The following is a 95,100-nucleotide window of genomic DNA, read 5'->3' as shown; positions in this document are numbered from 1 at the left end:
GCGTGTACTCCGCACGACGCACCCCAGGCAACGAAAGAGGCGCATTCGCGTGTCTGAACAGTCCACGTCCGGCGACCCGATGGCATCCTTCGGACCGAACGACTGGCTCGTAGACGAGCTGTACCAGCAGTACCTGACTGACAAGGACTCAGTGGACCGCGCGTGGTGGGCGTTCTTCGAGGACTACAGTCCGCGTGATGCCGACGGCCGCACGGTTGCGCGCCCCGGCAATGGTGCTCCCACGGCCCGCCCGGCACCGCAGTCGCCGTCCACGACGACGGCCACCCCATCAGCGGCCCCATCAGCCTCGAGCGTCCCGTCGGCCCCGCAGCAGCAGACCAAGCCGCCCACGGCGCCTGCTCCCGCTCCCTCAGCCCCCACCGCGAACAGCGCTCCGGCTGCCCCAGCGAGCCCCGCCCCGTCCACGCCTGCCCCCGCGGCCCCCGCTGCCTCCTCGGCCCCGAAGACGACTCCGGCCCCGGCCGCCGAGCCGACCTCGCCGAAGCCACGCGACATCCCGGCGGTCAAGGCCACCGGCCCCGTCAGCGACGACGCCCTGACGCCGCTGCGCGGCGCACCGGCCCGCGTGGTCGCCAACATGGAGTCCTCGCTCGAGGTGCCGACGGCGACGAGTGTCCGGGCGGTCCCGGCGAAGCTGCTCATCGACAACCGCGTCGTCATCAACAACCACCTCGCCCGGTCGCGTGGCGGCAAGGTGAGCTTCACGCACATCGTCGGCTACGCCATGGTCAAGGCGCTCTCCGTCATCCCGGAGATGAACTTCGGCTTCACCGAGCAGAACGGCAAGCCGGCGCTCGTCCAGCCCGCCCACGTCAACTTCGGCCTCGCCATCGACCTGCAGAAGCCCGACGGCTCGCGCACCCTCGTGGTCCCGTCGATCAAGTCCGCCGAGGCGATGGACTTCGTCCACTTCTGGACCGCCTACGAGGACATGGTCAAGAAGGCCCGCAGCAACAAGCTGACCGTCGAGGACTTCCAGGGCACGACCATCTCCCTGACGAACCCGGGCGGGATCGGCACCGTGCACTCGGTCCCCCGTCTCATGAAGGGGCAGGGCACGATCATCGGTGTCGGCGCCCTCGACTACCCCGCCGAGTGGCAGGGTGCGAGCACCGAGACCCTCAACCGCAACGCGGTGAGCAAGATCCTCACCCTCACGTCCACCTACGACCACCGGATCATCCAGGGCGCGGTGAGCGGCGAGTTCCTCCGGGTCCTGCAGGAGCTGCTTCTCGGGGAGAACCGGTTCTACGACGAGATCTTCGAGTCGCTGCGCATCCCGTACGAGCCGGTCCGGTGGATCCGGGACATCGACTCGTCGCATGACGACGACATCAACAAGGTCGCTCGCGTCCAGGAGCTGATCCACGCCTACCGGGTGCGCGGCCATCTCATGGCCGACACGGACCCGCTCGAGTACAAGCAGCGGCGACACCACGACCTCGACGTCACGACGCACGGCCTGACGCTGTGGGACCTGGAGCGCACCTTCGCCACCGGAGGGTTCGGCGGGGCACCTTTCCTGAAGCTGCGCAAGATCCTCGGCATCCTGCGGGACTCGTACTGCCGGACGGTCGGCATCGAGTACATGCACATCCAGGACCCAGAGCAGCGCAAGTGGATCCAGGACAAGGTCGAGGTCGCCTACAAGAAGATCTCCCGCGAGGAGCAGCTGCGCATCATGCGGCGGCTCAACGCCGCCGAGGCCTTCGAGACGTTCCTCCAGACGAAGTTCGTCGGACAGAAGCGCTTCTCGCTCGAGGGTGGCGAGTCGGTCATCGCCCTGCTCGACCGCATTCTCTGCCGCGCCGCCGGCGACGACCTCGACGAGGTCTGCATCGGCATGCCGCACCGGGGGCGTCTCAACGTCCTCGCCAACATCGCCGGCAAGTCCTACGGCCAGATCTTCCGTGAGTTCGAGGGCAAGCAGGACCCGCAGTCGGTCCAGGGCTCCGGCGACGTCAAGTACCACCTCGGCACCGAGGGCGAGTTCTCGTCAGAGGACGGCAAGAAGACCAAGGTGTACCTCGCGGCCAACCCGTCGCACCTCGAGGCAGTCAACCCGGTGCTTGAGGGCATCGTCCGCGCCAAGCAGGACCGGCTCAACCTCGCCGGCGAGTCCTTCACCGTCCTACCCGTCCTGATGCATGGCGACGCAGCCTTCGCGGGCCAGGGGGTCGTGGCCGAGACCCTCAACCTGTCACAGCTGCGCGGCTACCGGACTGGTGGCACGATCCATGTCGTCATCAACAACCAGGTCGGCTTCACGACCTCACCGAGCTCCTCGCGGTCCTCGGTCTACTCGACGGACGTGGCGCGAATGATCCAGGCGCCGATCTTCCACGTCAACGGTGACGATCCCGAGGCGTGCGTGCGGGTCGCCGAGCTCGCGTACGACTTCCGGCAGGAGTTCAACAAGGACGTCGTCATCGACCTCGTCTGCTACCGGCGCCGCGGGCACAACGAGGGCGACGATCCCTCGATGACCCAGCCGCTGATGTACAACCTCATCGAGGCGAAGCGCTCGGTCCGCAAGCTGTACACCGAGTCGCTCATCGGGCGCGGCGACATCAGCGTCGAGGATGCCGAGGCCGCGCTGCGCGACTACCAGCAGCAGCTCGAGCGCGTCTTCATCGAGACGCGTGAGGCGGCGAAGGCGGCCGAGCAGGAACGACAGCTGGCCGACCCCGACACCGAGGTGCCCGACAACGCCGGCCTCGAGAAGCCGACGGCGCAGGTCCTTGATGACATAGCAACGCATCGCTCCTCGACCAGGACCGGAGTCCCGGCGGACCAGATCGCGCACATCGGCGAAGCCTTCGGCAGGCCGCCGGTTGGTTTCACGGTCCACCCGAAGCTGAAGCAGCTGACGGACCGCAGGGTCCAGATGGTCCACGAGGGCGGGATCGACTGGCCGATGGCCGAGCTGCTCGCCTTCGGCACCCTCCTCAAGGAGGGGACGCCGGTCCGCCTCGCGGGCCAGGACAGCCGACGCGGCACCTTCGTCCAACGCCACGCCGTCCTCATCGACAAGCACACGGGGGAGGAGTGGACACCGCTGCTCTACCTCGGCGAGGGCCAGGCGCGATTCTGGGTCTACGACTCGCTCCTGTCCGAGTACGCAGCCATGGGGTTCGAGTACGGCTACTCTGTCGAGCGCCCGGACGCGCTCGTCGTCTGGGAGGCGCAGTTCGGCGACTTCGCGAACGGCGGCCAGACCATCGTCGACGAATTCATCAGCAGCTCTGAACAGAAGTGGGGCCAGCGCAGCTCGGTCGTCCTGCTCCTTCCGCACGGCTACGAGGGCCAGGGCCCCGACCACAGCTCGGCGCGGATCGAGCGCTACTTGCAGCTGTGCGCCGAGAACAACATGACCGTCGCCTTCCCGTCGACGGCGGCGAGCTACTTCCACCTGCTCCGCCGCCAGGCCTACGCCCGCCCCCGCACCCCGCTCATCGTCTTCACCCCGAAGTCGATGCTGCGGAGCAAGGCCGCAGCCAGCCCCGTCGAGGCCTTCACCCACGGTGGTTTCCAGCCCGTGCTGGCCGACCACGAGGGCGTCACGCAGAACGTCGACCGCGTGCTGTTCGCCTCCGGCAAGGTCGTGCACGAGCTCGACGCCGAGCGGTCGAAGCGCGAGGACACATCGACGGCCATCATCCGGGTCGAGCAGCTCTACCCCATCCCACTCGAGGAGATCCGGGAGGCGGCCTCCCGCTATCCGGACGCGGAGCTGGTGTGGGTGCAGGACGAACCGCGCAACCAGGGGGCCTGGCCGCTCATGGCGCAGTGGCTCCACGAGGACCTGTCCGACCTCGGCGAGACCCGACCGTGGCGGGTCATCGCCCGCAAGGCCTCTGCCTCGCCGGCGACCGGTTCGACGAAGAAGCACGCCATCGAGCAGGCAGGGCTCATGGACCTCGCCTTCGCTCGCTGACACGCTGGCCGTCCGGTCAAACCTCCTGCCCGGCACCCACCGCACTCTTCGGGCGGTAGGTGCCGGGCACTGGTCGTCTGAGGACCGGCGGGCCGGGGACCAGACGTAGGCACTGGGGGACCCAGCGGCATACGGCAGCCGTGGTCCCCTCGCACTCCGTGAGCCTCCATGGCGTGGCGCACCGCACGCGATACCCTCCAACCGTGTACTTCACCGACCGCGGCATCGAGGAGCTGACCAGCCGGCGCGGCGCGGAGCAGGTGAGCCTGGACTGGCTCGCCGAGCAGCTGAGAACGTTCGTCGACCTCAACCCCGAGTTCGAGGTCCCGATCGACCGTCTGGCGACCTGGTTGGCGCGACTCGACGACGACGAGGACTGACCCACGTGACCGACTCCTCGCACGACCCGGATCGGCGGACCTTCGGCACCGGACCGGCCTACCCGACCTCGCACACCCGGTTCAACGATGGTGCCGAGACGCGGCAGGCGACGAGCGCCTCCCCTCCCCGCTCGAGCGAGCCGGGCGCACGCGCCGCTGGGGCGAGTGACGAGGCGGCTCCGGACGAGCCGTCCACCCCCGAGCCGTACTTCTCCCCCACGGCGGAGTTCACCGTCGTCGGCGGCGTCCGCGACGTCGGCATGGTCTTCGTCGGCGCCTCGACAACAGCGGGCTACGGGGACCCCAAGGGCCTCGGCTGGGTCGGCCGGGTCGTGGCACGCACGCAGCACCCCGACCTCGATCTCACCGCCTACAACCTCGGCATCCGAGGCAGCACCTCGGGTGACGTCGTCGCCCGCTGGGCCGGTGAGGCCCACCCACGCTGGAAGGGTCGGTCCGAGCGTCGCCTGATCCTCTCCGTCGGCACGGCCGACATCCGCAGCGGGATGACGTTGGCGCGGTCCCGGCTCAACCTCGCCAACGTCATCGACGAGGCGACGAACGCCGGGATCGGTGTCTTCGTCGTCGGCCTGACCCCGTCCCTCGACGCGGAGCTCAACCGGCGCATCGAGGCGCTTGCCGAGGCACAGGCGGATGTCTGCGCCCGCCGAGGGATCACCTATGTCGACTGCTTCCGCCCGCTGGTCAGCCATGACCAGTGGATGGCGGACCTCGCCGCGAGCCCCGACCGCGCTCACCCCGGGCAGGCGGGATATGGGCTCATCGCCTGGCTGGTGCTGCACAACGGCTGGAACGAGTGGCTCGGGATCAGCTGAGCGATCCCCGGTCGATCACTCACCCCGCCCCGTCAGCCCGGCTCGCCCAGCCGGTGTGCCGGCGAGGCCAGCGCGGCAACGATGCTCGCGACGGCCAGCACGGCAACGCCCGCCGCGATGAGGATCTGGTCGGAGTCACGAAGCGACCACGCGACCGGGAGCAGGAGGACGTTCCACAACAGGGTCGGTGTCCGTGGCCATCGCTGTCCCCGGAGCCAGGCCCGAGCGACAACCAGGAGCCCCACGGCGAAGATGAGGATCAGGGCCGCCGATGTCAGCGCCGTGGTCAGCGAGTCCTCGGCGCCGAGCGCGATCTCGTAGACGTAGAAGCCGGCGAAGGCGAGCACGATGAGGGCCTCGACGAGGGTCAGCAGGCCCGCGACCAGCGCGGCACGCGTCGGCCTCGGCGAGGCGGCGGAGCTCGGGGGGTCGATCGGGTGCATCGGCTCGGTCACCCGGTCGAGCCTAGTGCGCGCAGGATCACACCTGCGGGCGGGACATCGGCGTGAATGGGGTCTGGATCTGAACGCGAACTGCAGATAAGATCGGCTCTTGGTGTGATCTGCGCCCGAAGCTTTGCCCACGGCATGGCCCCTCAGCACACTGGTTGACACCGACTGGTGACAACGAGCGACGCGTACGGAACCTATTCGTGCGCGTCTCCGTTGGTCAGGGGAGCGTTTCCGGTCACCCCGAGTCCCCAACGAGTAATGGCTCCGACAACGACGCTGGCGCCGAGAACCGCACCATCGCGCATTCCCCGTGTGGTGCCGAACGACATGATGAAGGAGCACGAGCCATATGGATTGGCGCGACCGCGCTGCCTGTCTGGACGCCGACCCCGAGCTGTTCTTCCCCATCGGGAACACCGGCCCGGCCATCCTCCAGATCGAGGAGGCCAAGGCCGTGTGTCGGACCTGCCCAGTCATCGACACCTGCCTCAAGTGGGCGCTCGAGACCGGACAGGACGCCGGGGTCTGGGGTGGCCTGAGCGAGGACGAGCGCCGCGCCCTCAAGCGCCGCAACGCGAGAGCCCGCCGCGCCGGCTGACCTGGCCAGACCATCTGCTTGGAGCCCGGTGCCCGGAGGTCACCGGGCTTTGCTGTGTTCCCCGGCGCCCAGTCCAGTGACGGCTAGGTCAGCGGGCGCAGGCTCGCCGTGAACCGGGCGCGCGTACCGGGTGTCGCCGGTTCCCACACGATCCTCCCCTGCAGGTCCGCGACCAGCGACTGGACGATCTGCGTGCCCAGACCAGAGCCGGGGGGCCGTGCTGGGTCGATCCCACTCCCGTCGTCCTCGACCGACACGACGAGCATCGGCCGGCCGCGTTCATCGCTCAGTCGCTCGACGAAGACGCGGATCTCCCCACCGCTGACGCCGAGCCCGTGCTCGATGGCGTTCTGGGCCAGCTCGCTCACCACCATGGCGAGCGCGGTCGCGTCCTCGGGGCGGAGCCTGCCGAAAGATCCCTCGAGCGTCGTGGTGATCGGCGCGCCGTTGGAGGAGACGTCGACGATGGCCTGCAGGCCGCGTTTGACGATGGCGTCGAAGTCCACCGACTCGTCAAAGCCCTGACTCAGCTGGTCGTGCACCATCGCGATCGTTCCGACGCGGCGCTCGGCCTCCTCGAGGGCCGTTCTGGCCTCCCCCTCGGGGACCCGGCGCGCCTGGAGCCGGAGCAGCGCCGCCACCGACTGGAGGTTGTTCTTGACGCGGTGGTGGATCTCCCGGATCGTCGCCTCCTTCGTCATGAGCTCCCGCTCCCGACGCCGCAGCTCTCCGACGTCACGCAGGAGCACCAGGGCGCCGAAGCGCTGGCCGGCTTCGGTCAGGGGGATCGCCCGCATCGAGACCGTCGTACCGGCACCGGTCACTTCGGTCCGCCAGGGCTGGCGGCCGGTGACGACGAGCGGCAGTCCCTCGTCGACCGGATAGGACTCCCGGATGTTCTCCGTGACGACCTGCGCCAGGCTGGCGCCGACGACCTCCCCGAGATGTCCCAGCCGATGCACGGCGGACACGGCGTTGGGGCTCGCGTACGTGACGATCCCGTCGATGTCGAGACGGATGACACCGTCTCCCACCCGTGGGGCCCCACGGCGCAGCCCGGTCGGGGCGGTGCTGTGAGGGAACTCGCCGGCCGAGACCATGCGACAGAGCGCGTCAGCCGTCGCAAGGTAGGTGATCTCGAGGCGGCTCGGCGTTCGGGTCGTCCACAGGTTGGTGTGCCGGGTGACGATGGCGACCACCCTGCCCTCGCGGACGACGGGGATGTACTCCTCCCGCACCGACTGGTGCCCGTTGTCCCCCGGCACCTCCACCTGCCGAACTCGCAGAATCCGCTGCTCGGCCGCCGCCTCGTCCAGCAGCGGGCCGACGTGGTCGTCACCGGCTGTCCGGCCGACCTGGTCATCGACGAAGACGAGGTGCCCCGTCGTCGCCCGCACGTGCGCGACCGCCTCCCACGGGCCGTCCGTGCCGCGTGGCGGCCGCACCCACAGGACGAGGTCAGCGAAGGACAAGTCGGCGATCAGCTGCCAGTCGCCGACGAGCAGGTGCAGCCACTCGACGTCGGAGTCGCCGAGGGCGGTCCGGCTGCGCAGGAGCTCGGTCAGCGTGGCCACATCGTGAGCCTATGCGTCCTCTCCGGAGAGCATGCGGACGGTCCGCAGGGACAGACCATCCCGTATGCCGCTGGGCCGGGATCCGCCTCCGTCCTCCCTTTCCGGGTGAGGACGGAGACGGGCCTGCGACTCAGCTGGCCGAGCGGGACGACTTCGCGCTGGTGGACCGGGTTTTTGCGGCCGTCTTTCCCGAGCTGGCCGGCTTGGCGGCGGTGGCCGGCTTGGCGGTGGCCGTCGAGGTGGCAGCCGGCTGGGCCGACCGAGTGCGCTTCCCGGCCGACTTGGTGGGTGGTGACGTTTGTCTCTTGGCCGTCCTGCCCGGACTCTTTGGCGCCGTCGTCCTCGTGCTGGCTCGTGACGTCGGAGCGGGGCGCTCGTCAGGTGACTGCACGGCTGCAGCCGTCCGGCTCACCTCACCTACCGTGGATGACGCCGGCTTGGTCACGGTACGCAGGGTTCGGAGCGCGACCGACAGTGCGGCGATGCCGGCGTAGGACATCCGCTCGATGCCGCCGAGGGCCGCCTTTGCCCTCTCGAGCGAGTCCGCGTTGATGTCGGACCACTGGGCGAGCCGGTCGGCGGCCGGGGTCCCCGGCTCGCTCACCTCGAGGACCGAGCGCGTCAGCACGTCGAGGACCGCGTACAGGTCGTCTCGGAGCGCGCCCCGAGCCATCGCGTCCCAACGGTTCTCGCGGGGCAGCGAGGTCACCCTCGTGAGCATCGCGTCGATGGAGAAGATGTCCGACGTCAGGAAGTAGACCTCGGCGACCTGGTCAAGCCGCTCTCCGGTCTCCGTCGCGATCTCGATGCAGTCGAGCAGCGAGTACGAGTCCAGCAACGACGCTGCGGAGAGGGCGAGGTCCCCGGGGATCCCCTTGCCCTCGAAGTCGCGCGCGCGGGAGAGCAGCCTGGCCCGCTCCCGTCCCTGCAGCAGCTCGGGGATCCGACCCGCCTGGGCCGCGATGCCCGGGCGGAACCGGGTCACCTCGGCGGCGAGGTCAAGCGTGGCCGGACGGGTGGTCAGGAACCAGCGGACGGCGCGGTCGAGCAGCCGGCGGAACTCCAGGTAGAGGCTCGTCTGCGCAGCGGTGCTGACGACGTTGTCCGTCGCCTCGACCCGGGTCACGAAGCCGGCGAGGTCGAAGATCTCACGGCACACGACGTAGGCACGAGCCACCTGCTCGGGTGACGCACCGGTCTCCTCGACGGCACGATAGGCGAACGTGATGCCGCCACGGTTGACCATGCTGTTGGCCACCGAGTTCGTCACGATCTCGCGGCGGAGGGCGTGGGACTCGATCTGCTCGGCATACTTGCGTCGCAACGGCTTGGGGAAGTACTCCGCCAGCGTGCTGGCGAACCATGGGTCATCCGGCAGCGAGGAGTCGGTCAGGTGGTCCTTGAGGTACAGCTTGGAGTAGGCGACCAGCACGGCGAACTCCGGTGACGTCAGCCCCTTGCCGTCCTTCTGACGACGTGCGATCTCGGCCTCGCTCGGCAGGAACTCGAGGTTCCGGTCCAGGTCGCCGTGCTCCTCGAGGAACTGGATCAGCCGTCCGTGGACCGAGAGCATCGCGTGCTGCTGGGCCCGAGCGTTGCCCAGCAGGACATTCTGCTCGTAGTTGTCGCGCAGGACCTGCTGGGCCACCTCATCCGTCATCGAGGCCAGCAGTGCGTTGCGTCGCTTCATGGTCAGCTCGCCGGAGCGGGTCAGCCCCGTGAGCAGGATCTTGATGTTCACCTCGTGGTCGGACGTGTCGACGCCAGCGCTGTTGTCGATGGCATCGGTGTTGATCCGCACGCCCGCCAGCGCGGCCTCGATCCGGCCGAGCTGGCTGGCACCGAGGTTGCCGCCCTCTCCGACGACCTTGCAGCGCAGATTCCCGCCGTTGACTCGGATCGCATCGTTGGCGCGGTCGCCGATCTCGGAATGCGACTCGCCGCTGGCCTTGATGTAGGTGCCGATGCCGCCGTTCCAGAGCAGGTCGACCGGGGCGAGCAGGATGGCCTTCATCAGTTCGGCGGGGGTCAGGCTCTTGGTGCCGGATCGCAGGCCCAGGGCCTGGACCATCTCACTGGTGACCGGGACCGACTTGAGGGACCGGTCGAACACCCCCCCGCCGGCCGAGATGAGTGAGCGGTCGTAGTCGGCCCACGACGAGCCGGGCAGCTCGAAGAGCCGGCGGCGCTCGGCGTACGAGGTCGCGGCGTCGGGGTTCGGATCGATGAAGACGTGCCGGTGGTCGAAGGCAGCGACGAGCCGGATGTGCTCGGACAGGAGCATCCCGTTGCCGAAGACGTCACCACTCATGTCACCCACGCCGACGACGGTGAACGGCTCGGTCTGGGTGTCGACCCCCATCTCGCGGAAGTGCCGCTTGACCGACTCCCAGGCTCCGCGGGCGGTGATGCCCATGCCCTTGTGGTCGTATCCCGCCGACCCGCCGGAGGCGAAGGCGTCGTCGAGCCAGAACCCGTAGTCGGCCGAGATGCCGTTGGCGATGTCGGAGAACTTCGCCGTGCCCTTGTCCGCGGCGACGACGAGGTAGGTGTCATCGCCGTCGTGGCGCACCACTCGAGCAGGCGGCACGACCTCTCCCGACTCGAGGTTGTCCGTGACGTCGAGCAGGCCGGAGATGAACAGCTTGTAGGACGCGATGCCCTCGTCGAGCCACGCCCGGCGGTCGACCGCGGGGTTGGGCAGCTGCTTGGCGTAGAACCCGCCCTTCGACCCGGTCGGCACGATGACGGCGTTCTTGACCATCTGCGCCTTGACGAGGCCGAGGATCTCGGTCCGGAAGTCCTCACGTCGATCCGACCAGCGCAGTCCGCCACGCGCCACCTTGCCGAACCGCAGGTGGACGCCCTCGACCCGCGGGCTGTAGACCCAGATCTCGAACATCGGACGTGGGGCGGGCAGGTCGGGGACCTTCTTCGGGTCGAGTTTGAGCGACACGTAGGGCTTCGGCCTGCCGTCCTCCGCCACCTGGTAGAAGTTCGTCCGCAGGCTGGCGCGGATGACACCGAGGAAGGCCCGGATGATCCGGTCGTGGTCGAGGCTCGCGACGTCGTCCAGCGCCTCGTGGATCCGTGCGACCAGGCGCTTGGCCCGGGACGCCCGCTTGTCCTTGCCGGCCACTGTGTCGGGGAAGAGGTCGGGGTCGAAGCGGGCCTCGAAGAGCTCGACCAGGCTGCGCGCGATCCCGGTGTGGGCCACGAGCGCCGACTGGACGTAGTCCTGCGAGAACGTCGAGGCCGACTGCCGCAGATACTTCGCGACAGTGCGCAGGATGACCACCTGACGCGAGGTCAGTCCGGCGATGAGGACCAGTGCGTTGAATCCGTCGGACTCGATCTCTCCCTGCCAGACGGCTCGGAAGGCCTCCTCGAACCGGGCCTGCACGTCGTCGGCGGCTGCCCCGCGGGCCCAGTGCCTGGCCTCGGCCCGCAGGCCGAAGTCGAAGATGTGCAGCTCGCCACCAGCTGGTCCCACGAACTGGTACGGCCGCTCATCGGTCACCTCGACGCCCAGGTGGGTGAACAGCGGCAGCACCTGGGTCAGGGACAGGTCCCCGCGTCGGTACAGCTTGAACCGCCGCTCGCCGGGACTGTCCGACTGAGGGTCCTGGTAGAGGTGGAGCGCCGTCGCCGACGGTGAGTCGTCCAGTGCCTCGATCCGGTCCAGGTCCGCCGCGGCGATCTGGACACCGAAGTCCTCCTTGTAGGCCTCCGGGAGCGCCTTGGCGTAGGCCGCCATCGCTCGCGCGGCACCCTCGGCCCCACGCCGGCGGCCGAGCTCCTCGACGAGGTCCTCGTCCCACGTCCGCGTGGCCTCGACGATGCGTTGCTCGAGAGCGACCGCGTCGACCTCCGGGATGTCGACGCCCAACGGCACCCGGACGACGAAGTGGAGGCGCGCCAGGGTCGACTCGCTGACCCGGGTGGTGTAGTCGATGGACTCGCCGCCGAACGCCTCGAGCAGGATGGCCTGGATCTTCAGCCGGACGGTCGTGTTGTAGCGGTCCCGCGGCAGGTAGACGAGGCAGGACATGAACCGACCGAACTCGTCCGGTCGCAGGAAGAGCTTGGTCTTGCGACGCTCCTGGATCTGCAGCACCCTCGTCGCAACCTCGGCGAGGTGCGCCGCACTCGTCTGGAAGAGCTCGTCACGCGGGTAGGTCTCCAGGATCTGGAGGATGTCCTTGCCCGAATGGCTGTCCGCGGTGAGCCCGGTCAGCCGGAGGACGTCCTGGGCCCGGACGTCGAGCAGCGGGATGTCGTGGATCGAGTCGTTGTAGGCCCCCGAGGCGTACAGCCCGAGGAAGCGCTGCTCCCCGACGCACTCGCCCCGGGCGTCGAACTTCTTGATCGAGATGTAGTCGAGGTACACGTCCCGGTGGACGGTGGACCGCGAGTTGGCCTTGGTGATGATCAGCAGGGTCGAGTCGCGAGCCGCCCGACTCGCGGCCGGGGTGAGCACCACCCCGGTCCCCGCTTGCGGCCGGTCGTAGCGGAGAAGTCCGAGCCCGGTGCCGGGCACCTGCCGCGAGATGTCCTTGCCGTCCTCGTGGGTGAGGGAGTACTCGCGGTAGCCGAGGAAGGTGAAGTTGTTGTGCGAGAGCCACTCGAGGAAACGACTGGCCTCACGCGCCTCGTGCGGGCTGGTTCCCGGCGGCGTCGCGGCCTTGAGATCGCTGGCGATGGTGAGGGCGTGGGCCCGCATCTTCGGCCAGTCCTCGACCGCGTCCCTGACGTTGTCGAGCACGTGACGCAGCCGCGCCTCCACCTCTGGGAGGGCGGCGTCGGGCAACCGGTCGATCTCGAGGTGCATCCAGGACTCCTGGATGAGCGCGACGTCGTCAGGCACGGGGGTGGCGCGATCCGTCAGCACCTCGACCAGCTCACCCGTCACGGTCCGCGTCACGTTCATCTGGGGATGGACGATGCTGCGCACACCCCGGTCGAAGCCGCCGAGCGCGGAGACCACCGAGTCGACGAGGAACGGCATGTCGTCGACGACGATGTCGACACTGGTGTACGTCGCCTCCTTGCCGTTGGCCCCGACGTCGGGGTTGGCCACTCGGATGTTGGACGTGCCAACGGGCCGCGACTGGGCGAACTCCCTGTGGCTCAAGGCGGTTGCCGCGAGCTCCGCAGGATCGCGAGCAATCAGCTCCTCGGTCGCGACCAGGTGGTAGTACGCCTTGAGGAAGGAGTCCGGGGTCGGCCGCGGCGCCGTCCTGGCCTTGGCTCTTCCCTTCGTGGTGGTCGCGCTCAACGCCGCTGCCGCGGCCTGGAGGACGTCGATCCGGGACTGTTCGAGTGGCGCAGACATGCGATGCTCTTGTTCCTCGTCATGGGTTGGTGCGCGCCACACCGTCGTGGCCGCATCTCACGATGTGAGCCTATCCCCGTTCGCCGGCCGCCCCGTACAGACCCACCTGACCCGGTGGAGAACCGCAGCAGCGGTCCGCGTCCAGTCAATAGGCTGGTCCCATGACGGGGTACGCGACCGATGCTGCGCCCGCAGGCGGGCCCGCAGGTGGACCCGTGGACCAAGCGACCCTTCGGGGGTTGACTCGTGGCCGGCGGCTCACCCGAGACCTCGCCGACGACCTGCTGACCCATCTTCCGGACCTCGGCGACATCGCCACCCAGCGCGCCCTGGACACCTGGGTCGAACAGGCCGCAGACACGCTCCGCGCGTTGTCCGATGCCATGGAGGAGCGGCTGCTCGACCTGAGCAGGCCAGAGCCGCGGGGCGATCAACCCACTCACCGGGGTCCGGCCGCCTCGCTGGCTCAGCAGAGGCCGCCGGGTGCATCGGACCGCCTGGGCAGGGATCGACCGTGACGGGGTTGGGAGATCCGGGCTCAACGTCGGCGCTCGGCGGCGCCCTGCGCCAACAGGCCCTTACCCTCACGGATCTCGTCGTCGACCTCACGGAGGCGGCAGAGCGCGCGAGGCGCACCGGAGCGGCAGACCTGTCGGCCCGGGAGCGCGAGCTGCTGAGCAGCGCTGCCCGTGAGCTCGACGGTGTCGGAGCGGCCCTCCAGTCGTTCACGGCCACGGTGCTGGCCGGTTCGGCCCGCATCCGAACGTTGGCCGACGAGGCCGTCCGGAGCGACCTGGTGATCGAGGGCGGCGTCGTCGCCGAGGCGCCGGGGCCGAGCCGGGTCGATCCGGCGGAGCGACTCCGAGAACGGGCGCGCCTGCAGGAACTGCTCAACCGAGTCACCGCCGCAGGGGGGAAGGAGCTCGCACGCATCGCCCGAGAGCTCGCCCGCTCCGGCCCTGCGCTCGCGGCCGTGAGCGAGCGAGCGCGCCTCGGGTCCTGACCGGCTCACCAGCTCGCCGCCCCGCGGTTGCTCTAGCGTTGGCTCATGCGGATCACCGAGACGATCACCTACCACGCGCCGGTGGAGGTCGTGTACGCGATGAAGACCAACCCTGAGTTCCAGGAGCGAAAGTGCGCCGACTCAGGGGCACTTCAGCACGATGTCGCCGTGCGGCAGAACGGCGACGGTGCGCTCGTCGTGACCCGGCGCGATCTGTCCACCGATGGTCTGCCGGACTTCGTCAAGTCCATCGTCGGAGCGCGACTCTCCATCACCGAGACGTACCAGTGGGACGGGTGGCGAGCCGACGGCTCGCGGGAGGGCACCCTCACAGTCGAGGCCGCCGGGGCCCCCGTGGCCATGCGGGGCACGGTCCACCTCGAGCCGGTTCCGGGAGGCACCAACCTCAACATCGCCGGCGATCTCAAGGCGCACATCCCACTCATCGGCGGACGGATCGAGAAGGCCGCCGCCCCCGCCTTCATCAAGGCGCTGCGCAGCGAGCACGAGTCCGGCCGTCGCTGGCTCGACGAGCACCCCTGACGCTCGCGCGCCGCGGCCGCCCCACGCGCCAGTCAGAGCATGTGCGGATAGAGGTGGCTCGTCGGGGGCACGAACGTCTCCTTGATCGAGCGCACGCTCGTCCAGCGGAGCAGGTTCTGTGCCGCACCAGCCTTGTCGTTCGTCCCCGAGGCTCGCCCACCGCCGAAGGGCTGCTGCCCCACGACGGCGCCCGTCGGCTTGTCGTTGACGTAGAAGTTGCCAGCCGCAAAACGCAGGCGCTCGGTGGCCTCGGCGATCGCGCGACGGTCCTGGGCGATGATCGATCCGGTCAGGGCGTACGGGGAGAACCGCTCCATCTGGTCCAGCGCCCCGTCGTAGTCGCCGTCCTCGTAGACGTGGACCGAGAGGATCGGGCCGAAGTACTCGGTGCGGAACGACTCATCCGTGGCGTTGTTCACCTCGAGGATCGTCGGCCGGATGAAGTACCCGACCGAGTCGTCGTACGTGCCACCGGCAATGACCTCGATGCCGTTGGTCGAATGGGCGCGGTCGATCGCGTCCTTGTGCTTGGCGAACGCCCGCTCGTCGATGACGGCGCCCATGAAGTTCGAGAGGTCGGTGACGTCGCCCTGCTTCAGCCCGTTGGTCAGGTCGACCAGCTCGTCGCGGACCTGCTTCCACACCGTCGCGGGCACGTAGGCGCGGGAAGCCGCCGAGCACTTCTGGCCCTGGTACTCGAACGCCCCGCGGATCATTGCCGTCCGAAGCACCGCCGGGTCAGCGGAGGGATGGGCCACGATGAAGTCCTTGCCGCCTGTCTCCCCGACGAGTCGCGGATAGGTGCGGTAGCGGTCGAGGTTGGCGCCGACCTCCTTCCACAGGTGCTTGAACGTCGGTGTGGACCCGGTGAAGTGGATGCCGGCGAGGTCCTCGTCGGAGAGGGCGACCTTGGAGACCTCCGCTCCGTGTCCGGTCACCATGTTGATGACACCGGGTGGCAGGCCGGCCTCCCCCAGCAGCTCCATGATGAGGCTGGCGGCGCGCTGCTGGGTCACGGCCGGCTTCCACACGACGGTGTTGCCCATGAGGGCCGGCGCTGTCGGCAGGTTGCCGGCGATGGCGGTGAAGTTGAAGGGCGTGATGGCGAAGACGAACCCCTCGAGCGACCGGTAGTCGGAGCGGTTCCACACGCCCTTCGCGTTGAGTGGCGGCTGCTCCTCGAGGATCTGGCGGGCGAAGTGGACGTTGAGCCGCCAGAAGTCGATCAGCTCGCACGCGGCGTCGATCTCCGCCTGGTAGGCGGTCTTGCTCTGACCCAGCATCGTCGCGGCGTTGAGCCGGGCCCGCCAGGGTCCGGCGAGCAGCTCCGCCGCCTTGAGCAGGATGGCCGCGCGGTCATCGAACGACAGGTCGCGCCAGCCCGGTGCCGCCGCCTTGGCCGCCGCGATGGCCTTGGACGCATCATCGGTCGTCGCGCCCCGCAGGATGCCGAGCACCTTGGCATGGGCGTGGGGCTGCCGGACGGCGATCTGCTCACCAGCGCCGGTGACCCGTTCGCCGCCGATGACGTGGGGCAGGTCGACCTGGGTTGACCCGAGCTCGGCCAGTGCGGCCTCGAGCGCGGCGCGTTCCGGCGAGCCGGGCGCGTAGTCGAGCACCGGTTCGTTGACGGGGGCTGGCACGTGGGTCACTGCGTCCATCGAGACTCCTGCTCTGGTGTGGGCCGGCGCCGTGGTACGGCGATGGGGTGGTCGCGTCGTGGGCGACCACCCCATCGTTCCACGCTCGGCGCGGGAGGAGCAGGTGTGTCTGTTCAGCGCAGGACCGGGATGCCCCACGGGTAGCGGTACAGCTCTCCCCGGCTCGCCAGGATGGCGCCCCGGATGTGGCAGTAGACGCTGGCGGCGAAGGCGATGATCCAGAGGATGATCGCGATCGGGATGCCGATGAGGGTGATGAAGAAGATCCAGCCGACGATGGTCATGGCCCAGATCAGGAGGTTGAAGTTGAAGGCACCGGCGGCGGACTGGCGGACGAAGGCGCTCTTGTCCTTGTAGATGGCCCAGATGAGCAGGGGGCCGAGGAAGGAGAGCCAGCCGACGGAGACGACGGCGGCAACGATGGTCGAGATGTGGCCGAGGACTGCCCAGGTGCGCTCGTCGTCGCTGACGGCAACCGTGTCCCGGGACGGATCGGGCTGGTACGGGTGACTCATACCTCCAGTGTGTGGCCGCGGTTTCACCCCCGCCATGGAGGACGCCCCTGACCGCACCCTGATCGCTCCCCGACGTCGGTATCCGAGCGTACTGATGCCGTATGCCGCCGTGCTCGCCTGCGCTCAGCGTCTCCTCGCGCTTCGGTCGGGTTCGCGACCCGCGTGGCTCCTCACGCTCGCGTGGGGACCTGCCCGTCGTGGGCGAGCGAGTAGACGGCGCTGGCCGGATCGGCGAGCTCGAGGACCTCCAGGAGGGTGCGAACCAGGGCGTGGTGCCCCCGAGGGCCGGGGTGGACGGCGTCGTCCAGCCACCCGTCCGGCGCGATGTCGGCGCCGGCCTCCTTCGCGGCGCGCGACCACGCTGCGGCGTGGTCCACGAGGACGACACCCAGCCCCTCAGCCACGTCACGGACCGTCGCGGCGTACTGCGCCATCAGTTCAGGGGTCCGCGCGCCCTCGGGGCGCACCGGAGGCGGCGTCTGGAGCACCACGGTCGCACCGACGTCCCGGCTCCGTTGAATGATCTGGTCGAGCCGGTAACGAAAGCCGCGGACCCCTTCCTCGTCGTCGGTCATGTCGTTCGTGCCGAACATGACGAGCAGGACGTCGGGGGCGAACCGCCCTGCCCGCCAATCGAACTCAGCCAGAAGATCGTTGGCTGTGCTACCGGATACCCCGGAGTTGATGACCGCGTCGCCGCGCCGGCCGAGCTCCCCCCGCACCCGTTCGGCGAACAGCTCGACGTAGTTGCGCCAGCCGTGCGTATGTGCGACTCCCTGGGTGATGCTGTCCCCGACGAAAGTCCACGTCACCGGCGGGCCGGCCAACACGTCGCGGAGGCGGTCGGCGTCCCGACGGACGTACTCGTCAGCGGTGAAATCCATGGCCGCACGGTAACAAGGTGAACAGAGCGTTGCCGCCCCCGCGTTCACTGGCTGGACCTCGACGCCCGCCTGCTCAGGCCACGCTGCTCTCCCGCGGCTCGAACCGGGGCAACGGCAACGGTACGTCGCCGGCGTGGAGCGAGGGCTCGACGGGCAGCCGGGCGGCGAAGCGGGCCACCGTGCCACCGACAGCAGCATCCGCCAGAACGCGACGGTGCCCCAGACCGGAGGTTGAATAGAGCTCGGCGCCGGGCCAGCCCGCGACGAGCCGAGCCGACGGCTCGTGCGGCGTCTCGCGGTCTCCCAGGTCGTGGATGACGAGCAGCTCGGGCCGCGACTCGAGCTGTTCGCCGAGCCGGGACACGTCCAGCTCTGCCACCGCGTAGCCGGTGCGCTGCTCGGCGCGCGCGATGAGACGTCGCTCCGTCCGCCGGCCGAAGCGCAGCTGGGACCGGAAGCGGACGAGGAAGTCGGGCACTCCCTCGACCGGTGCGACGAGCACGAGCCGCTCGGTCGCGAGCCATCCATGACGAAGCGCGAGGAGTGCAGCGAGCGCACCCATGGAATGTGCGACGACGGCACGGGCTGGGCCGAACGTCGCAGCGACCGCGTCGAGTGAGCGGCCGAGCTCGACCGCGTCACTGGATCCCGATCCATGGACTCCCGCGTCCGAGCGTCCATGGCTCAGGCCGTCGAAAGCGACGACCTTGAGACCTTGGGCAAGCAGGTGTCGGACCAAGGGCTCAAGCTGTTCCGCGCTCCCGCCCCAGCCGTGGACGAGGTAGACGACAGGGCCCTCGCCATACGTCCAGCCGCGGATGGCCCGACCCCGCAGCTTCGTCTCGAACGGACTGCCGAGGAGCTCGACGATCCCGTCCGGACTCGTCTGCGCGGATCGCGCCGGGGGCGGCACCTGGAACCACAGGCGGTACGCCCACGCCGCCGTGAGCCGCGGTGCGACCACGTCTGCAAAGGCAAAACCAGCTCGGGAAGAACTGCGAATAACCGAACGAGCGATCGTGCTTTTTCTTGCGAAGGACTGACCCATGGTTGATTCCTTCTCGGGGTTGGGACCCGCCCTGAAGCGGTCTGGGTGGAGGGATCCGCCTGTTCAGACGGGGTTTGCGCGACAGGACTCCACAAGGCGCTCGAACGCGCGGCGGGCACGTTCGGTGGCCATCGGGTCACGCATCAGACGACGAGCATGGTGGTGAGCGAGCAGGATGCCCTCGAGCTCGTAGGCCACCTGTGCGGCATCGACGTCGGGACGGAACTGACCCTCGGCAATGGCCGTGCCGACGACCATGGTGACGGACTCGAGCTTGTCGCGCTCGGCGCGGACGAGCTCATCTCGAACCGGACCCTCTTGGTCGTCGAACTCACTGGCGGCGTCGACGAAGATGCACCCTCCCGCGAATCGACCCACCTGCCAAGCGAGCCAGTTCTCGAAGAAGGCCCGGAACCGCGGCTCGCCCCTCGGTGCCTGCACCGTCGGCCGCATGACGTGGTCGGTGAACTGGTCGCGAGCGTACCGGAGCACCTCCACCTGGAGGGACTCCTTCGACGCGAAGTGGGCGTAGAGACCGCTCTTGGACAGGTTGCTCGCGGTTGCGAGCGTGCCGATCGTGAGGCCTCCCAGACCAAGTCGAGACGCCAGGTCACTCGCCTCGTCGAGGATCGCGGCCTTCGTCTGCTCGCCCTTGCCCATGAGGCCAATAAAAGCACGACCGTTCGTCATCTGCAAGGGATTGAGCGGGTCGACTCATCCGCGGGGAGCTGTCGTCCAGCGAATCAGCACCGGAAGCCAGACCGCGACGCTGTCGGGCACGAAGGACCCGGGCTCGCGCTCGATGCGCTTCACGAGCTCGGGGAGGGGGACCCAGTCGCCCCAGGCAACCTCTTCCGGCTGCCACCGGATCACCCCGTGCCACGTCGTGGTGAACCGGTGGGCGTGGTACCTCGTGTGCTCGTCGGCATAGGTCACGACCCCGAGTGGCACCAGCTCCGCGCCGTGCACGCCCAGCTCCTCGTCGAGCTCGCGACGGGCTCCCACGGCTGGGTCCTCATCCGCGAGGACGACGCCACCGGCGGCGAAGTCGAGCAGGCCGGGGAAGACGTCCTTGGAAGGGGTCCGTCGATGAAGGTAGACCCCGTCGTCCGGCCCGCGGACGACAATCGAGGAGGCCGCGTGCCAGAGGTTGTCGCGCCGCACGACCGAGCGCCGGCACGTCCCGACGAGGTTGCCGGAGGCATCGAACCGGGCCACCAGCTCGTCCGCCATGCCCACGGCCTCCACCTCACTCTGACTTCCTCGAACCTTGACGGATGCGAACGGCCTGCTGTTGGACCAGCGCCGAGTCAGGCCAGCAGGGCACGGACCTCGTCGAGCTCCGTCGCGTCATACCAGAGCAGGTCGTCGGCGCCCACGTCGATCGCAGCTCCGGCCGTCTCGTCGACGTGGAAGGAGGCGATCCGGCGCATGGGAACGGAGGCCACGAGACGCACGCGACTGACCGGCTGTCCGTCCCCTTCCAGGACCCAGGCGGGGTCCGCGTCGGCCGACACCACGATCCGCCGGTCTCCCGGCATGGAACGGGCCGCACCAGACGCGGCGACAGCATCGGAGAAGGCGGTGAACTCCAAGTCCTCCAGGTCGAGTCCAGCTGCAACAGAACGGAGCTCGTCTGTCACCGCAAAGGCGTTCCGAGGTCTCGTTCGGTCGACGTCGAGGGCACCCGTCTGGGCGAGGTCGTCCAGGTCCCGCCTGCCGATCGGCACGTACACGCGGATCACCGGCATCAGGGCTCCCTCCCACTCTTCAGCTCGGCGAGCGAGACGACGATCGAGTCGGCGAGCTCGTCGACATCGGACATCGCCTCACGATCGGCGTTGAGGCCGTAGTAGACCCCGCCGTTGTAGGACGTGATGCCGATGGACAGGGCCTGGCCCCGAGCGAGCGGAGTGACGGGGTAGGTGGACAGCATCTCGGCCTCACCGGCATAGAGCGGGGTCTGCGGTCCCGGAACGTTGGTGATCATGACGTTGTAGATGCGCCGCGACATCGCGGAACCGAGCCTGGCCCCGAGGGCATGGAGAGTCGGCGGGGCAAAGCCGGCGAGGTTGGCCAGAGATGTCGCCCCCACCGCCTGTCCCCCTTCCATCTGCTGTCGCATCGCAAACGCGATCTGATGCAGTCGCATCGATGCGCCCGGCTCCCCCACCGGCAGGCTGACGACGCAGGCCATGACCTGGTTTGCGTACATGCCCGCCGGGTCGTCGCCATAGACGCTGACCGGCACCATGGCCCGGACGACGCTGCCGCCGTGGACGGGCTCGCCACGCCCCAGCAGCCAGCTGCGAAAGGCGCCCGTGATCGTGGCGAGCACGACATCGTTGATCGTGACGTCCTCTGCGTACGCCCCCTTGGCCAGCCGCCTGCGGACGGCCCGGTAGTCCTCGAGGTCCGTCGACACCATCACCCACCGTCGCGCCGAGCCCACCTCTGCGTTCAGCGGAGACACCGGCGCGGGTCGCGCGGCCGTCCGTGCGACCGTCGAGACGACGGTCCCGGCCGACTCGGCGGCCCGGAGGATGACGTTGAGGGCTTCGGTGAGACCACCACGGACCTGGTCGATGACCTGCGTCGGACGCCGCACCACATCGACCAGGGCGCCGGAGAGCAGCTCCACCGACGAGGGCGGTGCCTTGGGCTCCCAGGGCACCTGGTCCTCGCCCAGGCCTTCACCGCGGACCGAGTCGACGATGACGTGAGCGATGTCGAGCGCGTGGACTCCGTCGATGAGGGCGTGGTGCGTCTTGGTCACGATGGCGACGCGCCCGCCCTGCAGCCCCTCGACGTAGTACACCTCCCACAGCGGTCTCGTCCGATCCAGCTTGCGCGGCTGCACTCGGGCGACGAAGTCCTGGAGCTGTCGGTCGGTGCCCGGGCGTGGCAGCCCAGCGCGCCGCACGTGATAGCTCATGTCGAACGACTCGTCGTCGACCCAGACCGGGTTGGCGATGCGACCGGGAACGTCGCGGACCTTCTGGCGGAAGCGGGGGATTCCGCCGATGCGGTTCTCGATGATCTGCACGAGCTGGTCGTGGTCGAAGCCGTCACCCGGTGGCTGGAAGATCATGACCGACCCCACGTGCATGGCCGTGGTCGACTGCTCGAGGTACAGGAAGGACGCGTCGAGAGAAGTCAGCCGGTCCGACATGCTCACACTCTGCCAGACCGGCCAACGTAGGATCCGCACCATGCCTGTGAAACGCGTCCTGCCGTATGCCGTCTGCCTCCTGGCACTCTCCGGCATCGCGGCCTGCGGCTCGGCTGCGGAACCGACCCCCGCCCACAACGCCACGGCCACGGTCGTCAGGTCCCTTGCCATCACCGTCACCGGCACGACCGTGACGCCCGCGCCGGCCCAGGTGGATCTCGGAATCGGTGAGGCGCTCGAGCTGACCGTGACGATCGACCACGACGACGAGCTGCACGCCCATGGCTTTGGTGACCTCGAGGAGCAGCTCAAGGCCGGCGTCCCCACGACGGTGCGTCTCGTCGGAACCGAGACCGGAGTGTTCGAGGTCGAGACCCACGAGCCTGCCCTGACGCTGCTCACCGTAGCGGTGCGGTAGGGGCATGCGGTGCTGAGCCCAGCGGCATACAGCATGCTCGTCGCCGTGCCCACCCACGGCGTGGGCACTCGGAGCGACCTGCCGCTACCGTTCGGCGTGCTCCTGGTGAGCGCGCTGGCCGCTCTCCTCATCTCCTTCCTGGCGATCGGCGTGCTCTGGCGCGAGCCGCGGCTGCGCAGCTCCCAAGGGATCGTGCTGCCCAGCCTCGCTGCGTCGGTGCTCGACTCGCGGTGGCTGCGCCGGGTGGCGCAGACCCTCTCGGTCGCCCTCACGCTGTGGACGCTGGTGGCCCTCCTCGCCGGCCCGGACAGCGCGCGAAATCCGGTGCCCCACATCGTCTATGTGTGGCTCTGGGTCGGCCTCGCCTTTGTGTCGATGCTGTTCGGGCCGGTCTGGCGCGTCATCAACCCGGTGCGCCTCCTGCACAGCGGGCTGCTTCGGCTCGCCCGGGTCTCCCCCGACCTCGCGGTCGTCCGCTATCGGGCGGGATGGTGGCCGGCTGCGCTGGGGCTCGGCGTCTTCACCTGGGTCGAGCTGGTGGCGACTGACAACACCAGCCTCCCCTTCCTCCGGCTGCTCATCCTCGGCTACCTGCTCGTCTCGATCCTGGGCGCTGGCCTGTTCGGCCGCGCCTGGTTCGATCGCGCGGATCCCTTCGAGGCGTGGTCCCGCCTGCTCGGCGCCCTCGCGCCGTTGGGACGACGGGACGACGGCCGATGGGTGCTCCGCACCCCGCTCCACGGAATCAACGAGCTGCATGGCGAGCGCGGACTCGTCGCCACGGTTGCCGTCATGCTCGGCAGCACCGCCTATGACGGGTTCTCGGCCAACCTGTCCTGGGCAACCTTCGTGCAGACGTCGGCCGTGCCCGCCCCGGTGCTGAAGACAGCCACCATGCTCGGGTTCTTCGCGGCCGTGGCGGTGACGCTCTGGCTCGCATCGGCCGCCTCGATGGCACTGTCAGGCAAGGGGATTCGGGATTCGTTCTACTTCGTCTCCGATTTCGCGCCGTCACTCATCCCGATCGCCGGTGGATACGTGGTGGCGCACTATTGGTCGCTGTTCGTCTACCAGGCACCGGTCGGGCTGGCGCTGCTCAGCGACCCGCTCGGCACCGGTGCGGACCTGCTGGGCACCGCCGGGGTCACGCCGAATGACACCTTGGTCCAGGCCACGCTGGTGGCGACGATCCAGGCAGTCAGCATCGTCGTGGGTCACCTTCTGGGGGTGCTCGCGGCCCACGAACGGGCTGTCTCGGTACTGGATCGGCGATCCGCGATCGTGGGGCAGATCCCCCTCATGGTCATCATGCTTGGCTACACCTTCGCGGGGCTGACCATCCTGTTCACCCCCTGATCAGCCAGCGGCCCTCGTCCGACGGAGCCGGCGCTGCCGACCCGCCACTCGCGTCCGGGTCCACGGCGCGATCGCGGTGGCCAGCTCGGCAATGGCCGCCCCCAGGGCGGAGTCCGGCGCGTGTTCGACCACTGATCGCCCGGCAAGGACGGAGCCATCGAGGGTCGCGGCGTCATCCGGGAGGAAATGGAGGCCGTCCAGGCCGGCGAATCTCAGCAGGGACTCGGCGATCCGCTCCCGGGGCCGTGATCCGACCGCGGAGCTGCGGACCCGGTTGACCACTGGCACGGGTGGCGGTGACGGCACGGAGCCCAGCTCCTGGAGGGCGCGGACGAAGCGCTGGAGCCCAACTGGGTCTCCGCTACCAACGGCGAGCACCGTGTCGGCCTGCGCGAGCGCCGTCAGGGTCGCCTCGTTGCGTCGTGGCGCGGCGGTGTCGTAGCTGAGCTCTTCGTCGTTCTCGATGCAGAAGCCGCAGTCGACGACGATGACCGGAGCCAGGCCACGCCCGAGCTCGAGGACCCGCTCGAGGGCTGCGGACCGCAGCTCCGGCCAGCGCTCCGCCTTGGGCAGTCCGGTGAGCACACGCAGGCCGGGCATGACCACTGGAGCGAGACGCGCCAGGGCCGGCAGGTCGAGCATCCCGTGGTCCGCGGACCGACAGGCCGCCGCGATCCCGGGCGCCTCATCGAGCAGGCCGAGGACCTGGGCCACGCTGCCGCCGTAGGTGTCTGCATCGACGAGGAGGACCTCCCGACCGCGGGCCGCGATCTCCGCCGCGAGGTTCACCGCGACCGTGGTACGGCCCGGGCCGCCCGTGGGTCCCCAGACCGCGACGATCGTCGAGCGGGCCGGTTCGTCCGAGTCCGTCGAGGCAACGTCCGGCCCGGAGCCGCGCGGTTGCCAACCACGGTCGTCGTCATCCGTCGGTGCAGGGATCGACGCGGAGGGCGAGTCGGACCCGGGAGTCGGCGTGGAGTAGCCGTTGGAGGCACGCACGCTGTTCGCCAGGTCGTCCGGGACATGGTCCGGGAGCCGCACGTGTGCCGCGACGTCGTCCACCGCCACGACCGGGAGATCCGTCGGGTCCGGACGCCCGCTCGTGCGGTGCTCCGTCTGGTCCCGGACCGCAGCGGTGAAGTCTGACGCGCTCGCCTCGATGGGGAGCACGACAGGGATGCGGAGCTGACGAAGTCGTCGCTCGGCGCCATCATCCCCCGTCGGGTACAGACCCAGGACGAGGACGCCGCATTGGTTCAGGCGCTGGACCAGACCGAGGTCGAGGCCATGCAGGTCGGCGCTGATGACGGCGCACTTCCCCAAGCCGGCCTCGGCCACCGAGAGCAGCTCGGCGACGTCGGCACAACGACGCGTGACGGTGAGATCGGCCGACGCCTCGAGGGTGGTGGCGACCACTGACTCCCACGCGGGTCCGAGCCCGGTGATGACGTCGGTCATGCGTCTCCGCCCTCGTCCATCGGCCCGTTCACCGGACCTTTGGCCGGACCCTTGACCGGGACAAGCGTGATCTTCGCGTCCTGGTCCACCGCCTCGATGACCGCCCTGACGTGCTCAGCCGGCACATAGAGCTGTACCGATGTCGTTGCGGTGGCTCCGAATCCGCCGTCGCCCGCGCGTACGTCCACGACAGCGACTGCGTGGAGCAGCCGTGACGTGCGCCTCGGGGTGCCCGCATCGGTCACACGGCGGTCTGCGTCCGGCGTGACGTAGAGATCCACGCGTTGCCCCCGCTCCAGGCCGGCGGTCGACGGGGCGTCGGCAGGGACGGTCACCCGCTGCACCTCGACGTCGCCAGGCGTACCGAGGGCAGCGACCGGCACGAGCTCGCCGGCCTGGACGTCACGCAGCAGGATCTTCCCCTCCGGGACCGGGGCGTCTGCCGGGACGTACCGTCCCAGGCTGTCCGCAAGCGCAACATCGACGCGCTGGAACGAGGCATCCGTGATTGCTTCCCCGGCGACGAGATTGTCCACGGCGACGAAGTAGGGCATTCGGTCGTCTGCGCTCGCCACCAGTCTGGCGCCGAGGGTCCCCGCCGCGATGACGAGGATGACGCCGACGATGAGGCGGCTGTCCTTCCAGGACGGCTTCTGCAGCCGCTTTGCCGTGGGCACGGCCAGTTCGCCCATGCAGACACAACCCCCTTGAGGTCACGGTCGAGGGGCCCCGGAGCCACTCGCGGGAACATCCTTCCGCACCCGCGCACAAACCGCCTCTCGAGGTGGCGAACTGTGCACAAGCGAATCAAACACGGCCGTGGCGGGCCTACCATGGCCCCGTTGTGCTGAGTGAAGGAGCGATCGTGGCCCAGAGGTTCCTCCAGCTGGCAGAGGTGTCTGAGATCCTGAACATCTCCGCCGCGCAGGCCTACGCCCTGGTGCGCTCTGGCGAGCTGCCCGCCATCAAGATCGGCGGCCGTGGGCAGTGGCGAGTCGAGGTCGCCGAGCTGGAGAACTACATCCAGCGGATGTACGCCGAGACGCGCTCGTTCGTGCAGGCGCACCCCTTCGGTGGCACCGTCGACGACTGACCACCCAACAGCCCCGTGAATCGGGCGACGCGGAGGACGCTGCGGCGCCGCATCAGCGGCGCCGGACAGAGCCGAGCGCAGCGATGGGGATGACGTGGGTCCGCACGACATGACGGGCCCGGCGCGGCTCGTCCGGCGCATGCTCGGCCAGGTCGAGGTGGTCCGCCCCGACCGCGTCGATCGTCCCAGTCAGCACCTGGCCGTCGAGATCCGCCAGATCGACGACCGCACGGTCACGGCTGATCCCACGCAGTGCCGCCCCCAGCGTGAAGCGTCGTCCGACCAGGCTTCCCTCCTGTGCTCCGGGGCGCAGGCCCGTGATGCCCCGCACCGCCGCCAGCGGCACGAGGTGTGTCTGCTGGGCGGTGTCGACGAGCAGCAGCCAGTCGGGACCGACGTCGCGTGGCGCGCCGACGATGACTCGGGGACCCTGCGCTCCGGGTAGTCGAACCGAGATGGTCGCTCGGCCGACGTTGGCGAGCAGGCGGCTGTACAGGGGGATGAGGGCCCGCTCGCGTCGCGTCCGGTCAGCGATCTCGGCGTCGCGCTGGAGGCTGGCCTCGGCGTCGAACCGGGCATCGAGCTCCTCGAAGAGGCGCTCCCATCTCATGGCGTCACCCTCGATCCGGTGCCGGACTCGTCAACGGGGCCAACTGTACTGCCAGCATCGAACGTAGCCAACTATTGCCAAACGAAAGCAAACGGCATTAAATCCATCCTATGAGCAATTCAGCACCTGGTCCGGTTGGCGACGCGCAGCACCCGGCGGTCGCAGGAATCCTCATCGCCGGCGCATCCGGTCTCGTCAGCTGGTGCCTCTCCCGCATGGCGACCAGCGGCTGGCCGGGGGCCTCGCCCACCGGTCCCGCCAGCGTCGACGAGGTCATCGGGTCGGCGTTGGCGTGGGCCGGGGCCGTGCTCACCGGCTGGCTGACGCTCACCGTCTCCGTCGGGCTCGTGTCCTCGGCGCCAGGGGTCGTCGGAGCCCTCTGTCGCCGACTGGCACCGTTGCTGACGCCGCACGTCGCACGCCGGCTGCTCTCCCTCACCCTTGGCGCGTCGGTCGGCACCGTGGCTCTGCCCGCGCCGGTCGCCATCGCCACGAGCACCGCAGACGCCGGCGGTCGGCAGCAGGGCGTCCCGGCGCCGGGTCCTGGCTACTCGGCGACCAGTCAGACGACCACCACGGGGTTGGCCAGGGCGGACGACGTCGCGTCGGCCCCTGCGGCGCCCCGGCCGGGGTGGGTGCCCGATCGACCGACCCCGGCCCTCCGACCCCACCACGGGCGCGTGCTCGCGCCGGCACTTCGGCCGACGAGCACGACGAGCGAGACGGTCACCGTGCGACGAGGCGACTCCCTGTGGTCGATCGCCGCAGCGCACCTCGGATCGGGCGCCACCGACGCCGAGGTCGCAGCCGAGTGGCCGCGCTGGTACGAGGCCAACCGCGCCGTCATCGGTGACGATCCCGACGTGGTCGTGCCGGGTCAGCAGCTGCAGCCACCTCTCGCCGAGGTGTTCCGGTGACCGCGGCACGGGCCCGGGAGTCATGGGGTCGCCGGACCTCGGCCAGCTCCGCCTTCAGCGTGCGCCATATCCCCGACACCGAGCCCGGGCGGATCAGCGCGGATGAGGCGTGGCAGTTCGAGTCGACGCCGTACACCCAAGAGGCGTTGGCCCTCGACTTCTTCCCCACTGTCGATGACGAGTTCGCGCACCGGCCGACCCGATCCACCGACCTGCCGGAGCCCGAGCCGTTCGTCGCCAAGATCGCGCAGGCAGTCGTCGAGGTCATCTCTGGTCAGCGGCCGGCCACCCAGCTCATTCGGCACACGAGCCCGACCGTGTACTCGCTGCTCGCCCGCCGGGCGCTCGTCTCGACCCGCCGACTGCGCGGCGAGGCCCGGCGCCCAGCTGTGGTCCGGCGGATTCGACTGTGCGAGCCCGCCGACGGGGTCATCGAGGCGTGTGCGGTCGTCGTCTCGCACGGCCGGGTCCGCGCGCTCGCGTTCCGCCTCGAGGGCCTCGACGGCCGGTGGTTGATGACCCAGGTGGCCGTCGGCTGAAGCGTCGCGCAGGGAGCGGAAAAGTCCGACCAGGGGTGGTCGGACCTTTCCTACCGCGCCGCCGGTTCAGCGCCGGCGCCGCTTCACCTTCTTGCCGCGACGGTCCGCCTTGCGCTCGACGGGCTGCTGTCCGGTCTCGACCGCCCGACCGTCCTCGCCCGGGGCGGAGTAGCGCAGCGCGGCCGACCGCTGCTGCGGGGTCGCCAGGCCGACACCAGAGACCTTCACGCCATCCGAATGCCCTCCCGCCCCACTGACGTCGGCGGCCAGGCTGGCTCGCGTCCGCCCGGCACTCGCCGACCCGGCACCCGCTCTCACGGCAGCGACCGGCTCCGCGGCGGGGGCCTCGGCAGCGACAGTCTGGGCGACCCCCCCGACGAGGTCACCGACGGCCATCGGGGTGGCACCCACCTGCTGCGCCGGCGGTGTCACCTCGACCTGCACGGAGAAGATGTGCGATACCGACTCCTCCTTGATCGCATCCATCATGGCCTCGAAGAGCTGGAACCCTTCACGCTGGTACTCGATCAGCGGGTCGCGCTGGGCCATGGCCCGCAGCCCGATGCCCTCCTGCAGGTAGTCCATCTCGTAGAGGTGCTCGCGCCACTTGCGGTCCAGGACGGAGAGCACGACCCGGCGCTCGACCTCGCGCATCGTCGCCGACCCGAGCGCCTCCTCGCGCTGGTCGTAGGCGTGATGCGCATCGGACATCAGCTGTTCCCGAAGCAACTCTCCGTTGACGCCGTTCCGGCCGCCCGCGAGGTCCTCGAGCTCCTCGACAGTGATGCCGACGGGGTACACCTGTCGCAGTGCCTCCCAGAGGCGCTCGAGGTCCCAGTCCGCAGCGAATCCCTCGGCGGTCGCGGCGTCGACATAACCGCCGACGACATCGTTGACGAACATCCGGAGCTGCTCGTGAAGGTCCCGGCCCTCGAGGACGGCCCGTCGCTCCTCGTAGATGACCTGGCGCTGTCGGTTCATCACGTCGTCGTACTTGAGGACGTTCTTGCGGATCTCGTAGTTCTGGGCCTCGACAGCACCCTGAGCCTTCTGGATCGAGTTCGTCACCATCTTCGACTCGATCGGCTGGTCGTCCTCCATGCCGGCGGACACCATGAACCGGTCGACAAGGGCCGCGTTGAACAGCCGCATCAGGTCGTCCTGCAGCGAGAGATAGAACCGCGACTCGCCGGGGTCGCCCTGGCGACCGGACCGACCACGCAGCTGGTTGTCGATGCGGCGGGACTCGTGCCGCTCCGTGCCGAGCACGTACAGCCCGCCGATGCCGGTGACCTCGTCGTGCTCGGCCCCAACCGCCGCTTCTGAGCCGGCGAGGGCCTCGTCCCACGCCGCTTCGTACTCCTCCGGGGTCTCCTCCGGGTCGAGCCCGCGGCGCTTGAGCTCCGCGACTGCGCGGAACTCCGGGTTGCCCCCGAGCATGATGTCGGTGCCTCGTCCGGCCATGTTCGTGGCGACCGTCACGGCGCCCTTGCGGCCGGCCTCGGCGACGATCGACGCCTCGCGCTCGTGCTGCTTCGCGTTGAGGACCTCGTGCCTGATGCCCCGCTTCTTCAGCTGCTGGGAGAGGTACTCGCTCTTCTCGACCGATGTCGTCCCGACGAGGACCGGCTGCCCCAGCGTGTGCCGCTCGACGATGTCGTCGACGACCGCGTTGAACTTCGCGACCTCAGTCCGGTAGACGAGGTCGGCCTGGTCCTTCCGGATCATCGGCATGTTCGTGGGGATCGGGATGACACCGAGCTTGTAGATCGAGTTGAGCTCGGCTGCCTCCGTCTGGGCGGTACCGGTCATGCCGGAGAGCTTGTCGTACATGCGGAAGTAGTTCTGGAGGGTGATCGTCGCGAGGGTCTGGTTCTCGTTCTTGATCTCGACGCCCTCCTTCGCCTCGATCGCCTGGTGCATTCCCTCGTTGTAGCGGCGCCCGGGGAGCATGCGGCCGGTGTGTTCGTCGACGATGAGGATCTCGCCGTTCATGACGACGTAGTCCTTGTCCCGCTTGAACAGCTCCTTGGCCTTGATGGAGTTGTTCAGGTAGCCGATGAGGGGGGTGTTGACGGTGTCGTAGAGATTCTCGATGCCGAGCAGGTCCTCGACGCGCGCGATGCCGCTCTCCAGGACCCCGACGGTGCGCTTCTTCTCGTCGACCTCGTAGTCCCCACGGCCGTCCTCGCCCCGGGACAGGCGCGATGCGATCCGGGCGAACTCGACGTACCACTTCGTGGCGATGTCGGCCGGACCGGAGATGATCAGCGGCGTGCGCGCCTCGTCGATGAGGATGGAGTCGACCTCGTCCACGATGGCGTAGTGGTGCCCTCGCTGGACGAGCTCCGCAGGCTCCCATGCCATGTTGTCGCGCAGGTAGTCGAACCCGAACTCGTTGTTCGTGCCGTACGTGATGTCCTTCGCGTACTCCGCGCGCCGCTGCTCGGGCGTCATGCTCGAGAGGATGCATCCGGTCTCCATGCCGAGGGCCCGGTGGATGCGCCCCATGAGCTCGGACTGGTACTCGGCGAGGTAGTCGTTCACCGTGATGATGTGCACGCCCTTGCCCGTGAGCGCGTTGAGGTAGGACGGCAGCGTCGCCACGAGGGTCTTGCCCTCACCGGTCTTCATCTCCGCCACGTTCCCCAGGTGGAGCGCAGCGCCGCCCATGACCTGCACGTCGAAGTGCCGCTTGCCGAGCGTGCGCTTGCTCGCCTCGCGAACCGCCGCGAAGGCCTCGGGGAGCAGGTCGTCGAGGCTCTCACCGGCCTCGAGGCGCGTGCGGAAGCTGGGGGTCTCCTCGCGCAGCTCTTCGTCGGTGAGCTTCTCGAAGTCAGCCTCGAGGGCATTGACCTGCGCGGCGATGCCCTGAAGGCGCTTCAGGGTCCTGCCCTCGCCCGCGCGGAGCAGCTTGTCGATGCCCAAGACCATGGTGCGTACTCACTCCCGACTCAACGTCATGCCACCCGCCGCTGGGCGGGCACGATCACCCGTGTGCGTCACGGGACCTGCCTAGGCTAGTCGCAGGCAGGCCCTCCCGACCAACGGACCGCTGCCGCGCGGGAGTTCCCGACCCACCTTCATCGGCCGTATGCCGCCGGGCTCGCTCTCAGGAGGGCGTGGCCATCACGACGTGGTCGAGCCCGAGCCAGCGGGCCATCGACTCGAGATTGCGCTCCAGTGCCGGACGGGCGTCGGGGGGCGCGTCCGGCTCCCAGGTGACGGCGTGGCAGCGCAGGACCCCGGCCGCGCGGTCCGCCTTGAGGTCGCAGCGCGCGACGAGCGCGTCGCCGAAGAGAAAGGGCAGGACGTAGTAGCCGTGCACGCGCTTGTGGGCGGGGGTGTAGATCTCGATGCGGTAGTGGAAGTCCCAGAGGGCGTGCACCCGGTCGCGTTGCCAGACGAGGGAGTCGAACGGGCTGAGCAGCGCCTCGGCGTGAACCTTCCGGGGGATGCGCGCGCCCGCGTGCAGCCACGCTGGGCGCCAGCCGGGCACGTCGACGGGGATGAGCTCGCCAATGGCCTCGAGCCGGCTGATCGCTGCTCGGGCATCGGTGCGCGTGATCCGGAAGTAGTCGGCGAGACAGAGCTCGGTACCGATGCCGTGCGCCCGCGCGGCGATGCGGACGAGCTCGATGAACCGATCCGGGTCGGCCTCCGGCCCGGGCCGATCACGCCACACCGATCTCAGGTGCCGCGGCGCCGTCTGCTCGAGCGACGCATACCTCCTCTCGAACTGCGCCGTGCGCCCGGCGGAGCTGATCCGTCCGGCCCAGAAGAGGTATTCGAGGGCCTGCTTGACCTCGCTCCAGTTCCAGCCCCAGTTGTCCTTGCCGCGCGGCTGGTCGTGGTTGAGCGCGACCTCGACCTCGCGAGCGGTCATCGGCCCCCGGTCCTCGACCTCCTGCTCGACCAGGTCGACGAAGTCCGGGCGCTCCGCGAGGATCCGGCGCATCGACCCCCAGGCGCCGTCCGCGGCGCGGCGCATCCGGTGGTCTAGCAGCGGCCAGGTCTCGGGTGGGATGAGGCTCGCCTCGTGGGCCCAGTACTCGACGAGCCGCCGAGGCGCCCGGTCGCGAGCCCGCTCGAGGATCGCCCGGTCGTACGGCCCGAGACGGGAGAAGAACGGGAGGTAGTGGCTGCGCGACACGACGTTGACGCTGTCGATCTGCACGACGCCGACCCGGTCGATGACGCGCTGGATATGGCGCATCGAGGCAGTGAAGGGGGCCGGACGCGGGTCGAGAAGGCCTTGGGCTGCGATGGCGATGCGCCGAGCCTGCACAGGGGTGAGCCGACGGACCGGGCCGGTCGACACGCCGCCGTTCACTCCCCCGGCTCGATGAGGCGTTGCCGCACCGCGTACATGGCAGCCTCCATGCGCGAGTGCATCTGCAGCTTGTCCAGGATGTTGCGGATGTGGTTGCGGACGGTGTTCTCGGAGATGAACAGCGCTCCGGCGATCTCGCGGTTGAGCTTGCCGCGCGCCACCTGCCGGAGGATCTGCAGCTCGCGATCGGTCAGCCGCGGCAGCTCGAGCTCCGGGGTCGGCGCCGGAGCCGCGGCCTCGTGCAGGCTCATCTTGGAGAACTCCTGGAGCAGCTTCGAGGCCATCATCGGCGAGATCAGCGACTGCCCGTCGAAGACTCCCCGGATTCCGACCGCCACCTCCTCGGGCGGCACGTCCTTGAGCAGGTAGCCGTTGGCCCCGGCGCGGACGGCCTCGAACAGGTGCTCCTCGTCGTCGGAGCTGGTGAGCATGATGATCCGAGCCGACGGGATGCGCTGCTTGATGACCCGGCAGGCCTCGATGCCGCCGCGTTTCGGCATCCCGACATCCATGACGATGACGTCGGGCAGCGTCTCCTCGGCAAGGTCAACCGCCTCGTTCCCGTCGGCCGCCTCCCCGACGACGTCGATTCCGTCTTCCGTTGCGAGCACGGTCTGCAGCCCGCGCCGGTACAGCGCGTGATCGTCCACGATGAGCACTCTGATGACATCTGGAGGTGCGGGATTCACCCCCTCATCTTGGCAGGGCCGGCGACCATCCGGACCATCGCCGTCAGACGTGACGGGGGCTTGGGTCAGCCCGTGGCAGCGACGGGTTGCTCCGTCTCCAGGTGCAGGACCCCGTAGCTCCAGCCGCGTCTGCGGTACACCACGCTGGGCCGGTCGGTGTCCATGTCGTGGAAGAGGAAGAAGTCGTGGCCCACGAGCTCCATTTGGTTGACCGCGTCCTCGAGGGACATCGGAGCCGCGGTGTGGACCTTCTCGCGGACCTCAATGGGCGAACTGCCCACGGCGCCGAAGCGGCTCTCCTCCTGCGGGCCAGCCCCGCCCACGGGAGCGGCCTCCTGCGCGGTGGGCGCCGACCCGTTCTCCGCGTCGATGCGGGCGGTCGCCTGCGCGACCGACTCGGGAACCCGCCTGCCCCGGCTGACGCGGCGCTTGTCGTTGACCCTGCGAAGGCGTTCCATGAGCTTGTCGACTGCGGCGTCGAGTGCGGCGTACTTGTCATCGAGCGCAGCCTCCGCCCGGATGACAGGCCCCTTCGCTCGGCAGGTGATCTCGACTCGCTCGGACCCACGGCCTCGAGCAACCTGCTCGTGCGTCACGACGACGTCGATTCGATGCACCTTCGGCGCCAGTGCGGCAACCTTGCCCAAGCGCTCGTTCAACAGCTCACGGAATCGGTCAGGGACCTGGACGCGGCGTCCAGTCACGACAATCTCCACGGTTCCTCCTTGATCGCGCTCTGGGCGCTCAGTGCTCCTGGTTCGGGGCCCGGGACAGGCCCCCGCATCACCTCGGCACCACCCTCTCCGTCATCAGGCCCGCCGCGGTAAGACTCTCGAGAGGACGCCGCACCGCGGGGCCGGGGGTCTCCTTTCGATGACAGTACTTGGACCCATCGGCTGTGGGAAGGCATCCCCCCAGGACCGTCGGTCAGGGACCCGAGCGTCGTCGCGTCGCTGCGATGACTGCCGCCCGGACGTCGGTCGCCCCAGCGGCCCGCACCGCCCGCGCAGCTTCCGCAAGGGTGCTGCCCGTCGTGACGACGTCATCGACGATGAGGCAGAGCCGCCCCCGGACGAGCTCTGCCGTCCGGGGTGCCACCTCCATGGACGACTGCAGGTTGGCGGACCTGCCGACGGCCCCCAGGCCCGCCTGGTCAGCGACCACCCGTCGGTGGTGGAGAGCGTCCACCGGGCCCAGCAGAGGTGGCCTCGGTCCAGGGTCACCCGCAAGGCACTCGAGCGCGTGGTGCGTCACCTGCTCGAGCGGACGGTCGCCTCGCAGCCGCACGGCCCGCGCTGACGAAGGGACGGTGATGATGAGGACCGGACCGGCCGCCCAGCTGCCTCCGCCCGGCGGGCGGATGCAGGTGGGCGCAGGTCCGCGGAGAGCATCCGCCATCGCCGAGGCCAGGAGCACGGCCAGCCCCCGATCGAGGTCCCTCCTGCCCCCGTCCTTCCAGGACCGGATGCCCGCGCGCAGGGGGCCGGTGTACTGACCCCAGGCGAAGCACGAGGGGAAGCCTGTCGGGACCGGATCAGGCGCAACCTGGCGGACGCTCGGTGCCAGACGGGACCGGGCGAGCGCGGCCGAGCAGCGTCGACACCATGAGTCGCCGGGACGCCTGCAGGCAGCGCACTCGAGAGGCAGCACGAGATCGATCAGCTCGGCGAGGAGACGGACCACCCCGCCAGCAGATCGTGGTGGATGCCGATGAGCCAGCCGGATTACGCGCGCTGTGGAGTGCGTCGCCGAGCGGCCGCGCCTGTGGACCGCAGGCCCTGGTCCGACCGCAGTCGATCAGCGGCCCGGCAGGAGCAGGTCGGTGCCCTCCGCGATCTGCCGCCAGCTCAGACCCGCCTTGGCCATCACCCGGTTGTCGTCCGTCAGGCAGATGAGACCCCGCTGGCTCCCGGCCGTCGTGATCGTCCTGGCACCCCCCGGAACCTTGTCGAGACGCTCCTTGGAGGGATCGCTCTGGCCAATGCGCAGGCGCAGTCCGTCGAGGCCGCCACCGACGTGGCCGATCCACGGAATGACGTCGCCCCGGTCCGTCAGCCGACCGAGGACGGCAAAGGACTCGGAGCCGAGCCAGACCACATCCCGCATCTGTCTCAGCGGCTGCGCCTGGCGCAGTGGCTCCGCGAGCGCCGCCGGTTGTCCGTTGGCTGCCCGCACGACACCAGCGACGTGCAGCTGGTCGGCTGAGGTCTTCGGGTCCCTGGTGATGATGAGCGCGCGGCTCCCGTCGCCCGACAGCGTCAGTGCCACGATCTCCCTCGCGCCAAGCCAGGGCACGGCGACGGGGACGGGCTTCGGCTGCGGCACCAAGGACGCCGTGTTGAGCGTCCAGATCCGTGCGCTCCCCCCCGCCCGCCCGGCGACCCAGAGGTACTGGCTCCGGTCATAGGCCGGCCGGATGAGGTTGGTCCAGCTGCCGGTGAGGCGGACCACCTTCTCGTGCGCCGGCCAGATGGACAGCTCCTTGAAGTCCCCGCCGACCGCGGCGACCTGGTTCCCGTCGCGGGACAGGGTCAGCTGGTTCCACTCACCTGGCGGCTCGCTCGGGTCGTCCGGCTTGAGGGACTGAGCCCCCCGGCGCGCCTGGGCATTGGCATCATCGGCGATGAATGTGGGATCGATGCGCTTGAAGGTCTTGCCGCTGCGGATGAGGGCCGAGTCGAAGATCGGGGCTGGCGTGAAGCCATAACCGACCTCCTGCGGCGTGGACAGGGTCGTGCCCACGCCGGCGAGGTCCAGCGCGGTGCCCTCGACGGAGATGGAGATCGAGGAGACGTTCGCCCTCGTCAGCGTCGCCGACAGCTGTGCCCACATCGCGCGCCGGTCCTCGAGGCCCGCCGAGAACGCGCTCGAGGTGAGGTCCACCCGCGCATGCCCGGACTCGATGGGGACCGAATCGACGGCGAGCCGCGTCGCGTTGGGAAAGCCGCTGGTCACCGCACCGGCGAGGTGGGGTGGCACGGGCTCGAGCTGGGCGCGCGCCAGGCTCGTGGCCAGCCGCGGCCCCCGCGGGAACCACCGGGTGTCGGGAATCAGCTCGCGGCCGGAGGGCGTGACGTAGTGCACGGGAGCGGCGACATACAGGTTGTCGAAGGCCGTCGCCTCCAGCCAGACACCGAAACCCTCTTCGGGCAGGTCGAGCCGCCACTGACCCGCCACCCGCGTCAGGCCGAAGGTCGTGCGGATCACCGTGCCGGGCTCGGTGTCGCGGTAGCGGCCATCGGTCCCGAGGACGCCCACCGGCGCGACGCTGACCTCGACGGAGCTGCCGCCGGTTAGCCGGACGTGGAGGTCGCTGGCCCGGTTGTAGATGATCGTGTCGCGCGCAGACCAGCGCCACCTGCCCACCGACGGCTCGGTGAGGTAGGCCTTCGCGGTGGCGTGCGTCTCGGCCTGGTCCTCACCCGCGCGGATGAAGCCACGGGCGATCTGCTCGGGGCTCGCGCCCGCGACGGGCAGTTGCGCCGTCACCCGGTATGGGTCGTTGAACGGTTCGTCGAGCCGGCGCCCATCGCTGACCCTGGAGGAGTCCGGCAGTCCCGCACAACCGGCGACCACTCCGGCCACGAGCAGGGCAGCGAGGACGACCCACACCCGGCGCCGGACGGCGGACCTCATGACGGGTGCTCCGCCCTGGTCGGCGGCTGGGCACGGGTGATCCGCCGCAGCTTGACGGTGTCCTCTGTCGCGCGGTCAGTGGCGTTCCAGGCCGGCTCGCCTGCCTGGGCCTGGTCGCGATGGACTCCCACGGCAAGCGGGCTCAACGGCAGTGGGGAGCCGGTGATCGTCGCATCGGCGTGTCGTGGAAGGGTGAGCCGGAAGCAGGAGCCCTCCCCCGGGGCTCCCCAGGCCTCGAGCCTTCCGGCGTGCAGTCGGGCGTCCTCGAGCGAGATGGCCAGTCCCAGGCCGGTGCCGCCGGTCGTGCGAGCGCGGGCCGGGTCCGCCCGCCAGAACCGGGTGAACACGAGGGCCGCCTCACCCGGCCGCAGGCCCACGCCATGGTCTCGGACGGTGACCGCCACGGCCGAGTCGTTGGCGCCCAGGGTCACCTCGACCGGTCGACCGTCGCCGTGCTCGATCGCATTGGCGATGAGGTTGCGCAGGACGCGCTCGATCCGGCGTGTGTCCATCTCGGCCACGACGGGGAAGCTCGGCTCGTTGACGACCAGCTCGATGCCCTTGCGCCCAGCGAGGGTACGGTGGGCGTCGACCGCCCGCTCAACACAGCCGCGCAGGTCGGTGGCCTCGATCTCGAGGACAGCGGCGCCGGCGTCGAAGCGCGAGATCTCGAGCAGGTCGGTCAAGAGGGACTCGAAGCGGTCGAGCTCACCCATGAGCAGCTCCGCCGACCTCGACACGGTCGGGTCGAAGGCGCCCCGTGAGTCGTGGATGAGATCCGCGGCCATCCGGATCGTCGTCAAAGGGGTGCGCAGCTCGTGGGACACGTCGGAGACGAATCGCTGCTGGACCCGCGACAGGTTCTCGAGCTGGGCGATCTGCTGTTGCAGCGACGCCGCCATCGCATTGAACGAGTTGCCGAGGCGCGCCAGGTCGTCCTCGCCCTTGGCTCGCATGCGCTCATTGAGGTTCCCCTCAGCGAAACGCTCGGCGACGATCGCTGCGCGACGCACCGGGTCCGCGACGAGCCGGGTCACGACGAAGGCGATGGCACCGACGAGGAGGATGAGCGCGACCCCACCGAGCACAAAGGTCCGGCCGACGAGGTTGATGATGTCCCGTTCGCGCTGCATCGGATAGATGAAGTAGAGGCCGTAGTCGCCGACGACCGGCAGGGCCACCTGCTGCCCCACGACGAGGGCGGAGACGGTGTTGTCGCCGAGCTCGACCGTCGTGATCTGCATCTGCTGCCGGTCGGGGTTCTCTGCGACAGCCTGGGACAGCTCCTTGGGGATGAAGCGGGCCCCGACGGAACCGCTCTCGATCGGCCCGATGATGTTGGGGTTGTTGTTCGTCTCGAGGCGAGACAGGACGACGTAGCGTTCCTGCGTCCCGCTGTCGCGCTGCAGGGACCTGATCTGGTCGGTCGCCCCTTGGCTGACATCGGCCGTGGAGTCCACCTTGTCGGTGTACTGGAAGTAGTTCTGCGTGTCCTTCGCGTCACGCTGGGAGTCGACGGCGGCAATGCTCTGGCGCCCGTCGACGAGACCTTGGGCGATGGAGCCGTACAGATAGGTGCCAACCGCCGTGAGCACGAGGATGCCGAGCAGCATCGTCGCCACGACGACCCGGAAGCCGAGCGAGGCGCGCCACAGGTGAAGGGGTCGGCGCCACAGCGTCCTCAGCTGCTGCCCCAGTCTCTCCGTGCGGCTCCGGGGTTGGTGGCCCCGGGCTGTCTCGTCGATCTCCATCACTGCGTGGGCCGCTCACTCATCTCCATCGCCCGGACTCCGCGGCGCTGCCGTTGCCGACAGGCCTCAGGCGGGCCCCGCCTTGTAGCCGACGCCCCTGACCGTGACGACGATCTCCGGACGCTCGGGATCGTGCTCGATCTTGGACCGCAGCCGCTGCACATGGACGTTGACGAGACGGGTGTCGCCCGCGTGGCGATATCCCCACACCTGCTCGAGCAGCACCTCGCGGGTGAAGACCTGCCACGGCTTGCGCGCGAGCGCCACGAGCAGGTCGAACTCGAGCGGTGTCAGCGACAGCGCCTTCCCGTCCCGCCTGACCGAGTGCCCGGCGACGTCGATCTCGAGATCACCGATCGTCAGCTTCTCCGGCGCCGGCTCGTCCCCTCGGCGGAGTCGAGCCCGGACCCGTGCGATGAGCTCTTGGGGCTTGAAGGGCTTGACGACGTAGTCGTCGGCCCCTGACTCGAGCCCGACCACGACGTCGACCGTGTCGGTCCGCGCCGTCAGCATGACGATCGGCACGCCACTCTCCGCTCGGATCCGACGGCACACCTCCATGCCGTCCACGCCGGGGAGCATGACGTCGAGCAGGACGAGGTCTGGTCGCGCCTCCCGGAAGGCCGGAACGGCGTCGCCTCCGTCGGCCACGTGGGTGACCTCGAGGCCCTCGTTGCGCAACACGATGCCCAGCATCTCGGCGAGGGCAAGGTCGTCGTCGACGACCAGAACCCGACCCTTCACTTCTTCTCCCTTCGCAGCCCGCAGGTGGGCCCGCACATCATGGCCACATCATCACACAGCGGCGCGGGCCGTCGGTGCTGCAGAGGCGCGGTCTCACCCGAGGTCATTCGGTCACGAACCACTTGTCCTTGATCTTGACCGCCTTGAACCGGTGGATCACCTGTGCTGCGACGTCGGGCTTGACCGTGGCTGCCTCGAAGGTGGCCAGGTCGTCGATGACCGTCGCCCCGTCGATGCTCAGACCGTCGAACATGCCCCGCAGCTCCTGCAGCGAGCTGAGCAGCGGCGTCAGCGCCTCCCCGCAGTCCGGCGCGGCACCCTCGATGCTGTCGACGGGATTGCCGTCTGCCGCCATGAGGGCGCAGACGGCGACACCGTCGCCGGCGACGAGGGCGGCGAGCCAGGACTCCATGGCCGCCTCGGGTGTGGCCTGGTCGACCGCACGTGAGGCTGTCGTGGCCGTGGGCGTGGCGGTCGCCGCGTCCACGGGTGTGGTGTCCGCCCGTGGGACGGCGGTCGGCGCGGGACTCATGAAGGCGTCCTCAAGCGTGCCGCAGGCGCCGAGCGCCAGGGTGAGGGTGAGCGCCAACGCACCGCTCAGGAGCTTTCTCATCGTTGCCTTCGTCTCGTACTCCCCGGATCGTGTCGCCGGGAGTTCATCGGTTCCGGGTGCAGGGCCGCCCACCAGGCGGGCTGGTGACCCAGCCACGCGATGCCGTATGCCGCTGGGCTCGGCGGGCTCAGCGGCATACGACCGCGTGTGGCTGGTCTGCACTTCGGTGGCGTCAGTACCGGTAGTGCTGCGGCTTGTACGGGCCGGCCACGTCCACCCCGAGGTACTCGGCCTGGCCCTTGGTCAGCTCGGTGAGTCGCACTCCGAGCGCATCCAGATGGAGCCGGGCGACCTTCTCGTCGAGCACCTTCGGCAGCGTGTAGACCTGCTTGCCGTAGTCGGTGTTCTTGGTGAACAGCTCGATCTGGGCGATCGTCTGGTTCGAGAAGCTGTTGCTCATGACGAAGCTCGGGTGTCCGGTGGCGTTGCCGAGGTTCATCAAGCGGCCCTCGGACAGCACGATGATGCTGCGCCCGCCCGGGAAGGACCACTCGTGGACCTGCGGCTTGATCTCCGTCTTGCTCACACCGGGCACCCGGGCGAGCCCGGCCATGTCGATCTCGTTGTCGAAGTGCCCGATGTTGGCGACGATCGCCTTGTCCTTCATCTGGGTCATGTGGTCGGCGGTGATGACGTCGTAGCAGCCGGTCGTCGTGATGAAGATGTCGGCCTGGTCGACGACATCGTCGAGCCGGAGGACCTGGTAGCCCTCCATCGCCGCCTGGAGGGCGCAGATCGGGTCCACCTCGGTGATGACGACACGGGCACCTTGACCCGCCAGCGACTGGGCGCACCCCTTGCCGACGTCGCCGAAGCCGCAGACCACGGCCATCTTGCCGCCGATGAGGACATCGGTTGCACGGTTGAGTCCGTCGATGAGCGAGTGGCGGCAGCCGTACTTGTTGTCGAACTTGCTCTTGGTCACCGAGTCGTTGACGTTGATCGCGGGGAACAGCAGGTCGCCCGACTCGGCGAGCTGGTAGAGCCGGTGGACTCCAGTGGTCGTCTCCTCGGTGACGCCCTTGATCCCGGCGGCGACGCGCGTCCACTTCTGGGCGTCGCTGGCGAGAGTCTGGCGCACCAGCTCCTTGAAGACGCCGAACTCCTCGGAGTCCTCCTCGGTCGTCGCGGGGACCTGTCCGGCGGCCTCCCACTCGACTCCCCTGTGGACGAGCATCGTCGCGTCGCCGCCGTCGTCGAGGATCATGTTCGGGCCGTCGCCGTCCGGCCAGGTGAGGATCTGCTCGGTGCACCACCAGTACTCCGGCAGGGTCTCGCCCTTCCACGCGAAGACCGGAACCCCCTTGGGGTCCTCGGGCGTCCCGTCGGGGCCGACGACGACGGCGGCCGCCGCCTCGTCCTGGGTGGAGAAGATGTTGCATGAGGCCCAGCGGATCTCGGCTCCGAGCGCGGTGAGCGTCTCGATGAGAACCGCCGTCTGGACGGTCATGTGGAGGGACCCCGCGATCCGGGCGCCCTGGAGCGGCTGGCTCTCGGCGTACTCCGCGCGCAGGGCCATGAGCCCGGGCATCTCGTGCTCCGCGAGGCGCAGCTGGTGCCGGCCGGCCGCGGCGAGGCTCAGGTCGGCCACCTTGTGGTCAAAGGACATGACAGATCTCCTTGGCTTGGTGTGCTGACCCGGCGCGCCCCTCTGGGTCTCGCGGGTCGTCACCCACGCCGGAGTCGCCGATTCTACCGTCAGTGCGCCGCGGCTCCGGGTCGACGCGGGATCAGGTGCATGACGGCGACGATGAGGGCGCCGACCACGAGGCCGAGGAGGGCCGATGCGAGGGTGTTGACCAACCAGGCGAGGAATCCACCGATACCGGCCACCCCGCCGACGGTCTCCTCGAGATGGTGGACGAGGTCGTAGGGAGCGTGCCAGCCGAGCTCGTCGATCCCGCCGAGGAGGATGTGGCCCCCCACCCACAGCATCGCGGCGATGCCGACGGTCGACAGGACACTGAGCAGCACCGGCATCGTCCTGACGAGGGCCCGCCCGATCGTCTGGGCGCCGGAGGAGGAGCGCTGGGAGAGCCGCAGGCCGATGTCATCCATCTTGACGATGAGTGCCACGACGCCGTAGACGAGCGCGGTGATGAGGAGGGCGACGATGATGAGGATGACCAGTCTGGAGACGAACGGCTCGTCAGCCACCTCGTTGAGGGCGATGACCATGATCTCGGCCGAGAGAATGAAGTCGGTGGCGATGGCTCCAGAGACGATCGACTCCTCCTGCTTCTCGTCGATCGCTGCGGCAGGCTCCGCCTCCTCGTGGCCCGACAGGGCCTCCCAGATCTTCTCGGCCCCCTCGTAGGCGAGGTACGCGCCACCGACCATGAGGATCGGCGTCAGCAACCAGGGAAGGAACTGGCTGAGCACCATGATCACCGGCAGGATGATGAGCAGCTTGTTGCGGACGGAGCCGAGGGCGATCCGCTTGATGATGGGCAGCTCACGCTCTGCCTGGAGGCCCTGGACGTAGCGCGGCGTCACCGCCGTGTCGTCGATGACGACACCGGTCGCCTTGGCACTTGCCCGCGCTGCGGCTGCACCCACGTCGTCGATCGAGGCCGCGGCGAGCTTCGCCAGGGCGGCGATGTCGTCGAGGAGCGCAACCAGTCCACCTGCCATGGGCTACATCGTAGGTGGCCGTTGCCGGGAGGCTCGCTCTAGCGAGCGCCTCTGAGCAGTCTCACGTGTGGCGAGGTCGCCGGGTCGTAGCCCTGGCCCAGGGCGAGGTACGTGGCCGCGAAGTCGGTGAGGGCGACGTGCGACGCGACTCGCAGCAGGGGGTCATCGGAGACGGCGTCCACGAGGGAGACCCGGACTCCCGCGTCCTCGGCCGCCGCGACGACGGCGTCGGCGAGGACCTGCGGGTCCGTCCCGGCCTCGGAGGCGTGCCGGAGCATGACGAGCCGGAGGGGTGGGCGCCGCGGACCGTCGAGGTAGGGGTCGGCGAAGATGTCGTCCTCCTCGACCGACTCCCCGCCTGCGAGAGGCCCGTCGAAACAGGCGACCACCTGGCTCGCCGCGTCCGGCAGGACGCCGGATGCGACTGGCACCCGGCCGGTGCGGCCGAACATGGCGACGGCTCGACGGGCGGCGACTCCGCCCAGGTGCCCGGATCCGAGGACGATGGCGGACGACTCGATGATGTCCATCGCCAAGGTCTTGGCCGGGTTGTCGAACGACTCGGTCGATGGTCCGACCTCTGCGGCCCGCTCGTCGAGGACGTCGGCGAGGGCGTCGACGGTGGCGGTCGACACGCTGGCGACACCGAGCGCGTCGGCCGCGAGCAGCAGGGGCGTGGCATGCGCCCACATCGCGGTGCGTGACGAGGATTCGGGCATCGCCAGCGGGACGTGGATGCCGCGCGATTGCGCGCTCAGCTCCGCCAGGGGTGAGTCGGGCGCGCCGACGGTCAGCACGGTCGCACCGCGACGAGCTGCTTCGGCCGCGAGCGCCAGGGGCCCCGTTGCCCGGCCCGACTGCGAGACCGCGACGACGAGGTCGAGGGCCCCCACCCAACCCGGCAGCGGCGCGCTCGTGCAGCTCTGCACCGGGATGGCACCGCCCTCGCGGGCGACCGCCTCGAACAGCTCTGCCACACAGGCCGACCCGCCGGTCGCAGCGACCACGACACCTCTCGGCCTGACGTCGCCCAGCCGTTCCAGCCCAGCGCTCGCTGATGCCTCGAGAGCCCGCCGGACGCTCGCACCGGCGCCTGCCAGGGCGCGGAGTGTCCCGCTGGCGTCAAGGCGCTCGAGGGCGTCGAGGTCGTCGAGTCCGGACTCTTCGAACATGCGGCTCAGGTGTTCGTCGGGCGGGCGAGGTCCACGAGCAGGACGGGCACCCCCTCGTCAATGGGGTACGCCAGCTGGCATACGGGGCAACGCAGCTCGGCTGCCTCGGGGCCCTGGTCATCGGTCAGCTCACCCTTGCAGCGGGGGCAGCGCAGGATCTCACGCAGCCAGGGTTCGATCGTCTCCCGCTGCTCGCTGATGTCGCTGTTCATTCGGGCAGCTCCTCCTCGTCACGGGCTGGGGCGGCTGCGCCCCGGATGAGCCCGAGGACCTCGTCTCGGACCCGGATCATCGTCTCACGGTCGCCCGCCTCGACGTTGAGCCGCAGCAGCGGCTCCGTGTTGGACGCGCGAACGTTGAACCACCACATCTCACCGGCGGACTGCGGGGCGGTGACGGTGAGCCCGTCCAGCTCGTCGATGCCGGCCCTCCTCACGTCCGCCCACGCGCGCACCCGCTCGACGATGCTGGACTGGTCCTCGACCGTCGAGTTGATCTCGCCCGAGGAGGCGTACCGCTCGTAGCTGCGGGCGATCTCGGCCAGGGGGCGTTCCTGTTCGCCGAGGGCAGCGAGGACGTGAAGGGCCGCGAGCATTCCCGTGTCCGCGAACCAGAAGTCCCGGAAGTAGTAGTGCGCCGAGTGCTCACCGCCGAAGACAGCGCCGATTCGCGCCATCTCCGTCTTGATGAACGAGTGACCGACGCGGGCCCGGACGGGGGTCGCGTCGTGCTCGCGGCACACCTCGGCGACGGCGGCGCTCGAGATGACGTTGTGGACGATGGCCACGTCACGCTCGCCCGCCTCCCTTGCCCGGCTGATCTCGCGCGCCGCGACGAGGCCCGTGATCGCGCTCGGGGACACCGGGTCCCCGTCGGCGTCGACGACAAAGCACCGATCGGCATCGCCGTCGAAGGCCAGGCCCAGATCCGCGCCGTGGAGACGCACGGCCTCCTGGAGGTCCACGAGGTTCGCCGGGTCGAGCGGGTTGGCCTCATGGTTCGGGAAGGTGCCGTCGAGCTCGAAGTACAGCGGCACGATCTCCAACGGGAGCGGCGGCAGACCGGCAGCCGTCCCGAGGACCGCCGGCACCGTCAGACCGCTCATGCCGTTGGCGGCGTCGACCACGACCTTGAGCGGTCGGGAACCACTGAGATCGACGAGGCTGCGCAGGAAGGCGCTGTAGTCCGCCAGCATGTCCCGGACCTCGATGGTGCCACGTGCCGTCCGGGGGGCGGGAAGCCCGGAGCGCCCGTCGAGCAGCCACTGCGCAAGGTCGCGCACCTCGGCCAGACCGGTGTCCTGCCCGACCGGTTGGGCGGCCGCACGGCACAGCTTGATCCCGTTGTACTTGGCCGGGTTGTGGCTGGCGGTGAACATCGCACCCGGCAGGTCGAGCGCCCCGGTCGCGTAGTAGAGCCCATCAGTCGAACAGAGCCCGATGAGCGTCACGTCGACGCCTCGTGCGGTGACGCCGTCCGCGAAGGCGGCCGACAGGTCCGGCGAGCTCGGGCGCATGTCGTGCCCGATGACGACACGATCCTTCCCGTCCGGGATCGCGATGACCTCGGCGAATGCGACGCCGAGCGCACGGGCCACGTCCGCCGACAGCTGCTCGGGGACGAGCCCACGCACGTCGTAGGCCTTGACGAAGTCGGTGAGTACGGGCACGGCGACGACCTTAGTCGTCACGAGTCCCTGAGGATGCGCAGATGCCCCCGCCGGCGGGCCTCGACGATGCCGGAGCCCGCCTCGGCGCTGGCCTGACCTCGTGGCGTCGGCCCCTGTGGCACCTCGTCGCCGCCGGTGCCCGTCCGCTCGGCCGTGGCAGCCCGGCGGTGAGACCCTGGCCGTCCCGCCTCTCGCACGGCATCGGCGAGCGCCAACAGGTCGTCCGCAGCAAGGACCGGCTCGGAGAACTCCCCGCCGACGCGCACGACGTTCCAGCCGCGAGGTGCCGTGAGCCGCTCGGCATGGTCCCGACACAGGTCATACGTGTGCGGCTCGGCGTAGGTTGCGAGCGGCCCGAGGACGATGGCTCGGTCAGCGTAGGCGTAGGTCAGGGTGGCGACGGCGGGGCGAGCGCAACCGGTCTTCGAGCAACCACGTGTGAGACCCACGATCGTGGACTCTAGTCGGGTCGACCGGCCCCGACGACACACCACGCCGAGGCAGCCGCTCTAGAGTGTCGATGTGAGCACGAGTCATCGGCAGGTTCCGGCTCAGACCTCGCGGTCCCGCCGGCGCGACCGCCACGGCCGTGGCCCGCGGGGTCCCTTGGCCTGGCCGCCGGTGCCGGCGATGCCGAGTCGCAGGGACCGCTTCGACGACTACGTTCTCGACGCCGCGGCACGTCTCGAGGCAACCTGTGGCAGAGCGTTCCCCGCAGTGGAGTTCGCCGTCGAGGACGTCCCGCGCGGACCGGCGCCGTGGGAGCACCGCGAGGTCCCGCTGGGGCGGCTCTTCCCGGCCACGGGCAGTCGCCCGGCCCGCATCGTCGTCTATCGGCGTCCGGTCGAGACCCGCGTGTCCGACCCGCGTGACGTGGCCGCCCTCGTGGCCGACATCGTCACCGAGCAGGTGGCCGGGCTGCTGGGCGTCTCGCCCGAGGAGCTCGACCCCGGCTTCGGCGACTGACGTCGCGGGGACGGGACGGTAGGACGGGACCGAGCCCAGCGGCATGCCGCTTGGCCTTGGGGGTGGCCCGCCGCGCACCGGTCTAGCGGGTGACCTGGCGCACCGGGACGGCCGTCTCCGTCGTCGGCGCGCTCCGGACCGGGACGACGGTGTAGTACGGGACGCCCTTGTCGCCGAAAGCGACGGTGACCGCTGCCCGGACGTCCCGGGCCCTGGTCGAGACCCAGATCCGGTCAGCAGGGCCGAGCGGGACGCTCACAGCGGTCAACGGCTCGACCCGCGTGTTGACGCGTCGCTCGGAGTCGCCGCTGCCGAGTGTCGTGGTGACGTCTCCCCCGGCAGGCCCCCCGACCAGATGAAGGGTCCGGGCTTCTCCCGGGCGCACCGAGCCCGGGATGACCACACCTGCGCTGATGGCGATGGGTGGCAGGGCGGGAGCCCACCCGAAGTCGCCCTCTCGGTCGGATCCGGTCGCCTGCCGGCGGTCGGCGAGGACCGCGGCCGTCAGGGGTCGATCCGACGTGATGCGTAGGCCGCTCGTCCCCATGGCGAGGGTGAGGGGGACGTCGAGCGTCGACCCAGCACCGACGCGGACGGCCCGGAGCTCGGCCGGCTGCACGGGGCCGCGTGCCGTGAGCACCGTCACCCGCGCCAGGGCCTCGGCGTCCCCTGGGTTGACCAGGCGAAGGACCAGCTCCCCCTCGCCCGAGGGAGCGGGCTCGACACCAGCGATCATGAGGTCTCGCGACGGCGCCGCCGCCGCCGTCGCATCGTCGGCACCACGTGCCGTCGCGCCATCGATCCAGGCGTCGCTGAGCACCGCGGACACGACGCCGCCCGTCGCGATGACGTGGACGCCCGGCCGGAGCTCGTCCGGTGCCAGGGCGTCGAGGGACATCGACAGCCGCGATGCTGGAGGGATCGAGACGGAGCTTCGCTCTGAGGCGTCGATCGGCCCCTCCGCACCGAAGACCTCCACCCCCACGCTGACGGCATTGGCTCCGGGGTTGGTGATGACGAGCCGCTCGGTCCGGGAGGCGCCGCCTCCCCCTGCGACGAGCCACACGTCCGCGCTGGGCTCGAGGCAGGGTGTGAGGACGAAGCCGCGATCGTCGTCGGCCGTGCGCAGCCAGCTCTGGGTGGCAGCGAGGCCGGGCGCGAGGCCACCCTCACCACTCACGACCACGGGGGCGTCCCCCTCAGCCTGTGCGGCGACGGACTCGAACCGCGCGTCGGTCGACGCTGTGGTGCGGCCCGACGGGTCGAGCACGGAGACCTTCCCGGACTCCGGTGCCGACCGCGGGAGGCCGACGAGAGCAGCCTGCGGCGCGGCCGCAGCGGTCACGTGCACGGTTCCCGCCACGTCCCGCATGCCCTGGGTGCCGACGCGTTGCTGACCGGGGCAGACGAGCGCCGCCGACTCGACGAGCACCTGTGACACCTGCGGCAGGCCGGCGCGGTCGGTCGGCGCTGCGAGCTGAACGGTGCCCTCAGCCCTGGTCGCTCCGATCGCCAGCCCGGTGGCTGCCACGGCGATCACCGCGGGGCGGATCAGCCCGGGCCGCCATCGCAGCCACCTCTCCCTGACCGGGGGCGTGGAGAACTCGTCGTCGGTCGGTCCCTGTCGACCGGGCTCGTTCACGACCTGGACCTCCTCGACCGACGGTTGCCGAAGGGCAGGGCCATGAACACGACGAAGACCAGCGCCACGCCCTGGGCCACTCGCCACCAGGGCTGGTACGCGCCCAGGTCGATGCGCAGCCGACCCCCGGCCGGCGGCAGGTCGTAGCTCGGCTGGGTCTGTCCGGCCACGGGCGGCAGGCGTCGGCCGTCGATCTCCACGGCAGCGTGCCGTGCCCACTCGGACGGCTCCGCGACGACCAGCCGTCGGGGACCGGCAGCGGCAGGGATCCACTCCTCCGCAGCAGCGTGGGGACCGTGCGTGGGCACGACGGCGATCAGACGCCCGTCGGCGTCGACGATCCGAACTCTGGACGGCGCCGCGACCGACGTCACGCCCGGGGCGCTGCGAAGCGGCTGGACCTTCCACAGCATCCCGTGCTCGCTGGCTCCGAGCCGGGTCAGTCCTTGGGTGGCGTCGAGCCGCCGGGTCAGCGGGGCGCTGCTGTCGGCTCGGGCCTGAACGAAGCCAATGCCCCAGTGCGCCAGCTCGGATGCGTCGAGCACATCGGTCGAGCGGCCGCCGACGAGACGCGCCACCACGTCGACCAGGGGCCGGTCGTCCGCCGTGGCGGGGCGGTCGAGGTCCCGCAGCAGGGCACCGGGCTCCCGACCGGTCAACACGAAGTCCACCACCTCGGTGGAGTCGCGAAGAAGCAGGAGCCGGTTGCTCAGCGGGTCGGTGGACTGCTCGATGGCCACGGCCGGCAGCGTCGCCTCCCCCACCGTCAGGGTGGGACCCGTGCCGGACATCCCCCACTGGGCCAGGGTGGCCAACACGGGAACCACGACAAGACCGCCCACGCTCATCGCGCCCACGGCGCTCCAGCGTCGCGATCGCGTGCCCTGCGCAGGCACGGCACGCCACCGTCGACGGAGCACGCGGCTGCCCATGAGGACACCGATGAGGAGACCTGCGACCCAGAGCTCGAGCCCGATCCCCGTCCAGGGGTGCGCAGCCGCCGACTCGCCCACCCCGGTCTCGGCCGAACCGACGACGACGCGCCCGGAGACGAGCGCGGCGGCGAGCCCCAGAACGGTCAGGACGCTCGCGACGCCCACGCCAACCCTCTCTGCGCGGCTCCGTCCCCGCACGGCATAGCCGAGCGCTCCCAGTGCGACGAGAGGGGCGAGCAGGAAGGGCAGGAGGGAGGCTGCGAGGGGGTTCGCGGGAGGGCCAGCCTCTCCAAGAAGGATCCTCCAGGGCTCGGGCGGCACCGCGGTCGACAGCAGGCCCGGTCCCGAGAGAAGCAACCGCCAGTCTTCGACGACACCGCCGACCCACGGCCCCAGCAGGGCTGGGGGGACGACCAGGAGCACGAGCGCGCGCAGGCGGCGGGCGCCGGGCCCGACGAGGAGCAGGCCGAGCGCCGCGGCGGTGGAGACGACCAGCAGGGGTGGGACGAGAGCGCCGAGCAGCGAGGTGCCGAGCGCAGTGGCGAAGGTTGCGGTGTAGGTGCCGTGCCGCTGGGCCGCGAGGGCGAAGCCGGCGAGGACGAAGGGAAGGAGGACGTGTCCGAGCGCGGCCGTCACCCGTCCCTCCGCGACGGCCATGGTCAGCACGGACGAAACCCCCCAAGCGAGCGCGACCACCGCCCGTGCCACGCGCGAGTGGGTGACGACGCGCGCGGCGAGGTAGGCCGACCACACCGAGAGGACTGGTGCGAGGAAGAGCAGCCACGCGATGGTCACACCGGCACTCGAGCGGCTCTGAGCCACTCCGGGGAGGAGTTCCGCCACCCACGTCAAGGCGGACAGGATCGCCAGGTGCGGGCTGGTGTCACCGCTCGAGCCCAGACCGGCACCGTGCCACGAGTCCCGATACGCGTGCCAGAGTCCCGACGAGTTCGTGGCAGCAGGGCTCAGCTCCCCTCCGGCAACGCCGGTGCGGGTCGGCGACAACGCGCCCGCACGGATCGCGTCACGCCACGCCAGTCCGGCCACCACGAGCATCGTGACAACCGCCAGGAAGCCGGGATGTCTCGCGATGCGTTGGGGCAGGGCCGGCGGGAGAAGACCGACCGATTCGCCCTCGTCGGCCATCGGTCCCGTCTCGCTGGTTGGCGCGACCTCGCGCGGCGCCCGCTCGGGTGTCACGACGTCCTGGATGCGGTCCAGGGTGGAGCGCGCAGCTTCGGTGGGTGGAACGAAGACAGTCCGCAGATCCCCCCGACCCAGCCGCCGCGTGCGCCGGCCGCGCCACCGCGCTCCCAGGATCGAGACAGGGTGCAGGACGGCCGTGGCCTCGCCCAGCTCGCTCAGGGCTGCTCGCGGCCGTTTCGCGAGAAGGAGGAGGACCGCGGCACCAAACGTCGACAGCACGATCCACAACGACAGCAGGGGCAGGGCGGCGAGCGAGCACCGGGCCAGGGCCACGTGCCGAGCCGCGCGCCGGGTCCGTCCCTCGGACGCTCTCGCACCGGCCCATCCGTGCCGCTCGTCGGGTCCGACGCCCTGGTCGTCCTCATCCCCGGACGACACTCGAAGGGTCGCCTGCGGCACGACGATGACTCGGTATCCGGCGAGCTGTGCCCGCCATCCCAGATCGAGATCGGCACCGTCTCGCTCGAACGACCGGTCGAAACCGCCCAGGTCGGCGTGGACGTCGCGACGAAGGAGCATGCCCTGCGTGCTCACTGCGAGGACATCGGTCCGCTGGTCGTGCTGGCCCTGGTCTGACTCTCCGGGCTCTGGCGAGGCGATGATGCGACCAGTCCGCGTTGCCTCGATTCCGAGTGAGACGAGCAGGCGCGGGTCGTCCCAGTCGACGATCTTGGGACCCGCGATCCCCGCCGACGGCGACGTGCGGACCGCATCGAGCAGGCGCGCCAGCGTCGTCGGCGACGGCCTCGAGTTGCTGTGCAGCACCCAGAGCCACTCGGGCAAGCGGGACGGTGCGCGAGTCGAGCCATTCTCGGCGGTGCGCTCACGGGCCGGACCTGATGTCGCATCGACGTGTCCGGCGCCGAGGTCGATGGCTCGCCCGATGGGGACCGGTTCGTCGATCCGGAGGAACGTCACCTCGGGGATGGCCTGCCGCACCCCGGAGTGCGCCCGCGCCATGGCAACGGACGTGTCCGTGCTCGCCACGTCGACGATGAGCAGTCGGTCGGGCGGGACGGTCTGGGCGGCGATGCCATCCAGGCACTCGGTCAGCCAACGACGACCATTGCACACGATGAGCAGGGCGCTCACGGAGGCGCGGGGGTCGGCCGCTCGTCCCATGGAGGGGAGGACGGACGAGGCGGCAGCCCCTGCGCCGGCCGTGAGACTCTCGCCCCGGCTCAGCTCGTCGGGCACGGCGTGCTCCTGCACCCGGGTACCACTGCGGGTCCCGGGCTCGGCCCTCATGCTCAGACCGCGCGCTTCTTCAGCTTGCGGCGTTCGCGTTCGGAGAGCCCGCCCCAGATGCCGAAACGCTCATCGTTGGCCAGGGCGTACTCGAGGCACTCGGCGCGGACTTCGCAGCCCACGCAGACCTTCTTGGCCTCCCGGGTGGAGCCGCCCTTCTCGGGGAAGAACGCCTCCGGATCGGTCTGGGCGCAGAGCGACCGCTCCTGCCAGGAGAGCTCGCCCTCCTGCCCGCCCACATCAGATATCACCAGTACCAGCTCGTGCATGACCCCTCCTCGACCCTGACTTCTTCTGTCAGCACTGCCTATCCCTGCGTGCCTCGCCGGCTGCCCCCCACAGGCCTTGGCCTGTCGGGCCAACTGGCAAGTACAACAATGAAATTACAAGCGTGTCATGCACCCCACGTCAAGCCGTATGGTGATATTTGCCCCCCAGGTGCGAGGTCTGGTAGTACCTGCGCTGTCGCACCCTGACCGCTGACGACCGAGCGGCCAGCTCCTGAGAGGATCGGCGGCATGCGCATCACAGCCTTGGCCGGAGGCGTGGGCGGCGCCCGGTTCCTCCGAGGACTCGTGCACCACCTCCAGGCCGCGTATCCGGACGAGCAGCCCCACGTCACCGTCATCGGCAACACTGGAGACGACATCACGCTCTTCGGACTGCGGGTGTGCCCCGACCTCGACACGATCCTCTACACGCTGGGGGGCGGCGTGCACGAGGGACAGGGATGGGGACGCGCGAACGAGACCCATCAGGTGTCCGCAGAGCTGGCCGAGCTCGGGGCTTCGCCCCAGTGGTTCTCCTTGGGGGACAAGGACTTCGCGACGCACATCTACCGGACACAGCTCTTGGCACGCGGTATGCCGCTGAGCTCCGTCACTGCCCAGCTGGCGGCCCGTTGGGGGCTGGGCGACCAGGGCGTGACGCTCCTTCCCATGACCGACACCCCGGTGGAGACCCACGTCGTCGTCAGCCAGGGTGGGGACCAGGTGGCCATCCACTTCCAGGAATGGTGGGTGCGTCATCAGGCCGCCCTCGAGGCCGACCGGTTCGTCGTCGCAGGACTGGACTCGGCGACCGCGGCGCCCGGCGTCCTCGAAGCCATCCGGTCGGCCGACGTCGTCCTCCTGCCACCGAGCAACCCGGTCGTGTCCATCGGGATCATCCTCGGGGTCCCCGGCGTGCGCGATGCCATGCGTGGCACGCGCGCGCCCGTGGTTGGCGTATCTCCGCTCGTCGGGGGGCGACCCGTCCGGGGCCACGCTGACGTGTGCCTGAAGACGATTGGCGTGGACACCACGAGCGAGGCGATCGCCGGTCTCTACCAGGACTTTCTCGACGGCTGGCTCGTCGACTCAGAGGATGCGATGGCTCGGTCCGGGACGAGGTCCGGGTTGGCCCTGGTCGCGCGCCCCCTGCTGATGAGCTCGATTGCCGCCGCTGCGGAGATCGCCGGTGCAGCGCTGGACCTCGCACTGCGCGTCGCCGGGGCCCCGGATGAGGCGGAGCCGCAGCCATGAGCCGCTCGAAACCAGCGCTCGCCCCAAGCGCCTCCCCGATCACGGTGACTCCCCTCCTGGGCATTCCCGAGGTGACTGAGGGCGACGACCTGGCCGACGTCGTCGACGCGGGGCTGGCCGGCTCGGGCCTGCGCCTCGACGACGGAGACGTCGTCGTCGTGTCGAGCAAGGTAGCGAGCAAGTCGCTCGGCCTCGTCACGCATCACCCGGACAAGGACCGGGTGGTCGCGGCCGAGACCGAGTACGTCGTGGCCGAGCGCGCACTCCCCGACCGGGTCGCGCGCATCGTCCGCGCCAAGGCGGGACCGATCATGGCGGCAGCAGGGGTCGACGGCTCGAACACGGGCGAACGCGGCGGCTGGCTGCTCCTTCCCCATGACCCCGATGCAGTGTGTGCGCGCTTGAGGGACGAGCTCGCCCGACGGCACGGAGTGCGCATCGGAGTCATCCTGAGCGACACCTCGGGCCGCCCATGGCGCATTGGACAGGTCGACTTCGCCCTCGGCGTCCATGGCGTTCTCGCCACTGACGACCTCCGAGGCGGTGTGGACGCTGATGGCAGGCGGCTGGAGGTCACGACGCGAGCGCTCGCAGACGAGATCGCCGCGGCGGCCGACCTGGCCAAGGGCAAGGTCCATGCGGTGCCGGCTGCGGTGGTCCGCGGCCTTGCGGCGTTCGTTCCGATGACGGACGACCCGGCTGCCGTGCGCGGGCGAGACCTCGTCAGGTCAGGACCCGACGACTGGTTCGGCTATGGCCGGGTGGAGGCCGTCCGGGCCGCCCTGGGTGTCGAGCCCGGCACGACCGATGCGGACGCCGTCGGCATCCCTCCCGCCTCGCACAGCGACTCCACGCGTCTCGATGCGGTCGGGCGGGCCGTACGCGCCGCACTCCACGGGGTCGACTCGGGCAGCGCCGACCTCGGACGGCTGTCGGTCACCCTGAACGCTGACACGGCCTTCGAGCTGGGCCGGCTGACGGCCAGACTCGAGGCCGCGCTGTGGTGCGAGTGGTTGCGCGGGACCCCCGGGCAGCCGAGCGCCGACGGCCTGTCGGTCGTCGTCGAGGTCACCGGGCTTCCCCACCGACACCTGCCCGCACCCCGCTGATCGCGCCGCACCGGAACGAGCCGACAGGACCAGCTGAGCGGGCCGGATCCACGCCTCGCCCGGGCCACGCCTGGTCAGGCGACGGTGAAGACGACCTTGCCGAACACCTCGCCGTCGACCATGCGGGCGAAGCCCTCCCGGGCCTCGGTGAGCGGCATCACGGTGTCGATGACCGGCTCGATGCCCTGCTGCACGATGAAGCGCGACAGATGTGCGAGCTCGTCACGCGTGCCCATCGTCGAGCCGACCACGCGCAGCTGTTTGAAGAAGATCTTGGTCAGCTCGGCCTTGACCGGCGCATCACCCGAGGTGGCCCCGGAGATGACGATGGTGCCGCCGGGGCGCAGCGAGTTCACCGAATGGGACCACGTGGCCGCCCCGACCGTCTCCATCACGGCGTCGACCCGCTCCGGTAAACGGGCCCCCGACTCGAACACCCGGTCCGCGCCGATGGACTGGGCTCTCTCGGCCTTGGTCGCATCCCGCGAGGTCGCCCACATCCGGTACCCGGCCGCGGCGCCGAGCTGGATGAGCGCCGTCGCGACCCCGCCGCCAGCCCCTTGGACGAGCACCGTGCCACCCGGCTTGACACCTGAGTTCGTGAACAGCATCCGGTAGGCCGTGAGCCACGCCGTCGAGAGACAGGCCGCCGCCTCCCACGTCAGGTCGGCCGGCTTGGGGACCAGGTTGCGTCGCGGCACGAGGACGTACTCGGCCAGCGTGCCGTCGTGCAGCTCGGACAGCAGGGTGCGCTTCGGGTCAAGGGTTTCATCGCCCTGCCATCCGTCCGACGCGACGACGGCGTGGACGATGACCTCGTTGCCCTCTTCGTCGACTCCGGCCCCGTCGCAGCCGAGCACCATGGGCAGGCGCTCCGCGGCAAGCCCGACGCCCCGGAGAGACCAGACGTCGTGATGGTTCAGTCCTGCGGTCCGCAGCCGCACCTTGGCCCAGTCCTCGCCGGGCTGCGGTTCCGGTCGCTCCCCGATGACGAGACCGGAAAGCGGGTCGGTGGTCGACTGGCTGGCGGCGTAGACAGCAAGCATGAGTGCACCCTAACGACCGCGCCCGAGTCGGCCACCCGCGGGATCGGCCGGGAGGGCCGGGACGCCGCTGGGCCTGGCGACCGGCCCAGCGGCATACGACCTGGGAGTTGCGTCAGCCGCTGTGCTCGGCCAGGCCCGAGACGGCCTCAGCCACACGCTTTGCGACGCGGTCGTCGAACACGCTCGGGACGACGAGGTCCGCGGCCGGCTCGTCGACGAGGTCGGCGATCGCGCGGGCGGCCGCCAGCTTCATCTCCTCGGTGATCGCGCGCGCGCCCGAGTCGAGCGCGCCCCGGAAGATCCCAGGGAACGCCAGCACGTTGTTGATCTGGTTGGGGAAGTCGGACCGACCCGTCGCAACAACCTCGGCGACACGGTGCGCGACGGAGGGGTGGACCTCCGGATCCGGGTTGGCCAACGCGAAGATGATCGCCCGCGGCGCCATCCGCATCAGGTCACGCTCCGGCACCGTCCCGCCCGACACCCCGATGAAGACGTCCGAACCCTCGAGCGCATCGCCGAGGGCGCCGGTCCGGCCGGCCCGGTTGGTGATGTCGCGGAGCGACACCTTGTGGTCGGGCAGTCCCAGTCGATCCGGGCCGATGATCCCCGACGAGTCCACGACGATGACGTCTCCGACACCGGCCCTGACGAGGATCGACGACACGGCGACACCGGCGGCGCCTGCACCGGACACGACGACGGTGAGGTCCTCGAGACGTTTGTCGACGACCTCCGCGGCGTTGTAGAGGGCGGCCAGGGCAACGATGGCCGTGCCGTGCTGGTCGTCGTGGAAGACGGGGATGTCCAGGCGCTCCTTGAGACGCTGCTCGATCTCGAAGCACCGCGGCGCCGAGATGTCCTCGAGGTTGATGCCGCCGTAGGTCGGCGCCATCCGCGCGACCGCGTCGACGATCTCGTCCACCGTGCCGGTCTCGAGGCACATGGGGACGGCGTCGACGTCCGCGAAGTGCTTGAAGAGCACCGCCTTGCCCTCCATCACCGGCATGGCTGCGAGCGGGCCGATGTCACCGAGGCCGAGGACGGCGGTGCCGTCGCTGACGACCGCGACGGTGTTGCGCCTGCTCGTGTACCGAGCGGCCAGGGTCGCGTCGGCCGCAATCGCCCGGGAGACCTTCGCCACTCCCGGGGTGTACAGCAGGGCCAGGTCGTCGGCGTCACGCAGGGTGGAGGTCGCGTGTACCCCGAGCTTGCCGCCCTCGTGCGCCCGGAAGACCGGGTCGTTCACGTCGACGGGCTGGCTGACGGGAAACGCACTCATGAGAGGAACTCCTCGTTCGCATGGGATGAGCATCGACAGGGCACCGCGCCCTGACGGGAATGGCAAGGGCCGCGGGTCTGGCCTCTGGTGCAGTATGCGAAGCGGGGGTTGCCCGAACGCGGACAGTCTGCCACACCGCACGGCCCTGAGGACACGTGCCGACCGACATCGTTGTGGTGCGAGTGCCTACGAGCGTCGTCTGAGACCGGGGTCACTCGATGCCGATGGCTGGGCTGCGTCGAGATGGCGAAGGAGCGCGTCGACGACGTGGGGGTCGTACTCGTACCCGAGGCCGAGGTAGATCCGCTCGAGGGCGGCGTCGCGCGCCGTCCGGCTCGGGGACCCTTCGCTGAGGTCCTCATAGGCGTTGACCACCTTGATGATCCGGCTCGTGAGGGGGATCTCCTCTCCGAGCTCACGGAGCTGGCGATAGGGCGTCGCCTGGTGCTCCAGGATCTGCGCAACGTCGTCGAGGACGCCGGTCTCGCCCACGATGGCCAGCGTGTCCGCACCGATGCGCCGCTGGTCCGCAGGCGCTGCGAGGACGGTCGCGCCGCCGGGGATCGGGTCGACCAGCGCGACCTGGCCGATGTCGTGCAGGAGTGCGGCGTACTCGAGATTGAGCAGCTCCCGCTCGGGCAGGCCGAGCTCCCGGCCCACCCCGACAGAGGTCGTGGCGACCCGCTCGGAGTGTCCCGCCGGTGTGTAGCCCGCGATGTCGGTGAGCCGTGCCAGGGTCCGGATGCTCTGCAGATAGGTGGCCCGGATGCTGACGTATCGGCGGAACGCGAAGAGCGTCAGCACCAGAGGTGACAGGAAGAGCGGTACCGCCGGAGCCCCCAGAGGCGGGACCGCCAGGGCGATGAGCACACCGGTCACGGCGACGGCTGCGGAGAGGGCGAAACTCGACCGCAGCTCGTCCTTCAGCGTCTGCCACCACGCGGCGCGGAGCAGAGCACGTGCGGTCGTCGTGACGAACGCGTCAACGAGCAGTCCGACGAACGCGATCGCGAGCATGAGCACCGCGCTCCGCCAGGGCTCCAGCCCGTCGTCCGTGACTGGCTCTCCCCGGGTCTGGCCAAGATGGATTCCGCGGTAGAGCAGGGCGGCGACGGCGATGCCGATGAACCGGCTGGCCGCCTCCACGGGGTTGACCGGGCGCCCCGTCAGGTCCCTGGCGAGCCCTGCGACGGTCATTGCCATGGCGGTCACCGCGAGGACGAACACCGAGCCGTAGGACACCCCCCTTCCCCCGGGCAGCTCGGCGGCGAAGACGAAGCCCAGTGCCGCGGCGGTGGCGATCGGGGCGGAGCCCCGGAAACGGGGTCCCGCCAGCTGGAACCACTCGCCGATGAGGATGGCGGCGGCGAACGTCCCGACGAGCCCTGCGGTGCCGGTGTCGGCCCAGGCCGGGGAGTCCGCGGACAGCAGGATCAGGACGGCGCAGAGGGCAAGCGCCCCACCAGTGACGCCGTAGGGCGCGAAACCGCGTCGGCGCTCGACCGTCGTCACGATCCCACCTCGTCTGGTGGGGGCCACCCGTGCTTGCCGAGCACGGTGCGCAGGGAGGCGAGGACGGCAGGGTCGAACCGGCCGCTGTCCGCCTCGATGAGCTGGACGCCCCGCTCCGGCGTCATCGGCTCACCGTCACCGTCCGGCTGGGTGAGGGTGGTGAAGCAGGCCGCAACGGACACGACGCGCGCGGAGAGCGGGATGTCCGCCCCGCTCAACGAACCGGGGCCGCCGCGGCCGTCGAAGTACGCGTGCTGATGGAGGATGCCCGCGCGCGCCTCGTCGAGGAAGTCGATGCCCTCGATCATTCGCGCCCCGATGACACCATGCCCTGCGAGCATGCGCAGCTCCTGCGGGCTGAGGTCCTCCACGGGACGCCGCAGGGTCCGTGCCGGGACGGCCAGGTGGCCGATCTCGTGGAGCGTACCGGCCTGGCGGACGGTGCCGATCTGGTGCGGTCCGAGCCCGAGGTCCTCGGCGAGCCACTCGGCCAGCCTGGCCGTGCGACGGCTACGCTCCACCGCTGCCGGCTCCTTCTTCCCCAGCGCAGTGACGAGGGTGTCCAGAGTGCGCCGGTGCGAGCGCATCTCCTCGCCGTACTGGATGAACGCCCAGCGCGCGGCGAGGAGTGGTGCGAGGACGAGGACGGCGCTGAACGGTCCGAGATCGGCAGGAAACCACAGGACCACGAAGAGGAAGCCGATGATGCCGTAGCCGACGTAGGCCCATCCTGAACCACTGAGGACGCGGCGCACCATGACGGTGAACGGGACACCTTGGTAGAAGTGGATGACCCCGGCGAGGAGCACCGCGTTTGTGAGGCAGCCAACGACGTCCGCGACGAGGATCGGGATTCCGACCTCACGAGTGATGGTGATCGCCCCGGACATGGACGCCAGGTCGCGCTCACCGCCGGCGAGGAGGTAGGCCAGTGCCCCCACCGCGCCGATGATCCCCGTCATGGCGGTGTTGAAGATCATCTGGGCCCAGCGCAACCGCCCGCGGTCGGTCGCCATCGAGACCAGGCCGACTAGCCACGCGCCGAACGGGCCGACGATGACGCCGGCCGCCAGCAGGATGATGCTGTTGAACGAGAACCCGATGCGCGAGCCGACGTCCGGCTCGCGCAACCGATAGCTCAGGGTCGCCATGGCAGCCAGGATGACGAGTGGCCCCAGATCGGGAAGCCCAAACACCCGGTAGGTGTACACGCCAATGGCGATGGACCCGACGACAGTCAGAAGGATGAAACCATGAAGCGCCCACGACCCGGTGTGCTGTCGTCGGACAAGGCTGGAGCGGGACAGGACGCTCATCTACGTGGGAACGCCGATGAGCCGACGATCATGCCAGTGCGGGAATCAGGTCCCCCACGTCCACGTGTCGGTGCCCAGGACCGTCGTGACAGCGGCGAGGACGAAGGGGCTCACAGCCAAGGCGGTGAGGAGTTTGCGCAGCATGGGGGCTCCTAATCTGTGACACAGGCTCAAGGGCACAGCGAGGGGAGGTGCCGTTGGATGCATCGGTAACAGACTGCCAAACTTCCAGGCGTTTGCGGGCATCGAGACTGGCGACAGTGGATTTCTTTACCAAGTCCTTAACGTTCGTGGGGGCCCGGGAACCGGCAATGTGGGCAGGGCGCACGATCCTGAGCCGATGCGTCCGATTGGGGCCTCATGCGGTCACTGTGGAAGAATTGACGCCTCGTGGCCCCAACGGGTCACGACCACGCAGCACCACCGACGAAAAGAGCCGAGATGAGCAAGCGCGCCCGTAAGCGCCGCTCCCGCAAGGGCAACGCCGCCAACCACGGCCGCAAGCCCAACGCCTGAGCAGCGATCGAGAGACCAGTCAGCGACCCGTCCCGCCGGGGTTCGACCCCAGCGGGACGGGTCGCTGACTGCGTTCGCGACCGAGGCGGGTCAGCTGCCGTCGATCCGGTACACGGTCGTCGAGATGCGCGCCATGATCGAGGTGCGGAGGGTGTCGGGCGCCCGCTCGGCGCTGCAGGACCGCTTGATGAGGGCCTTGAGCGTCGTGTCCAGGTTGTACTCGTTGAGGCAGGGACCGCACTCGTCGAGGTGCGCCGCGATCTTCGCGCACTCCGAGGGTCCGAGCTCGCCGTCGAGGAACTCGTAGACCCGCAGCAGCGCCTCCGAGCAGTCGGCCTGTCGTGCCGCTCGCGGGTCGTCGCGCTCGCCCTTGTCCATCACCGTTTCCCTCCAGCCCCGCCTGCAGGGACGAAGCCCCGCTCGACGGCGTAATCGGTCAACAGCTCCCGAAGCTGGCGACGCCCACGGTGCAGCCGGCTCATCACGGTGCCGATCGGCGTGTCCATGATCTCGGCGATCTGTTTGTAGGAGTAGCCCTCGACGTCCGCGAAGTAGACCGCGAGCCGGAACTCCTCCGGGATCTCCTGGAGGGCTCGCTTGATGTCGCTGTCGGGGAGGTGGTCGAGCGCCTCGGCCTCTGCGGATCGCAGCCCGGACGACGAGTGGGACGCCGCCCTCGCGAGCTGGTAGTCCTCGATGTCGGCCGAGTCTGCCTCGAGCGGTTGCCGCTGCTTCTTGCGGTAGCTGTTGATGTAGGTGTTCGTGAGGATGCGGTACAGCCAAGCCTTGAGGTTGGTGCCCGGCTTGTACTGGTGGAAGGCGCCGTACGCCTTCGCGTAGGTCTCCTGCACCAGGTCCTCGGCGTCGCTGGGATTGCGCGTGGTGCGCAGGGCGGCGCTGTACAGCTGGTCGAGGAGCGGCATCGCCTCGCGCTCGAACCGCGCGCGCCGTTCCTCTTCCGTCTCGGCGGCGACGTCCACTGCACTGTCATCCGGAGGGGCCGACGCGCCAGGCGCTGGGGCATCGACGACGGAGATCGCCGAGGTCGGATCGGTCTGCTTGTCCTTGCTCATCGCTTCCCACCCTAACCCCGGGGGAAGCGTCGCCCGAGCGGTCGCGCGTGCTGTCGCTTCCGGGGGGCAGGTGACCATGCTGCTGAAACACGAGTCACCCGGGGAGCATTCCCGCAATCCTCGTCAGCGCCTCGACGAGCGCGGGCCGCGCCCCCTTCGGGAAGCTGTGCGCACCCTCGACCTCGAGCAGCTCGGCCCAGTCAGGGACGTAGGGCGCCAGCTCCTCGGGCGTGCCGAACGGATCGCGCGTCCCCTGCACCAGCCAGGTGGGGTCGGGCGCGAGTGCGAGCTCGGCGTCCCGTAGCCGGTCGGGCCGGCCCGCCTGACCCGGCAGGTGGAGCGGGAAGCTGAGCAGCAGCCCGGCGTCGGCCCGCAGCTCGGCGGCCGTCCGGCACGCCACGCGGGCACCGGCGGACCGGCCCCCGACAACGAGTGGGGACGGAAGACGCCCGCGTCCGGACATCAGGGCTGACACCATCGGCACCCACGCGGCATCGAGGGTCGGCGGGCGCCCGGCCACCCGGCGTCCCGCGACGAGCCACGGTTGCTCGACGAGGACGACGGTCCAGCCGGCTCCGACGAGAACCTCGCGGGCCACTGTGAGGTCGAGACTGCGCATCCCACCACCGGCCCCGTGCCCGAGGACCACCGTGCCGCGGGAGCGAGCTGGGCGGCATACGTGCGCCCGTCCCGGACCCTGTGGAGTGGGCAGCTCGCGCACCTGCTCGACCACGCGCGCGACGGCGCTCACTCCCCGATCACCTCGCCCGTCATGGGGTCGACGACCCCGACGAGCTCCTCGCGAGGGGCCGGCTCGAGCAGGCCAGGGCCGTTGCTCGACGTCGCGCCGACGGCGCGGCCGATCGGGTATGCCTCGAACCGGCCCGGCTGGGCGAACTCGAGCAGCGCACGCACCACCTCGGGGTCGTTCTCGGCCGGGTCGAGCCACTGCTCCCACTGCTCCGGCTCGAGGACGAGCGGCTGCCGGTCGTGGATTCGGTCCATGCCCGGGTCAGCCGCGGTCGTGATGATCGTGAACGTCGTGAGCCAGGCGTCCGGGTGGCCGTCGGGAAGCTCTCGGTCGCGCCAGAACTCGTAGAGCCCCGCGAAGCCGACCTTGGCGCCGTCCGCCCGGTGGATGAAGAAGGGCTGCTTCCGCGGCTTGCCCTTGACGTCGACCGCGGTCGGGGACTTCTGCCACTCGTACCACCCGTCGGCCGGCACGATGCACCGCCGAGCGAGCGCCGCCTTGGCGAAGGCACCCTTGCCCAGCACCGACTCCGCCCGGGCGTTGGTCATCCGTTGGCCCAGCTTGACGTCCTTGGCCCAGGCGGGCACCAGGCCCCACGTCAGCAGGCGCAGCTGCCGGGTGGGCTCCGGCGCCTCGGCGGCCTGCTCGGGCACCTTCGGCGAGCGGGTCAGGACGACGAGCGCCTGCTTCGAGGGGGCCATGTTCCAGTCCGGCTCGGCGGGCGCTGGATGCTGCGGGTTCTTCAGGATGCTGCGGGTCGGTTCGTCGGAGCGGTCCTCGTCGATGTCGAACGCCTCGATCAGCTCGTCCGGCCTCGCGCTCGCGGCATACCTCCCACACATGGGCATCAGCGTATGCCGCTGGGCTGACTCCCCGGTCGACCGTCGTCCCAGCCCTCCCGCACCCCCACCCCGCAACACGCCCGGCTCTGTAGAACCCCCGGCTGAAATAACCGCAGGAGTAAGGGACTGCCGGGCGTGTTGCGGTTGGGGACGGTTGGGGGACGGGCGGGGGTGCGGTGGCGGATGCGCCGGATGTGGTGGGTATGTCGATAACGTAGGCATCACACCAGGAGGAATCCCGATGATCGTTCGTCGTATCGCTCGCCCCATGCTCGCCTCGGTGTTCATCGCCGCCGGGATCGAGGCGCTGCGCCATCCGGCCCCGCGGGCCAAGCGAGCGGCCCAGCTGCTCGACACCGTGTCCGCCCCATCCGCGGTGCAGCAGGATCCTGACCTGTTCGTTCGTGTCAACGGCGCCAGCCTGGTCGGCGGGGGTGTTCTCCTCGCCACCGGACGGATGCCCCGTCTTGCGTCGACGCTCCTGGCCGCCTCGGTCGTCCCCACCACGGCAATCGAGCACGCGTTCTGGGACGAGACGGACCCGGAGAAGCGTGCGCAGAGTCGTAGCCTGTTCTTCAAGAACGTCGGCCTGCTCGGCGGCCTGCTGCTGGCCAGTGTCGACACCGCCGGCAAGCCCGGACTTGCCTGGCGGGCCCAGCACGCCACCAAGACCACGCGCCGAGAGGCGCGCCACGCCAAGCGGGCAGCAGCCCGGGAGGCCCGCCTTCTAGCCCATCGAGCCCAGGACGTCGTGAGCTGACTTGAGTCCCGCCGACCATTCCGCCTCCACCGATCCCGCAAGCCCAGCCAGTACGCGCAGCACCGGAACCCCCTCCACGACAGTCCCAGGGGACTGGTCGGCCCCCACCCCAGCAGGACCGGTAGACGCCACCGTCGCGCTTCCGGGGAGCAAGTCGCTGACGAACCGTTACCTCGTCCTCGCCGCGTTGGCGAGCGACCGCTCGCGCCTGCGGGCGCCGCTCCGGTCTCGAGACACGCTCCTCATGGCCGATGCGCTGCGCGCCCTGGGGGTGGGCATCGAGGATGTGCCGCCCGAGGGCGAACCGCTGGGCAGCGTCACCGCCGTGCAGGACTGGCTCATCACCCCGCCCGACCGCCTCCGCGGGGGCGCCGCGATCGACTGCGGCCTGGCTGGGACGGTGATGCGCTTCCTCCCTGCCGTTGCGGCCCTTGCTGACGGCCCGGTCCGTCTGGACGGTGACGCCGAGGCCAGGGTCCGACCGATGGGCCCGGTCATCGACGCGTTGCGGGTGCTCGGCGTCGAGCTCGAGGACTCCGAGGGCTTCCTGCCGCTGACCGTCCTCGGCCGCGGCCGGGTCCCCGGAGGGTCGGTGACGATGGATGCCTCGGCGTCATCGCAGTTCATCTCCGCGCTGCTCCTCGCCGGAGCGCGCTACGACGAGGGCATCACGGTGCACCACGACGGCAAGCCCGTTCCGAGCGAGCCGCACATCCGCATGACCGTCGAGACGCTGCGCGACGCCGGGGCCGTCGTCGATGACTCCGAGCCCAACACCTGGCGGGTGGAGCCCTCCGAGATCAACGCCCTTGACGTGTGGATCGAGCCGGACCTGTCCAACGCTGGGCCGTTCGTGGCCGCCGCGCTCGTCACCGGTGGCACCGTCCGGGTGCCCGGTTGGCCGCAGTACACGACGCAGGCCGGGGACCTCATGCGCGAGATCCTCGACACGATGGGCGCTGACGTCCGGCTCGACCGGACCGGCCTGACCGTGAGCGGCACGGGGGAGCTCGTCGGCATCGACATCGACCTGCACGACGCCGCCGAGCTCACGCCCACGGTCGCCGCGCTCGCCGCGCTGGCCTCCACTCCCTCGTGGATCCGCGGCGTCGCCCACATCCGGGGCCACGAGACGGACCGCCTGGCCGCCCTGACCAGCGAGCTGGGCTCCCTCGGCAGCAGGATCACCGAGACCGAGGACGGCTTGCGCATCGCCCCGGCGCCGCTGCGCGGCGGACGGTTCCGCACCTTCCACGACCACCGGATGGCGACCGCCGGGGCGATCCTTGGGCTCCGGGTCCCCGGTGTGGTCGTCGAGGACATCGCCACGACGGGCAAGACGCTGCCCGACTTCGCGGGACTATGGGCCCGGATGCTGTCCGGCGACCGCGCCGCCAGCGCCGCACAGGGCCGGGCGACCGCCGGGGAGCCAACCCGATGAGCTGGCGGGACCTCGACGAGGACGACATCCGCGTCCGCCCACCGCGCAAGGGGTCGAGGGCCCGCACCAAGGAACGGCCGGCCCATGCCGACGCCGTCATCGGCAGGGTCGTCGGTGTCGACCGGGGCCGCTACACCTGCCTTGTCCCGGCCGGATCCGGTACGAGAAAAGGATCACCGGGTGGGTCGACCGGGGGGACGTCGACGGAGCCGGAGAGGCTGGTGACCGCCATGAAGGCTCGCGAGCTCGGCCGCACCCGCGTGGTCGTCGGGGACGAGGTCGCGCTCGTCGGCGACACGAGCGGTGGCCCCGATGCCCTCGCCAGGATCGTCCGGATCGAGCAACGCCAGTCCGTGCTCCGTCGCACCGCCGACGACACGGACCCCGTCGAGCGCGTCATCGTCGCCAACGCCGACCAGCTCGCCATCGTGACGGCGCTCGCCGACCCAGAGCCCCGTCCCCGGATGATCGACCGCTGTCTGGTCGCGGCCTACGACGCCGGGCTCGAACCGCTCCTCGTGCTGACAAAGGCCGACCTCGTCGACCCGGCCGACTTCCTCGCCACGTACGCGCCGCTCGAGGTCAACCACGTGGTCACTCGGCGGGACAACGGCGACATCTGTGGTCTCAGCGAGCTGCACGAGCGGCTCACCGGCCACGTCACCGTCCTCGTGGGCCACTCCGGCGTCGGCAAGAGCACCCTGGTCAATGCCCTCGTGCCCGACGCCCGACGGGCCATCGGCGACGTCAACGTGGTGACCGGCCGGGGACGGCACACGTCGACGAGCGCGGTGGCCCTTCGCCTGCCCGCCGGTGACGGATGGGTCATCGACACCCCGGGCGTGCGCTCGTTCGGCCTCGCCCACATCGACGTCGACCGCATCATCGACCACTTCCCCGACCTCGCCGCCGGCACGGACGACTGCCCGCGAGGATGCACCCACGACGAGGAGGACTGCGCGCTGGACGAGTGGGTGGCGCAGGGCCACGCCGGTCCAGCCGGGCCGGCCCGGCTGGAGTCGCTGCGCCGGCTGCTCCAGAGTCGCTCCAGCGCGGCGGACTACTGACGACTGCTGACGACACCGAGCCGCCCGTTCCCCATCCGGGAGAGCGGGCGGCTCGGCGCAGGGTTTCAGACCGTCTGGGCGAGCGTGAACCCGATTCCTTCCGGGGTTCGTGCCGCGTCGAGGGTCTGGTCATCCAGGACCGGAGCCGTGTCCTGCGCGATGTAGACGCGGGCATCTCCCGCGTCGACGACCACATCGGTCGGCTGGGGCTGCGGCACGACGCTCACGGCGAGCTGGTCCTGCTCACTGGCGATGCGTAGGCCTGCGGTCGGCTGCTCGACGTCCTGGGTCAGCCCCTTGACGACGGCCTGGGCGTTCTCGGTCAAGGTCAGCATGGTGGAGCTCCTGTCTTCGTGCGGTTGCCGGACTGGCCGGCGGCGACGCCTACGACCACCTCTCGGGGCAAGTGCGCACACGCCTCGGACCCCTCCACCCTCTCCGAAAGCCCGGGGGCGATGTCAAGCCACGGTGTCGGCGGGCGAGTCGCAACCGGCCCAGTAACGTTGCGGTGCAAGGAAGCCCAGCTCAGCGGCATACGGCATGACGTTCTGGAGCGTGTCGTGGCCTGCCCTTCCCGGCCACGACAGGTGTGCTGGCGCTAGGCTCCGCAAAGTGACCTCCTACGACGATGACCTTCGTCTGGCCCACGTCCTCGCCGATGCCGTCGAGCGAGTGACGATGGCTCGCTTCCGCGCCGCGGATCTCGTCGTCGAGAGCAAGCCCGACCTGACCCCGGTGACGGACGCCGACCGGGCGGCCGAGCAGCTCGTCCGGGCGCAGCTCAAGCGGACCCGCCCTCGGGACGCCGTCGAGGGCGAGGAGTTCGACACGACCGGACACGGCCCTCGCCGTTGGATCATTGACCCGATCGACGGGACGAAGAACTTCGTGCGCGGCGTCCCCGTCTGGGCCACCCTCATCGGGCTGGTCGACAACGGCCGTCCGGTCCTGGGGCTGGTCGCCGCACCGGCGCTCCAGCGACGCTGGTGGGCGGCGACGGGTTCGGGCGCCTGGGCGGGCCGGTCGCTGTCCTCGGCGAAGCGCATCACCGTGTCCCAGGTGGGTCGCCTCGGGGACGCGTCGCTCTCCTACTCGTCGCTGGCCGGCTGGCGCGTGCGCGGACGGCGCGACGACCTTCTCGACCTCATGGACGACTGCTGGCGGACCCGGGCCTACGGCGACTTCTGGTCCTACATGCTCCTCGCCGAGGGTGCGGTCGACATCGCCACCGAGCCCGAGCTCGCCGTCCACGACATGGCCGCGCTCGTGCCCATCGTGCAGGAGGCGGGCGGGCGTTTCACCGGCCTCGACGGGCGAGACGGGTGCTGGAGCGGCAACGCGGTCGCCACCAACGGACTTCTCCACGACGAGGTGCTGCGCCGGCTCGGCACGCCCGCCGCGGCGGAGGTCTGAGCTCGGTCAGTCGCGCACGACCGTGACCGGGGCGAGGCCGAGGTCCTCGATCGCCGACCGGTGACTCGCCGCGTCGCCGACGAGGACGATCGTCCAGCCGCCGCCCGTGGACTGGCCGGGGCGGGCCACCCCGGCGTCTGCCGCGAACCGCTCGAAGGCCTCGTCCAGCCGGACGCGGTCGACCCGCTCGAGGTCGCGCAGGTTCGCGGTCGTGAACTCGGTGCTGCGCCCGTCGAGCGCCATGTTGATCGCCTCGTCGGCCACCGCGTCGGCGGTCGCGTACCGTCCGGGGGCCGTCTTGCCGATGAAGTCGACGCCGGAGCGGACCTCCCGCTCGGAGAACCCGTGCCGCCCACTCTCGAGGATCTCCACGAGCAGCCGGACGGACTCCGCTGTGCTGTCGGCCCGCACCGAGCCGGAGGTGAGGAAGACACCCCCAGTCCGCCTCGGACGGAAGCTGGAGCGAATGCCGTAGGTGTAGCCCTTCTCCTCACGAAGGACGGCGTCGATCCGCGCATTGGGCGAGCCCCCGAGCACGAAGCCGATGACAGGGTACGGGGCCCAGCCACCCTCCACCGAGCGGTCCGGCCCCGGCGCGCCGACGACGATCTCGGTCTGCACCGAGCCGGGGCGGTCGACGATGACGATCCGGCCCCGGTCCTCGGCGAGCGTCGCCACCCGGCTCAGCGAGGACGCGCGGTCCGGACCGCGACGCCAGCCACCCAGCGCATCCTCCACGAGGGCGCGTACGTCGAGGCCCGTGAGGTCACCAGCGACCGCGACCGTGGTCCCGGAGGCGATGACGTGCTCCGCATGGAAGGCGACGACGTCCTCCTTCGTGATGCGCGAGACCGTCTCCCGTGAGCCGCCGGTGGGGCGCGAGCCTCGCTCCTCGTCCGCGTAGAAGGTGGCCACCCACTCGAGCGCGGCGCGGTGGCCGGGGATGGACCGCTCCTGGTCGATCTCCGCCAGCCGCGTGCGCACCTGCCGGGCCACCTCGTTGTCGGGGAAGGCGGGCTCGGTGATGATCTGTCGCAGCAGGTCGAGCGCCGGCTCGAGGTTCCCCTTCACGACGTCGAGGTCGAGGGTGAGGCCGGACTCGCCCACGCCCGCGCCGTAGCTGACGCCCTTGCGCTCGAGCAGACGGGCCAGCTCCTCGGCGGAGTGCTCCGCCGTCCCCTCGTCCATGGTTCGCGCCATGATCGTGGCGACGCCCTCGGACTCCCGCGGCTCGGCGCTGATCGGGACCGGCAGGCCAAGGCGGACGGAGATGACGTACTGACCGGGCACGTCGTAGGTGACGAGCCGGATGCCGTTGGGCAGGTCGTGGCTGACCGCATCGGGGAAGGACCACTGTGGCGGCGGGGCGACCTCGGGGCGCGCGACGCTCGTCATGCGGCCACCTCGGCCTCGTCCTCGGCGAGGTAGCGGACGACGGCCCGCGCCTCAGGGTCGAGCCAGGTCGCAGCCGCCTCGCGCACCTGGTCTGCGGTCACGCTCTTGACCTGGTCGACGAAGGTGTTGACGTACGTTGGATCCCCGGTCAGGAGTGCATGTTGGCTGAGGTGGTCCGCGCGCTCCTCGATGCTTGCAAGGGCACTGAGCCAGGAGCGCTCGGTGTCGGCGAGGACCGACTCGAGCTCACCCTCGTCCGGCCCCTCGGCACGGAACCGCTCGAGCTCCTCGCAGACCGTCGCCTCCACCTGCTCCGGATCGGCGCCTGCGGCGATGTCGACGGTGATGGTCCCGAGGCCGACCCCGTCGACGAGCCCCATCGTCCAGCCCGCGACGGCCGTCGCCGTCTCATCGGTGCGCACGAGGCGCCGCATGAGCCGGGAGCTGGCCAGGCCGCTCATCACGTCGACGGCGATGGAACAGGCGTGGTACTCGGGCGTCGTGTCGACCGGCAGCCGGAACGAGATGTAGATACGGTCATTCGGGACGTCACCCGGCCGGTCGAGCCGGACGGGCTCGGCGATCGGCGACAGCTGCGGCAACCGATCGCGCTGGTGCAGCTCGACCTCGGGAAGGCCCCCGAAGTACCGCTCCGCAGCGGCGAACCCCTGCTCCGGGGTGATGTCCCCGACGAGGCTGAGAACGGTGTTGTTGGGTCCGTAGTGAGCGCGATAGAAGGCGTGGACGTCCTCGAGCGTCGCAGCGTCGAGATCCTCCATCGACCCGATCGTCGGGTGGTGGTACGGATGGTCCTCGGGGAAGACGGTGGCGTAGATGTCGATGAGCGCCTGGCCATAGGGGACGTTGTCGTACCGCTGGCGCTTCTCCTCCTTGACGACGTCCCGCTGGTTGTCGAGGTTCTCCTGGGTCACTGCGTCGAGGAGGTAGCCGTGGCGGTCTGCCTCGAGCCACAGGGCGAGGTCGAGGGCGCCGACCGGGATGGTCTCGAAGTAGTTGGTCCGGTCGAACCACGTCGTCGCGTTGAGGCGCGCCCCCTCGTTCATCAGGGCGCTGAAGTGCTCACCCGAGGCGACGTTGCGGCTGCCCTGGAACATGAGGTGCTCGAACAGGTGCGCCAAACCGGTCCGGCCGGGGGCCTCGTGGCGGGAGCCGACACCGACCCAGAGGTTGACGGCGACATTGGGGACGGCATGGTCCTCCGAGACGATGACCCGAAGGCCGTTCGGCAGGGTCCGTTCGACGATGGGATAGGCGATCGAGGTCACGACCTGACCCTACGTGAAGTCGCGCGGACGTTCCCGAGGCAACGTCAAAGCGATGCGGTGGATAATCCCATGTTATGTAGGTGACAGATAGCATAACGCTGGCGTATGCTGTACCGATGAGCGGTGACGAAGACGCCTCGAGATCTGAGCTGCTCGCCACGATCCGCGAGTCGGTCATCGGTGAGGACCAGGTGCTGCCCGGTCCCTACGGCCCACGTCGGGTCACCTACGCGGACTACACGGCATCGGGCCGGGCTCTCAGCTTCATCGAGGACTTCATCCGCGACGAGGTCCTCCCCCGCTACGCCAACACGCATACGGAGTCCTCGGGGACCGGCCTGCAGACGACCCGTCTGCGCGAGGACGCACGCCGGATCATCCGCGACGCGGTGGGCGGTGACGAAGAGACGATCGTCATCTTCGCCGGGTCCGGGTGCACTGGCGCCATCGACAAGCTCATCGGCATTCTGGGCCTGCGCGTCCCGTCGGCCTTCGAGGACCGTTGGCCCGCGAGCACGCTCGTCCCGGAGGAGGAACGACCCGTCGTCTTCATCGGCCCCTACGAGCACCACTCGAACGAGCTGACGTGGCGGGAGTGCACCGCCGACGTCGTCGTCGTCCCCATGGACCCCGAGGGTCACATCAGCATCGCGGCACTGCGCGCGCTGCTGAAGCAATACTCCGACCGCCCCCTGAAGATCGGGTCCTTCTCCGCCGCGAGCAACGTCACCGGCATCCTCACCGACACCGATGCGATCTCCACGGTCCTCCACGAGCACGGCGCCCTCGCGTTCTGGGACTTCGCCGCGGCCGCGCCGTACATCGACATCGCGATGTACGGAGCCCTCGAGCGGAAGGACGAGAACGCCACGGACACAGCGGGACCCAGCTCAGCGGCATACGGCTCCACCCGAAGGGACCTGGCGCGCAAGGATGCCGTGTTCCTCAGCCCACACAAGTTCATCGGCGGGCCGAGCACCCCTGGGGTCCTCGTCGTGCGCAGAGAACTGCTGGTGAACCGCGTCCCGGACGTCGTCGGCGGGGGGACGGTGTCCTACGTCAACAGCGACACCCACGACTACCTCACCGACCCCGCGCACCGGGAGGAGGGCGGCACCCCCGCGATCATCGAGTCCATCCGCGCCGGCCTGGTGTTCCGGCTCAAGGAGGCGGTCGGCGTCGACGTCATCCGCGCCCGTGAGGAGGACTTCCTGCGGCGGGCCCTCGCCGCCTGGTCGCGGGAGCCGATGATCGAGGTCCTGGGCAACCTCGACGCCGAGCGGCTGTCGATCCTGTCGTTCGTCGTGCATCGCGAGGGAGGCACATTCCTGCACCACAACTTCGTCGTGGCCGTGCTCAACGACCTGTTCGGGATCCAGGCCCGAGGCGGGTGCTCCTGCGCTGGCCCCTACGGCCACGCGCTGCTCGGCATCGACTCCGAGCGGTCCCGGGCGATCGAACGGCAGACCACGCTGGGATGCGAGGGCATCAAGCCGGGGTGGGTCCGGTTGAACCTCAACTACTTCATCTCCGACACCGTCTTCGAGTACCTGCTCGAGGCCGTCCGCCTCGTTGCCCGTGACGGCTGGCGGCTGCTCGGGGACTACGACTTCGACGTGTCGACCGGCCGGTGGGCGCACAAGCGGGGCCCCGTCGAGCCTCCGCTCCGACTGAGCCAGGTCGGTTTCGAGAACGGTCGGATGACCTATCCGCGGCACGAGGACCGCGCCCCCGAGTCGGCGCTCGCGGGCTACCTCGCTGAAGCGGCTCGCATCATGCGGGAGGCGACACCCCCCGCCGCTGACGCAGCCCGGATCAGTCCCGACTTCGACCACCTGCGGTGGTTCGACCTGCCCCGGACCTCCATCCGGGCCTGAGCCCGCCCTCCGGGGGCGCGCGACGTGCTCGCGGGGCTCCGGCACGGCCAATCCGCGGCCGCGCTGGCCTGGACCGGCTGGCGGCCCTCAGACCCCCGGCCCACTGATCAGCGTGGCGAATCAGTGGGCCAGTGGGAGGCGGACGTCAGCGGGCGTCCTTGCACTGCCGTCATGCTCGGTCACAATGCGTCAGGCCCGGAGATCACATGATCTCCGGGCCTGATTGGTAGCGGGGGCAGGATTTGAACCTGCGACCTCCGGGTTATGAGCCCGGCGAGCTACCGAGCTGCTCCACCCCGCGTCGGCAAAGACAACCTTACGTGAATCCGTCTGGAGGACCAAATCGGGCACCACGGACGCTCTCGAGGGCGTCCGAGGTGCCCGACCGGTCCCGCTCAGATCTGTTCAGCGCCCAGCAGGTGCGGCGGCTGCCGCTCGGGCCAGAGCCGCCTTCAGCTTCTCCTGCGCCTGGCCGTACGCTGCGAAGTCACCCTTGCGCAGGGCATCTTCCCCGGCCCGGAACGCCGCATCGGCGTCTGCGAGCGCCTGGCGCAAGGCCGCAGCGTCGGGCGTAGCCGTCCCGCCCGTCGGGGCGGGCGCGGACGTGGTGGGAGCTGTCGTCGGCGTGCCGGACGGGGTCCCCGTCGGGGTGCCGGTCGGCGTGCCGTCGGGCGTCACCGGCGTATCAGTGCCCTGGTCACCGGCCGACGCACCCGACTCGCCGCCGAACAGGTCGTTCAGCGCGCCGTCGAGCGACCCGGCCCAGGCGATCTTCTCGCCGAAGGCGACGGCCACCGCGGACAGGCGCGGGTAGGCGCCGGCTCCGGATGCCTGGACGTAGATCGGCTGGACGTACAGCACGCCCCCACCGACCGGCAGGGTGAGCTGGTTGCCGAAGGTCACCTCCGCGCCTTGCAGCGCCGTCGTCGAGATGAACTGGGCGAGCGTCCCGAAGCCCGAGTCGGTCGACGACACCTGGGAGGATCTCATGTCGTTGTAGACCTGCCCCGGACCCTTGACCGTGGTGCTCGTCGGCTCGAGCAGCCGGAGCCGGCCGTAGCCGGCCGCCTTCTTCCCATCCTCAGAGCCCGCGTCCCCGTCCGCCGCGAGGAAGCCGGTGAGCAGGTTGCGGTCACCCACCGGCATGAACGTCGAGGTGAGGGAGAACGCCGGCCTCTGCTGGCCGGGCATGGCGAGCGACAGGTAGTAGGGCGGCTGGAGGAGTGACTGCTCGGCGTTCGTGCCACGCGTCGGGTCCAGCGGAACCCGCCAGAACGTCTGGCCGCCGTAGAACGACGCCGCGTCGGTCTCGTGGTACTTGGTCAGCAGCTGGCGCTGGATCTTGAACAGGTCCTCCGGGTACCGCAGGTGCTCCATGAGCGAGCCCTTGATCTGGGACAGCGGCGTCACGGCACCGGGGAAGATCTTCATCCACGCGGCGAGGATCGGGTCCTTGTCATCCCACTGGTAGAGCTTGACGGTTCCGTCGTAGGCGTCCACCGTCGCCTTGACCGAGTTGCGCACGTAGTTGATCTGGCCGGAGCGGATGGCCTGGACCGAGTCGCGAGTGCGGGTCACCGAGTCCGACGTCGCGGCATCGAGGGTCGTCATCTCCGAGTAGGGATACATGTCGGTCGTCGTGTAGCCATCGATGACCCACAGGACCCGTCCGTCGACCACGACCGGGTAGGCGTTGCCGTCCAGGGTCAGCCACGGCGCGACCCGCTCGACGCGCTCGCGCGGCGTGCGGTGGTCCAGCAGCCGCGAGTCGTTGGTCACCGCGTCGGAGAGCAGGAAGTTGATCTCGCGGTACTTGAAGGCGTAGGCGATGCGCCGAAGGGCGTCGAGCTGCACCCCGCCGTCGCCGGCGTAGGTGTTCTTGATCTGCTCGTTGTCCGCGGCCAGGTAGTCGAACTCCTTGTTTCCCCCGCCCACGATGGAGTACTCGGGCGACGACTCGCCGAAGTAGATCCGCGGCTCGTACTTCCCGAGGACACCGGTCGTGCCGATCTGCGACTCGAAGAAGGTCGGCCGGCCGTCGTCCTCGCGCGTGTTGCCCTTGGCGGCGACGACGCCGTAGCCGTGGGTGTAGACCGTGTGGTCGTTGAGCCAGTTGCGCTGCCCGTCGGGGACGCCGGTGAGGTCGAGCTCACGGACCGCGATGACCGTGTCGGTCTGCTTGCCGTCGAGGTTGTACCGGTCGACGTCGAGGACGTCGGCGAACTGGTAGTAGCCCTTCGAGGCCTCGAGCTGCTTGAAGGTCGGGCTGACGACGTTGGGATCGATGAGTCGGATGCCGGGGATGGTCGCGGCATCGTTGCGCAGCTGGCCGGGGCTGGCGGTCGCGGTGGTGTCGTACGGCTCGACCTGGATGCCGTCGAAGCCATAGGCCGCCCGCGTCGCCTCGATGTTGCGCTCGATGTACGGCAGCTCGAGCGACTTCTCCGAGGGACGCACCTTGAGCGACTGGACCAGCGCCGGGTAGATCCCACCGACGGCCACGACGACGACGGCCAGCACGGCCACGCCCACGAGCGGCAGCCGCCACGAGCGGGTCCAGATGGTGCTGAGGAACATTCCCACGCACATGAGTGCGGCGATCGCGAGGATCCCCTTCGTCGGGATGACCGCGTGGGCCTCGGTGTACTGGATACCCGTCATCCGGGTCGACTGGGCGTTCGCGAGGTTGTACCGGTCCACCCAGAAGGCGAGGCCGCGAACGAGAACCAGCGCGGCCGCGATGACCGACAGGTGCACCCTCGCGGCCTGGGTCGACCGGGTCCGTTGGCCCGCGACGATGCCCCCGTAGAGGTAGTGCGTGAACGCGGCCGCGATGAAGCCGAGCACGAGGACCATCGTCAGGAACGAGACGACGAAGTTGATCCACGGCAGGTCGAAGACGAAGAAGGAGATGTCGAGCTTGAACTCGGGATCGGTCGTGCCGAACGGCACGCCGTTGCGCCACAGCAGGAAGGTGTCCCACTGGGTCGCCGCCGACAGCCCGGCGAAGAGGCCGATCGCCAGCGGAGCCGCGATCGTCGCGGTCTTGCGCATCGGCTCGACGAGCTGTCGGTAGTGCTCCATCGCCTGTGTCTCGGGCGATGGCGCGTAGATCGGCCGGTGCCGGTAGGCGATGTGGATGCTCGACCAGACGACGGCTGCGGTGAGGAGTCCGCCGAAGAGGCCGAGCAGCACCTTGGTCACGAGCTGGGTCGTGAAGACTCCGGAGAAGTTGACCGACTGGTACCACAGCACCTCGGTCCAGAAGTTGGCCAGCGTCGCCACGACGAGGAGCAGCGCACCGGCGACCACGAGGGCCGTGACGAGAGGGCTGCGGTTGGGGCGCTGGGCTGCGCGCCGCGTCGCGCCCGGCTCACTGCCGTCGCCGAAGGGGCCTTTGGGTGGTGGGCCGAAGTCGCTGTCGCTCACGTTGGGTCGCCTCGAAGTGCTGGGGCTGGCAGATCGCGGACGTGCCGCTTGCGGCAACCATAACCCGACAGCCTGAGACCGACGTGCCCCGCCCGCCCACGCCACCCTTCACTGGATCACGGGGACCCGACGATGCCGTATGCCGCTGAGCCCGGTCCCTGCCGATGGCCCCACCCGGACGTGGTCTAGTCCTCGAACGTCGCCTTGAGGGCTGCGACCAGCCCGGGCGCGATGTCGTTCCCGGTGGCGACCGCGTCGTCGGAGTCGTGCTCACGCTGGCGCAGCAGGCAGACGGACGAGCCATCGCGGAGCACCGCGACGAGGAGTCGGACATCCCTGCGACCCGGATGGGCGGCCAGCGCCTCGACGGCGGCCTCGGGCCCCTCCGGGAGGTCCCGCTCCGCGTCGGGTGGGACGACCATGCGCTCGATCGCGAAGGCACACCCATCGACCTCGTCGGGCCAGGCGATCCGCCCGAGGAGCGTCTCCAGTGACGACGTGGCCGGCAGCCCCTCCTGCTCGATGGCGGTGAAGGCACCCTCGGCGAGGTCAGCGGGACCGAGCTGCGCGCGCAGCTGCGGCTCGCGAGCGAGCAGCGACGCGGTCCGGACGAGGGCGAACAGACGAGCCGGCTGGTCCCAGCCGGCCGCGGCAACATGGCGCTCCGTGTCGATGGCGGCGACGGTGAGGGGCTTGGTGGTGAGGGAGGTGACCGGCTGCTCGTCCACCGGTCCATCCAACCACTCGATGCGAGGAGCCGACCGAGGCATCAACAGCGCGGCAGCGACGACGTGCGGCCCGACGCGATGCCCTCCACCGCGTTCGTGGCGTCCTTGAACGAGCTGACGGCGAAGACCTCGAGCCCGGATGGGATGTTGCCCACGACCTCCGGGCAGTTGTCCGCCGGGGCCAGGAAGTACTCGGACCCGCCCGACCGGGCGCCGGCCATCTTCTGCCTGATCCCACCGATCGGGCCGACGCGCCCCTGCTCGTCGATGGTCCCGGTGCCGGCGATGTCGCGGCCGTTCGTCAGCGGGCCGGGAGTGAGCTTGTCGTAGATGCCGAGGGCGAACATGAGGCCCGCGGACGGCCCGCCCACGTCACCCGCGTTGATCCGGACCGTGGCCGGGAAGTCGTGGTCGAGCCGCAGGATGACGCCCAGCGCCGTCTTGCCCCCCGAGCCCGCCATGGTCGTCACGTCGGCGACGACCGGCTTGCCAGCGCGGGTGACCTCCATCTCGATCGGTTCGCCCGGGCGAACCTTCTGGAGGGCAGTGCGGATGCTCTCGGCGGTGGTCACCGTCGTGTCCCCCACCCGGACGATGCGGTCCCCGACCCGCAGCGTGTTCTTGGCGGGCGACTCGTCGAGGACCTGCCCGATCTCGATGTGCGTCGTCACCGGCTTGCCCAAGGCGCGCAGCGCAACTGCGGTCGCCTCCTCCTGCGAGCCCTCCATCTGGACGGCGTTCTCCTCGGCGATCCGCTCCTGGCTCGCATTCGGGTCGAAAACCTGGTCGACGGGCAGGACGTCCTTGGACGGATCTATCCAGGCCCACAGGACGTCGAAGGCGTCGACCGGGAAGCCGGGTCCGCCGAGCACGGACACGGTCGTGAAGTTGAGCTCACCCTTGGTCTCGTAGGTCGGCAGTCCCTCGACCGAGATGAGAGTCGAGCCGTCGGACTGTCCCGGGACCGTGCCAAGGGTGTTCATGGTCGGGCCGGGGCTCATGATGGCAAAGGGCACATGCACCAGGTTGCCGACGACGAGGATCGCGAGTCCGAGGAAGAAGCCGACGAGGAACAGCTTGTTGCCCCGGCTCAGCGGCGCCCGCGGACTCGGCGGTCCGGGAAGCAGCGATGCCGGTTCGGCCTCGTCCGCACGCAGCCGGCGGATCGTCCTCACGGCAGCCCGACCCACTCGTCCGAGCCGTCCGCGAACCGCTGGTGCTTCCAGATCGGCACCGTCGCCTTGAGCTCGTCGATGAGCTCGCGGCACACGTCGAAAGCCTCACCGCGATGCTCGGCGCTGACGGCCACGACGACGGCCAGGTCCCCGATGTCGAGCCGCCCCACGCGGTGGACGACGCCGATCCGCACGCTCCGGCCATCGGCCGCCAGGCGCTCCGCGAGTGCTCGGGTCACCTCGGCCGCCTGCGGATGCGCGCTGTAGTCCAGCTCGAGGACCCGTTCGGCTTGGAGGTGCTCGCCGGTGGTGGCTCCGGATGCGCCACCTTTCGCGTCATGGTTGCGCACGGTGCCGACGAACACGCACGTGCCGCCGGCCCGCGCATCGGCGACGCTCGAGAGCACCTCGTCGACGGACAGCGGCGACTCTCGGATCTCGGCAAGGGTGACCGTCACGCCCGCCATCGTATGCGGATCACCGCGACATCGAGGGTGTCGACAACGGACGAGCCCTCGAGGGAACGATCATCCCCGTTCCGTGGTTGTCTGGTGGAAGGACGACGCTCAGCGCATCGAGCATCCGATCAACCCCGAGGAGCAGGCATGTCCGACCGCGAGCCTGGCGGCGAGGGCGGCTTCGACCGCGACAAGGACCGCGACCAGGAGATTGACAAGGACAGCGAGGGACCGTCCGGCTCCGCCGGCGGAGCGGGTCAGCAGGGCTGGCCGGGGGAGGCACCGGGCTTCGACCCCGCGAACCTGAGCTCGATGCTGGAGCAGGTGCTCGGCCAGGCCGCCGAGAACCCTGAGCTCGCAGCAGCGATGCGCAGCATGGGGGTTGACCCGGCCGACCCGGCCACCAAGGCGGCGATGCGCGCACAGCTCGGTAGCTTCATGGCGGCCCAGCAGTCACCCACAGGCGCCCGCGACCTCGCGACCGACGTCGCCCGCAAGCACGTCCTGGCCACCCAGGGCAATGACGTGCACGACGCCACCGCTTCCCGAGCGGTGGAGGATGCCGTGGCCGTCGCCGTGCTCTGGCTCGACGAGGTCACGACCCTCGGCGCTCCCTCCTGGCGAGCGACGGGATTCAGCCGCGCCGAGTGGGTCGAGGCGACCATGCCCCGCTGGTTCGACCTCGTCGAGCCCGTCTCCGATGGGGTCACGAGCGCTACGTCGGCCGCGATCCGGAAGCAGCTCGGCGAGCTCGGGCCCGAGGCCTTCGGGGACGCGCTCCCACCGGAGCTCCAGGGCATGATGGGCGCCGGCTTCGACCCCGCCGCCATGCTCGAGCAGTGGGCACCGATGCTGTCGAACCTCAGCCGCCAGATGTTCGCGGCCCAGCTCGGCCAGGCCGTCGGAACCCTTGCCACCGAGGTGGTCGGCGCGACCGAGGTGGGCCTGCCCCTCACCGAGCCCGGCCTGGTCGCCCTCCTGCCCGGCAACGTCGACGAGCTCGCGACCTCGCTCGAGATCGACCTGCCGCAGGTCCGGCTCTACCTCGCCGTTCGCGAGGCGGCCCGGGTCCGGCTCTTCGCACAGGTGCCGTGGCTCGGTCCGCAGCTCATGTCGGCCGTCGCCGACTACGCGAACAACATCACCATCGACACCGATGCGATCGAGTCGGCGTTGTCGACCATCGACGCCACCGATCCCGAAGCCCTCCGCAGTGCGCTGCAGGGCAACCTCTTCCGTCCTCAGCCCACCCCTGTCCAGCGTCGCGCCCTGGATCGGCTCGAGACGCTCCTCGCGCTCGCCGAGGGCTGGGTAGACCACGTGACCGAGCGCGCAACGGCCGCACACCTGCCCCAGTCGCCCGCGCTGGCGGAGACCATCCGGCGCCGGCGGGTCGGCGGCGCGGCCCAGAAGACCTTCGCGGGACTGGTCGGGCTCGAGCTCCGCCCGCGCCGGATGCGAGATGCCGCGAACCTCTGGGCTGCCCTCGAGAACGCCGGCGGCCAGACCCTGAGGGACGGACGGTGGTCCCACCCCGACCTGGCACCGAACTCCGACGATCTGGACGACATCATCGGCTTCGTCGAGCGAGCGACCGGCCACGCCGGCGCCGACCAGCCCATGGTCGGGCTGCCCGAGAGCACGCTGGGTGACGAGGACCTGGGGACCGACCTCGACTCGGTGCTGCGCGGGATCCTCGACGAGGCCGCCGCAGGCGAGTCCGGTGGCACCGATGGGAACGAGGACGACGACGAGGGCGACGGGCGGACGTGACGGCCACCGGCCCCCGGCCACCCACGCGGGGCACTGACCCGGGGACGAGCCCAGCGGCATACGGCCTGATCCGAGACGACGCCATCGCGCGACTGCACGCTTGGCACCCTCCCGACCCGGCGCAGGAACGGCTGCGCCAGGACTACCTGGCCCACCTCGCCCGGCACGCCGATGCGATGGCGCGAGGCGGCCCGCCCGCACACCTGACCGGAAGCGTCATCGTCCTCGACCCGGCCGGGGAGCACGTCCTGCTCACCCTTCACCAGAAGGCGCGCAGATGGTTCCAGTTCGGCGGCCACTTCGAGCCCGGCGACCGGTCGATGCGGCAGGGCGCGGAACGGGAGGCCCGCGAGGAGTCCGGGATCGACGGGCTCGTCGCGCTGCCCGAGATCGTCATGCTCGACCGACACGACCTGGGCGCCGCCTTCGGTCGTTGTCAGCAGCACCTGGACGTGCGATACGCCGCCGTCGCTCCACCGGGCGCGATGCACGCTGCGAGCCCTGAGTCGGTCGAGGTCCGTTGGTGGCCGGCCGACCACCTGCCCGAGGACACGCGTGCGGAGCTCCTGCCGGTCGTGCGGGCGGCGCAGGCAATGATGGGCCGCTGAGCACGTCTTCTCAGTCGTCACTCAGTGTCAGGCCCGCGGTCGCGGCCGCCCCCTGGAGGTAGCCGCGCGCCCGCTCGAGGCGGGGATAGCCGCTCAGCAGGCTCCAGAAGGCCGCCCCGTGCCCGGGCTCGATGAGGTGCGCGAGCTCGTGGAGCAGCACGTAGTCGAGCACCCAGCCCGGCATGCCTCGGACCTTGTCGGAGATCCGGATCGAGCCCTCAGCCGGCGTGCAGGAGCCCCACCGGGACTCCTGGTTGGAGACCCACCGGACGCTCGCGGCCTGGGCTCGGCCGCCCAGGTAGGCGGCCGACAGGTGCGCTGCGCGCGCGGCGAGGTCGCCGTCCGACCGGCGTCGCCGCTGCTCGGAGGCGGTGACCCGGGCCAGCATCGTGCGGACCCATTCGCCCTCCTCGGCGAGCGTCAGCCGAGCCGGGACGAGGACGACGAGGCGCCCCTCCTGTCGATACGCCGACACCGTTCGCCGCCGCCGGGAGCTGCGACGCACCTCGACCGTCACCCCGTCGACGACCGTCTCCACGACCTCCCGCCGCGCGCCGTGCCGCGCCGATCGCGGGACCGCCGACGGCGGCTCTGGTCGGGACCTCGCCATGAGGGCAGGGTAGGCCGGGCCGGTGACGACGCAAGGGACGATGCCCGAAACGCGCCGTTTCACGCACGCCGGATGGGCCGGGTTCCCCGGGGCCCGCACGGGACGCCATGCGGGGATGAGCGTGAGTTCGTGCTCAGCGTGCTCTAGGGTTGTCGGAGCCGAGGCACCCATCAGACGGGTGCCAGTACAAGGAGACACCAATGGCTGACGAGACCTACAAGGGCGAGTTCTACTGCGTGAAGTGCAAGGCGAAGCGCGAGGCCGAGGGCAGGGTTGTCGTGTCCGAGAACGGGCGGCGGATGGCCAAGGGCCAGTGCCCCGTCTGCGGCACCAACCTGAACCGCATCCTGGGCAAGGCCTGATCAGGTCCGACGCGCGTCCGAGGTGACGCGCCGACGAGGGCGGGACCCATCTGGTCCCGCCCTCGCCCTGTCCCCAGGTACCTTCCCCCGGGCCGTGCTCTGTGGATGACCCACTCGCGATCGGCCGCGGCTTTGCGACGCTCGGACCTCGAGGTGGCGGCACCGAGAGAGCGAGCCCGGGACAGGCACGGAGGAGCGATGGGGTCAGGAAGCAGCGATCGGCCGAGACGGTCGAGTCCGAACCTCGTTGCGGCGCGCCCCGCCCAGGGCCGCGACCCGAGCGATGCCAGTCATCCTGCCCTGGCTGGCCGTGGCAGCGGGGCCCGGCACCCACGCATCCCGCCGTGGCGACGGCCCATCTCCCGAACGCCGGGCGAGGTCCAGTTCGGTGTGAGCGCCGGCGGGCCGATCGTCACCGGCGTGAGCGAGGTCGAGGCACGCGTGCTCGGCCGGCTCGACGGCACGCTGCCGTTGGACACCTCATATCGTTTCGCCGGCGAGGCAGGTATCCCCGCTCGCCGCTGGCGGGCCCTGCTCGATCTCGTCGAGCACATCGGGGTTCTCGAGCGGTTCTCGCCTGAGCAGCCCTGCCGGACAGTACTGCTCGAGGGCCGAGGAGCGTTGCCCGAGCAGCTCTGTCACGTGCTGCGACGCGGCGGGACCGACGCGCTCGTCCGCGCGACAGCCGGGTCAGGCGGCAGGCCGGAAGTCGAGCCGCCGATGGATCCGCCACTCGTCGTCGTCCTTGGCGCCTTGGCACTCGACCCACGGTCTGGCGACCCGTGGCTCCGGAGCGGCATCCCGCACCTGCCGGTGGTCGTCGAGGGGCAACGTGCGACGGTCGGGCCCTTGGTGGAACCGACGCTCGAGGGCCCGTGCCTGTGGTGTCTCGACCTGCACCGCACCGACCGTGACGCGTCCTGGCCCGTCGTCCTGGCGCAGGTCTGCGGCTCACCCAGCGACGTGGTGCACCGTGACATCGTCCCGGAGACCGATCCCTCCCTCGTCCAGCTGGTCGCCGGCTGCGTCGACCTGTTCGCGCGCCGCCTGCCCGGCTCGCTTCCGGTGGGGGTGGCGGTCGAGCTGAGTCTCCCCTGGCCCCGGATGGACCACCGCAGGTGGACGAGACACCCCCGCTGCCCACGCAACCACGCCCCCCGCACCGCCGAGGTCCCGTGACTTCTCTGCCCCGACCTCCGCGGTGCGATGCCAGAACGGCGAGGCAGATCGCTAGAGTCAGGGTGACCTTCCTGGGGGGTGAGAGCCGTGACCGACCTGCCGCGCAAAGCAGTGGTGCGTTCGGCCAAGCTCGCCACGGTGCCCCTCGGCTTCGCGGGCCGGACCGCGCTCGGACTCGGCAAGCGCATCGGCGGCCGGCCCGCCGAGCTGGTCGCAGCCGAGCTCCAGGCGCGCACCGCCGAGCAGCTCTTCCAGGTCCTGGGCGAGCTCAAGGGCGGAGCGATGAAGTTCGGCCAGGCCCTGTCGATCTTCGAGGCCGCTCTCCCGGAGGAGATGGCCGGGCCCTATCGCGCGATGCTCACCAAGCTGCAGGACAGCGCGCCGCCGATGCCGACAAGCTCGGTCCACGCCGTGCTGCGGGCGGATCTGGGAACCCAGTGGCGCAGCAATTTTCGCTCGTTCGGGGACCACCCGGTCGCGTCCGCCTCGATCGGGCAGGTGCACCGGGGTGTCTGGGCGGACGGGCGCGAGGTGGCCGTCAAGATCCAGTACCCGGGGGCGGGCGCTGCGCTGATGAGTGACCTTCGGCAGCTGTCCCGGATGGCCAAGATGACCGCTGGATGGATCCCGGGCATGGACCTCGGTCCGATCCTCGAAGAGCTGCGCGACCGGATGGCCGAGGAGCTGGACTACCGTCTCGAGGCCGACAACCAGGCCGCGTTCGCGGCAGCCTTCGCCGACGACGCGGACTTCTGCATCCCCAAGCTGGTGCGCGGCACCCAGCACGTCATCGTCTCGGAGTGGGTCGACGGGCGCCCGCTCAGCGAGATCATCCGCGAGGGCACCCAGGCCGAGCGGGACGAGGCTGCCCAGCTGTATCTCGAGTTCCTGCTCGCCGGCCCCGCGGAGTCGGGACTGCTGCACGCCGACCCCCATCCCGGCAACTTCCGCATCACGCCGGACGGCCGCCTCGGCGTCGTGGACTTCGGGGCGGTCAACCGTCTGCCCGACGGGATGCCGCCAGAGCTCGGGCGGCTGCTCACCGCCGGTCTGGAGGGCGGGTCCGACGCAGTCCTCGCCGGCCTCCGAGAGGCGGGCTTTGTCAAGCCGTCGATCGAGATGGACGCCGAACGGCTGCTGACGTACCTGGAGCCGTTCATCGCTCCCCTGCGCAGCGACGAGTTCACCTTCACCCGGGCCTGGCTGCGAGGCGTCTTCGCGCACATCAACGACCCGCGGCAGCCGAACTACGTGCTTGCCTACAAGCTCAACCTGCCACCGGAGTACCTGCTCATCCATCGCGTGTGGAGCGGTGGCATCGGTGTGCTGAGCCAGCTCGGCGGGACGGTTCGAGGGAGGGAGACGGTCGATGCGTTCCTTCCGGGAGCGAACCTTCCGCCCGTCGGCGACCTTCCCCGCCCTGCGCGGGCGGACGACTCAGACGCCTGACCTGCCGTAAGCCGCTGGGCCGGCTCCCCTCGGAGCCCGCGACCCAGCGTTGCCCGCTCGGGCGACTACCACCACTCGGGATCGAGTTTGCTCTCGATGGAGCGGATGTTGTCGCGGCTGCACCGCTCGCACGTCCACGTCGTGCGACCGTGCTCGACGCCACGACTCCAGGTGAGCCGGGCGGCTGCCTGGTCATCGGGGGCGGGTGTCGTGCCACACGACGTGCAGGTGAGGAGCGGAGTGAGTTCCGCGGTATCGGTCTTGGTTGCCATGGTCGGGGCCTCCCTATATCTCCCCCGTTCTTCGAGTATCCGCCCTCGCGCTGACATGCGTGGGACGTTTGCCACAGGCGTGTCGACTGCGCGAGTCCGCTTGGGGGCGGCCTGCTGACCAGCCGTCAGGCCCATGCGGGCCCCTACCCGCGGTCTCCGCGTTCACTCAGCTGCGGTTGGGGCGCCGGTTCCCCCGACCGGAACGGATGGCCACGGGCCGGCCCGGAAAACGCGGAACCGCGGGTGACGTTCGCGTCACCCGCGGCTCGCTCACTTGCGTTGAGTTGTTCTGGACTTCGTGCTCGTGTGCTGCCGGGCATCGTGGTCCCGGACGGTCGACGCCTCACCGCTGGTGATTGCGTCGACTCGCGCGGATCTCGAGCGCGATCAGCCGGGCGCTGCGGCGGATGCCACTGCGGTCCTGGCGCTGAACGCGGTCGCGAATCCGGTCGCGAGCGAGGAGCTCCAAGTTCTCCATGACGACCTCCTGGTCAGGTGTTGTTGACTGCTGGTGATGGTTCGGGTGTGCGGTGAGCAGGTCTCGTTCCGGCCGTGAGGCCGTGGCGCGGCGAGGGCATGGTCGCGTTCAGGCCGCAACCGGGTGCTTGCGCGGACGTCCGCGGGGTCGCTTCCGGGCCACCACGGCCCCCTGGACGAGCAGCTGCCCGCCCCAGACGCCCCACGGCTCCTGCCGCTCGAGCGCGCCGGCGAGGCACTGCAACCGCGCCGGGCACAGCCCACACAAGGTCTTGGCGAACTCGACGTCCTCCGGCCGCTCGGCGAACCAGAGCTCGGCGTCGTAGTCCCGGCAGGGAATGGTCTCGCCGACCTCCTGCGCCTCGGTGCCCAGGTCGAGCAGTTCGCTCAGCTGCATCGTTCTCACCTCCGTCTCCAGCGCGCCAGTGGTGTGGCGCGCCTGCTCACTCGTGTCCGTTCTCGATCGAAGCCCGGCACCGCAGGTGCGGGTCTCGGTCGTGCTGCTCTGAATCCGGGGAGTCATGGTTGGTCCCGTATCTGTCTGGCACCTCGTGGGTGCTGTCTCGGTGGAGGGTGGGGTTGAGCGGCATTCGGTTGTGCGGGAGAAACACGAAGGCCGCGGACCCGGTGATGTCGGGTTCGCGGCCTGGAGGTGAGGCTTCGGTCTAACTCAGACCGGAGGCCTCCCAGAGCGGAAGCGAGCGACATCGGATGTCTGGTCGAAGGCGATGAGGTCCACGCCGGCGCCGAACGGGACGGATCCCTTGACACCACGGTCGGCGATGCGACGGACACCAGCCGGGGAGACGATGGACACACCTGTCCCCTGGAGCCCGAGCCGGATGTCAGCAAGGAGAATGCTGGCCGAGCGCGGACGCGCCGAAGCGACGCAGGACACTGCGTTCATCGTCATGGTGATGTTCCTCATCAGGCCAACCTCCTCACTATGCTCGCGAACCCCAGCCGGCCACCTGAGCCACTGGGCTTGACGGGTAAAGATTACGCGGGGGCCTGTGACGCGACAACTCATTTATCGATGATTTCGCGACATCTTCCTCGCGCAGGGTCACGAATCGGTGGATTCGCCTGTGCTGGAACGGGTTTCGAGCAGCTCTTGCGGATCGGCGCCGCGGAGGACGGCGATGATGTCGGCGCCGTACAGGGCGAGCTTGCGGGCACCGACCCCGCTGATCGTCGCCAGCGCCGCCTCGTCGGACGGCTCACGCTCGGCGATCGCAGTCAGCGTCGCGTCGGTGAAGACGACGAAGGCCGGGACCGCAGCGGCCCTCGCGACGCCGAGCCGCCACTGGCGAAGGCGGTCGAAGAGCGCCTCGTCATAGCTCGGCGGGCAGTCAGCACACCGACCCGTCTTGCGCTGGGCAGCGGTCGTCAGCTCGGCGCCACAGCCGCGGCAGGTCAGCACCCGTGCGACGGTGGAGGCAGCACGACGGTGCCCTGTGGGCGCCGACGCCGTTCGCGCCCCGCTACCGAGGATGGCCTCTGCCGGCCCGAGAAAGCGCGACACGCGCCGCGTCGGCCGTCCACCCGAGGTGCGTGTGGCGGACCATGACAGGAACAGCTGTCGCCGTGCCCGGGTGACGCCGACGTAGAGCAGCCGCCGCTCCTCCTCGAGGGCTTCAACTCCATCGGCGAGCGAGATCGGGATGAGGCCGTCGGAGGCGCCGACAAGGAAGACGGTGTCCCACTCGAGGCCCTTCGCGGCATGCAGGCTCGCCAAGGTGACGCCTTGGACCGTTGGCGCATGCTGCTCAGCGGCCCGGCGGTCGAGCTCGGCGACGAGTTCCGGCAGCCTGGCCTCGGGGACCGATGCCTCGAGGTCGTCGGCAAGCGAGGCGAGCGCCGTGAGCGACTCCCACCGCTCTCGGGTGGCTCCGCTGGTTGACGGCGGATCGGGTGACCACCCGGCCCCACCGATGACATCCCGGGTGATGTGACCGAGCGGCTTGCTGCCGTCATCACTTCGCGCCGCGCCCCGAAGGAGCAGGATCGCGTCCCGGACCTCCTTGCGGGCGAAGAAGCGTTCCCCTCCGCGCACGAGATAGGAGACACCGAGGACCGCCAGGGCTGACTCGAACGCCTCCGACTGCCCGTTGGTGCGGAAGAGGATGGCGATCTCCGCAGCCGCGTGGCCGCCGTCGATGAGCTCCCTGATCCGGTCGGCCACCGCAGCGGCTTCCTCCTGGTCGTCCCTGTGCGAGGTGAGCAGGGGCGACGGTCCAGACGGAGCCTGCGCGGTCAGCCGCAGGGCTCCGCTGCGGGCGGCGGGACCGGAGGAGATCAGCGTGTTGGCCAGCTCGATGATCTGCGGAGACGACCGGTAGTTGCGCACGAGCCGGACGGTCCGGGCCCCGGGGAACCGCGACGCGAAGGCAAGAAGGTGGCGCGGTGAGGCACCGGTGAACGAGTAGATCGTCTGCGCTGGGTCACCGACGACAGTGACGTCGTTGCGCTCGCCCAGCCACAGGTCGAGCAGGCGCTGCTGGAGGGCGTTGACATCCTGGTATTCGTCAACGACGAACTGGCGGTACTGGCCCTGCACGGCGCGGACGATGTCCTCCCGCTCCTCGAGAATGCCGACCGTGAGCAGCAGGACATCCTCGAAGTCGATGACTGCTCTGGCCTGCTTGACGTCCTCGTAGCACGCCAGCAGGCGCGCCATCGCCGTCACGTCGAGGCCGGGGGGCTCGCGACGCTCTGCCCGGGCCGCTGCGGCGTAGGACTCCGGCGTCAGCAGACTCACCTTGGCCCACTCGATCTCGGCGGCAAGGTCGCGGATCGCCGTCCTGTCGAACTGCAGGCGCAGGCGACTCGCTGCCTCGGCCACGGCAGGAGCCTTGACACTCATCACCTCCGGCGCCGCACCGCCCACCGCTTGGGGCCAGAAGTAGTGGAGCTGTCTCAGTGCGGCTGCGTGGAACGTCCGAGCCTGGACTCCGTGGACTCCGAGGGTCCGAAGTCGCGTCCGCATCTCGCCGGCAGCGCGCGCCGTGAAGGTCACCGCGAGGATGCGCTGTGGCTGCTGGAGGCCGGCGTGGACGGCGTAGGCGATCCGGTGCGTGATGGCCCGGGTCTTGCCCGTGCCGGCCCCGGCCAGGACGCACAACGGCCCCGGGGGGGCCAGCGCGACCTCCCGCTGCTCTGGGTCGAGCTGCTCGAGAATGTCGTCCGGGTGCGGTGCGGCGGGCAGGGCGATCTCCTGTGACGCTGGAGTCGGATGACTAGCGGAATTTTCAACGGTCTACCCCGGTTTCCCGAGGTAGAAGGCCTTGGCGCCATCCTTGCACCCAAACCCGACATGACCCGGAAGACCCGGACCTACCGACGACGGAGACCTGATGCCAGCCCCCACGCCGCTCCAGCCCGCCCCTGGAACGATCACGATGTTCACGACGAACTGGTGCGGATACTGCGTCCGGCTCAAGGGCCAGCTCGACCGTGAGGGTGTGCCCTACACCGAGGTCAACCTCGAGACGTCTCCCGAGCACGTGGGCTTCGTGGAGGAGGTCAACGGCGGCAACCGGACCGTGCCGACCGTGGTCTTCCCCGACGGCACTTCGGCCACCAACCCCTCGCTGGCGGAGGTCAAGGCGAGACTCAGCGCCTGACGTCGCCCAGCCCGTTCAGTCCTGGCCGGACCCGACCGACTCGATGGTCTGCCCCAGCCAGTGCTCGATGATGCGCTTGGCGATGGAGAGCCCGAAGGGCCGACGGATGGTCCCGGTTCGCAATGCGTCCCGGTACTCGTCGCGGGTCACCCACCGAGCCTCGGTCAGCTCGTGCGGATCGAGCGCGATGCTCGTGCCGAGCGCTCGGGCGGTGAACCCGATCATCACCGATGACGGGAATGGCCACGGCTGGTTGCCGAGGTAGCGAACGTCGGTGACCTCGATGCCGACCTCCTCGTCGACCTCACGAGCCACCGCAGCCTCGAGCGACTCGCCCGGCTCGACGAAGCCCGCGAGCACCGAGAACCGGTCGTCCGGCCACTGCGGTCCACGTCCCAGGAGGAGCCGCTCGTCCGCATCGACGACCGCCATGATGACCGCTGGATCGGTGCGCGGATAGTGCTCACTGTGGTCCGCGGGACAGACGCGCAGCCACCCGCCCTGAGCCGTCGCGGTCGGCGTGCCGCACCGGGGGCAGTGCGTGTGGGTCCCATGCCAGTTCGCAAGGGACAGCACCGTCGTGAACAGGCCGGCATCCCGGTCCCCGAGCGCCGCCCCCGCCTGCCGGAGGGTCGCCCAACCCTCTTCGTGCGACGAGCGCGCACGACCACGGTCGGTGCCGTCACGTCCCTCGTCAGGCAGGGCCACGCCGAGGTAGGCCGTCCCCTCCCCGTCCCGACCGGCGAACAGGACCAGCCGCCCGACGTCCTCCTGCGTCGGCGCTCGCAGCTGGAGTCGGAGCTCGCCGTGCGCTCGGCGTTCGGGGGATCGCGCTTCCGGCTCGACCGGGACCCGGTCCCCGCGCAGCTCCAGCACCCGGGTCGCCGGGTCGGCCAGGAGCCTCGGGACCAGGCCGTCATCGCGACGCTCGATCCCCGAGCGATCGAGCACCGCCCGGGACAGGGCGAGGTCGGGCAAGATGTCTGCGCTTCGGACCACGTCGTCACCCTACGGCCGTCAGCCCGGCAGTCGTCCAAGCCCACCTGTCCCTGCCCCCAGCCTCCAACGATCAGGCGGGCGCTCACCTTACGGTGGGAGCGTGACCCGAAGCCCCACGTTCCTCGCGGCCCTCGCGAGCGCCGCCGTACCCGGCCTCGACCCGGTGTCGGTGGAGGGCGTGCGCACGAGGTCAGGTGGCGCCTTCGACCTGGCGTTCGTGACCGATCAACAGGACCGTCGCTGGGTCATCAAGGCTCCCCGGACGCAGGCCTCGGGCGCCGAGCTCGAGGCCGTGGTGGCGTTGGGTCCACTGCTGGGCCGCAGGCTCGACCTGGCCATGCCCATGGTCCGTGGGCAGGTGGCCGTCGAAGAGGGTCGAGCCATCATCTACCTCCGGCTCCCGGGTCGTCCTGTGGACTTCGCGGCACTACCGCCCGGCGACCTCGCCTCCGCAATCGGCCGAGCCTTGGCGCACATCCACAACCTCGACCTGACGCTGTTCGAGGAGGCTGGTCGGCCCGTCTACGACGCCGATGCGCACCGGCGCAGACAGCTGTCCGAGCTGGACCGCGGGGCGGCCACGGGACACGTGCCGACGAACCTGCTCACCCGATGGGAGCAGCGACTCGAGGACATCTCGCTGTGGCGTTTCGCGCCGACTGCCGTGCACGGGTCCTTCATCGGGGAACACCTGCTGGTGTCGTTCCAGGACGAGGACCGGGCGGATGTCGGGGAGGTGCGCGGCCTCCTCGGCTGGGAGCAGTCGAGGATCGGGGACCCGGCCGACGACTTCTCCGATCTGGTGGGGTTGGCGACGCCGGAGTCACTCGACCTGGTCCTCTCGGCCTACGCCCAGTCGCGCGTCGAGCGCCCCGACGGCAATCTCCTGGCGCGGGCGCGCCTGGCGGCCGAGATGGCGCCGATGCGGGTCCTACTGCACGCTCTCGCGTCGGCCGCGCGTGATCTGGTCGAGGAGGCAGCAGCCCGCCTTCGGGCGTTGGACGAGAAGGTCGCGGTCGAGGACGAGCGCAGGGCGGTCGAGGCGGACGAGGAGAACCCGGGACGCCGTGAAGCGGTCTTGACCCCCTCCACCACGGAGCTGCATCCGGAGCCGGACTGGGACGCCACCCAGCCGCACCAGCCCTTCCCCGACCCGTCGGTCACGCAAGCCATCGATGCGGATCCCGTGGCGAGTCCGGCGAGTCCTCCCAACGAACCAGACGCCGGCGAGGGAGGATCTGCCGTGCAGCATTCCCGTGCAGCCGACGCGGAGCCGAACGACGGGCGAGCGGGCTGAGCGATCCGTCCGGGGCCACCGGCATCAGTCCGGAATGGTGGACAGCATCGCGACGAGGATCCGCTCGTCCGGCACGGCCGGCCGCACCGTCACTCCTTCGGAGGCGTAGAAGAAGGCTGCGTCCACGCGGCTGGGGTCGACGCCGCGTAGGCGCGCGAAGGCAAGTGCGTACGTCCCGAGCTGGACCGCCCGCACCTCGGCCTCCCGGCCCACAGGCGGCGCACCGGTCTTCCAGTCGACCACGGTCCACCCGCCGTCATCGCGCGGGAAGACCGCGTCGATCCGGCCCCGAACCGCGATTCCGTCGATGACCGTCTCGATCGACAGCTCGATCTCCTCCGGGATCCGCTCGGCCCACTCGCTCGCGAGGAAGTTGGACCGCATACGGTCAAGGTCATGGTCGACCCTGGCCCCCTCGTCGGCGCTCCCGGGCAGGTCGTTCAGGTCGACGATGGCCGCACGAGAGAAGTGCTCCTCGACCCAGGCATGAAAGGCGGTTCCCTGCCGAGCGGAGACGGCAGGAGGCTCAGGCATCGGCCGGCGCAGCCCGAGCCCGAACGCCTCCGGATCAAGAGCGAGCGCGACGACGGCGGACGCGGAAAGGTGCCTCGGCACGTCCACGGCCGGCTCCTCTCGCACGCCCTTCAGAGCATCTTCGGCCAGCAGGAGACGCAGGTCGGCAAGCCGTGGGTCCCCAACCGGGTCGGCCGCGGGACCCGAGGCGACGACGTCACGCAGCCGCTGCGGCACGCTGCCGAGCGCCGCCCGTCGATGACCGAGCGGATCGTGCGGCCACGTCGCACGGATCGGCTCCGCGAGGAACGGGTTCTGTGGAGCTGCCCACGTGCCGTTCCTCTCGACAGGTGGCGGGGCGGCGCACCAGCCCGCCGTGGAGACGGCCCCCGGGAACGCCTCCCGGATCTCGAGAAGGAAGCGGGACGGTACGGAGAGGGTCTTCTTCCCCGGCCCCCAGAGGTGCGTCGACAGGAGCAGGTCGGTGCGCGCCCGGGTCACGGCCACATACGCCAGGCGACGTTCCTCGGCGATGGAGTGCCGGCCGCCGTCCTCGGCGAACTCCTCGATCGCGGCTCCGAGCGCCTTGCGGTCCGGGCTCGCCGACCAGTTCAGCTGTGGCAGCCCGTCCCGGTCACCTCGCAGGTCGTACGGCAGCGAATCGAGCCCGACGAGCCAGCCCTTGTCCTTCGGGGTTCCCGAGCACACGTACTCGACCGCCTGGCCAGCGCCGTCCGAGCCGCTCGGCTCCGCCGGGACGACGGAGGTGGCCGCGTGGTCAGGGAAGGCGCCCTCGACGAGAGCCGGGATGGCGACCACGTCCCACTCCAGGCCCTTGGCGGCGTGGACCGTGAGCACGTGGACCGCGTCGGTGTCGGACTCGACCTGCCCCGCGTCGAGGCCCCGCTCTTGGCTCCGAGCGGCCTCGAGCCAGCTGAGGAAGCCGGGCAGGGTGGGCCTGTCGGAGCTGCCCATGTATCGGACGGCGACGTCGGCGAAGGCGTCGAGATGGACCCTCGCGGTCGACGCGGTGTGCTCGGCGCGCGACAGCACCTCGATGTCCAGGCCGATCGCCGTCTCCGCCTCGTGGAGGAGGTCCACGAGCGGCAGGCCGGTGAGGCGACGGAGACGACGCACGACGGCAGCCAGGCCGTGCAGCCGGGCGAGCGCCTCGTCGCTGAGGTGGACCCCGCCTCGCCCGGCCCAGCCGGCAGGCGGCAGCTCGTCGAGAGCCTCGACGAGAGTCGCCGCATCGGCACTGTCGACGGCGAGGTCCGAGTCCCGGCGACCAGCTCCGCCCTCAACGGACGAGGAGTCCACAGCCTCCACCGAAGGCTGTACGGCTCCGGCTGGGTCGGCATCGTCAGTGGCGGTGCCGATGGGCAGCTCGTCCTGGGTCAGGTCGGGATGGCCGACGCGCCACGGTCGCGAGTGCAGCTCCTTGGCCCAGGCCCACAAGGCGTCGAGGTCAGCGGCACCCAGCCGCGCGACGGGCCCGGTCAGCAGCCGCATCAGCTGGTCACCTCGGGTCGGGTCCTGCACGACCCACAGCAGTGCGACGAGATCGCTGACTTCCGCCGTGGCGAGCAGACCGCCGAGACCGACCACTTCGACCGGGAGCCCCGCATCCCGGAGCGCCTCCATGATGACCGGGAACGAGGAGCGTCGTCGGCAGAGGACGGCGGCGCTCCGTCCCGTCCGGCGGCCACTTGGCGACCGCCAGCGGGAGGCGATCCAGGCAGCCACCTGAGCCGCCTCCTCCTCAGCCGTCTCGCCTCGCACGATCGTGATCGCTCCGGGTCCCACTCCAGGACGCGACCGGAGCGGCTGGACGTGGGCCGTGGCCAGTGGCGCAGCAGTGACATTCGCCGCCGCCAGGAGCAGCTCGTCGTTGCGCCAGCTCGTCGAGAGCGGCAGGACGTCCGCCGGGCCATCGGCCCCGGCGAACTCCGCCGGAAAGCGCAACAGGGTCGTCGCGCTGGCCCCACGCCAGCCGTAGATTGACTGGTTGGGGTCGCCGACGGCCGTGAGCGCCACCGAATCGTCGTGGAACAGTGACCGCAGCAGCGTCAGCTGTGCCTCCGACGTGTCCTGGAACTCGTCAAGCAGGACTGCCTTGAAGCGCTCACGCTCGACCTGGCCCACACGCGGCACCGACCCGGCAACGCGAGCAGCGAGGGCCACCTGGTCTGCGAAGTCCAGCGCCTCGCGCTCGCGCTTCAGCCGCACGAAGGCCTCGACGATCGGCAGGACAGCACGTCGCTCGCGCAACACCCCCAACGCCTCCTTCGCCGGTGCCAGGCTGCCCTTGCCCTCACCGTCCGGAAGCGTCTCCAGCGCCGTGATGACGGCGTCGAGGTGGTCCATCACCTCCGTCGGCGTACGGACGTGCTCGGCCATCTCGCCGGCGAGGGACATCACCGCCTCGATGACCGTCGACTCCGCCTTGGACACCACGTCCATCGGCCCGTCCCACCGCGAGACGGCCTCAGCGGCCAGCTGCCAGGCGCCCGCCTCGGTGAGGACGCGGAACTCCGGCTCGATCCCGAGCCGCAGGGCGTGCTCGCGGACGAGCCGGCCGGCGTAGGAGTGGTACGTGGAGACGCTTGGCGTGCCACCGAGCACCTCTGCCCCGCTGCCGTCGTCCGCAGGCGGCGTCCACAGCCCGGCACGCTCCAGACCGCGCAGCCGAATGCCGATGCGCTGGGACAGCTCCGCAGCCGCCTTGCGCGTGAAGGTCAACCCCAGGACCTGGTCGGGGGCGACCAGTCCGTTGGCGACGAGCCAGACGACCCGAGCGGCCATTGTCTCGGTCTTGCCGGAGCCGGCGCCTGCGACGACGAGCAGGGGACGGGGCCCTGCCTCGATGACGGCGGCCTGCTCGGCCGTCGGAGCCGGCAGCTCCAGCGCCCGGGCGATGTCGAGGGCGGAGTAGCGCACGCTCTCGACGACCTCCGTCATCCGCTCCGTCGTCGCGGTCACAAAGCATCTCCTTCCGGCTGGACGGGACAGGACGAGATGACCGGGCAGGTGCGGCAACTGCCCTGCGACGCAACGAAGGTCGAACCCCCCATGCCCTCGGCGGTCACCTCCACGAGCGTGCGGGCCCAGTCCGGCTCGGCAGACTCCGCGAGGGCGCCCTGGGTGAGCACCGAGGGGCGCAGCCCGGACAGGCCACCCTTGCCGATGTAGACGAGCGCGGCCCCAGCACTGTCGCTGCCCAGCGAGGGGAAACCATCGGCCTCGACGGCGGCCTGGTAGGCGCCGAGCTGCCCGTGCCGCTCGAGCTCGGCCCTCGTCGGCTTGCTCGTGCCCGTCTTGAGGTCGACGATGCGCAGGCGCCCCCCGCGGTCGCGCTCGATGCGGTCGACGCGTCCCGCGAGCACCGCCCGCCCGATGCGGACCCGGAACTCGGTCTCCACGCCGACGTGCTCCCACTCGGCGGCAACCGACTCGCGGTAGGCGACGTACCGGGCCACCATGTCATGGGCTTGGCGTCGGGTCCGGTCGGTGACCCAGCCTGATGGCAACCCGAGCCGACCCCACCGGGAGTCGACCTCCTCGTCGAGGACCTCGAGCGGGGCATCCGGGAGCTCGGCGACGATGTCGTGGACGAACGTCCCCACCGACGCAGCGCCGAGCGCGACACCGTCACCACCGACGGACGTGAGAAACCAGCGCAGCGCGCACTCGGAGAAGTACGTCACCTTGGAGGGGGAGACATGGACCGGATCGTCCGGGCGACGCACCGGACGCTCCGTCGTGACGTCGCGCAGCGCCCACCAGCTGCGCGGGTCGGCCCCGCGAACTCCCGCCTGCGCCGCGACCGCGAGCAGCGCCAGCGCCGGCTCGGCCACGCCCGGATCAGGGCTGAGGACCTCGCGACGCAGCTCTCCCACCAGCCCAGCGAGGGACATCGTCCGTGCGACGTCGGTGTGCGGCCTGACTTCGTCCGACATCCGGCCTCGCGCAGGGGGATCGACGAGGTCGAGGTAGACCGACGGTTGCTCATCCTCGTTGCCCACGGCCGTCACGAGCAGGCGTTCCGTGGCACGGGTCACGGCGACGTGGAACAGCCGGGTCTCGTCGTACCGCACCGCCGCCTGCGCGGCGCGGAAGCCCAGGGGGCGCCGGCTGACGACGCCAACGAGATCCTCGGAGCCGAGGATCGAGCCACGCAGGCGCAGGTCGGGCCAGACGGCCTCCTGCACGCCGGCGACCACGACGAGGCGCCACTCGCGGCCGGCCGCGGTCTGCGGTGTGACCAGGGTGACCTGCGGCCCGGCCTGGCCGCCGACGAGCAGCGTGTCACCGGGCACGTCCTGGCCGACGAGATGCTCGACGAACG

The 95,100-nt window shown here is 70.1% G+C and carries 84 protein-coding genes and 1 tRNA gene (1 of these 85 cut by a window edge); 28 read left to right on the top strand and 57 right to left on the bottom strand.

The window, feature by feature from the left end; all coding sequences use genetic code 11:
* The first annotated feature begins 49 nt into the window (after positions 1–49).
* From ABF401_RS19230 to ABF401_RS19220, 3 genes are all read left to right on the top strand, one after another.
* Positions 50–3,958: a multifunctional oxoglutarate decarboxylase/oxoglutarate dehydrogenase thiamine pyrophosphate-binding subunit/dihydrolipoyllysine-residue succinyltransferase subunit gene (locus ABF401_RS19230; RefSeq protein ID WP_353511192.1), complete on the top strand. Its 3,909-nt coding sequence runs from the start codon at positions 50–52 to the stop codon at positions 3,956–3,958.
* 203 nt (positions 3,959–4,161) lie between these two features.
* Positions 4,162–4,338, top strand: a complete 177-nt coding sequence (locus ABF401_RS19225; RefSeq protein WP_353511191.1) for a DUF6104 family protein — start codon at positions 4,162–4,164, stop codon at positions 4,336–4,338.
* Positions 4,339–4,343: 5 nt separating this feature from the next.
* Positions 4,344–5,174, top strand: a complete 831-nt coding sequence (locus tag ABF401_RS19220; protein ID WP_353511190.1) for a GDSL-type esterase/lipase family protein — start codon at positions 4,344–4,346, stop codon at positions 5,172–5,174.
* A gap of 32 nt (positions 5,175–5,206) precedes the next feature.
* On the opposite strand, the gene ABF401_RS19215 is transcribed toward ABF401_RS19220, so the two are convergent.
* Positions 5,207–5,629: a hypothetical protein gene (locus ABF401_RS19215; protein ID WP_353511189.1), complete on the bottom strand. Its 423-nt coding sequence runs from the start codon at positions 5,627–5,629 to the stop codon at positions 5,207–5,209.
* A gap of 346 nt (positions 5,630–5,975) precedes the next feature.
* Between ABF401_RS19215 and ABF401_RS19210 the strand changes: the two genes are divergently transcribed.
* The gene (locus ABF401_RS19210; protein WP_013493302.1) at positions 5,976–6,224 is read left to right on the top strand and encodes a WhiB family transcriptional regulator; all 249 of its coding nucleotides are present in this window, start codon (positions 5,976–5,978) and stop codon (positions 6,222–6,224) included.
* Between the two features lie 83 nt (positions 6,225–6,307).
* Here ABF401_RS19210 and ABF401_RS19205 read toward each other — a convergent pair whose 3' ends face one another.
* A complete protein-coding gene (locus ABF401_RS19205) occupies positions 6,308–7,798 on the bottom strand; it encodes a sensor histidine kinase (RefSeq protein ID WP_353511188.1) in 1,491 nt (496 codons plus the stop codon).
* 130 nt (positions 7,799–7,928) lie between these two features.
* Entirely contained in the window at positions 7,929–13,133 is a 5,205-nt protein-coding gene (locus tag ABF401_RS19200; RefSeq protein ID WP_353511187.1) for an NAD-glutamate dehydrogenase, read from the bottom strand.
* Positions 13,134–13,294: 161 nt separating this feature from the next.
* Here ABF401_RS19200 and ABF401_RS19195 point away from each other — a divergent pair, with 161 nt between their 5' ends.
* The 3 genes from ABF401_RS19195 to ABF401_RS19185 are packed head-to-tail and all read left to right on the top strand — an operon-like array spanning position 13,295 to position 14,679.
* Entirely contained in the window at positions 13,295–13,651 is a 357-nt protein-coding gene (locus tag ABF401_RS19195; protein WP_353511186.1) for a hypothetical protein, read from the top strand.
* Positions 13,648–14,136 carry a hypothetical protein gene (locus ABF401_RS19190; protein WP_353511185.1) on the top strand — a complete coding sequence of 163 codons (489 nt, stop codon included), beginning with the start codon at positions 13,648–13,650 and terminating at the stop codon, positions 14,134–14,136. Before ABF401_RS19195 ends, ABF401_RS19190 begins: the two co-directional genes overlap by 4 nt.
* A gap of 45 nt (positions 14,137–14,181) precedes the next feature.
* Entirely contained in the window at positions 14,182–14,679 is a 498-nt protein-coding gene (locus tag ABF401_RS19185; protein ID WP_353511184.1) for a DUF2505 domain-containing protein, read from the top strand.
* A 32-nt stretch (positions 14,680–14,711) separates the two neighbouring features.
* Here the strand turns inward: ABF401_RS19185 and pruA are convergent, their stop codons facing one another.
* From pruA to ABF401_RS19145, 8 genes are all read right to left on the bottom strand, one after another.
* Positions 14,712–16,340 (bottom strand): L-glutamate gamma-semialdehyde dehydrogenase, encoded by a 1,629-nt coding sequence (gene pruA, locus ABF401_RS19180; RefSeq protein ID WP_353511183.1) that lies wholly within the window; start codon positions 16,338–16,340, stop codon positions 14,712–14,714.
* Positions 16,341–16,453: 113 nt separating this feature from the next.
* Positions 16,454–16,855, bottom strand: coding sequence for a DUF4870 domain-containing protein (locus tag ABF401_RS19175; RefSeq protein ID WP_353511182.1), 402 nt, complete (start codon positions 16,853–16,855; stop codon positions 16,454–16,456).
* A 170-nt stretch (positions 16,856–17,025) separates the two neighbouring features.
* Positions 17,026–17,739: an SGNH/GDSL hydrolase family protein gene (locus tag ABF401_RS19170; RefSeq protein WP_353511181.1), complete on the bottom strand. Its 714-nt coding sequence runs from the start codon at positions 17,737–17,739 to the stop codon at positions 17,026–17,028.
* A gap of 73 nt (positions 17,740–17,812) precedes the next feature.
* Positions 17,813–18,703 carry an alpha/beta fold hydrolase gene (locus tag ABF401_RS19165; RefSeq protein ID WP_353511180.1) on the bottom strand — a complete coding sequence of 297 codons (891 nt, stop codon included), beginning with the start codon at positions 18,701–18,703 and terminating at the stop codon, positions 17,813–17,815.
* A 147-nt stretch (positions 18,704–18,850) separates the two neighbouring features.
* On the bottom strand, positions 18,851–19,477 hold the full coding sequence (locus ABF401_RS19160; RefSeq protein ID WP_353511179.1) for a TetR/AcrR family transcriptional regulator: 627 nt from the start codon (positions 19,475–19,477) through the stop codon (positions 18,851–18,853).
* Positions 19,478–19,501: 24 nt separating this feature from the next.
* Positions 19,502–20,020: an NUDIX hydrolase gene (locus ABF401_RS19155; protein WP_353511197.1), complete on the bottom strand. Its 519-nt coding sequence runs from the start codon at positions 20,018–20,020 to the stop codon at positions 19,502–19,504.
* Positions 20,021–20,097: 77 nt separating this feature from the next.
* Positions 20,098–20,538: a DUF6912 family protein gene (locus ABF401_RS19150; protein WP_353511178.1), complete on the bottom strand. Its 441-nt coding sequence runs from the start codon at positions 20,536–20,538 to the stop codon at positions 20,098–20,100.
* Positions 20,538–21,959: a WS/DGAT/MGAT family O-acyltransferase gene (locus ABF401_RS19145; RefSeq protein ID WP_353511177.1), complete on the bottom strand. Its 1,422-nt coding sequence runs from the start codon at positions 21,957–21,959 to the stop codon at positions 20,538–20,540. The genes ABF401_RS19150 and ABF401_RS19145 overlap by 1 nt, the downstream gene beginning before the upstream one ends.
* A 40-nt stretch (positions 21,960–21,999) precedes the next feature.
* Between ABF401_RS19145 and ABF401_RS19140 the strand changes: the two genes are divergently transcribed.
* Positions 22,000–22,377 (top strand): hypothetical protein, encoded by a 378-nt coding sequence (locus tag ABF401_RS19140; RefSeq protein WP_353511176.1) that lies wholly within the window; start codon positions 22,000–22,002, stop codon positions 22,375–22,377.
* Positions 22,378–22,386: 9 nt separating this feature from the next.
* The gene (locus tag ABF401_RS19135) at positions 22,387–23,733 is read left to right on the top strand and encodes a hypothetical protein (protein WP_353511175.1); all 1,347 of its coding nucleotides are present in this window, start codon (positions 22,387–22,389) and stop codon (positions 23,731–23,733) included.
* On the opposite strand, the gene ABF401_RS19130 is transcribed toward ABF401_RS19135, so the two are convergent.
* A complete protein-coding gene (locus tag ABF401_RS19130) occupies positions 23,734–25,191 on the bottom strand; it encodes a CpaE/TadZ family protein (protein WP_353511174.1) in 1,458 nt (485 codons plus the stop codon).
* Positions 25,188–25,883: a CpaB family protein gene (locus tag ABF401_RS19125; protein ID WP_353511173.1), complete on the bottom strand. Its 696-nt coding sequence runs from the start codon at positions 25,881–25,883 to the stop codon at positions 25,188–25,190. The genes ABF401_RS19130 and ABF401_RS19125 overlap by 4 nt, the downstream gene beginning before the upstream one ends.
* 173 nt (positions 25,884–26,056) lie before the next feature.
* On the opposite strand from ABF401_RS19125, the gene ABF401_RS19120 reads away from it, so the two are divergent.
* Positions 26,057–26,284, top strand: a complete 228-nt coding sequence (locus ABF401_RS19120; RefSeq protein ID WP_353511172.1) for a helix-turn-helix domain-containing protein — start codon at positions 26,057–26,059, stop codon at positions 26,282–26,284.
* A 52-nt stretch (positions 26,285–26,336) separates the two neighbouring features.
* Here the strand turns inward: ABF401_RS19120 and ABF401_RS19115 are convergent, their stop codons facing one another.
* Positions 26,337–26,894, bottom strand: coding sequence for a hypothetical protein (locus ABF401_RS19115; protein ID WP_353511171.1), 558 nt, complete (start codon positions 26,892–26,894; stop codon positions 26,337–26,339).
* Between the two features lie 110 nt (positions 26,895–27,004).
* Here ABF401_RS19115 and ABF401_RS19110 point away from each other — a divergent pair, with 110 nt between their 5' ends.
* Entirely contained in the window at positions 27,005–27,811 is an 807-nt protein-coding gene (locus ABF401_RS19110; protein WP_353511170.1) for a LysM peptidoglycan-binding domain-containing protein, read from the top strand.
* Complete coding sequence (locus tag ABF401_RS19105) at positions 27,808–28,350, top strand: Rv3235 family protein (RefSeq protein ID WP_353511169.1); 543 nt, start codon at positions 27,808–27,810, stop codon at positions 28,348–28,350. Before ABF401_RS19110 ends, ABF401_RS19105 begins: the two co-directional genes overlap by 4 nt.
* 66 nt (positions 28,351–28,416) lie before the next feature.
* Here ABF401_RS19105 and secA read toward each other — a convergent pair whose 3' ends face one another.
* From secA to ABF401_RS19030, 15 genes are all read right to left on the bottom strand, one after another.
* Entirely contained in the window at positions 28,417–31,284 is a 2,868-nt protein-coding gene (gene secA / locus ABF401_RS19100; protein ID WP_353511168.1) for a preprotein translocase subunit SecA, read from the bottom strand.
* 178 nt (positions 31,285–31,462) lie between these two features.
* A complete protein-coding gene (locus tag ABF401_RS19095; RefSeq protein ID WP_353511167.1) occupies positions 31,463–32,566 on the bottom strand; it encodes a winged helix-turn-helix domain-containing protein in 1,104 nt (367 codons plus the stop codon).
* Positions 32,567–32,679: 113 nt separating this feature from the next.
* Positions 32,680–33,333, bottom strand: a complete 654-nt coding sequence (locus ABF401_RS19090; protein ID WP_502908293.1) for a response regulator — start codon at positions 33,331–33,333, stop codon at positions 32,680–32,682.
* Between the two features lie 104 nt (positions 33,334–33,437).
* Complete coding sequence (gene hpf / locus ABF401_RS19085; RefSeq protein ID WP_353511165.1) at positions 33,438–34,088, bottom strand: ribosome hibernation-promoting factor, HPF/YfiA family; 651 nt, start codon at positions 34,086–34,088, stop codon at positions 33,438–33,440.
* Positions 34,089–34,299: 211 nt separating this feature from the next.
* Complete coding sequence (locus tag ABF401_RS19080; RefSeq protein WP_353511164.1) at positions 34,300–35,055, bottom strand: ComF family protein; 756 nt, start codon at positions 35,053–35,055, stop codon at positions 34,300–34,302.
* A 114-nt stretch (positions 35,056–35,169) separates the two neighbouring features.
* Positions 35,170–37,008, bottom strand: a complete 1,839-nt coding sequence (locus ABF401_RS19075; protein WP_353511163.1) for an LpqB family beta-propeller domain-containing protein — start codon at positions 37,006–37,008, stop codon at positions 35,170–35,172.
* Positions 37,005–38,759, bottom strand: coding sequence for an MtrAB system histidine kinase MtrB (gene mtrB / locus ABF401_RS19070; protein ID WP_353511162.1), 1,755 nt, complete (start codon positions 38,757–38,759; stop codon positions 37,005–37,007). The genes ABF401_RS19075 and mtrB overlap by 4 nt, the downstream gene beginning before the upstream one ends.
* A gap of 66 nt (positions 38,760–38,825) precedes the next feature.
* Positions 38,826–39,503 (bottom strand): MtrAB system response regulator MtrA, encoded by a 678-nt coding sequence (gene mtrA / locus ABF401_RS19065; protein ID WP_353511161.1) that lies wholly within the window; start codon positions 39,501–39,503, stop codon positions 38,826–38,828.
* A 103-nt stretch (positions 39,504–39,606) separates the two neighbouring features.
* The gene (locus ABF401_RS19060; protein ID WP_353511160.1) at positions 39,607–40,116 is read right to left on the bottom strand and encodes a hypothetical protein; all 510 of its coding nucleotides are present in this window, start codon (positions 40,114–40,116) and stop codon (positions 39,607–39,609) included.
* Between the two features lie 172 nt (positions 40,117–40,288).
* Complete coding sequence (ahcY, locus tag ABF401_RS19055; protein ID WP_353511159.1) at positions 40,289–41,725, bottom strand: adenosylhomocysteinase; 1,437 nt, start codon at positions 41,723–41,725, stop codon at positions 40,289–40,291.
* Positions 41,726–41,814: 89 nt separating this feature from the next.
* Positions 41,815–42,750 carry a DUF808 domain-containing protein gene (locus ABF401_RS19050; RefSeq protein ID WP_353511158.1) on the bottom strand — a complete coding sequence of 312 codons (936 nt, stop codon included), beginning with the start codon at positions 42,748–42,750 and terminating at the stop codon, positions 41,815–41,817.
* Positions 42,751–42,788: 38 nt separating this feature from the next.
* Positions 42,789–43,922: an SIS domain-containing protein gene (locus tag ABF401_RS19045; protein WP_353511157.1), complete on the bottom strand. Its 1,134-nt coding sequence runs from the start codon at positions 43,920–43,922 to the stop codon at positions 42,789–42,791.
* A gap of 5 nt (positions 43,923–43,927) precedes the next feature.
* Complete coding sequence (locus ABF401_RS19040) at positions 43,928–44,134, bottom strand: Trm112 family protein (RefSeq protein ID WP_353511156.1); 207 nt, start codon at positions 44,132–44,134, stop codon at positions 43,928–43,930.
* Positions 44,131–45,612, bottom strand: coding sequence for a phosphomannomutase/phosphoglucomutase (locus tag ABF401_RS19035; protein WP_353511155.1), 1,482 nt, complete (start codon positions 45,610–45,612; stop codon positions 44,131–44,133). The genes ABF401_RS19040 and ABF401_RS19035 overlap by 4 nt, the downstream gene beginning before the upstream one ends.
* On the bottom strand, positions 45,609–46,040 hold the full coding sequence (locus ABF401_RS19030) for a DUF3499 domain-containing protein (protein WP_353511154.1): 432 nt from the start codon (positions 46,038–46,040) through the stop codon (positions 45,609–45,611). Before ABF401_RS19030 ends, ABF401_RS19035 begins: the two co-directional genes overlap by 4 nt.
* 181 nt (positions 46,041–46,221) lie before the next feature.
* Between ABF401_RS19030 and ABF401_RS19025 the strand changes: the two genes are divergently transcribed.
* Positions 46,222–46,557, top strand: coding sequence for a metallopeptidase family protein (locus ABF401_RS19025; RefSeq protein ID WP_353511153.1), 336 nt, complete (start codon positions 46,222–46,224; stop codon positions 46,555–46,557).
* An 82-nt stretch (positions 46,558–46,639) separates the two neighbouring features.
* Here ABF401_RS19025 and ABF401_RS19020 read toward each other — a convergent pair whose 3' ends face one another.
* Genes ABF401_RS19020 through ABF401_RS19010 form a run of 3 tightly spaced genes read right to left on the bottom strand, consistent with a single transcriptional unit; the run spans position 46,640 to position 51,857 of the window.
* Positions 46,640–48,199: a DUF5719 family protein gene (locus ABF401_RS19020; RefSeq protein WP_353511152.1), complete on the bottom strand. Its 1,560-nt coding sequence runs from the start codon at positions 48,197–48,199 to the stop codon at positions 46,640–46,642.
* Positions 48,196–51,588: a glycosyltransferase gene (locus ABF401_RS19015; protein WP_353511151.1), complete on the bottom strand. Its 3,393-nt coding sequence runs from the start codon at positions 51,586–51,588 to the stop codon at positions 48,196–48,198. Before ABF401_RS19015 ends, ABF401_RS19020 begins: the two co-directional genes overlap by 4 nt.
* 2 nt (positions 51,589–51,590) lie before the next feature.
* Complete coding sequence (locus ABF401_RS19010; RefSeq protein WP_331930137.1) at positions 51,591–51,857, bottom strand: WhiB family transcriptional regulator; 267 nt, start codon at positions 51,855–51,857, stop codon at positions 51,591–51,593.
* 249 nt (positions 51,858–52,106) lie between these two features.
* Between ABF401_RS19010 and cofD the strand changes: the two genes are divergently transcribed.
* Positions 52,107–53,111 carry a 2-phospho-L-lactate transferase gene (gene cofD, locus ABF401_RS19005; protein WP_353511150.1) on the top strand — a complete coding sequence of 335 codons (1,005 nt, stop codon included), beginning with the start codon at positions 52,107–52,109 and terminating at the stop codon, positions 53,109–53,111.
* Complete coding sequence (locus tag ABF401_RS19000) at positions 53,108–54,220, top strand: coenzyme F420-0:L-glutamate ligase (protein ID WP_353511149.1); 1,113 nt, start codon at positions 53,108–53,110, stop codon at positions 54,218–54,220. Before cofD ends, ABF401_RS19000 begins: the two co-directional genes overlap by 4 nt.
* A 74-nt stretch (positions 54,221–54,294) precedes the next feature.
* On the opposite strand, the gene ABF401_RS18995 is transcribed toward ABF401_RS19000, so the two are convergent.
* The 4 genes from ABF401_RS18995 to ABF401_RS18980 form a co-directional block, all read right to left on the bottom strand.
* Positions 54,295–55,266, bottom strand: coding sequence for a zinc-binding dehydrogenase (locus ABF401_RS18995; protein ID WP_353511148.1), 972 nt, complete (start codon positions 55,264–55,266; stop codon positions 54,295–54,297).
* Positions 55,267–55,378: 112 nt separating this feature from the next.
* Positions 55,379–56,548, bottom strand: a complete 1,170-nt coding sequence (locus ABF401_RS18990; protein WP_353511147.1) for an NAD(P)-dependent malic enzyme — start codon at positions 56,546–56,548, stop codon at positions 55,379–55,381.
* 186 nt (positions 56,549–56,734) lie between these two features.
* A complete protein-coding gene (locus tag ABF401_RS18985; protein WP_353511146.1) occupies positions 56,735–58,060 on the bottom strand; it encodes an HD-GYP domain-containing protein in 1,326 nt (441 codons plus the stop codon).
* The gene (locus ABF401_RS18980; RefSeq protein WP_353511145.1) at positions 58,057–59,211 is read right to left on the bottom strand and encodes an HD-GYP domain-containing protein; all 1,155 of its coding nucleotides are present in this window, start codon (positions 59,209–59,211) and stop codon (positions 58,057–58,059) included. The genes ABF401_RS18985 and ABF401_RS18980 overlap by 4 nt, the downstream gene beginning before the upstream one ends.
* Before the next feature lie 606 nt (positions 59,212–59,817).
* Here ABF401_RS18980 and ABF401_RS20575 point away from each other — a divergent pair.
* Positions 59,818–59,892, top strand: coding sequence for a 50S ribosomal protein bL37 (locus tag ABF401_RS20575; RefSeq protein ID WP_369791897.1), 75 nt, complete (start codon positions 59,818–59,820; stop codon positions 59,890–59,892).
* A 90-nt stretch (positions 59,893–59,982) separates the two neighbouring features.
* On the opposite strand, the gene rsrA is transcribed toward ABF401_RS20575, so the two are convergent.
* From rsrA to ABF401_RS18960, 4 genes are read right to left on the bottom strand one after another with little or no spacing between them, the layout of a single operon-like run.
* A complete protein-coding gene (rsrA, locus tag ABF401_RS18975; protein WP_353511144.1) occupies positions 59,983–60,270 on the bottom strand; it encodes a mycothiol system anti-sigma-R factor in 288 nt (95 codons plus the stop codon).
* Entirely contained in the window at positions 60,270–61,043 is a 774-nt protein-coding gene (locus tag ABF401_RS18970; RefSeq protein ID WP_353511143.1) for a sigma-70 family RNA polymerase sigma factor, read from the bottom strand. The genes rsrA and ABF401_RS18970 overlap by 1 nt, the downstream gene beginning before the upstream one ends.
* A 16-nt stretch (positions 61,044–61,059) precedes the next feature.
* A complete protein-coding gene (locus ABF401_RS18965) occupies positions 61,060–61,716 on the bottom strand; it encodes an alpha/beta hydrolase family protein (protein WP_353511142.1) in 657 nt (218 codons plus the stop codon).
* Positions 61,713–62,558: an SOS response-associated peptidase gene (locus ABF401_RS18960; protein ID WP_353511141.1), complete on the bottom strand. Its 846-nt coding sequence runs from the start codon at positions 62,556–62,558 to the stop codon at positions 61,713–61,715. The genes ABF401_RS18965 and ABF401_RS18960 overlap by 4 nt, the downstream gene beginning before the upstream one ends.
* Positions 62,559–62,799: 241 nt before the next feature.
* On the opposite strand from ABF401_RS18960, the gene ABF401_RS18955 reads away from it, so the two are divergent.
* The 3 genes from ABF401_RS18955 to rsgA are packed head-to-tail and all read left to right on the top strand — an operon-like array spanning position 62,800 to position 65,826.
* On the top strand, positions 62,800–63,318 hold the full coding sequence (locus ABF401_RS18955; RefSeq protein WP_353511140.1) for a DoxX family protein: 519 nt from the start codon (positions 62,800–62,802) through the stop codon (positions 63,316–63,318).
* Between the two features lies 1 nt (position 63,319).
* On the top strand, positions 63,320–64,759 hold the full coding sequence (gene aroA, locus ABF401_RS18950; protein WP_353511139.1) for a 3-phosphoshikimate 1-carboxyvinyltransferase: 1,440 nt from the start codon (positions 63,320–63,322) through the stop codon (positions 64,757–64,759).
* The gene (gene rsgA / locus ABF401_RS18945; protein ID WP_353511138.1) at positions 64,756–65,826 is read left to right on the top strand and encodes a ribosome small subunit-dependent GTPase A; all 1,071 of its coding nucleotides are present in this window, start codon (positions 64,756–64,758) and stop codon (positions 65,824–65,826) included. The genes aroA and rsgA overlap by 4 nt, the downstream gene beginning before the upstream one ends.
* A 65-nt stretch (positions 65,827–65,891) precedes the next feature.
* Here the strand turns inward: rsgA and ABF401_RS18940 are convergent, their stop codons facing one another.
* A complete protein-coding gene (locus ABF401_RS18940) occupies positions 65,892–66,161 on the bottom strand; it encodes a Fe-S cluster assembly protein HesB (protein WP_353511137.1) in 270 nt (89 codons plus the stop codon).
* A gap of 277 nt (positions 66,162–66,438) precedes the next feature.
* On the opposite strand from ABF401_RS18940, the gene hisN reads away from it, so the two are divergent.
* On the top strand, positions 66,439–67,239 hold the full coding sequence (gene hisN, locus ABF401_RS18935; protein WP_353511136.1) for a histidinol-phosphatase: 801 nt from the start codon (positions 66,439–66,441) through the stop codon (positions 67,237–67,239).
* 6 nt (positions 67,240–67,245) lie between these two features.
* On the opposite strand, the gene ABF401_RS18930 is transcribed toward hisN, so the two are convergent.
* Complete coding sequence (locus tag ABF401_RS18930) at positions 67,246–68,634, bottom strand: M16 family metallopeptidase (RefSeq protein ID WP_353511135.1); 1,389 nt, start codon at positions 68,632–68,634, stop codon at positions 67,246–67,248.
* Positions 68,631–69,920: a M16 family metallopeptidase gene (locus tag ABF401_RS18925; protein ID WP_353511134.1), complete on the bottom strand. Its 1,290-nt coding sequence runs from the start codon at positions 69,918–69,920 to the stop codon at positions 68,631–68,633. The genes ABF401_RS18930 and ABF401_RS18925 overlap by 4 nt, the downstream gene beginning before the upstream one ends.
* A gap of 116 nt (positions 69,921–70,036) precedes the next feature.
* On the opposite strand from ABF401_RS18925, the gene ABF401_RS18920 reads away from it, so the two are divergent.
* Positions 70,037–71,797: an aminotransferase class V-fold PLP-dependent enzyme gene (locus tag ABF401_RS18920; protein WP_353511133.1), complete on the top strand. Its 1,761-nt coding sequence runs from the start codon at positions 70,037–70,039 to the stop codon at positions 71,795–71,797.
* Between the two features lie 224 nt (positions 71,798–72,021).
* Here the strand turns inward: ABF401_RS18920 and ABF401_RS18915 are convergent.
* The 5 genes from ABF401_RS18915 to ABF401_RS18895 form a co-directional block, all read right to left on the bottom strand.
* A tRNA-Met gene (locus ABF401_RS18915) sits at positions 72,022–72,098 on the bottom strand.
* Between the two features lie 104 nt (positions 72,099–72,202).
* Positions 72,203–75,226 (bottom strand): UPF0182 family membrane protein, encoded by a 3,024-nt coding sequence (locus ABF401_RS18910; protein WP_353511132.1) that lies wholly within the window; start codon positions 75,224–75,226, stop codon positions 72,203–72,205.
* A gap of 185 nt (positions 75,227–75,411) precedes the next feature.
* On the bottom strand, positions 75,412–75,954 hold the full coding sequence (locus ABF401_RS18905) for a PPA1309 family protein (RefSeq protein WP_353511131.1): 543 nt from the start codon (positions 75,952–75,954) through the stop codon (positions 75,412–75,414).
* A gap of 41 nt (positions 75,955–75,995) precedes the next feature.
* Entirely contained in the window at positions 75,996–77,129 is a 1,134-nt protein-coding gene (locus ABF401_RS18900) for a YlbL family protein (RefSeq protein ID WP_353511130.1), read from the bottom strand.
* Positions 77,126–77,596: a molybdenum cofactor biosynthesis protein MoaE gene (locus ABF401_RS18895; protein ID WP_353511129.1), complete on the bottom strand. Its 471-nt coding sequence runs from the start codon at positions 77,594–77,596 to the stop codon at positions 77,126–77,128. Before ABF401_RS18895 ends, ABF401_RS18900 begins: the two co-directional genes overlap by 4 nt.
* 138 nt (positions 77,597–77,734) lie before the next feature.
* On the opposite strand from ABF401_RS18895, the gene ABF401_RS18890 reads away from it, so the two are divergent.
* Both ABF401_RS18890 and ABF401_RS18885 read left to right on the top strand, forming a co-directional pair.
* Positions 77,735–79,360, top strand: a complete 1,626-nt coding sequence (locus tag ABF401_RS18890) for a zinc-dependent metalloprotease (RefSeq protein ID WP_353511128.1) — start codon at positions 77,735–77,737, stop codon at positions 79,358–79,360.
* Positions 79,357–79,968 carry an NUDIX hydrolase gene (locus ABF401_RS18885; RefSeq protein WP_353511127.1) on the top strand — a complete coding sequence of 204 codons (612 nt, stop codon included), beginning with the start codon at positions 79,357–79,359 and terminating at the stop codon, positions 79,966–79,968. The genes ABF401_RS18890 and ABF401_RS18885 overlap by 4 nt, the downstream gene beginning before the upstream one ends.
* 10 nt (positions 79,969–79,978) lie before the next feature.
* Here ABF401_RS18885 and ABF401_RS18880 read toward each other — a convergent pair whose 3' ends face one another.
* Positions 79,979–80,578 (bottom strand): M48 metallopeptidase family protein, encoded by a 600-nt coding sequence (locus ABF401_RS18880; RefSeq protein WP_353511126.1) that lies wholly within the window; start codon positions 80,576–80,578, stop codon positions 79,979–79,981.
* A gap of 200 nt (positions 80,579–80,778) precedes the next feature.
* Between ABF401_RS18880 and ABF401_RS18875 the strand changes: the two genes are divergently transcribed.
* The 3 genes from ABF401_RS18875 (at position 80,779) to ABF401_RS18865 (ending at position 83,568) form a co-directional block, all read left to right on the top strand.
* On the top strand, positions 80,779–80,940 hold the full coding sequence (locus tag ABF401_RS18875) for a DUF5679 domain-containing protein (protein WP_331925431.1): 162 nt from the start codon (positions 80,779–80,781) through the stop codon (positions 80,938–80,940).
* Between the two features lie 420 nt (positions 80,941–81,360).
* Complete coding sequence (locus ABF401_RS18870) at positions 81,361–82,119, top strand: hypothetical protein (RefSeq protein ID WP_353511125.1); 759 nt, start codon at positions 81,361–81,363, stop codon at positions 82,117–82,119.
* An 87-nt stretch (positions 82,120–82,206) separates the two neighbouring features.
* A complete protein-coding gene (locus tag ABF401_RS18865; protein ID WP_353511124.1) occupies positions 82,207–83,568 on the top strand; it encodes an ABC1 kinase family protein in 1,362 nt (453 codons plus the stop codon).
* Between the two features lie 65 nt (positions 83,569–83,633).
* On the opposite strand, the gene ABF401_RS18860 is transcribed toward ABF401_RS18865, so the two are convergent.
* The 5 genes from ABF401_RS18860 to ABF401_RS18840 form a co-directional block, all read right to left on the bottom strand.
* Positions 83,634–83,840 carry a hypothetical protein gene (locus ABF401_RS18860; RefSeq protein WP_353511123.1) on the bottom strand — a complete coding sequence of 69 codons (207 nt, stop codon included), beginning with the start codon at positions 83,838–83,840 and terminating at the stop codon, positions 83,634–83,636.
* Between the two features lie 343 nt (positions 83,841–84,183).
* Positions 84,184–84,318 carry a hypothetical protein gene (locus ABF401_RS18855; RefSeq protein WP_353511122.1) on the bottom strand — a complete coding sequence of 45 codons (135 nt, stop codon included), beginning with the start codon at positions 84,316–84,318 and terminating at the stop codon, positions 84,184–84,186.
* Positions 84,319–84,426: 108 nt separating this feature from the next.
* Entirely contained in the window at positions 84,427–84,714 is a 288-nt protein-coding gene (locus tag ABF401_RS18850; RefSeq protein WP_331925426.1) for a WhiB family transcriptional regulator, read from the bottom strand.
* 273 nt (positions 84,715–84,987) lie between these two features.
* On the bottom strand, positions 84,988–85,245 hold the full coding sequence (locus ABF401_RS18845) for a hypothetical protein (RefSeq protein ID WP_353511121.1): 258 nt from the start codon (positions 85,243–85,245) through the stop codon (positions 84,988–84,990).
* 138 nt (positions 85,246–85,383) lie between these two features.
* Complete coding sequence (locus ABF401_RS18840; protein ID WP_353511196.1) at positions 85,384–87,525, bottom strand: ATP-dependent DNA helicase UvrD2; 2,142 nt, start codon at positions 87,523–87,525, stop codon at positions 85,384–85,386.
* Positions 87,526–87,673: 148 nt separating this feature from the next.
* On the opposite strand from ABF401_RS18840, the gene ABF401_RS18835 reads away from it, so the two are divergent.
* Positions 87,674–87,943 (top strand): mycoredoxin, encoded by a 270-nt coding sequence (locus ABF401_RS18835; RefSeq protein WP_353511120.1) that lies wholly within the window; start codon positions 87,674–87,676, stop codon positions 87,941–87,943.
* Between the two features lie 15 nt (positions 87,944–87,958).
* Here the strand turns inward: ABF401_RS18835 and nudC are convergent, their stop codons facing one another.
* On the bottom strand, positions 87,959–88,942 hold the full coding sequence (gene nudC / locus ABF401_RS18830) for an NAD(+) diphosphatase (RefSeq protein ID WP_353511119.1): 984 nt from the start codon (positions 88,940–88,942) through the stop codon (positions 87,959–87,961).
* Between the two features lie 100 nt (positions 88,943–89,042).
* On the opposite strand from nudC, the gene ABF401_RS18825 reads away from it, so the two are divergent.
* On the top strand, positions 89,043–90,239 hold the full coding sequence (locus ABF401_RS18825) for a phosphotransferase (protein ID WP_353511118.1): 1,197 nt from the start codon (positions 89,043–89,045) through the stop codon (positions 90,237–90,239).
* Positions 90,240–90,263: 24 nt separating this feature from the next.
* Here ABF401_RS18825 and ABF401_RS18820 read toward each other — a convergent pair whose 3' ends face one another.
* Positions 90,264–93,713, bottom strand: coding sequence for an ATP-dependent helicase (locus tag ABF401_RS18820; protein ID WP_502908295.1), 3,450 nt, complete (start codon positions 93,711–93,713; stop codon positions 90,264–90,266).
* Positions 93,714–93,730: 17 nt separating this feature from the next.
* Positions 93,731–95,100, bottom strand: partial view of an ATP-dependent helicase gene (locus tag ABF401_RS18815; RefSeq protein WP_353511116.1) — the end only. It continues 1,789 nt past the right edge of the window; only the last 1,370 of its 3,159 coding nucleotides appear in the window; the start codon falls outside the window, past its right edge; its stop codon occupies positions 93,731–93,733.

Source organism: Intrasporangium sp., from assembly GCF_040414665.1.
GTDB lineage: Bacteria > Actinomycetota > Actinomycetes > Actinomycetales > Dermatophilaceae > Intrasporangium.
Note: the sequence above shows the minus strand (reverse complement) of the source record. Positions and strands in the feature narration are given on the sequence as shown.

Coding starts and splice junctions, on each gene's coding strand:
- ABF401_RS19195 (WP_353511186.1), top strand. CDS start 13,295: ATGACGGGGTACGCGACCGATGCTGCGCCCGCAGGCGGGCCCGCAGGT.
- ABF401_RS18970 (WP_353511143.1), bottom strand. CDS start 61,043: ATGGTCACCTGCCCCCCGGAAGCGACAGCACGCGCGACCGCTCGGGCG.
- ABF401_RS18880 (WP_353511126.1), bottom strand. CDS start 80,578: ATGGCGAGGTCCCGACCAGAGCCGCCGTCGGCGGTCCCGCGATCGGCG.
- ABF401_RS18940 (WP_353511137.1), bottom strand. CDS start 66,161: ATGCTGACCTTGACCGAGAACGCCCAGGCCGTCGTCAAGGGGCTGACC.
- ABF401_RS19045 (WP_353511157.1), bottom strand. CDS start 43,922: ATGTTCGAAGAGTCCGGACTCGACGACCTCGACGCCCTCGAGCGCCTT.
- ABF401_RS19155 (WP_353511197.1), bottom strand. CDS start 20,020: ATGGCGGACGAGCTGGTGGCCCGGTTCGATGCCTCCGGCAACCTCGTC.
- ABF401_RS19210 (WP_013493302.1), top strand. CDS start 5,976: ATGGATTGGCGCGACCGCGCTGCCTGTCTGGACGCCGACCCCGAGCTG.
- ABF401_RS19170 (WP_353511181.1), bottom strand. CDS start 17,739: ATGGATTTCACCGCTGACGAGTACGTCCGTCGGGACGCCGACCGCCTC.
- mtrB (WP_353511162.1), bottom strand. CDS start 38,759: ATGGAGATCGACGAGACAGCCCGGGGCCACCAACCCCGGAGCCGCACG.
- ABF401_RS18995 (WP_353511148.1), bottom strand. CDS start 55,266: ATGCTTGCTGTCTACGCCGCCAGCCAGTCGACCACCGACCCGCTTTCC.
- ABF401_RS18875 (WP_331925431.1), top strand. CDS start 80,779: ATGGCTGACGAGACCTACAAGGGCGAGTTCTACTGCGTGAAGTGCAAG.
- cofD (WP_353511150.1), top strand. CDS start 52,107: ATGCGCATCACAGCCTTGGCCGGAGGCGTGGGCGGCGCCCGGTTCCTC.
- ABF401_RS18845 (WP_353511121.1), bottom strand. CDS start 85,245: ATGAGGAACATCACCATGACGATGAACGCAGTGTCCTGCGTCGCTTCG.
- ABF401_RS19140 (WP_353511176.1), top strand. CDS start 22,000: ATGCCTGTGAAACGCGTCCTGCCGTATGCCGTCTGCCTCCTGGCACTC.
- secA (WP_353511168.1), bottom strand. CDS start 31,284: ATGGTCTTGGGCATCGACAAGCTGCTCCGCGCGGGCGAGGGCAGGACC.
- ABF401_RS19145 (WP_353511177.1), bottom strand. CDS start 21,959: ATGTCGGACCGGCTGACTTCTCTCGACGCGTCCTTCCTGTACCTCGAG.
- ABF401_RS19060 (WP_353511160.1), bottom strand. CDS start 40,116: ATGAGAAAGCTCCTGAGCGGTGCGTTGGCGCTCACCCTCACCCTGGCG.
- ABF401_RS19075 (WP_353511163.1), bottom strand. CDS start 37,008: ATGAGGTCCGCCGTCCGGCGCCGGGTGTGGGTCGTCCTCGCTGCCCTG.
- ABF401_RS19050 (WP_353511158.1), bottom strand. CDS start 42,750: ATGGCAGGTGGACTGGTTGCGCTCCTCGACGACATCGCCGCCCTGGCG.
- rsrA (WP_353511144.1), bottom strand. CDS start 60,270: ATGGACAAGGGCGAGCGCGACGACCCGCGAGCGGCACGACAGGCCGAC.
- pruA (WP_353511183.1), bottom strand. CDS start 16,340: ATGGACGCAGTGACCCACGTGCCAGCCCCCGTCAACGAACCGGTGCTC.
- ABF401_RS19200 (WP_353511187.1), bottom strand. CDS start 13,133: ATGTCTGCGCCACTCGAACAGTCCCGGATCGACGTCCTCCAGGCCGCG.
- ABF401_RS19000 (WP_353511149.1), top strand. CDS start 53,108: ATGAGCCGCTCGAAACCAGCGCTCGCCCCAAGCGCCTCCCCGATCACG.
- ABF401_RS18955 (WP_353511140.1), top strand. CDS start 62,800: ATGATCGTTCGTCGTATCGCTCGCCCCATGCTCGCCTCGGTGTTCATC.
- ABF401_RS18920 (WP_353511133.1), top strand. CDS start 70,037: ATGAGCGGTGACGAAGACGCCTCGAGATCTGAGCTGCTCGCCACGATC.
- ABF401_RS19010 (WP_331930137.1), bottom strand. CDS start 51,857: ATGCACGAGCTGGTACTGGTGATATCTGATGTGGGCGGGCAGGAGGGC.
- ABF401_RS18960 (WP_353511141.1), bottom strand. CDS start 62,558: ATGTGTGGGAGGTATGCCGCGAGCGCGAGGCCGGACGAGCTGATCGAG.
- ABF401_RS19110 (WP_353511170.1), top strand. CDS start 27,005: ATGAGCAATTCAGCACCTGGTCCGGTTGGCGACGCGCAGCACCCGGCG.
- ABF401_RS18990 (WP_353511147.1), bottom strand. CDS start 56,548: ATGAGTGCGTTTCCCGTCAGCCAGCCCGTCGACGTGAACGACCCGGTC.
- ABF401_RS19040 (WP_353511156.1), bottom strand. CDS start 44,134: ATGAACAGCGACATCAGCGAGCAGCGGGAGACGATCGAACCCTGGCTG.
- ABF401_RS19130 (WP_353511174.1), bottom strand. CDS start 25,191: ATGACCGACGTCATCACCGGGCTCGGACCCGCGTGGGAGTCAGTGGTC.
- ABF401_RS18855 (WP_353511122.1), bottom strand. CDS start 84,318: ATGGAGAACTTGGAGCTCCTCGCTCGCGACCGGATTCGCGACCGCGTT.
- ABF401_RS19115 (WP_353511171.1), bottom strand. CDS start 26,894: ATGAGATGGGAGCGCCTCTTCGAGGAGCTCGATGCCCGGTTCGACGCC.
- ABF401_RS18895 (WP_353511129.1), bottom strand. CDS start 77,596: ATGGCGGGCGTGACGGTCACCCTTGCCGAGATCCGAGAGTCGCCGCTG.
- ABF401_RS18835 (WP_353511120.1), top strand. CDS start 87,674: ATGCCAGCCCCCACGCCGCTCCAGCCCGCCCCTGGAACGATCACGATG.
- ABF401_RS18890 (WP_353511128.1), top strand. CDS start 77,735: ATGTCCGACCGCGAGCCTGGCGGCGAGGGCGGCTTCGACCGCGACAAG.
- ABF401_RS19025 (WP_353511153.1), top strand. CDS start 46,222: ATGCCGAGTCGCAGGGACCGCTTCGACGACTACGTTCTCGACGCCGCG.
- ABF401_RS19095 (WP_353511167.1), bottom strand. CDS start 32,566: ATGCGCCATATCCAGCGCGTCATCGACCGGGTCGGCGTCGTGCAGATC.
- ABF401_RS19015 (WP_353511151.1), bottom strand. CDS start 51,588: ATGAGGGCCGAGCCCGGGACCCGCAGTGGTACCCGGGTGCAGGAGCAC.
- ABF401_RS19175 (WP_353511182.1), bottom strand. CDS start 16,855: ATGAGTCACCCGTACCAGCCCGATCCGTCCCGGGACACGGTTGCCGTC.
- ABF401_RS19125 (WP_353511173.1), bottom strand. CDS start 25,883: ATGGGCGAACTGGCCGTGCCCACGGCAAAGCGGCTGCAGAAGCCGTCC.
- ABF401_RS19160 (WP_353511179.1), bottom strand. CDS start 19,477: ATGACGAACGGTCGTGCTTTTATTGGCCTCATGGGCAAGGGCGAGCAG.
- rsgA (WP_353511138.1), top strand. CDS start 64,756: ATGAGCTGGCGGGACCTCGACGAGGACGACATCCGCGTCCGCCCACCG.
- ABF401_RS18850 (WP_331925426.1), bottom strand. CDS start 84,714: ATGCAGCTGAGCGAACTGCTCGACCTGGGCACCGAGGCGCAGGAGGTC.
- ABF401_RS19150 (WP_353511178.1), bottom strand. CDS start 20,538: ATGCCGGTGATCCGCGTGTACGTGCCGATCGGCAGGCGGGACCTGGAC.
- ABF401_RS19185 (WP_353511184.1), top strand. CDS start 14,182: ATGCGGATCACCGAGACGATCACCTACCACGCGCCGGTGGAGGTCGTG.
- ahcY (WP_353511159.1), bottom strand. CDS start 41,725: ATGTCCTTTGACCACAAGGTGGCCGACCTGAGCCTCGCCGCGGCCGGC.
- ABF401_RS18860 (WP_353511123.1), bottom strand. CDS start 83,840: ATGGCAACCAAGACCGATACCGCGGAACTCACTCCGCTCCTCACCTGC.
- ABF401_RS18820 (WP_502908295.1), bottom strand. CDS start 93,713: ATGACGGAGGTCGTCGAGAGCGTGCGCTACTCCGCCCTCGACATCGCC.
- ABF401_RS18980 (WP_353511145.1), bottom strand. CDS start 59,211: ATGGCGACCCTGAGCTATCGGTTGCGCGAGCCGGACGTCGGCTCGCGC.
- ABF401_RS18930 (WP_353511135.1), bottom strand. CDS start 68,634: ATGACGAGCGTCGCGCGCCCCGAGGTCGCCCCGCCGCCACAGTGGTCC.